We start from the raw sequence: 114952 nt of genomic DNA, 5'->3' as shown, positions 1-114952 counted from the left end.
CGGTACTCGAGGGCCTCGGCAAGATTACCGCCGTGGCGCTCGACAAGACCGGCACGCTCACTCTAGGCAAGCCGCAGGTGACGGATGTCATATCGTTCGGCCGTCCTGAGGCTGACGTGCTGCGCCTGGCTGCCGCCCTCGAGACAGGGTCGAGCCATCCGCTGGCCATCGCCATCCTCGCGAAGGCGGGCGCCGACAAGGTCAACGTCCCGGCTGCGTCGAAGGCACAGGCTCTCGGCGGCAAGGGTGTCAAGGCGACCGTGGAAGGCGATGAGGTGTTTCTGGCGTCGCCGCAGGCGGCCAATGAAGCGGCCAAGCTCTCGGCTGAGCAGTCGGCTAAGATTGCGGCGCTCAATGACCAGGGCAAGACCGTTTCCATCGTGCTGGTCGGCAACAAGGTGGCCGGCGCCATCGCCATGCGTGATGAACCGCGTCCGGACGCTTTGGCGGGCCTCAAGGCTCTGACGGATGCCGGCATCAAAACCGTCATGCTGACAGGTGACAACAAGCGGACGGCGGCAGCGATCGGCAAGCAGCTCGGCATCGAGGTCCGCGCCGAGTTACTGCCCGAAGACAAGCAGCGTATTGTCGGTGAACTGAAAGGGCAGGGGATGGTCGTGGCCAAGGTCGGCGATGGCATCAATGACGCGCCAGCGCTGGCGGCGGCCGACGTTGGCATTGCCATGGGCGGCGGCACCGATGTCGCCCTCGAGACCGCCGACGCCGCGGTGTTACATGGCCGTGTCGGCGATGTTGCCGCGATGATAGCCCTCTCGAAAGCGACGATGGCCAACATCAAGCAGAACATCACCATGGCGCTCGGACTCAAGGCGGTGTTCCTCGTCACCACCGTAATCGGCCTGACAGGGCTATGGCCGGCAATCATGGCTGATACCGGCGCAACCGTCCTGGTGACCGCCAACGCCATGCGACTGCTGAGATGGAAGGGAGCTCCTTAACAGGGGGCCGGATCTTACGCCCCCGAACATTTTCCCGACACAGCTTTGATGGTAAATGTCGGAACGGATTATTGGGACTGCAGAGAGGTGCGCTCATGAAATTGCCACGCGTGGGGGCGTCCCCGGACCTTCTGACGGGATCGCCATTGCCAGCCTCGAAAGCTCCTGTTCTCACGCTCTCGCTGGAGAAGCCCGGGACCGCACCACCCAAGCTGAGCCTTTCCCTGAACAAAGGCGCACGCTTCACGGTGCGGGTCGAGTGGCAATGTGACGCCGACCATGCCGATGACGTTGACGTGCATGCGCTCGAGGCGCGCCGGATCGGCACGGAAGTCAAGGTTACTGAGCTGACCAACGTGCTTTCGACCTACAATACGACGCGCATGAACCCAAAGGGTGGCGCATTGGCGTCCAATACAGATGGGTCGTTCGAGACGCCGGGCGGCGGACTGCGCCATAGCGGTGACAAACGTGTCCAGAACAACAGCGAGACCGTCATTATCGATGGCTCGCGACTGCCGGTTGGCGTCACCGAAATTCCGATTTTCGTCACGATTCACGAGGCCGACCACGGCAGCGGGCACGAAGGTGGCAGCGAGGATGAAGCGGAAGAAGAGGCCGCTTTTGGCGACATCGACGTGTGCACGATCACATTGTCCGACCACGATGGCCAAGAGTTGGGCGTCTACCGCCTGTCGGACGAGTTCAAGGAGTTCAACGTGGTCCAACTGGGCAGCGTGGCGCTCGGTCCGGAGGGCTGGGAATATGTTGCGGCCGGCCGCGGCTTCAATGGCACTTTCAACGACGTGCTGGCGCGGTTCTCCTAAGCCGCCTTTAAGCAAAGCAACAAACAATCCGGAACGGAGTCGCCATGTCGCTGCAACTCGACCTCCATAAATCTGCGGAGACACTACGCCTGTCTCTGGACAAGGCCGGTGTCAACCCGGGGATCAAAGCGGAACTGATTTTCGACATGGACGTATCGGGCTCTTTCGAGCACGAGCATGAGGAAGGCACCACCAGCAAGCTTATCGCACGCCTGGTGCCGTATGGGATGGTCCTTGATCCTGATGGCCGGATGGACGTGTTTACGTTCAGCCACGGCGAGCGCAGCGTCCATCATGTCGGCACGGTGACGCCGGATGACTGTGAAAACTACATCGTCCGCAACGTCATCGACAAAGTCCCCGGCTGGAAGGGCGGCACGACATACAGCTACGCGCTTGAGCGCAACTTGCAGCATTTCGGCTGGCTGCCGGCGCCGGCAACGGGCGGTTTTTTCAGCCGTTTCTTCGGCGTGGACCGGGAGGCGCCGGCCGCTGACAAGAAGCGCTCCATCGTCATTTTCGTCACCGATGGTGAAAACGAAGAGGCCGACGAAGCGCGGACGATTCGCATTCTCGAGGCCTCGGAACGGCGCGGCGACCAAGTCTATTTCCTGTTCATGGGCGCCTGCGAGCACAGTGTCGACTTCAAGTTCCTCAACCGGATCGCGAAGCGCTTCAACAACACCGGCGTCGTCATCGTGCGGGACCTCGACGGATTTGTAGAACTTTCCGACGACGAGCTTAACGCACGTCTGCTCGGCCCTGAACTGCTCGCGTGGCTCCGCACCTGAACCTGCGACCGTTTCAACTATCAGCCGTGGTGTTGGAACAGAATGCTCCCATGGGAATTGATCCAGACAAACCACGGAGATCCCAATGGACCACACAAATCACGTGCGCCTTACCGGCGCGGAACTCACGCCCGACCTCCTGGACGGCGCAGCAATCTACGGGCCTGATGATGAGAAGATCGGCTCCGTCAACCATGTACATGGCTCGGGAGCCGCAGCACGGGTCATTATCGACGTCGGCGGGTTCCTCGGTATCGGCGCAAAGCCCGTCGCGGTGGCGGCGAGCGAGCTCGATTTCATGCGGGACGAGGATGGTGACATCCATGCCTCGACCAGTTGGACCAAAGACCAGCTCAAGGCGATGCCCGAGCACAAGGATTAAGGTCGTACGGAGGGTGTCCGCCCTGCGGGCGCCCTCCTGTAAGTTTAAGCATGTCCTGGCCAAAACGGCAATTAGGGGGTAGCCCGGCGTTCTTCGCGCGCAGCTTCCCACACTTCCCGTGCTGCGTCGGCATTCAAGGCTGCAATCCCTAAGCCCACCACTAGGTCTGGCCATGCTGAGCGCCACACCAATGCCGTCACCAGCCCGGCAGCAATGATGGCGACATTGGCGAAAGCGTCATTCCGGGCCGACAGGAACGCCGCCTTGGTGAGGCTGCCGCTGTGGTGGCGGTAGGCTGCGAGCATGTAGGCACAAGTGAGATTAACTACGAGCGCACCGAGACCCGTCAGCGTCAGAGCAAGGGCTTGTGGCGGCACCGGCGAGTTGAACTTTTCCCATGCCGTCCAAAGGGTCGCCAAGCCGGGCACAAGCAAGATGAGCGCCAGCGCCATGCCGACCCGCGAGCGGGCGCGCATGGACCAGCCCAGCGAGAGCAGAATGAGGAGGTTCACCGAGGCATCCTCCAGAAAGTCGATGCTATCGGCGAAGAGCGACACTGAGCCGATGGCGAGCGCCACGGTGAATTCAATGCCGAAATAACCGAGATTGAGAATCGCTACGAGCAGGACGACGCGGCGGAGAGCGCTGTGAGATTCCATGTCTAACCGTCTCACGGTTTTGCCTATCCGGCCAGCCACCGGTTAGGCAGCCGGAAGCGGTTGGCATCATTCTTTGGCACGAGGCAGCGAAATTCCTGACATCGACACAAAGTCGAGGCCGCTGGTGGCGTCGCAATTTAACATAATGGGTATTATGCGGTCTAAGTCTTTGACTGCGTTGGGTTTTCAAGATCAGATCGACCACCCCAGGTTAACTGGTTTGATTTGACGAAGCTAGTGCCGCTTCCGAACCTTGGCCTGTCTTCAGCGAGCCTCTAACCGCGTTATGCATCTCCGACAGACTACACGGCTTGGGGATCCAGATTCCTTTGAAAAACACATCGTCATGATGTCCGGAATCGCTGATGCTTGCCGAATGTACGACAAATGGGATCTTGCGGTCAAAAAGTAGTTCAGCGACAGGCGTACAAGCCCCGTCACGAAGTTCAATATCCAGGACAACCACATCAGGAGAATTGCTTTCCAGCCACTCCAGCGCGTCAGTGCAGGCTGAAAATATGCCTGCAACATTGAAACCTGCCTGGTGCAATTGATCTTCAACATCGACCGCGATCAGGGCCTCATCTTCCAAAATCACAACCGTTGCGGCCCGTTGATCAACCATAGTGTCCTCCCACTTCGAAAATAGCAGAACCCTTCATATATGTTCCCGGAATGCGGTCAGTGTGCGTGAGTGTCTATAATGGAAGAGCCAATAACCCCTGTCGAGTCTCGCGGCTGAAATCGGCGCCCCTAGGTGTCAATTGGGGGTGTACCGAAGGCAGGATCTTCACGGTTTGATAAAACTGCATGGGCACGGGCAAACCCGACTTCGCGCAGACGGCCCACTGTTGGCAGGCGCAAAAAATAGTGAGATTGGATCGGCATATCCGTGCGAGTGGCACGGCGGGTTGGTCGCCACTAGGATTTATCCGAGCAATTCATTGCAGCGTCAAAGTCGAATGGCAAACTACCGCGATAGCTCGATGAGAATTCAGGGAGGAATTCTGAATGGCTTTTCAACATGTCACGGTGGAAAGAGCCGCCAAGGCTAATTGGCTGTCTCGCGGCAAGTCTCGCTTTGTGTCTGTCGCGCAAGCGATCCGGGCCATTCGAACGCTTATCCCGGCTTGCAGGGCAACGGATCGTGAATTGGAAGTCCTCCTCGCAGCTGCATGCGCGGTGCATGGAGTCCCGGTCGCGTTCGACGCTGCAACGGTCGACGCCAACCAACCGCGACTTCAATCATAGAGGCCAAGATGTGCAGAACGCCTGCTATATGAGAAGTTCGCCGATAATTTCATAGCATTAGTTCCATAACTAAACTTCTACTGTTTTTAAGGGGTGTTGACCAGGTTGTCTTTTCGACCTTTCCGCGTTGAACCTGCTCTGATTTTGCGAGCTGGTGGAAAAATTGGCGGTCTGGATTCGTGGTGTTGTGACTTTGATCGGAGCCCGTATCCGGGCGTTCGACGCGGAAGAGCACTACCGCCTTTAAGCATTTCGTCAGTTGAGGCCTTGCCCGAGTAGCCCCAAACATAGGCGCCGGAAGTAGCAACCACGAAAAGTGAAAGGGCAATCTGTTTCATCGGAGGCTGCACCCACATTGAATCCCGCGCCGGCGGATCGGCTTGACGGCAGTTTGTGGACAATGTCTCACGAGGCGGCTGACAATTGGCTGTCAGCACCCACGGCTTCAGCGCGCCTCCACACACACGGCCGAATAGTCCTCCAGCTTGAGCAGCGGTGACGAGGGATGGGCAAGGCTATGCGCTGAGCACGAACACGACGCCGTAGTGATAAGGCGGGAGATCGACCAAGCGACGGAACCCGAACCCGACGCGCTCGACAACGGCCTGTATGGCTTCGGGTGGCATGCGCATATCTGTTTTGGGCCCTCTAGGCTGACCGAGTACGGTCGTCTGTTCTCGCGGCAGCTGGTGCCAGTTGACGACAGCAAACAGCCCGTGCGGCTTGAGTGTCTTGGCAACCGCCCGGACAAGGCCAGCCTGGTCAGGCACTCCATGAAAGGTATTGGCAATCAACACAAAATCGACCTGCTCGGGAATCAGCTGCTCAATGTCGCGGGCATCGGCGGTGATCCATTTCAGCACCGACACGCCTTGGCGCGACGCTTCTAACCGGGCCAGTTCAATCATATGCGGGTCGAGATCGAGCGCATAAACACACCCGCCGACAATCTTCGCAAGCGGTGCGGTGAAATAGCCGTCTCCACAGCAAAGATCGAGCACCGTCATACCCGGGCTAACACCCAAGGACAGCAAAAGGCTTGCGGGGTCGGGCCATAAAGCCGCCCACCAGTCGCGATCGGGCATCGATGTCGCGGGAAAAATTGCGCTCATGAAAGCATGACTAAAACGTCGGCACACCGAAGGCCACGTCAGCGGTCGACCATCAAGCAATATTTATTGCTACCTCCGTGGTCGTGGCTGCGGTCGCCAGGTCGGCCAACACTTCGGTCACCCCGCATTCCAACTCGTTCCCGACGAATTCGAGGCAAGGCTAATCCTGACTGCAAAGGGCGGAGAACAGGTGCTGCCGTTCAAGATGGTCGAACCGGAAGGCCACCATCATTGACAATTGACGGCCCGCTCGCCCTATCACGGCGTGCCGCAGTGCATCGCAGGAAGACCGCCTTGGCGGGTCTGAAGGCGCTGAGGACTCTGGCATCAAGACCGTCATGCTGACAGGTGATAACAAGCGCACGGCGGCCGCGATCGGCAAGCAGCTGGGTATCGAGGTCCGCGCCGAACTGCTGCCAGAGGATAAACAGCGCATTATCGGCGAGCTGAAAGGGCAGGGGCTCACCGTCGCCAAGGTCGGCGACGGCATCAACGATGCGCCAGCGCTCGCCGCGGCCGACGTTGGCATTGCCATGGCGGCGGCACAGATGTCGCGCTGGAAACCGCCGATGCGGCGGTGTTGCACGGTCGGGTGGGTGACATCGCGGCGATGATCGCCCTTTCAAAAGCTACGATGGCCAATATCAAACAGAACGTCACAATGGCCCTCGGGCTAAGGGCGGTGTTCCTGGTGACAACCGTGCTCGGCATTACCGGCCTGTGGCCGGCCATCATGGCGGATACTGGGGTCACGGTGCTCGTAACGGCCAACGCCATGCGACTGTTGCGTTGGAAAGGTGCTTCCTAACAGGCGGCGGCAATGGCTCGCGTCACTGCACCATGCCTTCTCCTGCCAGATCATCGGTGATCTGGCTGTCCGCCCGCTCATCGCCGTGGCAATGCTCGACCAGGTGATGAAGCAGACAGCGCAATCCGACCAGTTCCGCGATCTTCCTGTCGATCTCCATCAGCTTGTCTGTCCAGGTTGGGGTTAGAGGCCGAGATCATCGTATGGCGGATGGCCTTGGCCGGCAGGCCTGATTGTTCCGACGCCAGGGATTCTTGCTTGACGCTCGTGCAGCCTACCGTCGTTGAACTGCTCCGGCTTCCAGCAGGCTGTCTGATTTAGATCAATGCAGGAGGTTGGGTTTAACGCGTATTGTCACTGACAGTCGTTTTCGCAATTCGCGTCTCCCTTGGAGTAGGTTGATGGACTGGACAGGCGACAGGGTCTGATCGGTGAAAGAAGGCTCAAGGCCACTGGAACCGATCGTATCGGCCTCCGTTCAGATATTGGGGTACGCGTGCGTCGACGCCAGATTAAAAACCAAAGCGCAGCCGTCGGCCTCGTTGGGTACAGATCGGAGACCCACATCATGACAATTAGCAACCTCGAAGTCGGTGATTTATTTTCAATCCTTGGCGCTCAAGGGATTGAGAAACAGCTGATGCACCTCGCCGGTGTTCGCCGTGCGTCGGTCAACCCTGTTTCGGGGACGACGACGGTCGATTTCGATCCGGCGAAAACTGATTTGATGGCCATCCAGGCGGCGATCAACGACTGCGGCTATCATTGTGCCGGGCAGGCTGTCCCCAATCACCTGTGCGAGGATCGTCCGGTCTCAGAAAACGCTATCGAGCACAAAGCAAAGCCCGTCGATGCGCACGCCGGAATGGCCATGCCGGTGACGAAATCGGTCAGTAAGGCGGACGCTAAAGCCGGGCACAAGCATCACAGCGGCGCGCAGACCGACGTCATGGCAAACGAAATGGGCCACGGCGCTGGGATGGACATGCAGGCAATGGTCCGCGACATGCGCATCCGGTTCTGGATTGCCCTGGTTTTCAGCCTGCCTATTTTCCTGTTCTCGCCGATGGGCATCGACTACATTAAGGTGCCGCCTCCCTTCGGCTTGCGCCTCGACCTGGTTCTATTCGCCTTCGCCAGCCTGGCGATCCTTTATCCGGTCTGGCCCTTCGTCGTTGCCGCGTATCGATCGATCAGGAGCGGTGTCGCCAACATGGCGGTGCTCATCGTCCTCAGTGTCGGCACTGGATATTTCTTCAGCGTTGGATCGACGTTTTTCTATGGCGGGGAACAGTTTTACGAGGCGTCGGCAATCCTCCTCGTTTTCATCCTGCTCGGCCACTGGCTCGAAATGCGCGCCAGGGCGGGTGCGTCAGAAGCCATACGTGCACTGATGGATTTGGCGCCGCCAATGGCCAAAGTGCTGCGTGACGGAAAGGAAATCGAGGTCTCAACCGCTGACGTTGCAGTGAACGATACCGTCGTCATCAGGCCTGGAAACAAGATTCCAGTCGACGGCACAATCCTTGAAGGCTCATCGCAGGTTGACGAATCGATGCTCACCGGAGAGTCCATGCCGGTCGCCAAGAAGGCCGGTGACCATGTCATCGGCGCGACGATCAACAAGAGCGGCTCGTTCAAATACACGGCAACAAAAGTTGGCGCGGACACGGCACTGGCCCAGATCGTGAAGCTGGTTCAGGAGGCCCAGAATTCAAAGGCGCCGTCTCAGCTGCTAGCGGATCGCGCGGCGCAATGGCTGGTTTATACCGCAGTCATCGTTGGCTTGCTGACGTTTGCGGTCTGGTATTGGTTCCTCGGACAAACCTTGCTGTTCGCGTTGACGCTGACGATCACTGTTTTTGTCATCGCATGCCCTGACGCACTCGGCCTTGCTACGCCAATGGCGATCATGGTTGGCACCGGACTGGGCGCGATGAATGGCATCCTGTTCAAGAACGCGGCGGCACTTGAGGAGGCAACCAAGCTCAACATCATCATTTTCGACAAGACCGGCACACTGACCATGGGCAAGCCGGAGGTTGTGGATCTGATCATGGCCGCTGGTACATCGGAGGAGCAATTGCTGTCGAATGCCGCTGCCGTGGAGGCAGGATCAGAACATCCCCTGGCGCAGGCCATCCTCCACCGTGCCGAGAAGATCACAGCACCCAAAGCAAGCGATTTCAAAAACATCGAGGGCAAAGGTGCGCAGGCGAAGATCAATGGCAAGCTCGCGCTGCTTGGCAATAAGCTCCTCATGAGTGACAACAAGATCGATCTTGGTGTGCTCGCCGCGAAGGCCGAAGAACTGCAGGGTGCAGGGCGAACGGTTGTTCATCTCGCTTTGGACGGTAAGCTTGCGGGTCTGATCGCCATAGCTGACGCGGTGCGGCCAACGGCGATCGACGCGATCAGGGCAATTCGCGCTCGCGGCGTCGAGGTTGCCATGCTCACCGGAGACAACAAGGGCACTGCAGAACGCATCGCCAAGGGACTGGGAATTAGCGTTGTCTTCGCCGACGTGCTGCCGGGCGACAAGGCAAGCAAGGTCAAGGAGCTTCAGAGTCAGGGCAAAAAGGTCGGCATGGTCGGGGACGGCGTGAATGACGCTCCGGCTCTCGTGCAGGCCGACGTAGGGTTTGCGATCGGAGCTGGTACCGATGTCGCAATGGAAAGTGCTGACATTGTCCTCATGAAAAGCGACCCATTCGATGTGGTGGGTGCGATCGAACTGTCTCGCGCGACCCTGGGCAAGATGCACCAGAACCTCTGGTGGGCGGTGGGCTACAATGTCATCGCCTTCCCGCTGGCCGCCGGTGTCCTATATCCGTTCCTGCTCGGCCCCAGCATAGCTGCGATTGCAATGTCGGGCAGCTCGGCTCTTGTCGCAATCAACGCTCTCATGTTGAAGCGCACCAAGCTGACCGGCATTCGCCGCCAAAGCGCTACAGCTGCGCCGGTTCCCGCTGCGCTCCCGATCCTTCCGGTTCCTGCAGTATGAACAACGCCGCGAATCCTTCCGGAGTCCCGCGCGCCACGATGGCGGTACTGATGCTGGCAGTCTTTACCGTCTCCATGGGATTCGGGATCGTGCTGCCGCTTTTGCCGTTCTTGATCGAACGCCTGCTCGGGGCAGGTGCCGACGCGGCGCAGGTATCGCGAGCAACCGGGCTTTTGACCGCAATTTACACGTTGGCCCTGTTTGTGTTTGCGCCCGTTTGGGGGCGCATGTCCGATCTGTTCGGCCGCCGCGTTATTCTGTTGTCGGGTCTTGTCGGGTTCGGCGCCACCATGTTGGTGTTTTCAGGCATAGAGAACCTCCTGGGTCTCTATGCCGAGCGGTTTTTGAGCGGTCTGTTTGCCGCAGCGGTGACGCCCGTTGCTCTTGCGGTGATTGCCGACCTGGCGGTGGACGAGGAAGCCCGCGCGCGACGCCTCACCTTTGTCAGCCTGGCAGGAATCAGCGGCTTTCTTTCCGGCCCCATGATCGGGGTGCTCTTGGCCGGCGAAACAACCAGTTCTCCGGCAACTTCTAGCAGTGCCGGATCGCTTGCCATTCCGCTCGCGGCAACAGCGGTTCTAGCTCTCCTTGCCGCGGCGGCCGCAGGCCTCATAGTTCCGGGTCCGAAGCGGGGAGCAGCCATTCAACAGCACGAGCATCACCTGGGAAAGACACACCAGTGGCTTGTGGTGAGGCTGCTTGCTTTGGCGTTTGTGGTTTCTGCCGGCGTCGGAGTGTTCGAAGTGGGACTGGCGCTGCGCGGCAAGCAGGAACTCGGCCTCACGCGCACCCAGATTGCCATGATGTTTACAGAATGCAGTCTGGTCATGATCATTGTCCAGGCGATAGTGTTCTCGCCCTGGATTAAACCTGAGACCACGCGCTGGCTCATCGCACCCGCCTTGGCAGTTCTTTCTGCTGCGCTGTTCCTCATACCCTTTGCCTATGATTTCCGGTTGATGCTGGCGGGCGTAGGTACGGTTGCTGCGAGCGCCGGCATTCTCTCGCCGATCCTGACCTTCTGGATTTCCAGCAAGGCCGGCACGGCACAGGGAGCGGCGTTCGGTACCCAGACAGCGGCTGCAAGTCTCGGCGGTGCCGTCGGGGCGGCGGCCGGCGGGCTCCTGTTCGACGTTGCCTTTCTGCCGAACGCATCGTTCAAGCTGATGGCTTTATTGGTCGCGTTTGGTTTCCTCCTGAGCCTTGGTCTGTCGAACCTGCTTGCGCGCCGCAAAAAACCAGATCGACCCGTCCCCGTCGCAATTCATGCGCCATCCGCTGGAAGCCAATCACAGGCAAGATCGTGAATCCTCTCGCTAGTCATGAAGATCTAGCGACGTTGCAGCGAGAGACATTCGATTATTTCGTTCATGAAGCGAACCAAGCTAACGGCCTCGTTCTTGATAAGACAGCAGAGAACTGGCCGGCAAGCATTGCCGCCACAGGCCTTGCGTTGGCCTGCTATCCCGTCGGTGTCGAGCGTGGGTTCATGAGCCGGAGCGCTGCCATGGAACGCACCTTGGCCACGCTGCGCTTCTTCTGGAACAGCCCACAGGGGCCGGAACCGGACGCAACAGGGTATCGCGGCTTCTACTATCACTTCCTGGATATCAAAACCGGCCGCCGCGCCTGGCGTTGCGAGCTGTCGACGGTCGATAGCGCCTTCCTGTTCGCAGGCGCCTTGGCAGCTGCGGCTTATTTCGTTGCCGACGTAGCCGGCGAGCGGGAAATCCGCGTGCTTGCCGACGCACTCTATCGTCGCGCTGACTGGCAGTGGGCGCAAAACCAGGGAGAGACGGTGACGCACGGCTGGAAACCGGAGAGCGGGTTTCTCGAGTATCGATGGGAGGGGTACGATGAGGCTCTGCTGCTCTATATCCTGGGTCTTGGCTCTCCCACGCACCCGCTTCCGGAAAGCAGCTACACCGCCTGGACGTCCAGCTATCGATGGGAGAGTTGCTACGGCTATGAGTTCCTCTACGCAGGCCCTTTGTTTACGCATCAGCTTTCCCATGTCTGGATTGACTTTCGGGGCCTGCAGGATTCCTTCATGCGCAGTAAGGGAAGCGACTATTTCGAGAACAGTCGGCGCGCCACCTACGTCCAGCAGCGATACGCTATTGAAAACCCGCGTGGGTTCGACGGGTATGGGGAACACTGCTGGGGGATTACCGCAAGTGAGGGACCTGGCCCTGCCACGTTCAAGCTGAAAGGCATTCAGCGAGAGTTCGAAGACTATGTGGGACGCGGCGTGCCCTACGGGCCTGATGACGGCACCCTCGCGCCTTGGGCAGTCGTCGCCTCCTTGCCGTTCGCTCCCGAAATCGTCCTCCAGGCGATCGACTTCTGCATCCATCAAGCCAAGTTGAAGGCCTTCAACAAATACGGTTTCAAGGCGGCCTTCAATCCAACCCATCCGGGCGAGCCCGGCAATCCCTACGGCTGGTGGGTGTCGCCTTGGCACTTTGGGCTCAACCAAGGACCCATCGTACTGATGATCGAGAACCATCGCAGCGGCTTGTTGTGGCAATTGATGCGCTCGTGTCCACACATCCGCAGCGGCCTGCAACGGGCAGGGTTCGAAGGCGGCTGGCTGATATAGATCGCAAGCCCGCCACTACTGGAAAGTGGCGCCCGGAAGAGACCTGCTCTCGAACCAGAAGACTACGAGGCTCAGCGCCCAGACCAGAGCGCATGCAAGCAGGGCCCATTTGAAGTCGGAGTTGATCATGAAGTTGACGATCGACATCAGCCCGATGGATGACGCTCCTCCGACCAAAACCCCGATCACTGCGACAGGGTGACGTGCGCGGAACGCCGTCGCTGCCAGCGTAATCAGGAGCACACCGGTCGCGAGCGCGTATCCGCCCAGCACCGTGAAAACGTGAGTGAGCCACGTCGCGAGACGCGGTCCAATGGTTTCGACTTCTGCTGCCGACAGGCCTATGTAGCGCACATCCTCAGGCAGCAATGACGGGCGCAAGAAGATGAAATAGACCCCGATACCGGCGATTATCGTTCCCGCCGCAGTGAGAAGTACCGATGAGGTTGGCCATAAGTTAACTAAAAACTTCACGGGTGAACCTCCGGGGAAAACCTGTCGGCTTCCTGCAACAACAGCGCTGATGACTGGGCTCCAAGCACCCCCCGCCATAAGCCCAACGATACCAGAGCCTATAGCGCCGCAGAGACCTCGCTAGGGTTCATCGTTACCAAATTGACCCGCACCGGTGTGGGTGGGTCAGCGCGAATGGCGTGCTTTTAAGTTATACAATTTACCTATTGCTGCTTTGACGCAAATCAACACCAGAACGAGTGGAGCACCTTAGGTTGGCAAACAATCTTCGGCGGACGATGAGATGTTTCGCTCAGTGCCTGTCTAGTGGTCGGAGCGACAAAAACTGGAATTGAATCGATGGTAACACTGCCGCTTTCGACCGAGGCAAGCGTCAGGATAGGGGCTCCAGTAGAAACGATCTTCGCCCACCTCGACGACCACAGGCATCTGGGCGCTCACATGAGCAAGTCCTCATTTATGATGCTCGGTTCGACGATAAGCTACGAGTTCGATGCGGCTGAGGCTCGTTCGGTGGGCGCTACGTTCGGCTTCCATGGAAAAATAATGGGGATCCCAATGTCGGTGGGACAAGTGATTGCGATCCGGACACCTCCCAGATTGAAGGTCTGGGAAACTGTCGGCGTGCCAAATCTCTGGGTGATCGGGCATTATCGAATGGGCTTTGAGATAATGCCGCAGGCTGGAGACTCACTGCTTCGAGTCTTTATCGACTATACGCTACCGGAAGCGCCGCCAGCCCGCTGGCTCGGCTCGATCTCGGCCAATGCCTACGCGCGTTGGTGCACCAGCCGGATGGCGAATGACGCAGCCGGCTATTTCCAGAAAACCGAGGCTGTCGCGGTGCCCGAACGCTCGAGCACTAGAAAGTCAGCCGAGCAATGACGGACCGAATGGCGCGCGAATGCGTTGGTGTCCATTCACTACGACTCGACAAGCAGAGGCGCGTCGCCATCCGGCGGCATTTGCAAACAACGCAACGGAGCTGACATGACTGAGCACGCGAGAGTAGCAGTCCCCGGTGGGCGGCTGTCCGAAAGCCAGTTGCGCGATATCGATGCCTATTGGCGCGCCGCCAACTATCTGACGATCGGCCAGATCTACCTGCTCGACAATCCGCTGCTGCGCGAGCCCTTGCGGCTGGAGCACGTCAAGCCGCGCCTGCTCGGCCACTGGGGAACTTCGCCGGGCCTGAGCTTTATCTACGCCCATCTCAATCGCGCGATCCGGCTTCGGGATGCCGATGTGATCTATGTCTGCGGCCCCGGCCACGGCGGCCCGGCAATGGTGGCGAACACTTACCTGGAGGGCACCTATACCGAGATCAATCCGGATATAACAATGGATGAGCAGGGAATGCGAAAGCTGTTCCGGCAGTTCTCGTTTCCAGGCGGAATCCCGAGCCATGCCGCGCCCGACGTGCCGGGTTCGATCAATGAGGGCGGCGAACTGGGCTACGCGCTTTCTCATGCCTACGGCGCGGCCTTCGACAACCCAGACCTTGTCGTCGCTTGCGTTGTCGGCGATGGCGAGGCCGAAACCGGACCACTGGCTGCGGCGTGGCACTCCAACAAATTCCTCAATCCGGCGCGCGACGGCGCGGTTCTACCGATCCTGCATTTGAACGGCTACAAGATCGCCAATCCGACGATTCTGGGCCGCATTCCCGAAGATGAATTGCGCGCGCTGTTTATCGGCTACGGGTATGAACCGCTGTTCGTCGAGGGGCACGAGCCGGCACTTATGCATCAACGAATGGCGGCCGTGCTCGACAATGCGCTCGACCGCATCCGGGACATTCAGCACGCCGCGCGCAATGGTTCAGCGGCGCCGACTTCGCGACCGAAATGGCCGATGATCGTGCTTCGAAGCCCCAAAGGCTGGACCGGACCGAAGGAGGTCGACGGGCTGAAGACCGAGGGCTTCTGGCGTTCGCATCAGGTTCCCTTGTCGGGTCTTGCTGAAAATCCGGCGCATCTGAAGCTGCTCGAGGAGTGGCTGAAAAGCTATCGGCCCGAGGAGCTGTTCGACGCCGCTGGTGCTCTGGTCCCTTCGATCCGCGACACCGCGCCCCAAGCCACACGGCGCATGAGCGCTAACCCGCATGCCAATGGCGGCCTGCTGCGCCGGTCTCTCGATCTGCCCGGATTGCATGACCATGCGGTAGCCATTACCCGGCCCGGCGCCGTCAAGGCCGAGTCTACCCGTGTGATGGGGACCTTCCTGCGAGACGTCATGCAGTTGAACCAGGCCACGAAGAACTTCCGCATCGTTGGACCCGACGAAACTGCCTCGAACCGGCTTCAAGACGTGTTCGAAGTGACGGAGCGGGCCTGGATGGAAAAGATCCTGCCCGAAGACATTCATCTCGGCCGTGACGGCAGGGTCATGGAAATCCTCTCCGAGCACACCTGCCAGGGCTGGCTCGAAGGCTACCTGCTGACCGGGCGGCATGGTCTGTTCTCCTGCTACGAGGCGTTCATCCACATCGTCGATTCCATGTTCAACCAGCATGCGAAATGGCTGGATGCCTGCCGCGACATTCCATGGCGTCGTCCGATTGCGTCGCTGAACTATCTCTTGTCGAGCCATGTCTGGCATCAGGAACACAATGGGTTCAGTCATCAGGATCCGGGTTTCATCGACGTCGCCCTCAACAAGAAGGCAGACATTGTGCGCGTCTATCTGCCGCCGGATGCCAACACCTTGCTTTGTGTCACCGACCATGTGCTGCAGACCTGGAACCGGATCAATGTCATCGTCGCCGGCAAGCCGCCGTCATGGCAGTGGCTGTCGATGGATAAGGCGATCGTCCACTGCAGGGCAGGCATCGGTATCTGGGACTGGGCGTCGACGGACGCTGGCGTCGAGCCGGACGTCGTCATGGCTTGCGCCGGCGATGTTCCGACGCTCGAAACGCTGGCCGCTGTCCAGATCCTCAGGCACCATGCTCCAGAGCTCAGGATCAGAGTGGTCAACATCGTGGACCTGATGACGCTTCAGCCGAAGGAGCATCACCCGCACGGCCTGTCGGATCGAGATTTCGACGCGTTGTTCACCATCGGCAAACCCGTCATCTTCGCCTATCATGGTTATCCCTGGACCGTTCACCGCCTGACCTATCGGCGCACCAATCACGACAACATCCATGTTCGTGGCTTTAACGAGGAAGGCACGACCACGACGCCCTTCGACATGACGGTTTTGAACGGCCTCGACCGGTTCCACCTCGTCCAAAGCGTGCTTGATCGGGTTCCGGAGCTCAAGAGCGTACGGGTTGGGCTGAAGCAGGAGATGGACAGCAAGCTGCTTGAGCATCGAGCCTATATTCGCGCCCATGGCCAGGACATGCCGGAAATACTCGACTGGAAGTGGGGGCAGGATCCGGATGCGGAGACCACCCGTTCGGGTTGAGCCGATGCCCATTATTCCGGAACTCGCCGCGACAGCAAATCGGACGCCCCATGACTGACGCCATCCTCGTTCTGAACGGCGGTTCCTCGAGCCTGAAATTCGCTGTCTTTGAGGGACGTGATGAACTTCCCCTGCTGCTGCGCGGCAATATCGCCTCGCTCGGGCAACATCCGCAGCTGCGTGTGGAGGCCGCGACGGGATGGCCTGAAATAGACAGGAGCTTGAGCGGCGGACCGATCGATATCGGGGAGGCATTCGCGACAGTCGCCTCTTTGCTTGCCGATCGCGATCTACTGCGCCGCATCGGCTGGGTCGGGCACAGGATCGTCCATGGCGGCCATGATTTTACGGAAGCCACGCGGCTTGACGCGCGCGCGATAGAGGCACTGCGCCTGCTGGAACCGCTGGCTCCTATCCATCAGCGGATCAACCTCGAAATTGTCACACTGGCAGCCGGCCTCCTGCCGCAGGCCCTTCAGGTCGGATGCTTCGACACGGCATTCCATTCGGCCCGACCAGGGATTGCCAAAATCTATGGCCTGCCGCGTGCGATGACCGAGGCGGGGATCGTGTCCTATGGCTTTCACGGGTTGTCGTACAGCCACATTGCATCGCGGCTGCGGGCCCGTTATGGCGCCGGCGCCGGCGGCCGCGCCATTGTTGCTCATCTCGGCAGCGGTGCCAGTCTGTGCGCCATGAATGCCGGAAAAAGTGTTGCCACGACGATGGGATTTTCGACATTGGACGGCCTTGTCATGAGCACGCGTAGCGGCGCGCTCGATCCGGGGATCATTCTCTATCTCCTGCAGGAGAAGAACCTCTCGGCCGACGAATTGGTCACGCTTTTGTATGACCAATCCGGTCTGCTCGGTGTATCGGGAATGTCCGGTGACATGCGAACGCTGATCGGCTCGGACGATCCCTCCGCCGCCGCCGCCATCGACCTTTTCGTCTATCGCATCGGGCGCGAGATCGGATCGCTGGCCGCCGCTCTCGGAGGTCTGGACACGCTGGTGTTCACGGCAGGAATCGGCGAAAACGCGCCACCGATCCGGGAGAAGATTGGCGCCGCGGCCGGCTGGCTTGGCGCTGGCATAGACCACGAGCTCAATCGCAAGGGCGAGGAGCTCGTCAGCCTCGCCGGTTCCGGCGTCGACGTGCTTGTCATTCCCACGGATGAGGAGAGAGCCGTCGGCAGCCAATTGCTCGCATCGTCCTCGTCGACAAGGGCGAGACCCCGCATGATGCTGCCATCGGCGAGGAGACGCTGACATGCTCACGATCCCCGCCGCAGCGGAAGCCAACACGTCCCTGTCGGAACGACTTAACCGCAAATGCTTCTGCATTACGCTCGATCGGACAGCACTTTGGGCGGCGCTGAATCATGAGGCCGGCGACCTAGGATTCAGCGAAGCCTTAATAGCGTCGCGAACGCATCTGTTTTCGAATGTTCCGGTCTTCCTCGCTGCGTCTGCCTTCGACGAAATGCAAGGCATTGTCGTTGCCATCGAGGCGACAGCCAGGCTGCAAGGTTACCGTGATGCCGTCCTTTCCTGGGCACCCGAAATCGCGCAACGGGATTTTGGACCCGTCGGCGCTCTGATGGGTTACGATTTCCATCTCGATGATGATGGTCCCAAGCTGATAGAGGTGAACACCAACGCGGGCGGTGCTTTCCTCAACGCCTTGCTGGCCAAGGCACAGAAGGCGTGCTGCTCCGAAGTCGAACGGGCGTTGATCGGCGCCAGGGACGATCGCTTCGAAACCAGCGTCGTTGCGATGTTCGAGAAAGAATGGCACCGCCAGCGCGGAGCCGGTTCGCCGCGAATGATCGCGATCGTCGACGATCGGCCCGAGGAGCAGTATCTCTATCCTGAATTCGTGCTGGCCAGCCAGTTGTTGCTGAAGCACGGCTTCGAGGCGGCGATCGGCGATGCGAGCGAGATGAAATATGATGGCGGCAAGCTTCGGCTCGACGGACAGGAGATTGACCTCGTCTACAATCGCCTGGTCGATTTCACACTTGATCGCCCGGAACATGCCGCGCTCAGAACGGCTTATCAGGACGGCGCTGTGGTGGTCACACCCAATCCGCACAACCATGCGCTCTTTGCAAGCAAGCGCAATCTTACACTGTTGTCCGATCCGGCGGCGCTCAAGGCATTCGGCCTTCCTGCGGAGATGTACTCGCGGCTTGCCGGTGTCCCGCGGACCACGCTTGTCACGCCTGACAACTCGGATGCCGTCTGGCAATCCCGTAGGGGCATGTTCTTCAAGCCGCTCTCAGGCCACGGCAGCAAGGCGGTCTACCGCGGCGACAAGGTGACGAAAGGGGTGTGGGCCGAGATCGCCCGCGGTGGCTATGTGGCCCAGGCGTTTGCCTCGCCCGGACAGCGCATGATCGAGATCGATGGCGCGCCTACGCCGCGCAAGATGGACGTGCGACTTTACACGTATGATGGCCGGATCCTGCTCGCAGCCGCGCGCTTATACCAAGGCCAGACAACCAATTTCCGGACACCCGGCGGCGGGTTTGCGCCGGTGCTAGTGATCTAAGGATGCAGAGATCCGGAACCCCACCATTGCGCATCATCGTTGTGGTGGCCGCGATCTTTCCTGATCGGTGCTCCAAATTCGGTCAAGCAGTGTAGGATGGGGGCTATGGCCAGTGCGGCAGGGCTTCACAACCTTGTGACGCGGTCAATCGGCGATCGTAACCCTTATCACGACTGCAGCAGCGGCCGTAATACATCCCAACTGTTTGCCTATAAGCAGGCCGACGCGATTGAAGGAGTGCCAACATGATACCCCAGGTCTCGAGTATGAGCAGATACGTTGCGGTTCTCTGCGGCCTCATCTTCACGCTTAGTGCAGGGGAGGCGCGATCTGACGTAAAACTCGACGTCACCTATTCGACCTATCAATTGCGAGGCCTTAGCCGGCAAGCGATCCATGACGACCTGCACCGTGTGGCCAAGAGGGACGGAGACGGTATTATTGAGGGCGAGGTCGCAGATCACTGGGATTGGAATTTCAGGTTTGCGGCGACCGGAAACTCCTGCCAGGTCACGTCGGATGAAATCATACTCAAGCTCAGAATTCTACTCCCGACCTGGGTAGACGATGCGCGCGCCGATCCAGCCACGCGCACGGCCTGGAACAATTACTTTCAGGACCTGAAGGCCCATGAGGATGGCCACAAAACGATTGCCCTGGAGGCAGCTAAACAGGTTAGCAAGTTGACCCACGGCGCCACGGCCCCGGGAGCATGTGCAGCTCTGGAGCGGTCATTAAATCGCGCTGCCAAACAGATTGTCGAGAATTCCGAAAAGGCGCAGGATCAGCATGAGGCCAGCCTCCCGTCGTATACGCTCGAATAAATCGACGTTCGATTTCCAAGGAAGGTCGTCCAGTAGAGAAAGATAACTGCGGACACCTTGGCGGCTATCGAGACCCCCCATCGCTGTGGTTCCTGGCTGCAGGATCTCTTGCTTGCAATTTTTCGCGTTTCTGCCTCTATCTCAATCTCGACACAACCGGTCTGGCTTACAAGGGATACGCATATGGCTACTGGCACCGTGAAGTGGTTCAACAGCACTAAGGGCTTTGGATTCATTCAGCCCGACAACGGCGGTCAAGATGTGTTCGTTCATATTTCCGCAGTCGAACGCGCGGGCCTCTCAACCCTGGTTGATGGCCAGAAGATCAACTATGAGGTCGAGCAGGATCGCCGTACCGGTAAATCATCTGCTGGCAGTCTCAGCAAGGCAGGCTGATGTCTGGGCAGAAGCCTGAGCCCCGCGAAGAGCGTCGGTAGCTGTGTTCGGTCGACATTGATTTGGGGTTCGTTTCCTCCGCGAGATCGGTTGACTGCCTGGGGCGGCGATACATCGAGCTGAGCTAAAGTGGCCTCGATGTGATGTAAGCTCACACACGGAAGGTCTGATGCAGGATGCAACGGAGCAACCGCTACTGATGCCACGGGTGGCCAGCGTTTTTCACCCGGCGCACCCGTGATAGTCGTCCTGCCCGAGTTGAACCAGATCGCGAGACCATGGGCATCCTTACGCCGACCGCATCCGTTCGAGATCAGTCGAAGCGAATCGTCGCCATCGACGTCCTGCGCGGCATCGCGTTCATCGCCATGGCGAGCTACCATTTCACCTGGGATCTGGAATTCTTCGGCTACACTGATCCGGGCCTGACCGCCTTCGGCTGGTGGAAGATCTACGCGCGCTGCATCGCCTCGACCTTCCTGTTCCTGGTCGGCGTCAGCCTGTACCTCGCCCATGGCCAGCAAATAGGCTGGAGCGGCTTCTGGAAGCGTTTCGCCATGGTTGCCGGAGCCGCGACCGCCATCTCGGTCGTCACCCGCATCGCCATGCCGGACGGCTTCATCTTCTTTGGCATACTGCATGAGATCGCGCTGGCAAGCCTGCTAGGTCTCGCCTTCCTACGCCTTCCGGCGCTGCTGACGCTTGCCGTTGCCGCGCTTGTCATCGCGGCGCCCGTCTATCTGCGCTTCGAGGCCTTCGACCGTCCCTGGCTATGGTGGGTCGGCCTTTCCGCCATCAATCCGCGTTCCAACGATTACGTTCCGCTGTTCCCGTGGTTCGGCGCGGTGCTGTCGGGGATCGCCACCGCGAAGTTTGCCTCCACCTCCGGCGTACGGGCGCGCCTGGCAAGCCTCGCACTCGGCCGCTGGGCCAACCCGCTGGTCTTCATCAGCCGCCACAGCCTCGCCTTCTACCTGATCCACCAGCCGCTGCTGATCGGCTGTGTCTGGCTGTTTTCGCAAGTGATGCCGGCCAAGGTTGAAACCCCACAGGTTAACTTCCTGAAAACCTGCCAGCTATCGTGCGAACAGTCGCGCGGAAGCAAATTCTGCTCCAGCTATTGTGGCTGCATGCTCGATACGCTGGAGGGCGAGGCCTCGATTGATCGCCTCTATAACAACAACGATCAGACTGCGGAATGGAGGGCGCATCTGGGTGACCTGGTCCGCATGTGCACCGCCAGCACAGACATCAAAATGGAGGAAGGTCCCAAATGACCGACAGGCCACTGACCCGGGCGCTACGTTGGCCCGCGCGTTGGCCCGCGCCTTGCCCTGCATGTTCTCGCGGATGAGATGCCGGTCCGAGGCCAAAGAGCCGGGTAAGGTGGGCTCACCGCTGCACGACGTCGTCATCCTCGTCGAAGGGCAGCATCTCTGTCGTGGCCCACAACTGCGTCATTGAAACATCATCGGTGTGACTCATATGTGCAGCGTGTCGGATATCTCCTCCCATTCGTCCGGCGCGTTCCCCTATGAAGGTTCCAACCTTCACAGTTGGCCGGACTCTCACAGTCCGGCCTTGTTATTGGCAAACTAGCCTATGACCACATCGGACTGATGCGACGCGTCGGTGCATTCTCATGTCAAGCATGAGCGGCTTCGGAGTTGGCTATTCGCGGCTATGTTAGGTTGCACTGCAACAAATTGACGACAATTGGTCTTGACAAACCAAGCGAACAATTGTCCCAAGGGCTCCAATGAAATGCCTTGGCCAAATCTCGATCGCACGAATTGTGTCGCTCCGCGCGATGCTGGCGGTCGTGTTTCTGGTCATGTCTTCTCTCCAGCCGGGCCTCTTCGCAAGCGCCAACGCCACAGGTTTTCACAGCGACTCCGGAGCGACGCTTCAGGTCGAGAAATCTCATCACGATAGCGGCAGCGATGTTGGCGATCACAACATCGCGGATGAAAGCGATGCGGATGAGAAACATCCTGATGGCGAAAAATCGGCGAATGACGACTGCGAGGTCCATTGCGCGCCGGCACATGCTGTACCCGTGGACTGCCCCGATATCAACCGCACTGCAAGCCGCTGCTTTGCAGTGATTGTGGCCACTGTGCTGCCGCTCGGTGCATATTCCACCCTGATCAGACCTCCCAAACACATCTGAACTGACGCGCCCTCTCCGGAGGGCGTTCGCGCGCAACGTCGGGAATTCGTTCCCGCGCGGCCAAACGCATATGTCAAGCTTCAGGTCTACAATGAAAATCGCAAGCTCCGCGATGCTCGCATCGCTATTGGTTGCCGGATGCGCGGTAACCACACCACCGACCGTGCTTCCATCGTTCAACCCGGCCGATCCTGTGCTGGGCATCCGTGATGTGCACTATCACCCGATCGTCGCCGACTATAGCCACAGGGAACCGGTGGATCCGCAGAATTGGCGGCGTCTCAATCAAGAACGCTCCCCTGCTAAAACGGGAGCCGGATCATGAAGCGCCGGTTCCTGAACATAACTGCGGCCATGGCCATCTCGCTAATTGCTGCCGGATGTACGACCACCGCTGGCCCTGACGGCGTTTCCGACCCCATCGCGGGCTTCACGACAGTCGCGGCACGCGCCGGAGCTGTGACCGGCAAGAGAACGGCTTGGGTGCAGTCTCGCGAGGCCGCGCAAGCTCTCTCCGCGCAAGTAAAGAGCCTGGTTCAGAAGAAGACCATTGGTCCGGACGTCGCGGTGCAGGTCGCCCTGCTCAACAACAAGGGCTTGCAGGCCGCCTACGCCGAGATCGGTCTGTCGGCGGCCGATGTCTGGCAGGAGGGGATGCTCGTCAATCCGACAATCTCGGTCGGTATGATCGGCATCGATCCCGTACGCACGATCGAAGGGGCTGTGACCAGTAACATCCTCGCGCTGATGACCCGTCAGCGACGCGTCGCGGTCGCGGATACGCGCTTCCGCCAGGCCCAGCTCCGCGCCGCCGAGGAAACGCTACGGCTCGCTGCTGACACGCGGCGGGCGTGGATCAATGCTGTGTCGGCCCGGGAAGGCGTTTCTTATTTGAACAAGGCGCAAGTCGCCGCCGACGCCGCCTCCGAACTCGCTCAAAAACTTGGGGAGACGGGCGCCTTCACAAAGACCGGCCAGGCCCGCGAACACGTCTTCTACGCCGAGATCACCGGTCAGGCGGCGGAGGCGCGGCTCGCCGCCCGGACCGCCAAGGAAGAGCTCACCCGGCTGATGGGTCTATGGGGGCCGGACGTCGATTACTCGGTCCCCAACACGCTTCCGGCCATGCCGAAGATCGCCAAGGCCAAACGCACCGTCGAGGCAGAGGCGCTAAAAAATCGTGTCGACCTTGAGATCGCGAAGCTTGAGCTGGAAGCGCTGGCGAAGTCCTATGGTCTTACCGAGGCGACCCGCTACGTCAGCGACCTGGAACTCCTGTCCGGCGTGGAGGTGGAACGGGAGGAGTCGGAGGAGGGCGGAACGGAGACGAGCGTCTCACCCACTCTGGAGCTCGAGTTTGTCATTCCGATTTTCGATACCGGCAAGGCACGCATGCGCAAGGCCGAGATTGCCTACATGCAAGCCGCAAACCGGATGGCGGAAAAGGCGGTCAACATTCGGTCCGAGGCCAGGTCCGCCTACGACGCCTACCGTTCGACCTATGACATTGCTCGGCACTATCGGAACAGTGTTGTGCCGCTGCGAACAAAGATCGAGGCGGAGTCGATCCTCACCTACAACGGCATGATTACCAACACGTTCGAGCTTCTTGCGGACACTCGCGCGAAGATCGGCTCGATCATGCTTTCCCTCAACGCCAAGCGCAATTTCTGGCTGGCCGACGTCAATCTCGGAACCGCCATCCACGGTGGCGGCGCAAGCTCGTCCGCGGGCGGCGACGCACCGGCCGCAGCCGAAACCGGCGCCCAAGGCCACTGAACTCAAGGAGAAGAAGAGATGCTTTCAAGACGTCAGCTAATCGGCGCGGGAGCTCTGCTCGCCGGCGCCACGGCATGGACCAAGACCTCTGCGATGGGCTTGCCGGACGCCGCAGTCATGGAATCGCCGGACATGCAGCCACCGATATTTCCGACGAGCGGCCCGGACTACCAGCCGGTCGTGACACTCAATGGCTGGACGCTGCCCCACCGCATGAACAATGGCGTGAAGGAATTCCACCTCGTCGCAGAGGCGGTTGAGCGGGAGCTGGCGCCGGGCATGACCGCCTATCTCTGGGGTTATAACGGCCAGTCTCCCGGTCCCACCATCGAGGCAGTCGAGGGCGATCGGGTCCGTATCTTCGTGACCAACAAGCTGCCGGAGCACACCACCGTGCACTGGCACGGCATGATCCTGCCCTCTGGCATGGACGGCGTGACCGGCCTAACCCAACCTGGCATCCCGCCCGGCAAGACGTTCGTCTACGAGTTCGATCTCGTGAAGAGCGGCACGTTCATGTACCACCCGCACGCCGATGAAATGGTCCAGATGGCGATGGGCATGATGGGCTTCTTCGTCATCCACCCCAAGGATCCGAAATTCATGCGGGTGGACCGCGACTTCGTGTTCCTGCTGAACGCCTACGACATCGAGCCCGGATCGTACGTTCCGAAAATCATGACCATGACCGATTTCAACCTGTGGTGCTGGAACAGTCGCCTGTTTCCCGGCATCAGCCACCTTGTCGTGTCCAAGAACGACAAAGTGCGGGTTCGGGTCGGCAACCTGACCATGACCAATCATCCGATCCACATGCATGGCTACGATTTCGAGGTGACCTGCACCGACGGCGGCTGGACCCGCCCTGAGGCTCGCTGGCCGGAAGTATCGATCGACATTCCCGTTGGCGCCATGCGGGCCTACGAGTTCGATGCCAAGTACTTGGGCGACTGGGCGATCCACTGCCACAAGTCGCACCACACCATGAACGCCATGGGCCATGACGTGCCTACGCTAATCGGCGTCGATAACTCGAAGGTCACCGAAAAAATCCGCCGCGTCCAGCCCGAATATATGGCGATGGGTGACCGAGGCATGGCTGACATGGGCGAGATGGAAATGCCGCTTCCCGACAACACAATTCCAATGATGACGGGCTGGGGTCAGTTCGGCGCTATCGAAATGGGAAGCATGTTCTCGGTCGTAAAGGTGCGCGAAGGCCTGTCCGCGAACGATTACGCCGATCCCGGATGGTACAAACATCCGGAAGGAACCGTGGCCTACGAATGGACCGGTGATGTTCCAACCCCGACAAAATCAGGCGACGCAAAAACGATGGCCCCGGCAGCGCACGGCGGTCACACCAAGCAGGGATGAGAAACCGAACCCCCTCAACCTCAACAAAGAGAGAATGTGCAGCATGAAACGTATAATCGCAGCGGCCGTTTTGATGGCGGTCAGTTCCGGAGCAGCTCTTGCCAGTGGAACTCACGCCGGAGGCCATGGTGACAAAGCCAGCACGATGCCAATCGGCAACCCTGGTGAAGCTGGCAAGGCAAAGCGGACTGTCAACATCTCCATGTCGGAGAAGGACGACGGGACGATGTTGTTCCAACCGGCCGTGCTCAAGGTGAAGAAGGGCGAGACCGTCCGCCTGAAGTTTGTCAACAAGGGCCAAGTCGACCACGAGTTCGTCATGGACGCCCATGAAGGGATCATGGAGCACAAGGCGCTGATGGAGAAGTTCCCCGAGATGGAGCACGCCGATCCCAACTCGATCCGACTGGCGCCCGGCGCCAGAGGCGAGATCATCTGGACCTTCGCCAATGCCGGCGAATTCGGTTTCGCCTGCCTGGTCCCGGGTCACTACGATTCCGGCATGAAGGGCGATATCACCGTCGCAAACTGAGTTCGAAAATCGCAAAGGAAGCAACCATGACACTATTGGTAAAGGTACTCTCGACACTTGCGCTCGTGCTCGCCATTGGCGGGAGCGCTCTCGCGCAGGAATACGTCAAAGGCGAAGTGATCAAGGTCGACGCCAAACAGAAAAAGCTGACGATCAAACATGAACCGCTGACAAATCTCGACATGCCCGCGATGACGATGGTGTTCGTCGTCGCGGAGCAGGGCTTGCTCGAGAAGGTCAAAACGGGTCAGGCGATCGAGTTCACAGCCGACCGCGTCAACGGACGCATCACGGTCACCGGTATCAAGTGACCCGGAACTAGCGCCGCGGGTTGGAATCAACCCGCGGCTGCTATTCGATCGGGCAATGCTGTGAGCAGGGAGTCACGATGAGGGAGCCGCGCAGAATGTCATCCAGAGATTTTCTTTCCAATCATCATGTCCGAAACCCCTCAGAGGCATCCCCATAGGGTATTTTCGCGTGCCCACGCCGACGTAGGCGGGATAATTACAGCGAACGCGCGCACTATGCCTGGCGGCATCTTCATACCTAACGGCGCCGCTCGCGTCCGTCTCGACCAGGCCAACAGCGACGTCAAAATCATAGTCCCGATCTTGCGAGACGCTGTTGTTTCGCACGCTGAACTGGACCGACGTAGCATCTGGAAAATTGGCAGTGTAGAACACCAGCTGCTCCGCCGCCGTCGAGGGCGCAGCCACCAAAACGCCGACAAGAAATGCAATGGCGCGCATCTCCTCCTCCTCCGAGGATCGAAGACGACACTATCATCAAGCGCATCGATATTCGAATCGAATCTCTGTACCGACAGTGGGCCGCGCCAACGGCGACGCTACGCTGACGGCTTGTGCGCGCCGTATGCTGCCAGGCCGCCCGCCGTCCTTCTACGTGCCCCACCATACCCGCAGCGTAGGCCCAGGCGATTGACCGCATCACCTGACGGAAACGTGAGCGCTCAGGGCCCTTTTCTTGCACTGCACCATATGCCATAGACCCGATGTGAAGATCCGGACCTTATTGCCCCGTCTGCTTACGATTCTGGCTGTTTTGAGCCTTCTGGCCGCGCCGATGGTGACACCGTCGGCAGCGGCCATGATGGTTGTCGATCCTATTGCGACGACAATGGCCGATATGGCATCGATGTCTGAGTCCATGCCGTGTCCTTCGGACCAGAGGCAGCAACTACCTGATTGCCAGAAATCCTGTCCTCTCGCGACCTTGTGTATCGCCAAGTGTTTTCCGAGCGCATCGACGGCCGCAGCAATTACGCTGACCCCGTTGTCTGTGGCTGACGTGATCGCATCTGGCAATAATGTCGGACGGGATCTCCTGCCTAGTCCGCCGCCTCCCAGACCTCCACGAACCTGAATTCATCGACGGCTCGTCGGGGCCGTTTGTCGCCGCGGGGCTGAAGGCCTTGCGGTGAAAGCCCGTGGCTTTGGCATAAGCCTGACCACGAACCTGCCGTGCACCTCCGCGCGGCCGAATGATGAATTTTGGGAAAATCTGACAATGAACTTTTTCAATACGAAGCACGTCGCAGCCGCGGCGCTGATCGGTCTCGCTCTCGGCGGGGCCAGTTCGAAGGCCTGGGCCGGGATCGACGACTACGAGTTTCAGCTCGTTCAAAGCGCGATCAAGAAAGGCGATGCCGCGATTGTCGCGGTCCGCCTCATCGACAAGCGCTCTGGCAAGGTGGTACCCGATGCGGTGATTTTTGCCCAGCGCGTCGACATGGCGCCGGACGGTATGGAGATGATGACGTCGCCGATCGAGCCGTTGCCCTCGACGGAGCCCGGCATTTATCGGTTCAAGGCCAATCTGATGATGCCAGGTGGCTACCGCCTGTCACTCGGCGCCAAAGTGCAGGGCGAAACCGGCTCTCTCGAAAACAAGCTTGAATTCAAGGCCACGCCATGAAACGCGCAGGCCGTACTGGCCTCACCCTCGCCGCCATTTTGGCGGCGGGGGCTGGAGGCTATTGGATGGGGCACCGCAATCTCACGCTGCCTTCCACTCCGTGGCTGCAAGCTGTTGCCTGGCTCGAACGCAGTGCAGCGGCCCCGGCGAGCGCCAACCCTGCGCCCACCGGACCCGTCATCTACTACCGGGATCCGGATGGCCTCCCAGCCTATGCGGCAGCTCCGAAGAAGACCTCCGATGGCCAGGACTTCCTGCCCGTCCTGGCAAGTGAGGACCTAGGCTTCGAGGACAAGCCGCCGGTCGCCCCCGCGACCGCTACGGTCGTTCCCTTAAGTGGCGAGCCGAAACGGATCCTGTACTACCGCAATCCGATGGGCCTTCCCGACACTTCGCCTGCGCCGAAGAAGGACTCTATGGGGATGGATTACATCCCCGTCTACGCGGGCGAGGATGACGACGGTTCGACCGTCAAGGTCGCGGCAGGCAAGCTGCAGCGGACCGGCGTCCGCTCGGAGGTCGCTACAGAGCAGGTGATCGTTCGTCCGGTGCGAGTGCCCGGCACCGTGCAGCTCGATGAACGGCGCATCACAGTGGTCGCGACGCGCTCCGATGCCTTCATCGACGATGTTGCGGACGTCACCACCGGCGATCGGGTCAAAAAAGGCGAGCCGCTGATGCGGCTGTATTCGGCCGAGATCGCGACGGCGAGCGCCCAATACCTTACCGATCTGAACGGAAGCGGCCGTGCCTCGGCCGGGGCTCGCCAGCGCCTCGAGAATCTTGCGGTCCCACCCGATGTGATCGCCACAATCGACCGCACCCGCCAGGTTCTGACTTCCATTACCTGGAGCGCGCCGCGCGATGGTGTGATCCTCGAGCGCAACGCAGTCGAGGGCATGAAGGCGTCGCCTGGTGACGTGCTCTTCCGCCTCGCCGACGTCTCGACCGTCTGGATCGTCGCCGACGTACCCGAATATGAGTTGGGAGCCGTGAAGGTCGGCGCCGTCGCCACGATCCGGGTTCGAAGTCTGCCTGGCCAGAGCTTCAGCGGCCGTGTCGCCTTGATCTATCCGCAGGTCACCAGGGAAACACGCACGACCAGGGTGCGGATCGAGATCCCCAATCCGGATGGTCTGTTGCTGCCGGACATGTATGCCGATGTTGAGATCGGCAGCGGGAACAATGCCGCGGTCGTCGCTGTCCCCGACAGCGCGGTGATCGACACCGGCACGCGGCAGGTCGTGATCCTCGACAAGGGCGAGGGCCGCTTCGAGCCGCGGGAGGTCAAGATCGGCCTTCAGGGCGGCGGCTTCACCGAAATCCGCAACGGCGTTGCCGCCGGCGACCGGGTCGTGGTCGCGGCGAATTTCCTGATCGACGCCGAGAGCAACCTGAAGGCTGCGTTGAGCGGCATGACGAATTCGGAGACTGTGCCATGATTGCCCGGCTCATCGCGTGGTCCGCACGCAATCTCGTCCTGATCTTCGTCGCCACAGCCTTCGCGGTGGCCGCCGGAGCCTATGCTTTGAAGACACTTCCGCTGGACGCCATTCCGGACCTTTCGGACGTTCAGGTCATCGTCTACACCGAATATCCCGGCCAGGCGCCGCAGGTGGTCGAGGACCAGGTCACCTATCCCCTGACGACTGCAATGCTGACCGTGCCGAAGTCCAAGGTGGTGCGTGGGTTCTCCTTCTTCGGTGTTTCCTTCGTCTATGTCATCTTCGAGGACGGCACGGATCCCTATTGGGCGCGCAGCCGCGTGCTCGAATATCTCAACGCCGCCGCGCAGCGCCTGCCGGCTGGCGTTACGCCGGGCCTCGGCCCCGATGCGACCGGCGTCGGTTGGGTCTACCAGTACGCCGTCGTCGCCAAGGACATGACGCTGGCCGAGCTGCGGTCGCTGCAGGACTGGGTGGTGCGATACGCCGCCTCCAAGGCGGAGGGGGTCGCAGAGGTCGCGAGCGTCGGCGGCTTCGTCAAGCAGTATAACATCGTCGTCGATCCGTTGCGGCTGCGCGCCCAGGGCATATCGCTGTCGATGGTCCGCGATGCCGTACGCGCCAGCAATCGGGATGTCGGCGGACGCACGCTGGAGCTTTCCGAATTCGAGTTCATGGTGCGCGGCCGCGGCTACATCAGATCGACGTCCGATATCGAAGACATCGTCCTGAAGACGGATCAGGGCGTGCCTTTGCGCCTCAAGGACGTCGCCAAAGTAGAGATCGGTCCCGACGAACGGCGCGGCATCACCGAGCTCAATGGCGAGGGCGAGGTCGCGGGCGGCATCGTCCTGCAGAGGTTCGGGGCCAATGCCCTGACCGTGATCGAGAACGTCAAGCAAAGCTTGAGCGACATTGCCGGGAGCCTTCCCAAGGGTGTTGAGATCGTGCCTGTCTACGACCGTTCGCATCTCATCGAAGCGGCGATCGAGACTTTGAAGCACACGCTGGCCGAGGAGAGCATCATCGTCGCTTTGGTCTGCGTCGTGTTCCTCCTTCACCTGCGCAGCGCGCTCGTCGCCATCCTGATGCTTCCCGTTGGTATCCTGATGGCGTTTGGCGCCATGAAGGCGATCGGGCTCGGCTCCAACATCATGAGCCTCGGTGGCATCGCCATTGCCGTCGGCGCCATGATCGACGCCGCTATCGTCATGATCGAGAATGCCCACAAGCATCTGGAGCGTGCGCCGCCCGGAAAGCCGCGAGTTCAGATCCTGATCGACGCGGCGAGCGAGGTCGGCCCTGCGCTGTTCTTCAGCCTCCTCGTCATAACGGTATCGTTCCTGCCGATCTTTACGCTCGAGTCGCAGGAAGGCCGCATGTTCGGTCCACTCGCATTCACCAAGACCTTCTCTATGGCGGCCGCAGCCATCCTGTCGGTCACGCTGGTGCCAGCCTTGATGGTGGTCTTCGTGCGCGGCCGGATCATCCCCGAACACAAAAACCCGATCAACCGCTTCCTGATCTGGGTCTACCGTCCAGTCATCCGCGGCGTGCTGAAGGCGAAGGCGCTTACCATCGCGCTTGCGCTTGTCGTGCTTGGAGTATCCGTCTGGCCTGTGAGCCAGATCGGCTCGGAATTCATGCCGACCCTGAACGAAGGCACGCTGATGTACATGCCGACGACCCTGCCTGGCATCTCCGTCACCAAGGCGGCGGAACTCTTGCAGATGCAGGACCGGATCATCAAGTCCTTTCCGGAAGTGGATTCGGTCTATGGCAAAGCGGGGAGGGCGATGACCGCGACCGACCCGGCCCCCACCGAGATGTTCGAGACCATCATCAATCTGAAACCAAAGGATCAATGGCGCTCTGGTGTCACCATCGACAGCCTGAAGACCGAGATGGACAAGGCTCTGCAGTTCCCCGGCGTCTCCAACGCCTGGACCATGCCGATCCGCGCCCGCATCGACATGCTTTCGACGGGAATCCGGACGCCTGTCGGCATCAAGGTGTTTGGCACCGATCTTGCGGAGATGGAGAAGATCGCACGCCAGATCGAAAAGGTCCTCAAAACGGTTCCGGGCACATCAAGTGCCTATGCCGAGCGGGTTATCGGCGGCTATTATCTCGACATCGTCCCGGATCGGGAGGCGCTCGGCCGTTACGGCCTTGCCGTCGGCGACGTCCAGGACGTCATCGCGACCGCGCTTGGTGGCGAAACCGTTACGACAACCGTGGAGGGCAGGGAGCGTTACGGGGTCAATATCCGCTACCCCCGCGATCTGCGCTCGAATCCCCAGTCGATCGCAACCGACGTCGAAGTGCCGTTGCCCGGTGGAGGCGCCGTTCCGCTCGGTGAGGTGGCAAAAGTTCAGCTCACGCGCGGCGCGACCTCGATCCGCACCGAGAATGGCCAGCTTGCGACCTACATCTTCGTCGACATCAACGGCCGGGATCTCGGCGGCTATGTAGCCGGCGCCCAGAAGGCCGTCGCGGAGACGGTGAAGCTGCCGCCCGGCTATTCGGTCGGCTGGAGCGGGCAATTCGAATATCTGGAACGGGCAGAGGCGCGGATGAAGATCGTCGTGCCCGTTACGCTGCTGATCATCTTCCTGCTGCTCTATCTCAACTTCCGGGCGCTTACCGAGACGTTGATCGTCATGCTGTCCTTGCCCTTTGCCCTTGTCGGCGGAATCTGGCTGATGTGGTGGCTTGGCTTCAACATGTCGGTGGCGGTGGCGGTCGGCTTCATCGCACTTGCGGGCGTCGCAGCAGAGACTGGTGTCGTCATGCTTATCTATCTGGAGCAGGCCATGGCCGAAGTGAAGGCAGAGCGGGATGCACACAGTCGGCCGTTCAACCGGGCAGATCTCTACGAGGCGATCATGCTTGGCGCAGTGGAACGCGTGCGGCCGAAGATGATGACTGTCGTCGCCATCATGGCCGGTCTGATCCCAATCCTCTGGAGCACTGGCGCCGGCTCGGAAGTGATGCAGCGCATCGCTGTACCGATGATCGGTGGCATGATCTCATCTACGATCCTGACCCTGGTCGTGATCCCGGCGATCTACGGGTTGGTCAAGGGATGGCGGCTGCCGAAGGGCATTGCATCGACGACGACCGAAAAGGCTGCGCTCCCGGAACCTGTAACGTTTGACCTCGCCGCCGAATGAGGTGCGGCAATCCGCGTGGTGATTGCCGCACCTGGCGCTGCCATGTACTATCGGCGTGCCGGTCGTCGATGCAAGGCATTCCGGGGCCGGCAGGGAGGAACTACAATGTTACGTTCAATTTCTCTTGCGCTTTTCTTGTCGGTCATCCCAGCGGCCGCCTTCGCGAATTCATGCCCGACCATCATGGCCGCGATCGACGCGGCGTTGCCGTCCGCAACCCTCGCGGACGCCGATATGACCAAGGTCAAAGAACTGCGTGCCCAAGGCGAGAAATTGCATGCCGCCGGCGATCATGCAGGATCAGAGGCTGCGCTCAACGAAGCCAAGAAGATGCTCGGCATTTAGTTGCGACGAACGCGGGCTTTCGCGGCCGCGCGCGGCCTTGTCCGTTCGTCTCGACGTCACGCGGCGCGGGGTTACCGTGGACGACATCGTGATCATGTAGCGATCGGGTCTGCATCTGTGCAAGTCTTCTGCCTCTTGGAGACAAACTCCAGATCTGGCGACCTAATGTGCACCGCTTTCGGCAAGGTGACCCAAGATTCCGTCAGTTGCCAAACGCCTAAACATCGCATCGACCTCAGCGGGCGACGGCTTCGCGCCTCGGTCGAGCCACCAGGTCAAAACGGCCATGTAGGCGCCAACGACATACTGGACGACGAGGTCGTGCGGGATGACCCCCACGGAATTCCTGTCGGGGGTCGCAGGCAGTTCTGCCCGCACCAGATCGGACAATATCTGGCGAATCATCCCAAGGCTGACGTCGCCGCCGCGACCGCCAGCCAATGCCCGGTAAAGCTCCAAATGGTCGCGCGCGTGTTCGAACATGGTCAGGCTGAAGCCCAGGCTTCGGGTGCGCCTATCTCCTGGCGTGGCAAGGGCCTCTCTCTGTCTGTCGGTGAGCAGTTCGCGCAGGTGCTCGTCCAGTCCGCGCCTCTTTAAATCGTCCTTGCTGGTGTAGTGGGCATAAAACGTCGATCGGCCGACATTTGCCGCCTCGCAGATGTCCTCGACCGTGATCGCCTCATAGCCCTTTTCCAGGATCAGCGACGTCAAGGCGTGCTGCAGCGTCCCTCTCGTACGGGCGATGCGGCGGTCCATCGCTCTTTTTGCCATCTCGATGGTCCGGACACTATTCAAGGCCATTTCAAAGCGGAGTGTTCAATTCCGGACATTCGAGCCATTCTGTTCGTTGACGAATTCGGGACACTATGTCTGATATCGAACGCCTTGTCAGGTTAGTGGCCGATGGCTTCGGAAGCAAGCCTGCGCCTCATCCCCAACCGAGCGCATCTTGGAGCACGAATGAATTCGGTTGGCACCGTCAGGTAGCGCGGAGGACTCATTGGATCACGAACGTTATCGTCGGATGCACGGCCGCTCGGGCGCATCCATGAAGAAGGCATCATTTGAGGCGTCGTTGAAGGGCAAGAAGCAGATAGCAGAAGATACCTGGGCCTTCGTCTTCTCGAAGCCGGACGGATTTCGTTTCAAGGCGGGCCAACATGTGCGGATGACGCTCATTGAGCCTCCCGAAACGGACCGCGAGGGCGATAGCCGGTTTTTCTCGCTCACCAGCACACCTCAGGAAGCCGATCTCGTTGTCGCCATGAGAATGCGTGAGACGGCATTCAAGCGGGTTCTCAGTCGCCTGCAAACCGGGGACAAGGTCCTGATACAAATGCTCCTGGAGGTTCCGCACGGGGCTTTTGCACTGCATGACGATGCGACACGGCCCGCGGTTTTTCTCGTTGGCGGGATCGGCATCGTTCCGGCCTTCTCGATGATCAAAGATGCGGTCGAGAGGAAGCTGTCGCACAGGCTGTTTTTGCTCTATTCGAACCGACGCCCAGAGGACGCTGCATTTCTCAGGGAATTGCAGGAGCTCTCGGCGCAAAACCCGTCTTTCACGCTGGTTGCGACGATGACCGAAGCAGCAAAGTCGGCGCATTCATGGAACGGCGAAACCGGGCGCATAACCCATTCCATGCTGACGAGGCATGTCGGCGCCCCGCTACTCCCCGTCTATTACATTTCCGGTCTACCGGAGATGGTCAGCGCTATGAAAACGATGCTGGCGGAGTCAGGGGTCGGCGAGGACAGCATACAGGCTGAGGAGTTCACCGGCTTCAACTTCAACGAGATTGGCGATGTCGCCGGCCGCACGTGGAGGCGATACATCCCCGCAGCGTCAACGGCGCTGGCTTTAACCATACTGGTGGCTCTGCACGCCGGTGTCGCGGCCTCGATATTTCGCAACGACCTCGGCGGAGGGGCGAACCCGATCTGGTATGTAGCGATTGGGATTGTTCTCGTTCTTGCGCTATTCAAGATCAGGTATTTCGTCGGTCGCCATCTCGCCGGTAGGGACGCTACTGGCAACGCATTCCGCCGGCACGCCGACCATGCAGAACATCGGCGGGATGGCCCCGACGCCACTTTGTAGCCTGTTGCGACATAGGAGCGGCGCCTCCATCGGAAGTCTTCTCACGCATGCCGCCAGACTACCGTCGTAGCGGAGTCACGCGAGCGAGGTCGTTTCGGATTGCGACGGCGGCGACACCGCCTTGACCCATGGCGTGGGAAATCTGATCAAGCCCGCGCACAACGTCGCCAGCCGCGTATAGCCCCACTACCGAGGTCCTCTGATGGTCATCGACTATCGGACAGCCGTCACTCGAAACTTCGGCTTCTATCGCAGTCGCAAGTTCCGATCGGATATCGGAGCCCAACGCTGCATAGACGGTTGCGAACAAGCGGCGGCTAGCCGGTGTCGCGATCACTATGCCGTCCTTCATCAGTTCGAAACCCAAACACGGGCCGTCAACCGCTTGAATGGCTCCTTTTTCGAGGCGCGATCTCTGCGCGGCGTCGAGTTCATGGGTGTTCGTCGGCGCAATCAAAGTGACATTGTCGGTGTAACTGCGGATGAACTCCGCTTCACACGTCCCGTGTTCGCCGGTTCCTATAACCGCGACCGCGCTATCGGTCACCTCATAGCCATCGCAGATCGGGCAATAGCGCAACAAGCCACGCGCAAGAGCTTCATCGTGGATATTGGCAGGCATTCCCGGCCTCCGGTTGAAGACCCCCGTCGTCAAAAGCACAGTGCGTGTTCGAAACGCACCTGCGCTTGTTTGGACGACAAACCTGCCAAAGCCTCCCTGCAAGGAGACCACGTTGCCAGCCCAATGGCGTACCCCGTAGCGCTTTCCTTGCTCCCGCATGCGCGTGAGCAGTTCGGATCCTGCAATTCCATCGGGAAAACCTGCGAGGTTACGGGTGAGCGGTATCAGGTCGGCTCGACTCTCACCACCATCGGCCACAAGGACCGAGAGATGGAAGCGAGCAAGGTAAATCGCCGCCGTCAAACCGGCCGGTCCTCCCCCTACAATCAGACAGTCGAGCAATTCGGACGTGTCCAGTGGAGCATCAGAGATTGGGAGCATCAATCATAACCTCGGCCGGCGCTAATTGACATCAATGATCATGGTGAGCCCGCCGCCGCCCCTCTCCTCCACATTGTTGTTCGTCGTGTGATGCGGGATGTGGCAATGCAACAGCCACTTGCCCTGTCGAAGGGCCCGCCACAGGACATCGTACCTCTGCCCGGGGCCGACATTGACAGTGTCGGCCGTATACCGTGCGGTTTGGGGCAGTGTTGCGCCGTCTACGGCGACGACCTCGAACGGCCCGCCGTGAATGTGCATCGGATGGATGGCGGAGGTGTTGGAGCCCACGAAACGGATCTTGAGCAACTGACCCACCTTCATGTTGATCGTCTCAGTCGCCGGGTAAGACTTGCCGTTGATGGTGAAAAAATTGGGGAAGCCGCCGTCCATCGGCATGGACGGAAAAGTCAGCCCTTCGCGTTTCAGCCATTCTTGGAGTTGAACGGTATATTCCAGGTCGGCGGTGATTGCGTCGGCCGGATTTTTCGGGTCGATGATCAGTGCGCCATAGAGGCCGAGTGCCTGCTGACGGTCGACGTGATCATGGGTGTGATAAAAATATGTGCCGAATTGTTCAACGGTGTATTCGTAGGAAAAAGTTTCACCTGGCTCGATTGGCTTCTGCGTGACGTAGGCCGGGCCGTCCATCGCGTTGGGCACGTCGAGGCCATGCCAATGCACGGTCGTGCTTTCGGGCAGCCGGTTGGTGACGTTGATGCGAACGCGGTCGCCTTGGGTAACGCGCAGCGTCGGACCTGGAACCTGCTTGTTGTAGGCAAAGGCCTCGACCGTCACCCCAGGCAGAATTGACCAGCGGATAACCGAAGCCTCGAGATCGAAAACCTTGACGCCGTTCTCGATTCGCGGTTCGAGGACAGTGCCTCCCCGTGCCGTGGGATCAGCCTTGAAACTCACCAGCCTAGGATCGACCGCCGCCATGTCGCGCATTGCCGCGGCGGGCGTGTCGCGGTCCATGATCATGCCGGGGGGCATGATGGCTCCGCCAACCTCGCGGGCCGACAGGCCCATGTTGATCCAGTTCGCAGGCGCGATCATGCCGACCGCAAGCGCCAGCAGGGATACTACTCCTAGGGCAGTGATCTGTGCCGTCGTCGCGTCCGTCTCCATTTGGTGACCGCCGCTCTTCTTGCCCTTATGGGAGCCCATGTCATGGCTCTGCGCCTTATGACCGCCGGAGCCGGCGTGGTCCATTTGCATCGGCGCGTCTTGCTTTGGGGCGGAATGCTTCGGACTCTCGTTCTTGGGGGGTTGCTCGCGCCGCGTCATCAGCCCATGCTTCAGCTTGCGTGCGACCAGCCAGACATTGGCGGGATAGGCCAGCGTAAAGCCGGCGATGACGCCGATCGACATCACGCCCCAAAACAGCAACTCAGTCGGCTCCATGGCGCGCATATCGCGGCCCATCATCAGGAAGCTCATGACGGGCGCCATGCCTGCCATCATGAAATTCATTGAGATGAACTCGGGCAGGAAGCTCTTCCTTACATTCTCCCAATAGGTGCCGCCCATCATCGATTTCATGAACAGCGACTGGAAGATGAACAGGCCGAAGGCGAAGCCGGCGAGATATTCCACGATGAGGTCGAGCCACATCGGCAGGCCGAGCGCGGCGGTGATGACGGCGGCAAGGATAATGCCTGTGGCATCGCCGGCGACGCAATGGATCGTCGAGCCGACGCCCTGCTTCCAAAGCGGGCTGGTAAAGGCCTCGTGCTCGCCCGGACGCGGCTCCTTGTCGGCCAGCACGTAAAGCAGCAGGCCGAGCGGTCCCATATAAAGGGTCACCAGGATGAAACCCCATTTCATCACCACCGGCTCAGGATTATTACGGTACTGGTCGAGGCCGACATAAAGCGTCGAGGCGGCCGCAATCGCGAACCAGGCGACGAGAAAATAATCGATCGGTTGAATGAGCATGTGTCCGCCCTCGATCATCCGCCTCATGTGATCGGGCGGCACAGCTTAACTGGTGTCATGAACGCGGCCGGCGCGTTTACGATCCGCGCCGGCCAAAGATAGGTTTACTCAAGCAGCCATCTTCTCGTTGTCATACCCGGCAGACTTGATGACGTCACGAATTGCGGTTTCGTCTGCCCTGGTATCGACGGCGACCGTCGAAGATCCGAGGTCGACCGTCACATGAGCCGCCGGATCGATGCTCTTGACGGCCTTGTCGATCGTGCTGGCGCAATGGCCGCAGCTCATGTCAGGAATTTTGAGTTTCAGCATCGCAGCTCTCCTTTTCGTTTCTGATCGTCACGATATGGGGCTTCCCATCGTGGCAAGGTCAAGGGCCGTTTTTCGATTGGCGGGCCCAAATGGCTTGCAGCAAAATTTAGCCCTTGACCTTCCCATCGCTGGAACCTTTATCTGTCGCTGCAACCAACCAAAAATGGAGTTGCGGAAACATGAACGCCATCATTCGCGACGAATTAGCCGGATCCGTTTCAAGTTCAAATCCCACGGTCCAGCTTGGCATTGAAGGCATGACCTGCGCTTCTTGCGTGCGGCGCGTCGAAAAGGCGATCACCGCCGCGCCAGGCGTTGTCTCGTCATCGGTCAATCTGGCGACCGAACGTGCCGAGGTGACCTTTTCCGGCAAGCCGAACCTTGCTCCCGTAGTCGCGGCGGTATCGGCTGCTGGCTACCAGATGCGTACGGACGCAATCGAATTGGCAATCGAAGGGATGACTTGTGCCTCCTGTGTCTCGCGTATCGAGAAGGCGCTGAAGGGCGTGCCCGGCGTGACCGATGCCAGCGTCAATCTGGCAACGGAACGCGCCAGCGTCCAGATCGTCGCGGGTGCAGTCGAAGCTGCGGCTCTTGAAGGGGCAGTGGCCGCAGCCGGCTACGAAGCGCGTCAGATTTTGCCGGATGCGGACGAGGACCGCGAGCGCGATGGACGGGCCGCCGAAATCCGCGCGCTCAGCCGTTCGCTCGCGATGGCGGCGCTGCTGACCCTGCCTGTCTTCGTTCTCGAAATGGGCTCGCATCTTGTACCTGCGCTCCATCATTGGGTGATGATGACGCTCGGCGAGTGGAACTGGCGCCTGCAATTCCTCCTCACCACGATCGTCCTGTTCGGCCCCGGCCTTCGCTTCTTCCGGAAGGGCGTGCCGGCGCTGCTCAAGGGCGCGCCGGATATGAACGCGCTTGTCGCGCTCGGATCGGGTGCCGCCTGGGCTTACTCGCTCGTCGCGACTTTCATTCCCGATGTCTTGCCGGCGGGCACCGCCAACGTCTACTACGAAGCGGCGGCCGTGATCGTGACGCTGATCCTGCTTGGCCGCACTCTCGAAGCGCGGGCCAAGGGTCGGACCAGTGAGGCAATCAAGAAGCTGGTCGGCTTGCAGCCAAAGACGGCGCGCGTGGTCAAGGACGGCATCACTGTAGATGTGCCTCTCGCCGAGGTCCGGGTCGGTGACATGGTTATGGTTCGGCCGGGCGAAAGGATCGCGGTTGACGGCGAGATCGTCGCGGGATCATCCTTCGTCGACGAGTCCATGATGACCGGCGAACCGCTGCCCGTGGCCAAGGATATCGGCTCAGAAGTGGTCGGCGGCACCATCAACAGGGCCGGTAGTTTTTACTTCCGAGCCACGAAGGTCGGCTCCGCGACACTGCTTGCTCAGATCATCCGCATGGTCGAGGCTGCCCAAGGCTCGAAGTTGCCGATCCAGGCGCTCGTCGACAAAGTGACGGCGTGGTTTGTCCCAGCCGTCATCGCGGCTGCCATGCTTACCTTTGCTGTCTGGCTTTTCTTCGGGCCGGATCCTGCGCTCTCGTTCGCGCTGGTCAACGCGGTTGCGGTGCTGATTATTGCCTGCCCCTGCGCCATGGGTCTCGCCACGCCTACCTCGATCATGGTCGGCACCGGCCGCGCCGCCGAGTTGGGTGTTCTCTTCCGCAAGGGCGATGCGCTTCAAACATTGCGTGACGCCACTGTCATTGCACTCGATAAGACCGGGACGCTCACCGAAGGTCGGCCCGAACTGACCGATTTCGTGGTGTCAGGTGGATTTGTCGAGGCGGACGTACTGCGGCTCGTCGGGTCGGTCGAGGCGCGCTCCGAACACCCGGTCGCCGAGGCGATCGTGCGAGCGGCAGAACGTCGCGGCCTCGTGCTCACCGATGTCACGGACTTCGAGGCCGTCGCTGGCTTCGGCGTCACCGCAATCGTCCAAGACCGTAAGCTTGAAATCGGCGCGGACCGGTTGATGACCAGACTTGGCCTGGACATCTCGGCTTTTGCCGTGGCATCGGCGCGTCTCGCAGACGAGGGTAAGACCCCGCTTTACGCCGCCATCGATGGCAAGCTTGCCGCAATCATCGCAGTTGCCGATCCGGTGAAGGCGTCGACGCCAAAGGCGATCGAGGCGCTGCATGCGCTTGGTCTTCGGGTCGCCATGGTGACCGGTGATAACCGCCGCACGGCCGAGGCGATCGGACGTCGCATCGGTATCGACGAAATTGTCGCCGAGGTGCTGCCCGACGGCAAGGTCGAGGCCGTCCGGCGGCTTGGCCGGGACGGCGCCCGCGTTGCCTTCGTCGGCGACGGTATCAATGACGCACCGGCACTAGCTGCTGCGGACGTTGGCATCGCGATTGGCACTGGTACGGACATCGCCATCGAAAGCGCCGACGTCGTCCTGATGTCTGGCGATCTTCGCGGCGTGGCCAATGCGATTGCGCTCTCCAAGGCAACGATCCGCAACATCGGTCAGAATCTGTTTTGGGCCTTTGCCTATAACATTGCGCTCATACCGGTTGCTGCCGGCGTGCTCTACCCATTCTACGGGACGCTCCTTTCTCCCATGCTCGCTGCCGGCGCCATGGCTCTTTCCAGCGTCTTTGTGCTGACGAACGCGTTGCGTCTCAGGCGCTTTCGCGCACCGATTGACGATCGATCACAAGCCAAGCAACTTTCCGAGATGGCCGAACCGGCATGACGGAACGGATGCAGACGTGTTTATCTAAGAGTCCAGTTCAAGAAGGCGTACGGCCTCTCAAACCGACAGGAGTTCGATCGTGAACATTGGGGAAGCCGCAACGGCGTCAGGCGTCTCGGCCAAGATGATCCGCTACTACGAATCGATTGACCTGATCTCGAACGTTGCCCGAACCGACGCCGGCTATCGGGTCTATTCCGAAAGCGACGTTCATGCCCTACGCTTCATTCGCCGTGCCCGGGATCTTGGCTTTTCAGTGAACCAGATGGCTAATCTGCTCGCGCTTTGGGGCGACCGCTCACGCGCCAGTGCCGATGTCAAGCGTATCGCCATGGAACACGTGGCGGAACTAGAGCGCAAGATGCGTGAACTCCGCGATATGTCGAAGACGCTTCGTCATTTAGCTGAGCACTGCCAGGGGGACGGTCGGCCGCATTGCCCGATTATCGAAGATCTTTCGAACGGTCACGATGCTGGACCAGCCAAGCCGCGGAAACGTCGGCAACTCGGCGTCGGCGATGGCGCCCGGCATCGCCACGCCTTCTGAACATTCCGCGCGCCCGAGGCGCGCCAATTGACCTGGGAGACAACAATGCATCGACGCGAATTTCTGGTGGCAGGACTGGCTACGCTGGCGAGTTCAAAGGCGCTGGCGCAAATGAAGATGGATGACATGTCCAACATGGACTCCATGCCGGGTATGGATATGGGCGCGGGGCACGACATGGGCGCCATGTCGCAAAGCGCTGTCGCCCTGCCCGAAGGCGAGGCGCTGCGCGAATTGCCGCTGCTTGCCAATGAGGCCAACGCGCCCGGCCAATTCAAGGCGAGGCTGACGGCGGAACCAGCCGTCGCGCGCTTCGCGGAGGATAAGGACACGCCGATACTCGCCTACAACGGGACGAGCCCCGGCCCGCTGATCGAGGCTTTCGAGGGCGACCGCGTCGAGATCACCTTTGTCAATCGCATTGCCGACGAGGCAAGCACCATCCACTGGCACGGCATGCCGGTGCCGGCCGACCAGGACGGCAATCCGATGGACCCGGTGGCGGCCGGCGCGAGCCGTGTCTACGCCTTCGATCTGCCGGAAGGCTCCGCCGGCTCCTACTGGTATCATCCACATCCGCACGGCAAGACGGCCGAGCAGGTTTATCGCGGGCTGGCCGGCGCCTTCGTCGTCAAGGCGAAGGCCGATCCGATCCCGGCCGCGTATGGCGACACCGTGTTGGTCTTCACCGACCTGCGGCTTGCCGCCGACGGCTCGATGCCCGAAAACACCATGACCGACCTGATGAACGGCCGCGTTGGCGACCATGTGCTGGTCAACGGCCAGAAGAACCCAAAGCTCTCGGTCAGGGTGGGAGCGAAACGGCGCCTACGGCTCTACAACGCCACGAATGCACGTTTCCTGAAGCTCGCCTTCGATGGCGCGCCGATGACGATCATCGGCAGCGACGGCGGCTTGCTGGAGGTTCCAGTGGCGGCGGAGGAGATCCTGCTCAGCCCGGCGGAGCGTCTTGAACTTATCGTATCTTTCGAGAAACCCGGCCCAATCACACTATACACGCTAGACTATGATCGCGGCTGGATGGGCGCCGGCCGCCCGGCCGATGCCGGGCTGACGCTCCTGACGGTCGATGTCTCGGAAATTCCCGCCGAGCCTCTGCCGCCGCTACCGGACCGGCTGCGGCCTATCGAGCCGCTATCTGCCCCTGCGGTCAGCCGGCGGCTCGTGTTCACCGAAACGATGACCATGACCGCCACCGATATGCAAATGGGTTTCCTGATCAACGGCAAGGCCTTCGACATGGCGCGCGTCGACATCGTCGCCAAAGCCGGCCAGACCGAGCTCTGGGAAATCGCCAACAAGGCCGACATGGACCATCCCTTTCATGTCCATGGGACGCAGTTCCAGGTGATCGAGCACGAACGCGACGGCAAGGTCTCGAAACCGACCTATCTCGCTTGGAAGGACACCGTCAATGTCGCACGTGGCGAGACGGTGCGGCTCTTGCTGCGCCAGGAGCGGCCAGGGCCGCGCATGTATCACTGCCACATCCTTGAGCATGAGCAACTCGGCATGATGGGTATCGTCGACGTGCAGGCATAGACGTTGTTCAGCGTGGCTGAACTTGCCATCTACGGCTCACTGTTTGCCAGCGCGTTCCTCGCGGCGACCTTGCTGCCGGTCTCGTCCGAAGTGGTGCTTCTTGGCCTGTTGGCCGCGGGCCGTGGCGATCCGGCGCTGCTCTTTGCGGTCGCTACGACCGGCAACACGCTCGGCTCGATGGTGAACTGGATCCTGGGGCGTGGCATCGACACGCTCCAGTCCAGGCGCTGGTTTCCGGTCACTTCCGGGCAGTATGAGCAGGCGGGCCGCACGTTTCGCCGCTATGGTGCGTGGACGCTCCTGTTCGCTTGGCTGCCTGTCGTTGGGGACGCTTTCACTGTCGTCGCGGGCGCGGCGCGAGTCCCACTCGGCTTGTTTGTGCTGCTCGTCGGGCTGGGAAAGGCGGCGAGGTATGCGGCAGTCGTCCTAGGAACTCTATGGGCGATGGGTTAAGCGGCGGTCTATTCCTGGGAAGCGCCACGCGCGTCCGCTCGCCCAAAGGACATGCCGCGCATGACGCCGTCGCGAAAGAACACGAAATGCACAAATGCGGCGGCGACGTGAATGCCGATGAATCCAAGCAGTATCCAGACAAGCTTTGCGTGGATGAAAGCGAAAGCCCGTGCGGATAGCGGACCTAAAGACGGCGCCAACGGCACAGGCAAACCTCCGAAAAGCCGCGCCGGTGGCATGAAAGGCATCGGTCGATATCCGAGCCATCCCGTTATCAAGACGGCAAGAATCAAAGCGTAAATAGACATGTGAAAGACGGTCCTCGCGCGTTGCGAGGATCGCGAAATGGGCTGAACAGGGGCTTTGGTGAAGGCGCGCCAGCCAAGCCTGAGGACAATGATGGCGAGGATCGTCACACCGGCCGACATGTGGACAGGCAGCCAATTCATCGAGGCCATTCCCGGACCCTTCATCGGACCGAAGGCGACCACAAGCTGAAACGCGAGGGCGAGCACGGTCAGCCAATGCAGCAGACGAATACCCAAGGCCCAGCGCGGGTGACGAACATTCTCGCTCATATCTGACAGGTTCCGGTTGCTGGCGAGCACGAGGTCTTTATGTTTTTCTTCATCTCAAAAGTCATAGAAGTCTTTCTAATACCTTCAAACCTGATCGCTCTCCTCGGGTTGGTCGGGCTGCTGGCCATCATGGTTGCCAGACCGCGCCTGGGACGGGTATGCATTGTGGCGTCTATCCTGTTGCTTGCCATATGTGGTTGGAGTCCGCTTGGACCAGCTGCCCTGATGGCACTCGAGAACCGCTTTGCACAGCCAGTAATCGACAGGCCAGTCACGGGCATTGTCCTTCTTGGTGGCGCGGTCGACACGCATATCAGCAGCGACCGCGGCACTTTGGCAATAAATGAGGCGGGGGAACGGCTGACGGCCACAGTCGATCTCAGCAGACGCTATCCAGATGCAAGGATTTTCCTCTCCGGCGGAGCAAGCCATATCCTGGGCGAAAATGCCAAAATGACAGAGTCGCAGGTCGCGCACGACATTCTCGTGTCGCTTGGCGTATCGCCTCAGCGCATTGAAATGGAAGAGCGATCTCGAAACACGTGCGAAAACGGGACCGAAAGTGCCGCATCGCTTCGCCCGAAGCCCGGCGAACTGTGGCTTCTGGTGACATCCGCGAGCCATATGCCCAGGGCGGTCGGATGCTTTCGCGCGGCCGGCTTCGACGTGACACCCTATCCTGTCGACTACCGGACGCGAGGCGCGGAAGACCTCAAGCGACGAGTCTATACGATTGCCGTCGGTCTCGCAGAGACGGATCTCGCAGCACACGAATGGTTTGGACTGCTGACATACCGGATCGCAGGCTTGACGGCAGAGGTGTTTCCTTCCGCACGTTAATGTCAGGCGTGGTCAGACTGATCGTTATCCGCCGGCCGCCACGACATCGAACAGCGACCAGGTGCGGATGCTGCGCTTGATGGAGAACAGCGCGTAAACGGCCCGCCATTGGAGAATTCGATCGCCCATGGCACATCGGTGGGCCGGCTCCAGAGTTCGGAATTGATGAAGTTGGCGACGCGCACCAGGCCAAGGCCGACCGGCACGCCACTCGAGCCAGCTCTACGAGGCCCTGCTTGAGGGCGTGGTGCTGTTCTTCATACTGCGCATCCTCACCCATTCGCGCCTCAAGTTGAAAACGCCGCGCCTCGTCGGCGGCGCCTTCATCTGCGGCTATGGCCTGTCGCGCATCTTCGTCGAGTTTTTCCGCGAGCCCGACCAGCATCTCGGCTATCTCCTCGGCACCAACTGACTGACCATGGGCATGATCCTGTCCACACCGATGGTGCTGGCCGGCATCTCGGCGATGCTGACCGCCAAGCCGGTGGCACAGCCGCAGCCGGCATGACACGGCTGAAAACCCGCATCGTCCACCTGATCGAGGCACTGGGGCCGATTCCCGTCAACGAATACATGGCGCTCTGCCTGTTCGACCCCGCGGAGGGCTACTACACCACCCGCGAACCGTTCGGGACTCCAAGACTAAATCAGCAAAGTCAGCGTGACGAGATGGCCAAGCGCGGACAAAGTATGGACACTTTGAGCGCCCTGAGATTAGTCTTTGATCAATGAGCCCCCTATGATTCGATAGAGGCGCTTGAGCCTTAACCAAAAATAAACGCTGTGGTGCAAACTGGAATTATGTGGACCACCGGTTCAAAATGGCAGGCTCGGCGCCTCATTTCGATAGCTATCGCGTTCGCGATGCTGCTGTCAGCGTTTGCCGCGCATCCGCCAAGGGCTGAGTCCGCCGACATTCTCGTTGCAGCGATCGCTCATGTTCACGACCAAGGCTCCAAAGACGTCGGGACAGTGTCGCACAGCGCCTTGCATCACGATCATCATGCCGAAATGATCCATCAGTTTGCTGTTAACTTTGTCGGAACCATCAGTCGTCCGGCCTTTTCCCCCAGTCAGGACGGCGCTCGCACTGTCCAGATATCCCTAGATCGCCCTCCAAGAGTCGCTTCGTGCTGATGCACTGAGCGTATCTTTGCCGACGCAGAACTGCGTCTGTCTCCATCCGCTCGGTGTTCGCCCGTCGATCGCAATGCGATCGACCGATCAAGCTAGAGCGGAATTTTCAGGATGTTTATCGCAGCTGCGCGCGCGCGCAAATCTATTCTAAGAAACTTTGAAACTATCGGGTACGAGCCGGACGACGCCGCATGGCGGTCGATAAGGATGGGCGTAAAACGGGATCTTCAGGCCCGCTGCCTGCGTCCCAACGTGCCGATTCCCTCACGGCGAAATCCGATCAAATATCTCAACGCCGTATATCGAGAGACGGGGTCGATCCGCGACACCGTTGTTTCATTTCTCCATGACGGAGCGTGGACGTCCAGCGGCGGGTCCTTCCGGCTCGCCGAGCAGGTCGGCGTCGACCTTCTCCACGAAGCGGTTCGCCGACTGCGGACAGACGGAGCCTTGCAATATCTGGAAGTTGGCGGCGGCTGGGCGGGATTGAAAAGTCCTCGACCGTCAAAGCCTCGCGACATCGCGAGCCTCGCCAGGCATTTTGAAAATGGTCTCGGTCAAAACGTATTTTTCCACTTCACCAACTTGACGCAATGGCATGGCGAGCTGCCCGCGGGCATCGTCGAGCATCCCTATGTCACAGCTGCCGGCCTATCCATTCTGGACACCCACGGCCTTCAGGCCGGGACGGTCGACATTCTTTACTCACAGGCAGCAGCCTATTTCGAAACAGACGTAAAATCGTTCCTCGCCGCAGCTTCGGCCCTGCTGCGAAATGGCGGGCTGCTCGTATTCAACCTCCGACCGGAATTTGCCGGATTGGTTTCGGAGTGCGCGCGTGCCAACGGCCTGGCAATGCGCAAATGGTGCAACGCCGGTGGCATGAACGGCATCATTGTCGCGTTCGAAAAGCAGCCGATTGCACGGAGGACGAAACCGCCAACTGGCAACGTCGAAATACACTTGCCCCGTGCGAAATTGCTGCGGCCTGGGGAGAGCTCTGCCATGCTTTCTGAACTGGATCCTCATCCTGCAAATCGGCTGGACGCAGGAGAATTGGGCTTTCCGCAAATGCTGGAGGTCTTTCGATGAACAGACGCATGTTTTTGATCGGCGGTGTCGCAACGGCTCTCGCGCCAGGCCGCGCAATGGCGCAAGTTCAGACACCGCAAACACTTGACGCTCGCATCGCGAACGTTCAGCGCGAACTGCAAGCGCAGCGCGCCGACGGCAAAACGCCATCTTGCAAGTGGATTGCTGAACAGCTGCAAGTCGGCCTGACCTATCGAGATCGGCGGATCGCCGCATTCAAAATAGTGCAGGAGGTCCCGTACAAGCTGACCGCGTGGACTGGTAATCCGGACAGTCTGTTCGCAATCGATCGCGGTGATTGCCGCCACAAATCGGCAGCCTTGCTTCAGCTAATTCGATCCTGGAAGGCCGACGCTCGGCCAATACAGGTTCCATTCGACTGGGCCGACTTGCCAATACCGCAATCGGTACTGCAAACGTTGGCCGAAACGCGCGGCTTCCACGATACCGTGGAGATCAATGTCGACGGCAAATGGATCCTGGTCGATGCGACTTGGGATCTGGCCCTGGGAAAAGCAGGCTTTCCGGTTCTTGCAAATTGGAACGGCGTCGAACCGACACCGGCCATTACCCCTCGTGCAAAGGTCGTCGTGCGCCAAGGAGATATAAAGGCGGGAACCGATCTCTACGCACATTTCGGGTTCAAATGGCCCGAACGCAAACGCACATTGGCCTTCAACCGCGCTTTCAACGCCTGGACCGATGACCTGCGTGCGGCTGAGAATGCGGTCAAAGGCTAGCTTCATGGAAAATGCATCCAACGCTAGCCATCAACCCGCCAAGCACGGAGCTCGTATCTATACCGTTATGGCGATGTTTGCCTTTTTCTTTGCTGCCATAGCCGGGCGCCTGGTGATGCTCGGAAACATGGATCGGCCCGATAGAGGCTACGCTGCAGTACCGCCTTCTGTTGCGCGGCCGGATATAGTCGATCGGAACAACGTGACACTCGCGATGGATATCGCAAGCTTTTCCGTCTACGCCGAGCCGCGCCGAATTATCGATGTCGACGAGGCGGCTGAGGGCCTGAAGAGCGTTTTTCCAGACCTCGATTTCACTGACCTTCACAAACGTCTGGGGAATGGCAGTGGCTTTGCGTGGATCAAACGAAGCGTAACGCTTGCTGAAAAGGACCGGCTCTGGGCGCTAGGAATCCCCGGGGTTGGAATTCGGGACGAAACGCGTCGCCTTTATCCCAATGGGCCTGCAGCTGCGCACGTCCTGGGATCGGTCAATATAGACAATGCAGGGATTGCTGGCATCGAACGCTGGATCGATAAACAAGGACTGCAGGATCTCAGATCAGCCGGCTTAAACTTTAATCGACGGGATCTTGAGCCGGTTGTTCTCAGCCTGGACCTGAGGGTCCAGTATGCGTTGAGCGACGAGTTGAGGAAAGCTGTCGTCCGCTTCAGCGCCATCGCTGGGGCGGGGCTGGTGTTGGATGTCATCAATGGCGAAGTGATTGCACTGGTGTCGCTGCCCGATTTTGACCCCAACATTCCCGCTGATGCACTGAAGCCGGACCGTATCAATCGCATCAGTGTAGGCACTTACGAAATGGGGTCTACCTTCAAAGCCATGACCACCGCCATGGCGCTGGATTCGGGCGTGTTCAACATCCACTCCGTCCTTGACGCCAGTCGACCTTTGCGATTTGGCCGGTTTGCGATCAACGACTACCGCGGTCAGGCAAGGCCGCTGACTGTTCCCGAGGCGTTCGTCTACTCGTCGAACATTGCGATGGCCCGAATGGCCATGGGTGTTGGCGTCGAAAAACATAAGGCATTCCTGAAGCGGCTGGGTCAGTTCGATCGCCTGACCACCGAACTGCCCGAGAACGCTGAGCCGCTTATTCCTCCAAACTGGAGCGAACTGAGCACCGCCACGATCGCCTTTGGCCACGGCATGGCCGTTACACCGCTACAGGCGACGATGGCGGTCGCGGCGCTTGTCAACGGCGGGAAGCTTATCCGGCCGACTTTTGTCAAGGGAGCCTCCTTGGAATCGCGAATTTTAGCCACGGATGTGGTGACATCGGAAACGGGGCAGGCCCTGCGGTTTCTAATGCGGCTGAACGCCGAAGTCGGTTCCGCAAAAAAAGCCGACATTCCAGTGTATTTCATTGGAGGTAAGACAGGCACTTCTAACAAGGTGGTCAACGGCCGCTACTCCGGTGACCGGGTGCTGACAGCCTTCATGGGCATCGCGCCCGCAGACCAGCCCCGCTATCTATTCCTGACAATTCTCGATGAGCCCCAGGCACTGCCGGAAACCAGCGGATTCAAAACGTCGGGCTGGAACGCGGTTCCGGTGACAGGGGACATCATGAAGCGGGTTTTGCCGCTTCTCCCGATCGCACCTTACAAGGAGCGGCCGACCAATCCCTTTCCGTCCATGGTGCGGATCGCAGCCTGGGGTTCCGAACGATTTGCGCCGGTTCTTCCCGTCGCCAACAAACCCACAATGGAAGCTGTGGCAGCCCCAGTAAAACCGTAACGGAGTGACAAAATGGAAGACACCATTCGAATTGGAAGAAACCCGCAAGCGAAGATGGCATTCACCTCATACGTCAAGGGAGCGTTAGTTGCGATTGGTTCTTTCGCCATGCTCGGAACTGTTGCGGCGTTGTGGACAAACCCTTTCTTCATACGCATGACGCCTACAAACGGCTTCGAAGTCGGGTTGCTTGCGTTGCAGGCGGTTTTGCTCGGAATTTATGTCACGATTCCAGTTCCCGCCTGTGCTCTGAAACTCGCGAGTCTCGGCGGTATCGCCAATTACATCGGAATCGCTTGCCCAATCTGCAACAAGCTCTTGCTCTTTATGTTTGGTGCCAGCGCGCTGTTGACTTATTTGGAGCCCGTACGGATTTATCTGGCCGCAGGCGGAGCGCTCGTGACCGCGGTCGCTGTTTACGTCCGGTGGCGCAACTTTCGCATCGTTTCGTATCCTACGCCTTCCTTCGCCGATCAGCCTCCCGCTACCGTCTAGGGAGGTCCTGGTCGGCACGACCATGACAAGCGGGGCGCCGTGATCGCGCCCCGCAGTACTTTGTGCCCTATGCGGCCATCCTGGCGCAGCTTTCGGCACACTGGCGGCAGGCGTCAACGCATTCTTGCATCTCGCCTAGCCGTTCGCATTCATTCGCGCATTGGCCACAGATCTCGGCGCATTCACGGCAGACATGCTTGTGATGCTCGGAGCCGAGCAACATGAAATGCGCCGATGTTCGACAGATTTCGGCGCAGGCCATCATCAAGGTAAGATGCTTCCTCTCGGCATGTTTTCCGCTCATTTCCAGACAATGGCCCATCGCAGTCGAAAGGCATGTTGAATAGCAATGCAAGCACTCCTCTATGGAGGCCCTCATTACTGGGTTCAGTTGGTGCATGGAAATTCTCCTATGAACGTTCGTGTCGTATGCAGTCGAGCTTGACTATTTTGCATTGGTCTCAAGCCACTTCGCGTAGTCCTTGATTTCCTTCTTTTGAGCATCAATGACCACCTGCGCCTTTTTCTTAGCGTCGGCATTGTCGCCGTATTTGAGCTCGACTTCCGCCATATCGATCGCGCCCTGGTGATGGGCAATCATCCCGCAGATGAAGGCGACGTCAGCATCCTTGGCCTTGATACCCTCCATCATGGCTGGTTCCATTTTCATCATTGACGCCATGTATGCCTGGTGGGCTTCGTCCATGCCGGATGCATCCATCTTTGGCATATCCATGCCAGCCATTTGTTCAGCTCCGGATTGACGGCATTGCTGGGGGAGGGGGTTCTCTTGGCTGAAGGCGGCCGAACTTGTGCCTGCGAGTAAAATAGTGACCGCAAGGGTGGCGATTACGTTACGCATGTCTTTCTCCTGTATGTCTGACTTCGACGGATAGGCAGTCACGCTGCGACTATCCGATGGGGGAATGTGGGTTAAGCTGGAAAGGACTGCTTGGGCGGTCGCTCTAGCCGGCCAGTGGACCGAGACGGAAGCGCCCCCGGCGCCTCTGCAACAGCCTCTGAGCTCAACTGACGAAATGCCGGCGATGCAGCGCTGGTGGCAATGCCGACCGCGCAATGCAAAGCCATACAACAATTGCCATTGTCGAAGACTTTATCGCAATCACTGACTCCGCCGGGTCCAGTTAGCGTAACCTCTTCCGATGAAGCTCTATGCGGAGACGGTTGCGAATGAACGGCGTGCGCCGCGGTGGCGAGCGCAAACATCACTGCCACTGCGATGCAGACCGCCATTAGCGTGAGGACGTTTGGGCGCTGATCGGTCACGAAGCTGATAGCCTTCAATTTCGGGGCTAACGAGCACCTGCCGATATTTGTTCCTACGGAAACAAAGAAGACCGGAAATCGACTCGCTCGTCACGCCTTGAAAAGGCCCACCGCTGCGTCCGGCCAGATGGCAGCGCTACCAGATCAACAGCCCAAAATTGAAGAGCCTCTATGACACCACATGCGGAACATTTCACAACGAAGAAACTGCCAAACGGCTGCTGTTTGAAAGATCGTCAGTAATCTCAGATCAGAGATTCCCGAAGCATAGATACTTCATCTCCAGGTAGTCGTCCGCGCCATGGCGTGAGCCCTCCCGCCCCATTCCGGACTGTTTCATCCCTCCGAACGGAGCTGCTTCTGAGGACATTCTCCCGGTATTGATGCCGACCATCCCATATTCCAGAGCTTCGGCCACATGCCATACCTTCTTTAGCTCATTTGCATAGAAGTAGGCAGCAAGCCCATAAATAGTGTCATTGGCCTGCTCGATGACATCCTCCACGGTGCTGAAACGGATGAGTGGTGCCACGGGACCAAACGTCTCATCGCAAGCGACAAGCATTTCTCGACAAACATTGGAAATGACGGTTGGCTCGAAGAAAATGCCTGATTTTCCATACCGCTTCCCACCGCAGAGCAAACGTGCGCCTTTGTTGATGGCGTCATCAACGTGCGATTTCAGTTTTTCGATTGATCTGGCATCGATCATCGGGCCAATGGCGACGCCCGGCGTGAACCCATCACCGACCGATAGGTTTCTAACCTTGTCGGTTAGCTTTTCGGCGAAACGGTCATAGATTCCATCCTGGATATAAATCCGGTTTGCGGAAACGCAGGTCTGTCCCGCATTGCGAAATTTCGCCTGCATTGCGCCTTCGATAGCGGCGTCCAGATCGGCGTCATCGAAGACAATGAAGGGCGCGCTTCCGCCGAGCTCGAGGCTAATTTTCTTGATATGTTCAGCGCATTGCCGCATCAATAGCCGACCGACTTCGGTCGAACCGGTAAAACTGATCTTTCGAACCTTGGTGTTGGTGCAAAGCTCTTTTCCAACCGCATTTCCTTCAGCGGCTAATATCAGATTGAATACACCATCTGGGAACCCGGCCCTTTGAGCCAGGGTGTGCAGGGCAAGGGCCACAAGTGGCGTTTGCTCCGCAGGCTTAAGCACAACGCTACAGCCTACGGCAAGCGCCGGAGAGACCTTGCGGGTGACCATCGACGCCGGAAAATTCCAAGGTGTGATCGCCCCAACGACGCCGATCGGCTGCTTGATGACAAGCATGCGTTTATCCCCCGATGGTGCCGGGAACGTTTCGCCGTAAATTCGCTTCGCCTCCTCAGCGTACCATTCCACATATGCTGCGGCGTGAAGCAACTCGGATCTTGATTCTGGCAGTGGCTTGCCCATCTCGGCAGTGAGAACGGCGGATAGATCGTCGACGTGAGCGATGATGAGGTTGCACCATCGCCGCATGATATCACTGCGTTCTGTGGCCGGTCGTCCTGCCCAATCCTTTTGGGCGACGGCGGCTTTGTCGATGGTCGCCCTTAGAATCCCCAAGTCCATGTCGGGCAAGGAAGCCAGCAAGAGACCGGTCGAGGGGTTGCTGACATCGAAGGTTGCAAGGCTTGGGGAATTGACGAAACCGAGGGCGTCCGGCGTGCTAAGGCAATTGGTGAGGCTCGTTGTGAAGATCATTTGTACCCTTCGCCACCGGATGCGGTGTGATATTGCCTATTCAACTCCAGGGAAATGTACTTGGGACCGTCATACATCGCGCCGGCCTTGGATACTGGAGTTGGCAAAATATCAGCCAGCGCCCGTTCAGGAACAAGCTCCAGCACAAGGGTGGCGTTAGCCCTGAAACCGGTCGCTGCAAGGGGAGGAAAGGGACGCGACCAGGTCTCCCTGTCAGGCCTAGCGAACGCTGCCGACCACGTCGGCGCTGCCCTCATTGATCGTCACCCAAACGCCTGAATTCTCAGTCGACTGGCGCTTCAGGTAGGTGTAGTTGGTGTCCGCGAAGGACAGCACCTTCGATTCCAGATTGTCGAGGATGAACTCGCCGAGGCTGGTGCGGACGGTCAACACGGCGTGCCCGTCGCCGTTCGGCAGCCGCACCACTGTCATCAACAGGTCGCCAGCTGGAACGCCCTCACTCATCAATTCGCGGCGCTTCTCCAGGGCGTAATCCTCGCAGTCCCCGAACCCATTGTCGACGACAGTCCAGTAGTCCTCGACCCCATTGTTTTCCAGGTCCGTCTTCGGCTTGATCCTCGCATTGATGCTGTTGTTGACCATGATGATTTCGGCCCAAAGCTTGCGGGTGAGTACAACAGGCGGACCTTTCGGAGTCATCTGGCGACACTCGCCCGGTAGTCGCTGGCAGAATTCGTAGTGGCCGACCGGCTGCGTGGTGCGGCCGCCCGTGTTCATGAAGGCAGGTCCTGCCGCGTTTGCCGTTCCCCAGCCGGATAGCTGGATCGCCATTGCCAAAAGCAACAGCCTGCCCCTTGCCGTCTTCATTGTTTTTGTCTCCCTGTTTAAGGAGACAGTGACACAGCTGAACTTATTTGGCGCGAAATCTGGAAGTAGATATTAAGTGAAATACAGATTTAACAAGCATAAAAATTGAAGTATTTCGGCAAAAAATTGTTTAGAATTGCGCCATCCTGGGGTTGGTGCGGTCGTTTCGGAAGCCCTGCAGTTGGTAAGCGCCTCCCAGGCAAGGACCGGAAACGCCCATCCAATCGATAATTGTTAGTCCTTTGCGCCACAGGACAATTCAAGCTTCGTCGCAAATATCTTGCTCATATCAGTCCCAGCGGGATCATTGAAAAACGCGTCGGTCAGGGTTTTCTGATTCTGAGAAATGGCGTCGTCGGCATTCGGTCTGATGACAGAGCGAGTACAGGTCGCCGGCAGCTGATCGACCACCAGCTTGTCATCAGTCAAGAAGTCGATGGCGGTGTAGAAGGTTGGATCGTACACGCCGAAATCAATCTTCCCAGCAAGCATCAGCGGCTGTTTCGGCTTCGATTCGAACGAGACGATCAGTTGATCATTCTCAAACTTTGTCGTGAGTGCGGGCGGAGGATCCATCAAAATGTCTTTTCCATCGACGGTTACGAGCTGAAAATAGTTATAATCAGCAAGGGACGCATAGACCGTTTCGGAGACAAGATTCATTTCTGCCTTGTCGAGCTTGAGATCGAGATTCTTGTCGAACTCCATCATCACCGTGCTGGAAAAGATTTCGTCGAATCGCCATAAGTGCCGCAGCGAGTTGACGGAGGACCGGTCAGGGGAAAGCGTGATACTGAGGCTTGCTTCGGCAAAAACGTGTGGGTGTGCGCTTGCCTGGCCCGCCAAGAAAAAGGTGACCATCGGCGCGATTGACGCGGTTCTAAATGCCGATTTGCGATTCATCGATACGCCTCCAAGGTAGGAAAGCAAAGCCTGGAGCTGTTTCGACAAAAGCTTGTTTCTCCCAGGCTCCCCAAATGGATAGCTCGATTTCAAACGGATACCTGGTGTCGACGGGCGTGCTGTACCTTTCGCAGAGCCTCAGCAAATGGTCGCGCAGTCGTCGCCCTTGACGCTTGCTACCCTCAAGTGATCGCTGTCCTCCTGTTTGAGCAGGTCGTCAATGCGCTGGCGCTCGCGCTTGAAGGCTACAAGGTCATCGCCCTTCAGCACCTTGCCGACCGGAAGGCGAACGCGCATCGCATCGACCTTGGTGCCGTTGACGATCAGCTCGTAATGGAGATGGGGACCGGTGGAAAGACCGGTCGAGCCAAGATAGCCAATGACCTGTCCCTGCCTCACTTGGGCCCCTGGCACGATGCCCTTGGCGAAGCCGTTCTGGTGGTTGTAGGAGGTCTCATACCCATTGGCGTGACGTAATATAGTCTGCTTGCCGTAGCCGCTGGCCCATCCGGCCTTCTCGACGATGCCGTTGCCGGCCGCAATGATTGGCGTTCCGATCGGGGCTGCCCAATCTGTTCCGGTATGCATTTTGACGTAACCAAGGATCGGGTGACGCCGAAGTCCAAAACCGGAGGTAAACCTGCCATTGGGAACCGGATTGCGTAGCAGGAACTGCTCGGCGCTGCTGCCGTTCTCGTCGAAATAGTCGGTGCTGCCGTCCTGCATGTGGAAGCGGTAGAAATTGTGCACGGTGCCGCCGAAGGTCGATGAGACATAAAGCAGTTCGGACTCGTCAGAAGGCTGGTCGTCGCCGTCCGGCTGCGAGAAAAGAACATCCATGCGGTCCGAGGGGTTGAGTCGGGACTGGAAGTCGACGCCGGATGCCAGAAGCTTGACCAGTTGCTGGGTCATCTTCTTCGACATGCCGTAGGAATAAGCGGCGCGGTAAATCCCGTCATAGATGTTCGGCAAATTGCCGCGCACCACCACCGGCGACGAATCGTCGAACGCGGTCAGCAATTCGGGATTGGGTTCAGGCTCCTGTGCCGGCACATACTGGCCGTGATCGTCGAGCGCGATGGTCACGATGTGCTGGGTTTTGTCATAAACGCTGGTGCGGACGACCTTTGCCTGCTCGCCGCGAACTTCCAGCCCGACGCGCAGAACGGTTCCTGCCTTGAGCGCTGTGGCGTTCAACAGCTTGGCGATCGCCTCGGACATGCCGGTGGCGTCTTCACCGGTGTACCCGGAATCAGCAAAAGCCTCAGTGACGTCGAGATCCTTGGTGAAGGGAATGATTTCCTCGGCGAAGGCCGGCGCTTGGTCGTTGGCGATTGCACGCGGCGACACCGAGACGTTTTCTGGCACGACCTTGACATCATAGGAGCCGGCGATGCTCTGCGTCAGTTGGTCTCCAAAGCGCTGAGGGTCAACATAGTGCAGCGACGCCACCTGCACCGCGCCATCGCTCAGCCCCGTGCCGGCGCCGCGCACCACCTTTTCCACCTCCTCGGCGGAGAGATCGCTCTTTTCGTCGAAGGAAGCTGTCTCGATCGGGAAATCGACGGTCTTCAGGCTCATCTCGCTTTCGACCTTGGCGCCATAGATCTGACTGACGCCAGTGTCAGTTGGCGCTGATTGCTCGGCACCGTCGTCTGCAAACACCTGCATGGGGTCGAAAGGCGGGTAGGGACGGCTGGTCGTGTGCCCGGCGGCAAGCGCCATCTTGATCTGGACGAAAGGTACGGTGTTGATGACGTCGCGGTCACCCACCTTCGTCACCATCGACACTTCCATGCGCCGGCGGTCCTTGGCCTTGGCGATCTGGCGTAGCGCCACCAGCCTGGTCGTCTTGGCGACTTCGCCGGAATCGCCGCCGTTTTCAACGTGGCCCAACTCGGCTATCTCGGGTGGCGTCGCCAATTGCTGGCGGCCGTCAACAGCGGCGAACAGCGCCACGCCCATCAGCACACTCGAGGTGACACCGGTCAGGAAGGTGCCCGACAGCCAGCGCGCCGAGATCTCGCGCCGGTCAGGCGGGCGGCTGCGGCCATCCGCGACCAGCGGCGGCTCATTGCCGAGCGCAGCGATGACATCGGCTGTATCGTGCATCCAGAAAGGCGCTTCTTCCCCGAGGCGGAACGGCTTTTCGCCGAATTGAGCCGAAACAGTTGCCCGTCACAGCCGGCAAAGTCAACGACGCGGCTGGCCAAAGCGGTGCTCTGTTGGTTCGGCTCATCGTCCAGACCGGTTTCCAATGGCAATGAGGCGGCAGTTTGGTCCGAATGTGACAGTCCCGGCTTTGCAATGGAGTTGGACCTTCGCCTGCGGCGCGTAGTCGTTGAAACCTCTCACTCCACGGTTTTGAGCCTCGCGCTTGACGGAACCTGCCCTTTCGGCGCGGGCAGGGCGTCCGATCCTACAAGACGCGCCCAGTTTGGCCGTTCAAACAAGAAGGCACCAATGCCAGCGCGCTTGAGCAGCATGTAGAGCAGCACGGGGCTGGCCAAAGAGACAACAAGAACCGCGAGGCTGAGTGCCCCCGTTTCGGTGATGAGCCCAGTCCTTAAGGCAGCCGCGCGAAAGACTGACATCGGAAGCGTGAAGGCGACGTAAATCACCAGGGAATGCTCGCCGAGCCAGCGCAGCCAATCCATGAAAGAAAGCCTGACAAGCAGCGCGCCCAGTACGCAAAGCGCCAGGGCGCCCAGCACGGCGAGGCCAAGATGCAGCGGTGGAAAGGTAGCCAGTCCCATATGTGTGACCGTTGGTTGGACCGAGAATCCCGGTGAAAAGACCAGCAAGCCGTTCGCGAGCGCCCAGACGAGCAAACCTGCGACGGACAGGACAGTATGGCGCTGCGTCCATGCGACCAGGCGGAATACGAACGGCGCCGCCGCATAGCCGATATAGAAGAAAACGAAATAGGCAACGAATTGCGTCAGGATGTAGCTGGTCGCTTCGATGCCCGACATCTGCAGCACGGCCGCCAGTGCGATCACGATGGGATCGGGGATTTTCAACTGCCACAACAGCCTTGCCACGAGGCCGAATACAGCCAGCATGTAGATGAACCACAAGACGCCATACGGTTCGATGGCCGACAAGGCGATGTCACGCAGCATCGAGCTGGGGTCCCGGCCATAGATGCCTATCTTCAGGCCGATCATGATGATCGCCCAGACGGCATAGAAATAAGCATAGTGTAAGATTCGCCGGTCGGCATAGCGGCACCACGGTCGATCGATCACCTGCGAAAGGAAAAGCCCTGAAATCAGAAAGAACTCGGGCATCCGAAAGGGAGTCGCGAAACCGATGACGTAATGCAGGAACCCGACTTGCCCGGTATATTCCCCGGTGTTGTAAGCCGCGTACATCATCACAACCAGGATGATCGAAAGGCCTTTTGCCGTATCTACCCAAGGCATTCGCGCGGCGGCGCTCGCAGGCAAAGCTCCGAGTGGGTTGCGCATTTGCGGCGAGTGATCGTTCATGTTCGCACAGTCAATTTCCCCCTTCTTGATCCTCTTTGGTTAATGTAACTATCCAACGATGCGTGATTGGCTTGGAAAATCTTGTCCTGGTAAACGAACTCGCACTGCCGAAGGGCATCTAGTCGCCACGATCCAGCGACCGTTTCGGGACGTTCGCAATGTATTTCGGCGCACACGAATGAGTTATTGGCTGGCCATCAGGCGGAACAATAATTTGCAGCCGAGGTAACAACGGCAGGTTTTTGACGAACTCGGGAGAAAGGGCTTTTGAGCGCCTTGGACGAAGACGAACTCGCCCGGCTGTTGAGAGCCGCAATTGCTGGCGACGAAAACGCTTATGAGCGATTTCTTCGCCAAGCGGCATGCTTCGTTCGAGGTTTCGCCCGGAAGAGGATTGCAAAGGGCAGTGTTGATCCGGAGGACGTAGTGCAGGAAACGCTGCTGGCTATCCATCTGAAACGTCATACTTGGCGGGAAGACGGATCCGTCATGCCGTGGATTTATGCAATTGCGCGCCACAAACTAATAGACGCCTTTCGCCGGCAGGGTCGCCGGATCCACGTGGAGATAGGAGACGTCACCGATAGTTACGCCGAACCGGAAGCCGATGCGGTCAGTGAACTTGAGATTGGTCGGGCACTCAAGACGCTTACTCCAGGTCAGCGAGCGGTAGTATCAGCCGTATCAGTCGAGGGGCATTCGATCGGCGAGACGGCCATGGCCCTAGGCATGAGTGACACGGCGGTGCGAGTTGCGCTTCACCGTGGCCTGAAAGCCATCTTCCGGCGATTTGGAACGAATTGAAATGAAGACGGATGATCTCATCAAGACGTTGACCATCGACGCAAGGCGCCCTGTGCTGTTGTTCCCGTCCATATGGTGGGGGGCGGTAGGTCTGGCAATTCTGGTTGCCGCATTTGTCTTTTTCGCTACGCTCGGCCTTCGACCTGACTTTGCCGCGGCTGCACAGACGCCGCGGTTTCTGTTCAAATTTGTCGTCACCATATCGCTGGCGGCGAGCGCGTTCGTTCCGGCCCGCGCACTCTCAACTCCAGGCAATGCGTGGCGAAAGACAATTCCGTATTTGGCGGTCGCTCCCATACTCATCGCCGTTGCGGTGATCGTCGAACTCTTCCTTCTTCCACCGGATATCTGGGCGGCGAGAATGATAGGCAGGAACAGCCTGGTATGCCTAACCTACATACCGCTAATTGGCATCGGTCCCTTGAGCATTTTCCTGGCGGTCTTACGCCATGGCGCCTCGACGCGGCCGACCCTTGCAGGCGCGGTCTGTGGGATATTTGCAGGAGCGATTGCGGCGACGCTCTACGCGGCCCAGTGCACGGACGATTCTCCGCTATTCGTTGTGACCTGGTACTCGATCGCAATCGCGGGGCTGGCGGTGATCGGGGCCGCCGGTGCGAACATAGTCGCTCGTTGGTAGGGTCTTCACTCCAATGCCGGGCATCGCGCTCGTGGTCTTGAGCTGTTGCATAACGGCCGCTGTTCCAGCCATCCGGATAACCATGCTGCCAATTCGGCTGTCGACGTAATTGACACGGAATGTATATCGCCTTTAACATTCCGTTAACTAACAGGGGCGGGCGGGATAATGATTTCCTTTTCGACGGCGCGGGTCGTGCGCGCGTGTGCCGGAATTGCTGCAGGACTGGCTGTTTCGGCCTGGTCGGCAGCGCCAGTACTTGCTGCCCATCCGATGGCAACCGGCGGCCTGACCTCGCAACCGATCGGCCACTATGATTTCTGCAAGACCAATCCCGCCGAATGCTCGATTCGTCCGAGGAACCTCGCTCCGGCGAGGATGACTGATGCGCTTCTTCGGAAGCTGACCAGCGTCACGGTAAGGGTCAATGCCGCCGTCAAGCCGGTGAGCGACTACGACATTTACGGTAAGGACGAAGTCTGGGCTTATCCTAACAAGGGCGTTGGCGACTGCGAGGACTATGTTCTGGAAAAGCGACGAGAGCTTTTCCGCATGGGATTGTCGTTTGCCGATCTTCTGATCACTGTCGTGCGCAAGCCCGACGGTGAGGGCCATGCTGTCCTGACCGTGCGTACCGACAAGGGCGATTTTCTCCTCGACAATCTGACCGACAAGGTCCGCCTGTGGGACGAGACGGACTATAGTTTCCTGAAGCGTCAGGCGATCGACAACACAGGCCGCTGGGTTTCGATCCGCGCTGGCCAACCGGTACTGGTCGGCGCGGTACAGTAGAAACGTACGGCCGAATTAGCCAGTTTCTCAGGGTCCTGATCGTGAGTGATTGATTGCCGACAGGTCGTAGGAACCCTTGTCAATATAATGTTTTAGGGGAAGTCGCTACCGCTGATTGAGGCACATAGTGCTCAAGCCCCGGTCGCGATCTGGAGCTGTATGTAGTTAACGGCCGATTTGAGCGCGCTCCGCCCCGACCAGGATACACAGTGCCTGGGAATTAGTTGGTCTGGAAGCGGGCGACCGACAGGAACCTGACGGCGCTGCCGGTAAACCGGTTGGCGTCGGCCATCTGACTATTGAGCTGGAAGCCGGCTGTATAAACCTCGCTCGGCGGGGTGTGCACGACGTTGTAGGCATAGCGAGGCGCTGTCGTTGCGCTCGACACCGTGGCGATATTTTCTCCGCTGTGCAGCGCCCAGCGTGCAGCTTGCGGCGCAGCGGCGACGGCCACAGATCTAGGACTATGCTTCGGGTCCCCTGCGGTCGCCCTTGCTTCCTTGGGCGTCGTCTTCACGCCGTCGCCAATCGCGGTAGCCGGATCGGAACCAGCCGGCAGCGCAGAGATCGCGCGGCGCGGCGACGCGTGATTCACGCCAGCCGGATCGGAATCGGCGGGCAGGGCAGCGATCGCGCTGCGCGGCGACACGGAATCCACGCCAGATAGGTCGCTGACCTCCGGCAAGGAGGCGACCTGATATTCATCGAGGACGGCCTTGACCTCGGCCTTGTCAGGCCGGGCAGTTGACTTCACCCAAGATACATCACTGGCAGTCTGGTTATGTGCGTCCGCACCGGCCAACGCCAACAGCACATGCTTGTCCTGCGGAGCGAGGTCAGCTGGCAGCGAACTGTCGGGACGCCAGGTCGGCACCGGAATGTTGTTGACCCCGACCTCAGTTGGATAGTCAACATTGGACGGATCAGCCATGCCTAACGGAATGCTTGACAGCGCCTGCGCCGATGCCACCGCCTGCTCGGTAGTGGCATCAGCTGGGCCGACCGGCATATTTTGAGGCGTCTGCAGGCCAACATCGGCTTTCGGACGCGGGGCGAAATCAGGCAGCGGAATGCTGCGCGCCGGCAGCGCCGCGATGATCGTCTCCGGCGTGTCCTGCTGCGCCTGCGAATTGGCAGAGTTGTCATCGGCAACCTGCGGAATGTCGGCACGCTGCGCAACCTGCGGCGACACGACTGTGATGCCCTTGGCCGCCACGGCCGGCTTCGGGTTTCTGGCCCTTGGCGCTGGCGCGGCCGTAGCCGTCTCCACATCGGCACCGTCGTCGGACTCGTCAGAACCGCCGCCAAACAAAGCAGCCAGAAGACCACCGGATTTTTTGGAACCGCCGCCGGCACTGGCCATCTCGATAGCTGGGGCGCCGGAGCCCTTGCGTACCTTGTAGGCGGCGAGCGCCAACTCATAGCCAGGCAGCGGCCTGCCGTCGCTCGGAACATGCAGCGTCTTGCCGTTGGGGAACAGACTCACCAGTTCCTGGCGGCTGATGCCCGGCCAGTGGCGCACATTGCCGACATCCATGTGGACGAATGGCGAACCGGAGGACGGGTAATAGCCGACGCCGCCGCCCTGCAGCTTGAGGCCAATATTGCGCAGCTTTTTTAGCGGCACGCCGGGAATATAGAAATCCAAAGCCCTACCGAGCATGTGCTGGCTTTCTTTGGCTACACCCCTGCTGCGGCTGCGAAGCATCGAGTTCGTCGCCGGCGAGCGATAGCCGCATACGACCTGGATGTAATCGGTGGCGCCGCTGGCGCGATACGCTTCCCAGACCAAATCCAGCAGGCGCGGATCCATCTTGGTCGGCTCGTTGCGGCGCCAGTCGCGCAAAATGATGTTGATCTTCCGCAGCCCTTCCGAATCGTAACGGCCATTGCGTTTAAAGACGATTTCGGCCTTTTCCTGCGTGTGCAGATGATAGAGTTTCAGCGAACGTGTTTCGGCGTTTGCACCGCCAGCCATCGCGGCAAGAACCCCAAAGGCAACAATCAGACCTACTAGCCATCTCGGCCAGACGCTCATGTGATAGTGCCGACCGTTTGGGTGTCGTTCGATTCTGTTCAAATCAAAAGGCCTTGCAGGCTGCCGTTTGTCCCCGGATTTGCCCAAACGGATGCGTCGTTTTCACATCCAAATATCGATCCTATTGGTTAACCCTCGCTTATTAACCATAGCTTATTGAAAGCCGAAATGCGGTAATACCGTGGCCAAATCTGATAATGGCAACATGGCGAAACACCGCAGCCGCGCCTCCGCAGGATCGAACGGCATGTCATTCGCTCAGCGTGTGCGGATCCGCCAGCGCTGCATCCGGTCGACTGATCGGTACGTCATCCAATGACGTTTTCTGGGCAAGGACTGCCGCGCCACGGTTTTTGAGCAGTCTCCGGAAGCTTGGATGCATGCCGCCATCTGAATAAGCATGAGCCGATATATTTGTGCCGGAGGCAAGAATCGCTTCCATTTTGCGATCATCTGAATTGCGCCGAGCGGCCACGGCACGATCTTCCGCACTTAAGAGCGGTGGACATGCAGCAAGAGGGTCGCGAGGATCGCCACCCTCAAAGGTCGCATCGAAGACGTAGCGTCTGCCACAATAAGATACTTTGGGTTGACGGCCCGTGACCTGTAAAATGTCATAGCCCTGTTTGAGGTTTGTCCAAAAATCGAAATTGGGGTCATTTCGATTCCGTGCCATGTTTTCAGGCGTCATCCGGAATGGGAAAGCCTGCACCTGGAATGAGGACTGTCCGCCCCTGATAGCCTCACGGGCGATAGCGTAGATTTCCGCGACGCCTGCATCCGTGAGCGCGAAGCATCCTGACGACGAACAGGCGCCATGAACCATCAAAGCTTCGCCGCTATATCCAAGGGCGCTTTCGAGTTTGTTCGGGTAGCCAAGATTGAAAGAGAGATAATATTGCGAGTTCGGATTCAGCATGCCTGCGGAGACGTTGTAAAATCCTTCTGGCGCCTGCCGGTCCCCATTTCTCGTTTTTGGGCCGAGTTTCCCGGACCAGCGGCACATCGGAAAGGTCTTGAACAGGGCGTAACGCCCGGTGCGATCACGTTTCCAGAGCTCAAGCTCGCTTTCATCCTTGAAGATGCGGATCAGAATGGGATCGGCCGGCGTCATTTTGCGCTTGCTCATATCGCTGATGAGGCTCGCCGCAATTGGTTGGTTTGCCTTGTTGTCGACGTCAAGAACCGTCGACACGCAAGCTGACATCACCAGGGCGAGGGCGGGTAGGGTCAAAAAACCGAGCAGTCGCTGAAACAAATTCATCTCTGTCCCTTGTGGATCAGCCCCTGCTGTCTGCTCTGCAGTTGACAGCTCGATGTCGCGTTTCGCGTTAGTAGCAATAACAGCATCGTTCGTCAGCAAGGTTAACAACTTTCGAATTTGGGCACGCCGGCTTCGACTTTTTTTGGTTCCGTCCCATTCAGCCAAACTCGAAGTCGCCCGCGGTATTGAGCATTGTTATGACGAAGGTGGGGGCCGCGTGGTATGAATTCTATCGCGACGACGGGTCTAGGCGAGGGAGACGAGTGAACGGATAGGGGCGCGATAGCGAGTCCTTTCGCGAAAATCGATTGCTTACCATCACATCTCGGCGAGTGGGACTGTTTCAATGTCGCAGTCTCTTGTTTTGACTTGCCAAATGCACATTTCGAGGTCAGCCTGAGGGCTATGATGGCATGCTCGTCGCCAAAACACGTCATTGTCATGCTGCTCGCGGTCTTTCTGACTGCCGGGTTAAGCTTTTCTGCCGCTCAGGCCAGCGTCATGTCGGCCAAGATGACGATGATGACCGGCAGCGGCATGACCATGCCCGCCGACGTCGGCACGGCCACCGGTTCCGCCATGAATGGCGATTGCAAGGCTTGCCTCAAGGGCGCGAGCGACAACGGCAACCCGATTCACTGTGCGCCGGTATGCGTCGCACCTGTCCTGGCTGTGTTGCCGCAAGTTCTCGCCATTAGGGTGGTTCCGCGGGCGCAGCAGCCATCGGCGCTACCAGCCCCGTTCCTGCGCGGGCGAAGTTCCGTGCCCGACCCATTCCCTCCAAGACCCACCGATCTCGTCTGACGCTGGTTCAGCCGTCCTGCGGTTGATTTCTGGCGTTCGGTCACCCGTTGCGCGCGTTTGCTCGGCGGGTGCGGACAGCAATCAATCGATGGCCGCCATCGATTGAGATCGCCGAGGGCACAAGGGTGAATTCCGATTTCAGTCATTTCATGTCGCGCCGCGGATTTCTCGTTGCGGCGGCAGGCGTTGCCTCGACAGCCCTATTGAGCGCGAGGTCACTCCGGGCATCCGAGCTCGATGAGCGCGAGTTGAAGGCAGCACACGGCCGTGCCAACCTTGCTGGTCCAGATAGCCCCTGGACCGCTGTCTGGGCTTATGACGGGACGGTTCCCGGCCCGACATTACGTGTGCAGCAGGGTAGGCCGGTTCGCATCACGGTCCAGAATGGGCTCTCCGAGGACACTACGGTTCACTGGCATGGCATCCGGCTGCAAAATGCCATGGACGGTGTGCCCGGCCTGACCCAAGCACCGATCAAGCCGGGAACAAGCTTTGTCTATGAGTTCACGCCGCCCGACGCTGGCACCTTCTGGTACCATCCGCATGCCGATAGCCTTGTGCAGCTTGGCCGCGGCCTTGCCGGCACGTTAATCGTCGAAGAGGCCGGGCCGATTGTTGTGGATCGCGACCTCGTGTGGATGCTCCAGGACTGGCGGCTTGCCGGCGACAGGCAGATCGCTGCCGGCTTCGGCAGCGCGATGGATGCAGCCATGTCCGGTCGCGTGGGTAACTTCGTCACCATCAACGGCACGGTGCCGGCAGACCAAGGTGTGAAAGCGGGCGAGCGCGTCAGGCTGCGGCTTGTCAACGCCTCGCTTGCCCGCATCATGGCGCTGCGCTTCGAAGGCCACCGCCCGGTCGTCGTAGCGATCGACGGTCAACCATGCGATCCGTATGAGCCGGAGAACGGCCGCCTTGTGCTTGCGCCGGCGATGCGCATCGACATTGTGCTCGACATGCAGGGTGATCCAGGCAGCCGCCACGCCGTGACCGACGATTTCTATGACGGCCTTGCCTACACCCTGATCAGTCTCACCTATGATGCCGGGCCACCGTTGCGGGCGCATCCTCTCAATGCACCCCTGCGCTTGCCGGCCAATCCGCTTCCGAGCCTCGACCTCGCCAGGGCAGAACGGCGGGAGATCGTGCTGCAAGGCGGCATGATGGGTGGCGGCAAGCTCGCCGGCGTTGGCGGAATGATGGGCATGGCAATGCCTGGCATGAATGGAGGTGCGGCCTGGACAGTCAACGGTATGTCGATGACCGGCGACGGCCACGCCGGCATGGCGCCGCAGTTCACGCTGAAACGCGGTGTGACCTGTCATCTCACCATTCGCAATGAAACCGCGTGGTGGCACCCCATGCATGTCCACGGCTTCAGCATGCTGGTGCTTTCGCGCAACGGTTCGCCGGTGCCGCACCGGCAATGGCAGGACACGGTGCTGCTCGCCCCCAAGGACACAATCGAATGCGCCTTCGTCGCCGACAATCCGGGCGACTGGATGCTGCACTGCCATGTCGCCGACCACCAGATGGCCGGGTTGATGACCGTCTTCCGAGTGGCCTGATTTTCTCGTGAACCGGTGAACCTTTCGCCAACCTGACCGACTAATAACCAAGGAGAACTACACATGAAACTGACCTTCACCCTCGCCGCCTTCGCAGTCGCCATCGCAATGCCGCTGCCCGCTGTTGCGGCAACCATCAACGCCGTGATGTACAAGAACCCGCAATGCAGCTGCTGTGAATCCTATGCCAGATATCTGGACCACAACGGCTTCAAGGTCGACATCAAACCTGTCAACAATCTGTCCCAGATCAGCAGCGATGCTGGTGTTCCCGCCGATCTCGAAGGCTGCCACACGCTGATGGTCGACGGCTATGTCGTCGACGGGCTGGTGCCGGCCGACATCGTCAAGAAACTATTGACCGAACGGCCTGCCATCACCGGCATCACGCTGGCCGGCATGCCGACCGGTGCTCCCGGCATGGGTGGCGAGAAGGCTGGGACCTGGACGATCTACGCTTTCACGAAGGACGGCAAAGCACCTACCGTTTACGCAACAGAGTGAGGCATTGCGATGATGGCCAATATGTCCGATTGCCCGGCCAAAACCTGGCTGGCCATGACGTTTCTGTCCGTTGCGGGCTTTCTTCTCCTGGTAGTTCTGTTGCTCACAGTGGCAGCGCTCGCAAGATATGTGCGAACGGGGCAGGGAATCACATTTGGCCGGTGGCATTATGACCCGCGGTGACATCCTTGGATCAGATCGGCCGGCCCGCCGGCCCGTTTGGCGGCGGCTCCTGGTGGTCCTGCCTGTGGTGGTTTTTGCAGTGCTCGCCATTGTGCTTGCCTGGGGACTTACCCGCAATGCGTCGGACATTCCCTCAGCGCTGATCGGCAAGCCGGTGCCCGCATTCAGTCTGCCGCCCGTCCAGGGCCGAACGCTCGGCCTGTCGAGCAGTGACCTGCGGGGCGAGGTCTCGCTGGTCAACGTCTTCGCGTCCTGGTGCCTGGCCTGCCGCGAGGAGCATCCCGTGTTCATGCGGTTGGCAGCAGACAGCAAGGTGCCGCTGCATGGACTAAACTACAAGGACAGGCCCGACGACGCCGCGAGATGGCTCGACACGATGGGCGATCCTTATACGCGTACCGGCGCGGACCTCAACGGCCGCGTCGCCATCGACTGGGGCGTCTACGGCGTGCCGGAGACCTTCGTGGTGAGCGCCGACGGCCGCATCGCTTACAAGCACATCGGCGCGGTGACGGAAGAGGCCCTTCAGAAGACGATCCTGCCGCTGGTCGAGCGGCTGCGCGCCGAAGCGAAGAAGGAGCAACCATGAAGATGCTCGGCCTCGCCCTCATTTGCGCTCTACTCGTCACGGCATTGCCCGCATTGTCGGCGGAGGCGCCGCAGAATTTTGCCGTTCTCGACACGCCCGCCTCGGTGCCGGAGATCAGCTTCTCGGATGGCACTGGCCAGCCGAAAACGCTCGCCGATTATTCCGGCAAAGTGGTGCTGCTCAACATCTGGGCGACATGGTGCGCGCCCTGCCGCAAGGAAATGCCGACACTCGACCGGCTGCAAGCAAAGCTTGGCGGACCCGAATTCGAGGTTGTCGCACTGTCGATGGACCGGAAGGGTTCCGACGTCGTGAAGAAATTCTACGCCGAGATCGGCGTCACGCACCTTGCTCTCAATATCGACACTTCGGCCGAGGCCATGTTCGCACTCGGCACGGTTGGCCTGCCGACGACCTTGTTGATCAATCGTGATGGCAAGGAAATCGGCCGGCTGATCGGGCCGGCCGAATGGGATGCTCCCGACATGATCGACTTCATCGGCGGCCGCATCGCCGCAAAATGAGAAAGGATAATGACATGACGACAACAGAACTGAGCCAGGCCTGGCAGGCAGCGCCAGGTCGTGTTGTCCAATCTTTCCGCCGCACTCTCGGTGGACGGCGCGGCCTGATAGCCGCTAGCGCGGCCGTTACCGTCGCCGGCCTCGCCTTCAACTGGTCGTGGCTGGTCGCTGTCGGCATTGCGCCGGTGCTGCTCAGCGTCCTGCCTTGCGTGGCCATGTGTGCGCTTGGCCTGTGCATGAACCGGACGACGGGCCGCTCATGCTCAACCGAAGGCGTTACGTTGAATGAAGGCACCGATAGCCCGAAAGCGCCGTCGGCCGACATGAAAGGCAATGGCTGATGTTTGTTCAGGTTCAGGGCGAGCCTCGTCGTCGCATTCAGTCGAGTGAATGGATGCATGCGCTGCTCGGACTGGTCGCGCTGACGGTATTGGCCGTCGGCTTTGCGCACGCTGCGCAGGCGCATTCGCTCGATGAAGTCGACGCCATGCTCCAGGGTGACGAGAAATATTTCCAGACGATCGACAAGACTACGCCTGACTTCAAGCTGCGCACCGCCGACGGGCGCGTCGTGCGGCCTGCCGATTTGCTCGGCAAAGTCGTCGTCCTCCACTTCATCTACACGGCGTGCCCGGACGTCTGCCCGCTGCATGCCGAGAAGATCGCCGAAATCCAGAAGATGGTGAACGCTACACCGATGAAGGATCAGGTTACTTTCGTCAGCATCACGACCGACCCCACGAAAGACACGCCCGACGTGCTCAAAGGCTACGGGCCAGCGCACGGGCTCGACCCCGCCAACTGGCTGTTCCTGACTACGACACCGGACCAGCCCGAGGATACGACCCGGACGCTGGCGGAAGCCTTCGGCCACAAATTCAGCCTGACCGATGACGGCTACCAGATGCACGGCATCGTCACCCATGTGATCGACAAGGAAGGCCGCTGGCGGGCGAATTTCCACGGCATGAACTTCGCGCCCGTCAATCTCGTCACCTTCGTCAACGCGCTCACCAACAATGTCGAGCGTCCGCACCATGAGCAGCAAACGGGATGGTGGGCGACAATCAAGAGCATCTTCTAGGGCATCATCATTCGGGCGTGCCGGCTGTCCGGCGAAACAAAAGGAAGGAGAACTCTGTGATCCACAGTTCAAGGCAATCGAGCGGAGCCATTGCCAAGGTGGTCCGTGCCCTCTTACTGACCGTCGCAACGGCTTGGCTCGCGCTCGGTCCTCACGGTCACGCGATCGCCGCAGGCGAGATGTCTCAGGACCAGTTCGACCAGCGTGTGCATGACTATATCCTTGCTCATCCTGAAGTCGTTATGGAGGCGCTGCAGAGCCTGGATGCCCGTGAGCGGGAGGCCGCGGCGAAGGAGGCGAAAGCCGCCCTGGCGGCCAAAGCCGATGAGATTTTTCGCGACCCGGCCAGCCCGGTCGGCGGCAACGTCAGCGGCGATGTCACTATGGCGGAATTTTTCGACTACAATTGCCCCTATTGCCGCCAGGTGGCGCCGATCATGGCGCAGGCCGTGACCGACGATCCGCAGCTCAGGATCGTGTACAAGGAATTCCCCATCCTCGGCCCGGATTCCGTGTTTGCGGCCAAGGCGGCGCTCGCTGCGCAGCAGCAGGGCAAGTATGCAGTATTCCACAAGGCCCTGTATGACGCCAAGACTCGCGTGACCGAAGCGGTCGTGCTCAAGGTGGCGGCCCAGGTCGGCCTCGATATCCCCCGCCTTAAGACCGACATGCAGCATCCCGATATCCAGGCGGCGATAGACAAGAATGCGCAACTGGCCCAGGCACTAGGAATCACCGGAACGCCGGGCTTCGTCGTCGGCGACCAGATTTTTCCGGGCGCGACCAACCTCGATACGATGAAGAAATTGATCGAGCAGGCACGAGCCCCTCAGAAATGATGCGCCCGTCGGCAGCCAGGGACAGCTGATGATGCCCGAGATATCAAACATCGGCGTGCTGAGCGCCTTCGGGGCGGGCGTGCTGTCCTTCCTGTCGCCTTGCGTACTGCCGCTGGTGCCAGGCTATGTCTCGTATGTCGCCGGCGGGACACTAACGCAAGCACCGGCCGATCGTTCGACTGCCGACCGATTGTCGGCTGTCGGAATGAGCCTGTGTTTCGTGCTCGGCTTCTCGACGGTGTTCATCGTGCTGGGCGCCAGTGCTTCCGCGCTCGGCCGGACGCTGATCGGCTATCGCTACGAACTCAATCTTGTCGGCGGTGCGATCGTCATCCTGTTCGGACTGCTTCTCACCGGTCTCGTTCGGCCGTCCTGGATGATGCGCGATGCGAGGTTTCATGCCGAAATCCCCGGCGGCAAGGCGGCCTCCGCCTATGTTCTCGGCCTTGCCTTCGCTTTCGGCTGGACGCCGTGTATAGGCCCTATCCTCGGCGCCATCCTGACTGTTGGTGCCGTATCGGCCACAGTGAGTGACGGCGTCGCGCTGCTCTCCATCTATTCGCTCGGCCTTGGCCTTCCGTTCCTGCTTGCAGCTCTTTTCACCAACAGCCTGACGAGGCGGCTGAAGGCGATGCGCCGGACCGGCTCCATGCTGCAGGTCGCCGCCGGCGCAATCATGATCGGCATGGGCTTCGCCATGGTCACCGGACAAATGTCGATTTTTGCCTTCTGGCTTCTCGAACAGTTTCCCGTCTTTACGCGTATCGGCTGACGGCCGAGGAAAGGGCTTCGAATATGACCCGGACAATGCTCCCAAATCGACGGACGGTTATTTTCGGCGGCGTTTTCGGAGCCGCCACGTTAACCGGCTTTCTCACGCAACCGGATTTGGCAATCGCCGCCGACGATCCGGAATTGGCCAAGCGCTTCAAGGAACTCAGCCAGAATGGCAACAGCACCTGCTCGGCGAAGTTCACGGAGTCGATTGCGACGATGCCGGCGATATCGCGGATCAAAGGTTCATGTTGCAGTCCGATGGAAATGAAGCGCTATGCCGAGCAGGTGAGCGGCCTGGCCAAGTATCGCGCCATCCCGATTATCCCGAGCGATCCATACGACATACCTGCGGCGACCGCGCAACAGGCGACTGCCTATTATGACCTGCAACTCGCAGGCGACGAACAGAAGGCGTACGACTACGCAATGGCCAATTCGAGGGAGAAAGGCCCATGTTGCTGCCAATGCTGGCGCTGGAAGGTGTATGGCGGAATCGCCAAATACCTGGTCCATGAGCACGGCTTCACTGGTGAGCAGATCGTCAATGTGTGGGATCTTTCCGACGGATGTGGCGGGGGTATGTAAATAATTGCCCGCACGATCTTCCATGTAGCTGCCAGAGAGGAAGCGCATCCAAGGCGGGAGCCCAAATCGTAACGATCGGCGAATATCGGATCCGTAGTTGCCTATCCGCGATAGTTCTTTCGGCATCGGGCCCTGTCGTCTGAAGAATCTTGGTTGTCAGGTCTAGCGATCGAAAGCCATCGAGTTGGTTCACCCTCAGCCGACTACGACCTGTGTTGGCGCCGTGAAGTTTTCTATGCGGCGCTGACAGTTGGGTTAAATAGCTTCTGCCGGCGCGAAGAAGCAGTTTTCGTGATCTTCGGTTGGGTGCAAGCAGATGTGAAAATTTTCATCACCGGACGGGATGACTCTGTCATAAGGAACAAAATAGCGGTTTTGGTGAGTGACTTTCGGATGATCTCCGGGCCGCAGCATAGTCACGTAGCCATCAGGGCGTGGCGTAACGGTGATGCTGGGAATCCGACCGCACTCGCCCGTCAACGGGTCACCGTGACAGCAGGCCGGCGGATAAGTCCAGCCGTTACCGGCACTGTGCGCAGACGCAGCAACATTATGAAATGCCGCAGCCGTAGTGATCACGCCTGCCAAGCTTGTCACGCATCGTTGGCTGGTTTTCAGCCGCCGGGATCTTCAGGTGCAGCCGCGATAGTGTGGCTGACGGTTGCCACAGGCGTTGCCGTTGAGCGCTCTGATCGAAGCATCGCGGTCCGGTCAGCTGTGATCATGAAGCGAAAGGCGATGGTCAGTCAGATTGCTTCCCGGACTTTGGTAGCGCTGGACAAATGCGCTGCGGCGGAGATAGGTTTCACCTTGATGCAACCGTATTTTCGGAGCGGCTCCCGCAACCCTCTCATTTGACATATCCGAGGAGGCTCTCGATGTGGAACATAATTGGCAAGCTTCGGATATCGAGTCGTACTTGGGAAATAATTCTTCAGGGAATGAGAAGTCCGAGAGGGTCGGTATATTACCGCAGTATCTGGCGGTGATATGGCCAAGGTGGCGCCCGATCAGTTGCGCCGCAGCCGATATTTCAAATGGTATTATGGACGGACCGGCACTGATCGATCAGATTTCCGTTGTTCTCCCATCGGCAAGAATGTGCCGTTACGATATCGATAGGCCAGGATAGTTGTTCCGGCCAGGTCTTGTCGCGGAAGGCCGAGGGAGCGCGTACGATCGCATGAACCGGTTATCGTGTCCCTGTTAGGTTTGCCCGTTGGCTTCTGACACACCGCTCCATCGTCGCGGGGTCAATGTCGATCGCGGACAGTCTCGTCGCCGCGATGCACACCGATCGCGGCGTTTCGCCGAGCAACGCTCTGACGAACCGGGATATGCGGCGAGAACCCGTTGAGCTTGCCGAGCAGTCGCTCGACCACCCCGCCTAGAAGGACCCGGCCACGATCGCGATGGCGGATAGGAATGCCACAATCATCACAGCCACGCTGAAACACGTTCCCCTTGATTGATCTTTTCGGCTTGACACATGTCAAAAATGGATGAGATGATGCTAATCATACGGAAAATGCATGTAGGTGAAGATGGAAACCCGAGATCTTCAGACCTTTCTTGCGGTTGCTGCCAGCGGCAGCATTACCAAGGCGGCTGATATACTCGGGCGTTCCCAACCCGCCGTGACACGCACCATTCAGGATCTCGAGGCCGAGCTTGGCTTCGAATTGCTGCACCGGATCGGTCGACGGGTGCAGTTGTCTGAAGAGGGAATTGCCTTCGAGGAAGAAGCGCGGCGTCTGCTGATGTCGTTCACGGAACTTGCTGCTCGGGCAAAGATGATTGCGGCAGGCAAGGGCCGGATCCTCCAGATCGCTACAACCGCCGCGATCGGCAACGGTTTGATTCCGACGGCTTTGGCGGAGCTGAAAAATATCGAGCTTCCGTACGAGACGCATATTGGACATTTTCTGTCCTCGACAGTCGCTCAGGAAGTACGCAGCGGACGTGCCGAGATGGGCTTTTCAAGTTTGCCGCTCGATACACCTGGATTGGATGTCCTGCGGCTTTATTCGGCGCCCGTCGTTGTCGCTATGCATGAGGGCGATCCGCTGGCTGAGTTCGATGTCGTTCCGCTGTCTGCTTTCTCCGGTCGTCCACTCGCCACGATCCTCAACCCCCTGCGGTTTCAATCGCACATCTCTCGGACACTGGCGGCTCGCGGTATCGAAACGGGTCCGGTGATCCGGACGAATACTGCCTACAGCGCCCTGCTGATCGCAAACAAAATAGGTGCCGCCGCGATTATCGATCCTCTCACGGCCTACGGCCTTAGCCCCCCTGGCATTGTCATTCGCGCGATCGACATCACCGTTCCATTCTATTGGGGCGTACTGGTTGCCCAAAAGCGACCGCTGCGTGCAGTCCCGCAGGCTTTGGTCGAGGCTGTCGAAGCTGTCGCAGAACGGTTGATCGCCGGTTTCACTAGACTCGACCCGGGCATGGCCGGCCAACTAGTGACCGGTCCCGGATCAAGCATAAATTACGGAACCGGAATATGAGGCATACTCCCACCTCGGCAGTGACGACGGGCCTTGCCGCGCTAGAAGCAAAGCTTGAGCAGGATCTCGATTTTCTCGAGCTGCCCGCCAAGCCCTGGGTCCCCGCGCTTCCGCGCGATGGCGTGCCGGTCCGTGACGTCGTCGTCATAGGTGCCGGCATGTGCGGACTGGCTGCTACGGCAAAGCTGGTGCTGACAGGGATCACCAATGTCGTCGCCTATGATGCGGCTCCTGCCGGGCTCGAAGGGCCGTGGGTAACGTTTGCCCGCATGCAAACACTCCGGTCACCGAAGACCCTCAACGGTCCGTCGCTCGGCCTGCCACAGCTGACCTTTCGCGCCTGGTACACGGCGCAGTGGGGTGTCGAGGCCTGGCAGTCGCTGGACAAAATCCCCAAAGGGCAGTGGATGGATTACCTGATCTGGTACCGCAAGGTGCTCGGTCTGCCGGTGCGCAACGGCGTGCGGATGACGGGCATATCGCCAGTAGGTGATCTCATCGCAATCGAAATCGATGGTGCCGAAACGGGCCGGGTTCTCACCCGTCATCTCGTCTTGGCAACAGGCCGGTCCGGTCTCGGTGGTTTTGCCGTACCCGGTTTCCTCAAGGGCATCGATCGCGCCTATTGGGCCCATTCTGCCGACGACATCGATTTCGACGCGCTGAAAGATAAGCGCGTGGCGGTCATCGGCGCCGGCGCCTCTTCCATGGACAACGCCGCAACTGCGCTCGAGGCGGGCTCCGCCTCCGTGGACATGTTGATCCGGCGCAAGGAAATGCCACGCATCAACAAGCTGACCGGCATAGGCAGCCAGGGTGTCGTTCTCGGCATGTACCATTTGCCCGATGCCTGGAAGTGGAAATTTTTCGACTACACCGCCTCGACCCAGACGCCGCCGCCGCGTTCATCGACGCTTCGGGTGTCTCGGCATGCGAATGCCCGGTTTTTTCTCGACTGCGGCATAGTCGCGGTAAAGCAAGATGCGGAGGGCCTTCTGGTCGAGACCACGCAAGGGTCGATGCGCTATGACTTCCTGATCGCCGCGACCGGCTTTTCGAACGACTTCAGCGACCGTCCCGAATTTGCAGCATTCGCCCCTCACATCCGCACCTGGTCGGATGGTCGGTATACGCCAGACATGGGGCCCCCCCGTGCAGGAATGTCGGAGGCGCCGGATCTCGGTCCCGCCTTCGAGTTTCGCGAACGTGTCCCCGGTTCGTGCCCGATGCTGGCACATATCCACTGCTTCAACGATGCCGCAATGCTAACCCACGGCAAGGTCTCTGGCGACATCCCGGCCGTCAGTGCCGGCGCCGATCGTCTGGTCCGCGGCATTACCGCGTCGCTCTTTGCCGAAGACGTCGAAACCCACTTCGCCAATCTCATCGCTTACGACACCCCGGAACTTCTGGGTGATGAGTGGGTGGATTCAACACCCTTGCTGCACAAGGAGGCCGCGTTGTGATCGACGCGATGGACAAGGCCGCCGGTCTTTCACCGGATGATGCACTTTTCGCCGCACGGCGGTTTCGGCCCGAATTCGTGCAGGGGGCGGAAGAATGTCGCGTCTCCGTGCTGCAGCCGGCAAACGATCAGGGGCTGGCGCCGAATTTAAGGGTTGCCCTGGCCCGTCGCATGGCCGCCCTGAATGGCGATCCGGTCCTGATGGCCGAATATGATGTGCAACTGGCTCAGCTTGGTCCGACTGAGCAGCTTCTGGCCTTGGCCCAGGGAGAGACGGATTTGAAGGAACCCCTGGCGACCATCGTCCGTCATGTTGACCTGATCACCCTGACGCCGAAAAAGGCGGAAGCGAGCCATATCGCCCTGCTCGAACAGGCCGGATTGAACAATCCTCAGATCGTCGCGCTCTCCGAGCTGATTGCCTTTGTCAACTTCCAGACACGCGTGGCGATCGGCTTGCGATTGATGAGGTCGGCATGATTTCCTCGGTTCGTCTGAAGCCATTGAATTGGCATCCATACATCGCGCCGGTCGAGCTCTCCCAGGCCACGCCGGAACAGCTCGAAGCGATGAAGGTCACGCCATCGGCCAAGAAAGTTTCGGAATATGTGCGCACCCTTGCGCATGACCCAGAGAGCTATCTTGCCCGCACCATCCTGTTCAACGCGATCATGTATGTCGAAGGCGGGCTTGCGCGTCCCGACCGCGAACTTGGCGCATTGGGTGCTTCGATTGCCAATGGCTGCAAATTTTGTGCCGTCGTTCATGCCCGCAGGCATGCAGAGCTGACCAAGAGCAACGAAGTGGTCACCGCGCTTTATCTCGACAAACCTGAAGCGCTCGGCCCACGCGATGCGGCAATCTACGCCTTTGCCCGCCGCCTGTCGGCGGCACCGTCGGAAGCGACGGCAGACGATATCGCCGCGCTTCGATCCGTCGGCATGGATGATCGCGAGATCATCGACCTGATCCACGCCATATCGATCTTCGGCTGGGCAAACCGGCTGATGCACGTTCTCGGCCATGCGGAGAGCGGGTGATGATGTCGGATGCGATCAAACGCACTCCGTCCCACACTCTGAAGGGCACCAACCAGAAATGCTTGAACTCAAAGATATAAAGCTGTCCTACGGAAGCACGCAGGTCCTGAACGGCGTCAATCTCTCGGTGAAGCGCGGAGATGTGGTGTCAATCATCGGCCCCAGCGGTACGGGTAAGACCACGCTGCTGAAGTGCATCAACTACCTCGCTAAGCCGACATCTGGGACCATCGCATTCGATCAAATCCAGATGGATTACCAGCATGTTGATAAGACGGCGGTCCAGGCGATCCGGTTGCGGACGGCAATGGTCTTCCAGCAGTTCAACGTCTTCAAGAACATGACGGTCATTCAGAACGTGATGGATCCGCTTGTTGTCGTGCAGCGCAAATCCAAGGAGGAGGCACGGGAAATCGCCGCGCGGGAGCTTGAGCGCGTCGGCCTCTCCTCGAAGCGAGACAGCTATCCGTCTCAACTCTCGGGCGGCCAACTTCAGCGTACGGGTATCGCGCGTGCGCTAGCGGTTCGCCCGGATGTGATGCTCTTCGACGAACCCACGTCATCGTTGGATCCCGAACTCGTTGGTGAGGTTCTGAAGGTGATCAAGGACGTCACATCGTCAGGGCTCACTTCGCTGCTTGTGACCCACGAGATGCAATTCGCAAGGAACATCTCAAACCGGATCGTCTTCATGGATGGAGGCGTCGTTGCCGCCGACGGCAGTCCGACCGAGATCTTCGATAGACCCTCTAGCCCACGCCTTGCCCAATTCCTGCAGTCAGAACTCGCATTTCAATAATCCAACAAAGAAGGGAACCCAAGAAATGTCTGCTATCAAATCCAATTTTTCTCGTCGCTATGCCCTGGCCGTCGCGGGGAGCATCGCAATAGCCCTTGCAACCGCAGGGATCAGCTATGGTCAGACCGTTCGGACAATCAAGATCGCGACGTCTGCTGAATCCAAGCCGCTGGCATGGGGCGCGATCGGCGTCGAACCACAAGGATATGAACCCGAACTCCTAAAGGCGATCAACGCAAAGTTGCCGCAGTACAAATTCGAAATGGAAGGTGTCTCGGACATCGCGCAGGAAACCGGCCTTGCCACAGGCAAGTACGATATCGCGGTCGGCGGCTTCTACAAGTCGCCCGAGCGCGCCAAGCAGTTCCTCATCCCGGAAAACCCGATGGGCGCCAGCCTGATGAAGATCTACAGCAAGAAAGACAGCGGCATCAAGGAAATGAAGGATCTCGTCGGCAAGAGGATCGTTCCGCTCAATGCCGGCGGCGGAACCTACAAATTCGTCATGAACTGGCAGAAGGAAAATCCGCAATACAAGCTTGACGTGACGGCTTCGAGCGCCGGCATCCCGTACCCGAACCGGCTGGATGAGGTTCAGAACGGTAAGTTCGACGCGCTGGTCCTGCCATCGAACCTGGGTGAGCAGACCGTGATCGAGGAGAAGAAGCTCGACATCGTGGCGTCCGAACCGGTCTTCAGCAACAACACCTACATGCTGATTCATCAGTCGGACGAAAACAAGGTTCTGGCCGACGATGTGAGCAAGGTCCTCAAGGAATTGAAAGACGATGGCACGATCGAGAAGCTCTCACAGAAGTGGTTCGGCGAGGGCATCGTCCAGTACATGAAGTAAGACCAAGTCTGCAACAAACCTGGTTGGTCAGCGGCAAGGCTGAATTGCAAGAAGGAGTGCTTCAAAGTGGATGTTTCTGCTATGATCCCCGAGTTGCTCTCGGCGTTGCCGCTGACGCTCACCATTACGTTTACGGCCATTGTCGTCGGGTTCTGCCTGGCGCTCGTGGCATCGACTCTGCGAATCCGCAGGGTGCCGGTGATCAGCAACCTGGTCGACCTTTACGTGTCGTACGCGCGCAGTGTTCCCGTGGTGCTGCAACTGTTCGTGGCGTTCTACGGGCTTCCCCTTCTGGTGGCCCTGTTCGGCGCCGCCGATTTCTTCTCGCCAAACGTCGCCGCCATGGTGGGGCTCAGCCTCTATCACGGTGGCTATCTGTCCGAGGTCATGCGGCCTGCATATCTGGCGGTCGACCGCGGCCAGCACGATGCGGCCGACAGCCTGGGCTATACTTTCAGGCAAAAGATATTCCGCGTCGTCGGCCCGCAAGCCATACATATCGGCCTGCCGGGATACGGGAACTCCATCATCTACCTGATCCATAACGTCGCGCTGGTCATGTATATCGGGGCGGCGGACGTGATGGCGACCGCGCACCTGATCATGGAGCGGGACTACAACCAGTACCAGTTCGAGACCTATCTCGTGCTGGCGGTCATCTATTCCGTGTTGTGCCTGATCGCGTGGCTGATCATTCGCTTCTTCGAGCTTCGCTCGCCCATGCAGGCGCCAGAGGCGACGGCCACAGCTCGGATCAAGCACGCGCTCATCTCGAACGCCTGACCCAACGAAAGTATTCAGCCATGTTCGATACGGATATTTTGCTCCAGGACACGTGGGAAATCCTAGGAGCCGTACCCATAACGCTTGGAATGGCGCTCTTGATCTTCCCCCTTTCCGTTATAGTCGGCGGCCTGTTTGCCCTTGTCGAATACAGACGTGTCCCTGTGCTTCGAGAGCTTGTCGTGGTCTACAAGATCATCCTGAAGGGTGTCCCGATGGTCATCGTGATTTTCCTGTCCTATTTCGGCCTGCCCACGGCCCTGCAATTCCTGTACTCGGCGCTCGGGATCGACGCCAATGCCCACGAGATGCCGAACTGGATTATCCTTGTCATCGCTATTGCCGGTTGTGTCGCTGCCTTTCAGGCGGAGATCATCAAAGGGGCCCTCAACGCCTTTGATACAGGCCAGTCGGACGCGGCCAATTCGCTGGGTTACACGGGCGGCCAGCTCTTCCGACGGGTCTTGTTTCCGCAGGTGGCCCTCACCGCGATTCCCGACCTGACGACCTCGATGATGGTCATCATGAAGGCACTTTCCCTTGGGTTCGCCATCGAGGTCATCGATATCTTCGCGCAATCCCAGCTGACTGCCGCGCTGAACTACTATTACCTCGAAGCCTTCGTGATCGCCGTCGTGATCTACATGGTGATTGCCTATATCGTCACGCAGATCGCTGACAGGCTGGAGCAGGCGTTGAGGGTGCGGACTTAAGGGTAGCCACCTTGCAGCTGTCTTGAGCGGAATTCGTTCACCTGATTCGCCGTCTTGCAGGGAACCTGGAATAACCTCATGCCAAGCGGTCGCCCATGAGGTGCCGGCGGCATTAGCCGACGCCGATCAGCCGGCGTCATCTCGAAGAGCAATTGGACGGTACGTCAGGCGGTCAAAGACGCGCCTGCAATTTTGGCACGGGTTGAGAGCCGCGACGGTCTTGGGGCCTCAATGACTGCAACAGGAGTATTACTATGCGGGTCAGTATTCTGGGCGCCGGAGCGATTGCCTACGGCCTTGCCGCCTATTTGGCGGAAGCGGGACACGACCCCATGCTTTGGTCGCCGTCGGGAGAGCGCACCAAGAGGTTAGCTGCCGGTGAATTGCTGAAGGCCACCGGGGCTATCGAGGCAAGGGTACCGGTGCGAATCGCCAAAGATTGCCAAGATGCCGTTGCCAATGCAGACGTCGTGGTAATCGCGCTGCCGGCTAACGGCCACAAGATGGTGATGGATGCTGCCACTCCTCATCTGAGCGAGGGTGTACCGGTCATCATCAGTTCGCACAGTTCCTTCGGGGCGCTGTATCTTTCCAAGCAGTTGGCCGGGCGCCAGGTCAGCCTACCGATCATCATCTGGGGTACAACGCTCGTGACCGGCCGCCAGCGCGGACCAACCGAGATCCATGTTGCCACCGTTCGCCAGAAGCTTGATGTTGCGACGCTGCCTTTCAATGCGCTGGACCAAGGGTTCGAGCTTTGCACGGCCTTGTTCGGCGATCGTTTCGTCAAGCGCGACGGCCTGCTTGCGATCGCGCTCAGCAACCTCAATCCGCAGAATCATCTGGGAATTGCCCTTCTCAATCTCACACGCATGGAGAAGGCCGAACAATGGAGCCAGGGTGGAAATGTCACCCCTGCCGTTGGTCGCTTCATCGAGGCTCTCGACGCCGAACGATTGGCGATCGCCGCCCATTTTGGCATAGCCGTGCGCACCGTCGAAGAGCACTTTTCATTGTCGTTCCATGTCCCCATCAGCACTGTTTCGAAAATGAACCAGGAGATGGACCGCCAAGGCCGTGGCGGCTTTGGGCCGACAACTATCGAGAGCCGCTATATTCTCGAGGATGTCCCGTTCGGACTGCTACCGACCGTTTTCTTGGGGAAGATCAGCGGAAATCCGGCAATTCTTCACGAATCTGGAATTTCCATATTGTCATCGGCTTATGGTCGCGACCTTAAGGGAGATAACGATATTCTTCCTGCGCTCGGCATCGAGGCAATGGTAAAGGCGGATCTCGAAAACCTTTGCCGCAAGGGGTTTTGACAACTCGTCGCAATGGATTGCGGCATAGGTCAATAACCTCATAGCCGTCGGCGGTGCCCGTGCCTGCGATCGCATGCAAATGTCTCGCTGGAACTCGGCTCAAAAAGACTGCCCCACGCGTCCAAAGCTGGATCGCCAAAAGTCTGAGCCGGCCAGATCGACCTCGACCCGGCTTCATCGACGGGAACCAGTCGGGATGGTCAATTCGGCGAAAATGGGCACGTGATTTGAGCCGAATTTCGGCCCGGTGGCATAGCTGGTGAGCCCAACCCCGGCCGAAATTGCGATATGGTCGATCGGCATGCCGAACGCAACCACCGAACCATAGCGGGTGCTGAATCGGGTCGGAGCAAGCCACCACCCGGATTCTGTCGACAACAGGCCAGTCGCTGCAAGGAAGTCGCGATAGAATGGTGACCAGCTTGGCGTGTTCCAGTCGCCAACCACTACGATGTTTGCGTTTGGTGGCTCGGCTTGGATGGCGGTTGTCAGTAGGGCCAGATAGGCATTGCGCTGTCTCCATTGCCATGGGCGCCGGGGGGTGTCCGGATGGATCGAATAGACGATGACCGATCCGGCTGGAGTGGCGATCTCAAATCTGACGGGATGGCGGACAAGGTCAGGGAAGCGACCATCGTCATTGACGACTTTTTCCGACAGAATCGGAAAGCGACTGAAGAGCTTCATGTCGTCGCGGAGATAAAGATCACGGCTGCTATCGAAAGACAGCCCAGCCGATTTCAGGAGCGTGCTCTGCCAAACTGGCAGGGTCTCCTGGGTCACGACCAAGTCTGGTTGCTGCTGGGCGATGTAGGTCTCGAGGCGAGACGTATCGGGTTTTTCTATGTCGATCAGAAGATTGGCGGAAACGATGCGGAGAGGAAAGCCCGGTGCAGGGCGCGCAGGCTGGGGCAAAACCACCATGGGCAAGACAGCGCTAAACGCCGCCGCGCCGGCAGCTATCAGGCCCAATCGGCTGCGGTTAACCAGGCAGATCGCGGCTAGGAGCACACCGAGCACAAGCAAATGAGGTCGAAAAAAATTCAGAAGGTCGGCCGACCAGAAATGTCGGCTCCCGACGAAACTCCCACCGGCGGCAATCGTGAACAGTGAGGCAGCGAGGAGGCTTACCGGTTTGAGGTCCATTGCAGTCCCCGCATGCCCAGGATGGCAGATGCATACAGGGGCGTCCTTAACGCAATGTATTGACTATCTAGTCCGCGCCGCCGGCCCGCGAGGGCTATCATTCGGGCGCAGATTCGCGCCCCGGTCCGCCAACGCACAAGCTCCTGTCTCAATTTCACCCTATCACTCCGATAGAGGCATTCTGCTGAGGTGCCCTGTCAACGGCGTGGTCGCGGTGTCGGTCATGGCGGTGATGATGCCGATGACAGAAGCGCTGTCATGCGGTTGTGGCGGCGCTGACGATTTCCAGCTGTTATGGTAGCAGAAACACAAAGGAGCACGATTTGAATAGCGTATTCTCAAACCGTAGGCTGATCGGATCCTCACTCATGTTAAGCGGTATCGCCATCCTTGTATGTGCTGCGCCGGCATCGGCCGATGTCAAGGTCGAGGTTGCTCAATCAACCTACGAACTGCGCGGCCTGAGCCGCGAAGCGATCCACGACGACCTGCACCGCGTTGGCAAAAAAGATGGCGATGGCGTTATCGAAGGCGAGGTGAATGACGACCTCGCCTGGAAACTGAAATTCGTGGCCGAGGAAGGTTCCTGCCGAGTCGCCTCGGACGAGATCACCCTCAAGCTGAGTGTCACGATGCCAGTCTGGCTCGATGAAGCAAGTGCAGACCAAGTTGTGCGCACCGTCTGGAATAGCTACTATCAGGATCTCAAGGCCCATGAGGATGGCCACAAAACCATCGCTGTCGATGCGGCCCAACAGATCAACAAGCTAACACATGGCGCGAAAGCGGTCGGCCCATGCAAAGCACTTGAGGAATCGCTCAACACCGCGGCCAGGCAGATCGTTGACACGGCTGAGAAAGCCCAGGACAAGCATGATGCCGAGGCTAAGCCGTTCGCGCTCGAATGAGCGTGTGGTTGTCGGGGCCATTTGGGGTCGCGTCGAGACGATGCAAGCCTGGCCATGTTTTCGCCACTTGACCGAAGTTACTGGCTTTGTCTGATCAACTGCCAACACTCCTTGGAAAAGGAAATTTCATGGCTTCCACCGTTGCATTGGTCTGGTACTTGGTGGTCGCAGGGCCACAAGGTGGCATGAGCGTGCTGCCCAGTACCTTTGACAAGCGCGAACAATGCACCGCCGCCATAGCGGAATATCAGAAGCAACCGACGCCGGCAGGTTGGTCGCTGCAATGCGTTCCGAGCGCCTCACCCTATACCGATAACGGTTCGGCTGAGTAACGCCGCAAAAAAACCCCGCCAGCTTCAATTCAGTGTTTTCCAGCCGTTCGCTGCCCTGTCGGTTCCGACACGGCAGCGACCTCGAGGCATTTCGCTGACATTGCCATTTGCCAGGCGGAAGGCACGCCAGAGAAAGCAATGTCAGCAGTGTCGAGTGGCCAGCAGATTGAACGCTTGTCCCCGAAACTCTCTATATGGTTCGGCGAAAATGAATCGCTAACCTTGATGCTCGGTTAAAGCCGCCAGCCATGATGCGGCGCGCCTATTGCGTCAGCAAGGATCACGGAAAATCCATCCGACGTCATCGAAAATTATCGGCTTGAATCTCTAGCTGCTTGAGATTGCAGAATGCGGTCGCAGGAGAGGTGTGATGATCGTATCCCGTTTTGTAGGCCGAAGATGCAAACTGTTTACACGACAAGACCGACCGCGCGGCATGGCGGTTCAATGGAAGCGATATCTCGATTTCGTTGACACGAGGGCGACCCGGCGCCTGAACGCATGAGCCAAGATGTTTTCAATCGAACCAGTGCCGACCGGGGCAAACCGCGGCTTGTCATTGTCATGGCTATGTTCGGCATATTCTTCGGACTTATCACCGCCAAGCTTGCCTTTTTGGGCTTCCAGCCTGGCGCGAAGAATTCCGATGACGCGCGTTACGCCGTAACTACGTCCCGTCCTGATTTGATTGATCGGAATGGCCAGGTGCTGGCGACGGACGTCAAGACCGTGTCACTCTTTGCCGAACCTCGCCGCATTGTCGATGTTGACGAAGCAAGCGAACTTCTCCGCACGGTGCTGCCCGAACTGGATTCTCAAACCCTTCACGCTCAGCTCTCAAGCAATGCCGGGTTCGTCTGGCTTGAGCGCAAACTGTCTCCCCATCAGCAGCAGCGAATAATCGAACTTGGCATCCCCGGCATCGGTTTCAGACCGGAGAAGCGGCGGCTTTATCCAGGAGGCGCCACCACGTCTCATGTCGTTGGTTTCGTTGACATCGACAATCGCGGCATTGCCGGAATGGAGAAGTACGTCGACGATCAGGGTTACTTGGATTTACAAATGCTGGGCATGGCGGAAGGCCGAAATCTCAACCCAGTCAAACTATCGCTGGACGTCAGAATCCAGAACATTGTGCGAGACGAACTCGTCGCCGCCATAAGCCGATATAAGGCTATCGCGGCAGGTGGCGTTGTTCTGGATGTCGATACCGGCGAGGTTCTAGCGATGGTCTCGCTTCCGGACTACGACCCGAACGATCCAAAAGACGCGCTTCTGAAGGATCGATTGAATCGAATGTCAGCCGGCACTTTCGAAATGGGGTCTACCTTCAAGAGCTTTACAACGGCGATGGCACTTGATTCCGGCCTCGTGAAGATCACGGACAGCTTTGACGCTTCATTGCCGATCCGCATCGACGGCTTCACGATCAAAGATTTCCACGGCAAAAACCGCAGGCTGACAGTGCCGGAAATTTTTGAATACTCATCCAACATCGGCACTGCCAAGGAGGCCGAAGTTGTCGGCGTCGAGGCGCACCGGGCGTTCCTTACGAAGATGGGGTTGCTGACCAGGCTGAAAACAGAACTGCCGGAGACGGCATTGCCCACACAGCCGAAGGTCTGGAAAAAACTCAACTCGGTTACGATTGCCTTCGGCCATGGCGTTTCGACGACGCCGCTGCAAACCGCCGCCGCCGCTGCGGCACTGATGAATGGTGGCGGTCTGGTTCCCCCCACATTCCTGCCGCGCTCACGCGAGGAGGCAGACAAGCTGAAAGTTGCCGTGGTCAGCAAGAAGACGAGTGACGCGATGCGCTATCTCTACCAATTGAACGGTCAAAAAGGGTCAGGTCGAAGCGCCCAGGTACCCGGATACCGCGTCGGTGGGAAAACCGGCACAGCAGAGAAGGTGGTCAATGGCCGCTATTCGCCAAACAAGCGGTTTAACTCCTATGTGGCGGCATTTCCGATCGATGCGCCGCGCTATGTCGTGCTTGTTATTCTTGACGAGCCGCAGGTGGAGGGCGGAAAGGCCGGAGCAACCGCTGGTGCAAACGCCGCCCCAACCGTCGGTGCCGTCATCCGAAGATCGGCGGCACTGCTGGGGGTAAGGCCGGACTTCGAACAGGAAGGCAAGATTTTGCCGGCCCTTGAGTGCGAATCGGTCGTACCGAATTCGGGGCCGACATTGGAGTGCTGATCCCAAATAGGCCTGGAGATGGCCGAAAAAAGCGCTTGCTCCTCTAGTTGCTAGAGGAATTAACGTTGCCTTGAGTAGGCACGCAAGAGCACGCGGAAGGCGTAATGTTATGAATGAAACTGTCCTCAAGAGCCGCTACCGGGTCGAAGGAATGGACTGCGCCGGCTGCGCGAAGAAAATCGACACTGCGGCGAGGCGGGTTGATGGTGTCACAGACGTTTCGGTTTCAGTCACAGCCGGAACAATGACCGTCGACCACTCGCCGAAAGCGGATATGGCAAAACTTGCAAAGCGCGTGGAGAGCCTCGGCTACAAAGTGGCCCCGCTTGGCTTGGCGCTGGTGACGCCAACCGCGAGCCAGGGGCTTGAGAGCAAGGGTACAAGCTGTTCCAATCCAGATCATCATCACGATCATGCCGGCGACGATCATTCGGATCACGACCACGATGGTCACGACCATTCTGGCCACGATCACACTGATCATGATCACGCAGGCCACGATCATTCGTTGCACGGCAAAGCGCCGGATAGGCAGCCAATGGCGGCCGACATGGTTGCAGCGAACGCAATCACGACGTTGCAAAGCCGATATCGGGTAGCGGGCATGGATTGCGCCGCCTGCGCGAAAAAAATTGACACCGCGGCGAGGCGAGTTGAGGGGGTCGAGGATGTTTCTGTCTCAGTGACCGCCGGAACCATGACCGTCGATCATTCGTCAAAAGCGGATATGGACAAACTTGCCAAGCGCGTTGAAAGCTTGGGCTACAAGGTTGCCCCAATTGCGCTTGCGCAGGCAAAAACCGGTGGCGGCACGGCGCTCGGGGACGATTTCGCGACTCCCATTGCTCTAAATCACGATCATGCCGGCCATGACCATTCGGATCACGGTCACGCTGGCCACGACCATTCGGGTCACGAGCATGACAAGAAGGCCGATGCCCAGCACGGTGCCGTGGCTGGCCTGCATGGCCACGATCACGGAAGTGAAGAGGGTCCTTGGTGGAAGACGTCGAAGGCGCGGCTGACGATTCTGTGCGGTGTTGCTCTGGCTGGGGCATTCGTGCTCGCCAAGCTTGTTCCGGAAACCGCGCCATGGGCGTTTATCGCTGCCATGGCGGTGGGACTTATCCCGATCGCACGGCGCGCTGTCATGGCGGCTCTCAACGGGTCGCCGTTCACCATCGAAACGCTGATGACGATCGCAGCCGTCGGCGCTGTCATCATCAACGCCAGCGAAGAGGCCGCCGCGGTCGTCTTCCTGTTCCTGGTTGGAGAAATGCTCGAAGGCGTGGCCGCTGGTCGCGCCCGTGCCAGCATCAAGGCGCTCGCGACGTTGGTGCCGAAAACCGCGCTGCTGGAGGTCGATGGAAAAACATCGGAGGTTCCAGCGGAAAGCCTTGCCGTCGGCTCGACCATCCTGGTGCGTCCCGGCGACCGTGTTCCGGCCGATGGCACGATCATCTCCGGCGAAAGCTCGATCGACGAATCCCCGATGACCGGCGAGTCCGTGCCGAAACGGAAGGTTCCCGACGATCAGGTTTTTGCCGGCACCATCAACCAGGATGCGCCGATCCGCGTCAGGGTAACGGCAGCTGCCGCGGACAACACAATCGCGCGCATTATCCAGTTGGTCGAGAAGGCGCAGGAATCGAAAGCGCCTACCGAGCGTTTCATCGACCGGTTTTCGACCTATTATACGCCCGCCGTCATGGTCGTTGCCGCGCTGGTGGCAATCGTCCCACCGCTCTTTTTTGGCGGCGTCTGGAACGAGTGGATCTACAAGGGTCTCGCCATCCTTCTGATCGGTTGTCCCTGTGCGCTGGTCATCTCTACCCCTGCCGCCATCGCGGCGAGCCTCTCTGCTGGCGCGCGCAGGGGATTGCTGATGAAAGGCGGGGCGGTTCTGGAGACCCTTGGCAAGATCACCAAGGTTGCGTTCGACAAGACCGGCACGCTCACCGAAGGCAAGCCGAAGGTCACCGATATCATTGCGGTCGGCCGGACTGAAGCCGAGACGCTGACACTGGCGGCCGATTTGGAGATCGGATCCAGCCACCCGCTCGCCATGGCCATTTTGGATGAGGCCAGAAAGAGGGGCATCAATCCCACGTCCGCCAGCGAGGCAAGGGCAATCGGCGGTGAAGGCATTGTCGGAAAGGTGGGCGGCGTCGAACTCTTCCTTGGTTCGCCAAAGGCGGCAGAAAAGCGCTGCGTCCTCACCCAGGATCTTCAAGATCGCATCGCCAAGCTCAATGATGAAGGAAAGAGTGTCTCGGTGCTGCTTGCCGGCAGGAAGGTCGCGGGCGTCATCGCCATGCGCGACGAGCCGCGCGACGACGCCAAGGAAGGTATTGATGCGCTGAAACGCTTGGACGTTACCGCAGTGATGCTGACCGGTGACAACAGGCGTACCGCTGCCGCCATCGCCAAGAGCCTCGGTCTCGAACCCAGGGCCGAATTGCTGCCGGAAGACAAGCAGCGCATCGTCGGCGAGTTGCAGAAGACCGGACATATAGTGGCCAAGGTGGGTGACGGCATCAATGATGCGCCGGCGCTCGCCGCTGCCGATGTCGGCATCGCCATGGGCGGCGGAACCGACGTCGCGTTGGAAACCGCCGACGCAGCGGTGCTGCACGGCCGGGTGAAGGATGTCGCCAACATGATAGCGCTGTCGCGGGCGACCATGAGTAACATAACGCAGAACATCACCATTTCGCTCGGGCTGAAGGCGGTGTTCCTGGTCACAACAGTCATGGGGATAACCGGCCTTTGGCCAGCGATTCTGGCGGATACCGGCGCGACGGTTATCGTCACGGCGAACGCCATGAGGCTTTTGGGCTGGCGCGGACTGAAGTGATCGCATCAGCAGGGGACAATTTGCTGGGCTCTTCGAGCGCAGGCTTCAGCCGTCAGATTCCCCCGGAGGCCTGAGAAAAGCAGTGGCGATCGAGGTGTCTACGATCGGATTGATAACGGCTGCCCTCGCGGGTGCGATTTCGTTCGTCTCGCCGTGCGTCTTGCCGCTTGTGCCGGGCTATCTGTCTTTCGTGTCAAACGGTGTCGATCCGACCTCGACCCGTATGGGAGATCGCCTGCGGATCACATGGCCCGCCCTATGGTTCGTGGCAGGGTTCACGACGGTCTTCGTTCTTCTCGGGCTAGGCGCGCAGGTGCTGGGCGGCTTGTTCCTTCGCTATAGCGCAGAAGCAAATCTGGTCGGCGGGGCGTTGGTCGTCATCTTTGGATTGTTGATGACCGGCCTGGTCAAGGTTCCGTTCCTCATGCAGGAATTTCGATCGCTAGGGCCAGGTTCCGTCTCTGGACCCGGCAGCGCATATCTGCTCGGTCTCGCCTTTGCGTTTGGGTGGACACCGTGCATCGGACCGGTCCTGGGTTCGATACTGACCGTCTCGGCGCTCTCGGCGGGCAGTGGCGCCATCCTCCTTGCAGCCTATGGCCTAGGACTGGGCGTGCCATTTCTGCTGGCTGCGGTGTTGTTCGGCAACATGGCGGCGGTTCTAAAGCGCCTTCGATATGCCGGTCATATCCTCAACGTCGCGGCTGGCGGCGTGATGATCGCCATGGGCCTTCTGATGATGACTGGACGTCTACAATTGATCGCCTTCTGGTTGCTGGAGCGATTTCCCAGTCTTGGTTCTATCGGTTGATGAGCGTATCAGTTCATCGATACCAACTGACGGGGCTACAAAACCGCGAGCCTGATCTGTACTCAGAAAACCTCAAGACGAGCCCGCCATGCAATCGCTCGGTTTGACCCCATTGATCTTTACGATCATTCCCGTCGCCGCGGCGATAATAGGTGCCGCGCTGGCTGCGTATCGCCGTCCCGGACCGGTTCTCGTCAGCGCAATCCAGCATTTCGCGGCAGGTGTGGTCTTTGCCGCGGCGGCGGGCGAAATCTTGCCCGATCTCAAGCATAGCGGGTCGGCTGTGTGCCGGTCGCTATCGGAGGCGCGATCGGCATTGTCGTGATGCTTCTGCTCAAGAACCTCGAGGGACACATGAAAGGCCCACTCGGGCTCATGACGATTGTCGGCGTCGACATTCTAATCGACGGCCTTGTGCTTGGGCTCGGATTTGCAGCCGGCGAAAAAGTCGGCCTCCTGCTGACGATCGCGCTCACGATCGAAGTGCTCTTTCTCGGCCTGACCGTGGCGGCGGAACTCGGCGGGTCGATGATGTCGCCCGGTCGGGTGGTTGGTCTTACCGCCGCGCTCGTGCTGCTGCTGCCGGTCGGGGTGTTTATCGCAACCCCGATTGCATCTCTGCCCGGCCCCTACCTTACGGCGTTTTTTGCCTTTGGACTGATCGCGCTTCTTTATCTCGTGACCGAGGAACTCCTGGTCGAGGCGCATGAAACTCCGGATAGGCCTTGGGTTGCGGCGATGTTCTTCGTCGGCTTTCTCCTTTTGCTGTTGCTTGAGAGCGCCATCGGATAGGTCATCCGATAAACGCGTGTGGCTCCGGCCCTAGACCCTAAGGGAGCAGCGCCAGGACTGGCACTATTCCCAGATCCTGCAGTCTCTCGAGCACTTCGAAGATCGGAATGGCGAGGGCGAACCACATGGCATCGAAAAACGTTGTGACGACAAGTGCCGGCGACACCGTGACTATGGTGGCGTCGCGCCAGAGCGACGGACGTGGGATCCAGCGGGGCACCTGCGAAAGGAAAAGCTGGTAATCCGTCCCTAGTTTTTTCAGGAGGAAGCTCTCCTCACGCTGGACCACAACGGCAAAGACAAGGAAGACGAGCAGTCCAATCCCGAAGCCAAGGACGAGGCTGCCGCTTGCCAAACCAATACCAACCGAGCCCAGGATCGAAAACGTATAAAGCGGATTGCGCACGACGGAGTAGGGGCCGTGGCGAACCAGCACCTCGCTCTTGCGTCCGCCGATATAGAGCGAGCACCAGGAGCGCCCGACGATGCAGACTACAATAGCAACCCAACCGACGAGCTCGACGCCGATGTGCGGCAAGCTCCCCGTTCCCGCTCGCGAATGGGAAAAAAGCAACACGATGGCTAGTGGCATAGCGGCGATCGCAAGAACAGCCTTTCGCATTTTTTGCACGGATGACAGAGCAAGCATGTTTTCAACTGGGCTCGATTGTTGATCAGAGGATCTTGATCGTGGGGATGGTGGTAAGCGCAGCGGGGACCGCTTGATCTGTCACCGAACAGCGTGCGGAGCGCTGGCGTTCAGGCTTGTCGATGTTGGCGCGCACCGACGCAATGCCATTTCACAGCACGACAACTGTGGCGCCAACTGGCACCCGCTCGTAGAGATCGGCCACATGCTCGTTTAGCATTCGAATACAGCCGTTTGAGATGGCGCGTCCAATCGTCCACGGCTCAGTGGTTCCATGAATGCGGTAGTAGGTGTCCATGCCGTCCCGGTAGAGGTACAGCGCGCGCGACCCCAGTGGGTTGCCCTTGCCGCCGGGCATGCCGTCAACATATTTGGCGTACTTTCCAGGATCGCGCCTTATCATGTTTGCGGTCGGCTTCCACCTCGGCCATTTCGCCTTGCGGGCGACCATCGCCGTTCCCGACCAGGCAAGGCCCGCTCGGCCGACGCCAACCCCGTATCGGCGCGCAACACCCGAGCTTTCTACCAGATAAAGAAACCTGTTCCCTGGATCGACGACAACAGTACCTGGAGGGTAGCTGGGGGCGAAGTCGACAAGCTGTGGCTGGTACTTCGGATCGAGGACGAAGGGTTTCCCTGCCTTGCTGGCCAATGCGGCGCCAGGCGCAGCAAATGCGCCGACGATTCCAAGGATCAATGAACGACGTGTGATCATGTTACACCTGAGAGGAGGATGTGAATCGGGTGCTTAATCGGGACATGCGGACATGTCTGATCGCCTGCCAGCACTCGCAGCGGGCGGGTCTGCCACGACTTCGCACAGCACAGCAGCCGACGCCGGTCCCCCGATTGCGGCGGCATGCGACGCCAAGACAGGGCGGGCACCACATTATTCGGCCTGGTGGTTATGGCCGTCATCGACCTTCGGCGGCGTGACGTCCGGTATGAACTTTTCGATCTTTGCCTTGCCGCGCAAATCAGCCAGCATCTGTTGCGAGGCCGTGGCTTCGAGCGAAGCACGTATCTGCCCTGAGATGGTTTCGAAGGCTGGAGCAGGGCGGTTGCGTCTCTCCTCAAGCTTTATGACATGGAATCCAAACGCGCTCTTGATAGGGCTCATTGTGAATTCTCCAGGCTTGAGCAATGCCGCGGCGGCATCGATCTCTTCAATAATCTGGCCTGACGTCATGAACCCAAGATCGCCGCCCTTGTCCCTGGAGGCCGTGTCTTTCGAACGTTCCTTCGCCAATTCTGCGAAATCCTTGCCACTCTTCAATGCTTCGATGGCATCGTTGCCGTCCTGTAAGTTGGCAAGCAATATATGGCTCGCCCTGTATTCCTCGACCGGCGGGATCTTGGCTGCCTGGTCGTCGTAAGCCTTTCGGACAGCCTCGTCCGTAACCCGCTCCGCGACTTTGCCCTCCATGAATATCGTGCGCAGCGTTTGCGCCTCGAAGAATGCCAGCTGACGTTTAAAGGCATCGGTTTCAGCCACGTTTGCTGCTTTCGCGGCGTCGGCGACGAGCCTTAGCTCGATCAAAGCATCGACGAGCACGGAACGCCTCGCGTCTTCCGGCATGTTGCCGAGCTGGTCGGAGTACATTTCAGCAGCTACGGCCAGATCGGCGTCGGTTATATCGACGCCGTTTACTCGCGCCAAAGCCCCGCTCTCTTGTGGTGCCGCGACGGTCGAAGCAAGGCATGCAATGGCGATGGTTGCTGCAAAGGTCGCTAGCCGAAATGGAGGACGGGCCTTTAGATGGGTTTTCCTTGAGGTCATTCTTATGGTCTCCTGTCCGCGCTTCATCATTGTTTCTTTGCCGAGGCGACAAGCGGGTCGACGATCTCGCTGAATTGCTGCAAGGTCATCGCTCCCTTCTGCATCTTGCCGTTGATGAAGAAGCTTGGGGTGGAATCGACGCCGAATCTTTTTCCTGCTTCGGCAACCGCCGTTATCTTGTCGAGGAGAGGTTGGTCCTTGAGGCACGCCTCGACCGCTTCGCCATTCATGCCGGCGATACCCATCAGAGACTTCAACGCAGCAGTGGGATCGCTCACGCGTGCCCAGCGGTCCTGCGAATGATAGAGGAGGTCGACAGTGGCATACCATCTGTCGTCACCCGCGCAGCGCGCCAGCATAAAGCCGGCCGAAGCGCGGGGATCGAACGGGAACTCGCGCATGATGAAGCGCACCTTTCCGGTGTCGACATATTTTTCCTTGATCGCTGGCCATGTGTCTATGTGAAAGGCCCTGCAGTGAGGACAGGTCAGCGACGCATATTCAATGACGGTAACAGGCGCGTCGAGATTACCGAAAGACTTCTCTGGAAGCGGGCCCGGTGCGAGCAGATCCGGAATTGTGGTCTGCGCGGACACGGGCTGCAGGGTTTGAAACAGGGCCAGTGCCGAGGCACCGGTAAGGAATTCGCGGCGTTTCATAAAATACTCCATTGCATGGATTGTCTGTCCGAATACGTCGGTACGGCCTGTCGGTCGTGACCGAGTAGGGAAGGGCGTGTGATTGGGGGATTGCGTTGGTTATGACCCTGCGATGCGCCGGATAGGCAGGCTCCGCTGGAGCATATTTTTCTGACCTTGACGGCTGCCGCGTCTTTCCAGCCTGGGACGCCGTTGCTGCGGCTGCCAGCGCTCGTCTTGCGATAAGCAGTCGAGTTGACTGTCTGGGGAATCGCCTATCGAGGCGGCGGCACCGATACGGATGCGGTGGTCGAGGCTACGACCGCAGTCGCTGGCAAAGTCTGTACGTTACCAGGTCGGCGAAACTGCCGAGCAGTTGTGTCGGCCACCCAGCTGCAATGGTCATGACATGGTGAAAAGTGTTGTGAAAAGCCGCCACCCAAGACGTCCCTATCGTCTTGGCCGCCCGAAGGAGCGCTGATTTGACTGCCGTCAGCTTGTGCCTCAACGGAAACAACAATCGAGTTGGCGGGGGCTTGCGAGGCGGCCACGGAAAAGCTTGCTGCATGAACAAGCAGCATAACTCCCAGCAAGATCATAACAATTTGTCGCGCCATTGTCGGCCAATAGAACACATAGGCAGGCTGAAGCATAGGGCGGCGGCTTGTCGCAAGCGGTGAAGTTGCTGCAGAACTGAATGGCGCGCGGTGTACAAAATCGATCTCGCGGCAGTCAGCTATTCGTCCTCAATGTGAGGATCGGCCAACGCGGCATCCGGCCTGCTGACCGGGACAGAGGTCATCGACGTCATTTCCGCCAGTTTTTTCGGGCCGCGGCGATCAAGCAATTTCCGGAACGACGGATGCATGCCGCCGTCGGAGTAGGCGTGGACCGATAGTCCAGTACCCGTCGACACGAGTTTGTTCATGGCGAGCAGATCGGCTTCGTCGCGGGATGCAACGGCCGGAGGTATTGAACTCGTCGAGGGAGGGCAGGCCGCAAGCGGGTCGGTAGGTTCCCTGCCGTCAAATTGGGAATTGAAGACATAGCGCCTGTCGCAATAGAACACCGTCGGCGGCTGGCGCGTGACTTCGAAGACGTCGTATCCTTGCTTGAGGTTGAGCCAGAAGCTGAAATTTGGATCATTTCGGTTTTTTGCCATGTTTTGAGGCGTCATCCGGAACGGGAAAGCTTCCACCTGGAACGACGCCTGGCCGCCTCTCAGCGCTTCCCTTGCGACGGCATAGATTTCGGCGACACCCTCGTCGGTCATGGCGAAACATCCGGACGAAGAGCATGCGCCGTGCACCATCAGCGCTTCACCGCTGTAGCCAAGCGCGCTCTCCAGCCGGTTCGGATAGCCGAGATTGAACGAGAGATAATATTGCGAGGCCGGGTTCAGCATTCCCGCCGTAACATGATAGAAACCCTCAGGCGCCTGACGGTCACCGTTTTTCGTTTTCGGCCCCAGCTTCCCGGACCAGCGACACATGGGGTAGGTTTTCAACAGCGCGAAGCGCCCCGATCGGTCGCGCTTCCAGATTTCCAACTCGCTCTCTTCCTTGAATATGCGGATAAGGATAGGCGCTGTGGGCGACATTGCCTTCTTGCTCATCTCGGCGACAAGCTTTGCCGGAATGGGTTGGACGGCCTTGTTATCCACGTCGAGAACACTGGAAACCGACGTAACGCATCCCGAGATGGCGATTGAGAGCATAAGCAGGGCGGCCAATCCGCGTAGTCCGTAAAGCAAGTGGCACCGCCTGTTCCGCCCGATCATCAGACGGAGCCACATCAACCCCCGGTCCATGATTCGTCGCCGCTATTAGCAAGCCTGCCATTCTTCGTCAGTATGTTTAATGGAAAATTGACGGCGATCTCTTGCATCTCACCCTGCTAGAGACCCCATAGGGTTGGATCACAGCATCGGACACGAATGGTGATCGCGTATGGCATTGTCCAAAATTCAACCGGCGAACGTGATGTTTGCCCTGCTTTTCATGCTGGCTGCCGTGTCAGTTGATCTCTTCACCAAGACGATCATGGTCGAGTTGGTGATGCAACCGCCACGGATCATCCCGGTCACGAGCTTTTTCAATTTGGTGCTCACCTACAACGAAGGTGTGAGTTTCGGCCTGTTTGCGAACCTCTTCGGCAACCGACCCGGAGTTCTAACACTCGGCACATCCCTTGTCGCCTTGATCATTGTCGTTTGTGCCGTAGCAGCAAAGAACCGCACTGACGCTTCTGCCCTGGGCGTCATTTCCGGCGGAGCGATTGGAAATATCGTAGACCGTGCAAGGAATGGCGCGGTGACCGATTTCCTTGATTTTTATGTCGCCGACTGGCATTGGCCGGCATTCAACCTGGCCGATGTTGCCATAGTTGGTGGAGCGATCTTTATGTTCGTCGCATCACTTCTGCCGGCAGCGCCATCCGGCGCCCGTGCCGATTGAGCCTTGGCTGAACGCTGTCGCGTTGGAGGAAAACTATTGGAAATCAGCCTGCAAAAACTTTCCGAAGCGGAAACTTTGGAACTGGTCCGCAAGCGAAAAAGGGGGAATACGATCCTGATGATCGCGCTCCTGATTTTTGTTACTGCCGTGTTCGCGTCAAGTTTCGTCCACCTGCGCAAGGAAAGTCGCGGGCCGGTTCCTTCAACTGTCCAACTCCCTGGGGTCACAAACCAGTGAGTAGCGAACCGATAGAAATCGCCCCATACTTCTGGCGAGGGAATGGACTGCCGGGGTCAACATGTCGCTTCTGAGAAGATTGGGTATTTTTACCGTTGTGGGTTCAACCGCATACGTCGCCCTGTCAGCGGTGTTCGGACTTTATTGCATTATCGGCGGGCACGATTTCCTCGAAATGTTTTTTGGTGGCACGGCCACCATCGTTCTTGCCTTGGCTGCCGGCGTGGAATTTGCCTGGCTAGCGCCGTCTCCGGGCCGAACTCGGAATTGATGGGACTCATCCGTTCACAAGGCTAACCCAGGTATTCGGATCCGTTTGCGCCTGCCGTTTCAGGAAGTAGATTTCCGCGTCGCGCCAGAGCAGGATCTTCTGCTCGACATTGTCCAACACGAAATCGCCCTTGTCGGTGACGATCGTCAGAACCGCGTGTCCTCCACCCTTTGCATCCCGACCGACCGTCATCAAAAGAGAGCCAAGTGGAAACCCACTCTCGTTGAGAAGCCTACGCTTCATCAAAGCGTAGTCTTCGCAATCACCCACGGCCTTGGGGTATTCCCAACGTTCTTCGACGCCGAAGATTTCGCGATCGGTCATCGGCTTTACCGAGGCGTTCACCTGATTGTTGATCTCTATCATCTGCTTCCAGCGCTTCCGGGTAAGCTCGACCGAGGCGCTAACCGACGGCCGCGTACACTCGGTCGCGTCACGCCGGCAAAGCTCGTAGTAGCCGACGGGTATCGTTGTCTCCCCGAACGTTTGCATATTCGGCGCGCGGTCCGGCTGAGCGGGATTGAGATGGAGCGCATTCGCACCAGCCGATGCACAGGACAAGACAAGCGCAAGAGCGCCCAGAACGAGGCTTTTCATGTTGACACTCTCCCCAGAGATGAGACGAGCCTACCAAACAGGTGTCAAAGCTGACCAAAAACAGCCAGTTGGATTTTAGAAAAAGTTGCCTCTAAATCACGTGTTCCACTTTACAATTCGGTAGTGAACTCGGGATGGCGGTATGCGAGCCACAGCATGGCGAGCTAGGCATGACCCTTTAGCGCCGCTGATCGTAAGGCTTCCCTTGGAAAGACGGACTGTCAGTTTTCCGCGAGCAGGCGTCGGATTTTCTTCAAGGCGATATCGCGGGGCTCTTCACGATCGATGGTTCCGGAAAACTTGCCTTGGCGATCGAAGAGAAGGATTCCGGCCGTATGATCCATCGTATAGTCGCCATCCTGCGTGGGAACCTTGGCGTAGTAGATCCTGTAGGCTTTTGCAAAACGCTTGAGTTCCTCCGGCTCGGGCCTCAAGGCGACGATCCTGCGGTCAAATGATGACATGTATTGCTTCAGCGTGTCGCCGCTGTCGCGCTCCGGATCCACGGATATAAGGAAGCCGCGGAGGTCGTCGGCTTCCGCGCCAAGATCGTCGAACCAGGATGACATTTCCGCCAGAGTCGTCGGACAGATCTCCGGGCAATTCGTAAAGCCCGCGAACATGAGCCACCCCTTGCCCGCATAAGTCTTTTCTGTAACCGTTTCGCCCGTGTGAGAAACCATCGCAAAAGGGCCTCCAAGCGCCGCAGCGCCTGTTTGTGTGCTCTCACGAACTGACGCATCGTTCCTGGCGCCAATACCGGCAACAACGAAATAGCCCAGCAGTGCCAGGCTCACCGCGATTAACCCCCATGTGATTTTGCGAAAGGTGGTTACGGTCATTGGACCAACGGTCAATCCACTGAACCGTGGTGATGGTCTGTCGGCTTCGTGCCTATTGGCCGGGTAGCGGCCGTCGCCGACAACGACGTTCCATCCTCAAATGCAAGCAGCAAATCAACCTTGTCGCCTGGCTTAAAATTTGGTGCCGGCCCCATCAGCATCATATGGATGCCACCGGGCTTCATCAGAAGTTCGGCGTGTCCAGGGATGAGCACGCCATCCGTTATCCGTCGCATCTTTGCCACCCCGTCAGCGATCTCTGTCCGATGCAGAGAGACCGAAGTGAAATCGTCGCTCTGAACGGAGACAAGGTTCGCCTGTTCCTTCGAACCGTTCCATACGGTGAGGTATCCAGCCAGCATGTCGGCACCGGATGGCGCAAGAACGACCTCGGCGTGTTCGACAACAAGCTTGCTTCCGGCATCGGCGTGACGGGGCTGCTCCTGGGCCGTGGCGCCTTGCAAGCAACCGACCAGGGCGGCCGCGATCAGCGCGGCAATCCTGAGGGAATTTATGATCATCCGCGAATCCTCGCTGGTGGTCTGCCGGTCGAGCCGTTCGGCTCCGGCTCATGTGGGTCCAAACTTGGATGCAGTCAACGTGACAAACGGTGCCATCTGGCATGCGAAATTCGGCGGCGGCTTCGACTGGCCGGACACATCGCATCTTGTTACCGCAATTGCCCTCGGCTCGGCTGCGACAAATCCTCGCGACGTTTGGCAGGCCGTTGACGAACCGCAAATGAGTCACCAATCTCTAGTGACTATAGAAACCGGAGCTGTTGCCCATGCTGACGATTGGCGATCTTTCTCGCAAGACCGGGGTGAAGATCCCCACCATTCGATACTACGAGCAAATGGGCCTTTTGGATGCTGCGGAACGATCCGAAGGCAACCAGAGGCGCTACGCTGCGCCGGAAAGAGAGCGCCTGTCCTTTATCAAGCATGCCCGGGAACTCGGTCTTACAATTGAGGCAATTCGCGAATTGATCGACCTCAGCGCACACCCGGAGCGTCCTTGCGAGGAGGCCGACCGGATTGCTGCCGAGCAGTTGACGGCCGTTCGGGAGAAGATCGAGAAGCTTCGGCGTTTGGAAAAGGAGCTCAAGCGAATCGCCACCCGTTGCGCCGGCGACCAGATCAAGGACTGCTACGTCATCCGCGCGTTGGCAAATCACGAGATGTGCGAAAGCGATCACTGACAGCTGGGCGAACCCCGGGGCTGGAGGTATCGGCAATCCACGCGCCGCCATACTTTTTCAGCTCAAGATGGTTCCTTGATTGTAGGGCTGTCGGGTTGGCCGCCGTCGGCAACTTACGGCCACCGTTTCGGTCAATGCTGCGGCCTTGCGCCCTCTATCGGTCACCCGCTGGGACCAACAACGGAGATGCCAAATGAAGTCGGCTACTACGTCGTTTGCGCTGATGTGCGTTCTAGCCCTCTTTGCCCTGCCAGGGATGGCGCATGAGTATCCTGCGGGCGCCATATCGATCAGCCATCCCTGGTCGCGCGTAACATCGCCGGCCGCACCGATCGCCGAGGGCTATGTCACCATCACCAACATTGGCACCAAACCTGATCGGTTGCTGAGCGTTGAATCGAGTTGGGCAACCAAGGTGGAAATCCACCAAGACAGCATTGGCAAACAGCAGCCCACTGTCGGTGGCCTTGATGTAGCGTCCGGGCAAAGCGTCATCCTGCAGCCTGGTGGCTTGCATGTGCTATTCATCCAACCCGATAGAAGATTTGTTCTGGGGGATCGTGTTCCAGCTCGATTGAGATTCGAAAAGGCTGGCATCGTCGAAATTGGGTTCCTTGTCCTGGGCACGGACCAGCAAGCGCCGGTTGACAAGCCACGCGCCGCGCAGCCGTCGTCAAGCCCGTGAGCTTGTTGAAAACCGCTCGTATTGTTCTATGGGCGCTGGTCGCTTGCCTGTGCATCGTCACGGGGTGGTTCGCGATTATGCAGGTCCTTGTGGTCATCAATCCGTCACCCCCGGTCGTGGAACTTGGCAAAGCCGCGATTGCCGGGCCGTTCGAGCTTTCAACGCTTGAGGGCAAGCCCTTCTCCAACGCCGATTTGGCCGGCAAACCACACTTGGTCTTTTTCGGCTTTACCCATTGCCCCGACATTTGCCCGACGACGCTCTACGAACTGACGGGTCTGCTTGCCGAACTTGGGGCTGGTGCCGACAGGTTGACGCCAATTTTCATCACGGTCGATCCCGAACGGGATACGGCAGACCAACTCGCGTTCTACATGTCGGAGTTCGACCCTCGCATTGTGGCCTTGCGGGGCACGCCCGCGCAGACGGCAGGTGCCGCCAAGGCCTTTGCCGCCTATTTCAAGAGGATTCCAGGTGATGGAGCCGACTACACTATGGAGCACACCGCTGGAATTATCCTGATGGATGCCCGCGGCGAGTTTGCCGGCAAGTTGGATATGCGCGAGCCACGTGACATGCAGCTTAAGAAACTTCAGTTGCTTATCGCCCCCACCACATGACTGGACCAATCAAGTCGATCAGGGCGCCTTCGCGGCATTCATGCTGGTGAGCGGGCAGCCACGTCCAGCCGGTTGTCCAAAGGGGTTCCGGATGTGATTGGCCTGGTCGTGCCCTCATGCCTGAAGGCCCGGCTGGCATCCACGAAGCCCGGATGCTAACGCCTACGACATGCTGCCGATGCCTGGGACGGCGAAGCATCCGTTGCAAGCCAGCGACCCAAAAATCGCCGGCGGGTCTCACGTGGATAATCAAGGTAACAAGGGTAAGACGCTCGCATGGTTCAGCCCCACTCCCATTCGCATCTCTGGCCCGGCGTGCCGCTCGCGCTGGCCTCAGCCGCGCTGTTCGGGGCGGTATCTCCGCTATCCAAGCTGCTGCTCGGTGTGGTGAGCCCCTTGATGCTCGCGGGGTTGCTCTACCTGGGTGCCGGTCTTGGCCTGGCTCTGTTCTGGTTTTACCGCAACTCGATTGGCGAGGGCACAAACGAAGCCCCATTGCAGCGCACCGATCTTCCCTGGCTGGCGGCCGCCATTGTCATGGGCGGTGTCGTCGCGCCGGTCCTTCTGATGTCCGGGCTCGCCTTGGTAACCGCTTCTAGCACTGCGCTGTTGCTGAATGTCGAAGGCTTGGCCACAATGGCGATTGCCTGGGTAGTGTTTCACGAAAACGTCGATCGCCGGCTCCTGATCGGTGCTGGCGCAATCCTTGCCGGGGCCGTCGTCCTGTCGTGGGAAGGGCAGGGCGTAGCATTCAATGGCGGCGCCCTGCTGGTTGTCGGCGCTTGTGTCGCTTGGGGTATCGACAACAATTTGACCCGTAAGATCTCCGCGGCTGATCCGGTTACAATCGCAATGCTCAAGGGCCTGGTCGCTGGAACGGCCAACATCGTCCTGGCACTGGTTTCGGGTGCCGCACTTCCTCATCCGACGTCCTTCTGGGCAGCGGCATTCGTCGGTTTTCTCGGCGTTGGCGTCAGCCTGGTGATGTTCATCCTGGCGCTTCGACACCTCGGCACGGCCCGCACCGGGGCTTACTATTCCTTGGCGCCGTTCATCGGAGCGCTTCTGGCAATAGCGCTTCTGGGTGAGCCGCTGACCACTCGGCTGGTCCTGGCGGGCATCCTGATGGGCATCGGTCTATGGCTTCACCTGGCCGAACGCCACGCCCACATGCACGAACACGAAGCCCTGGAACATGAACACAGCCACGTTCACGATGTGCATCACCAACATACGCATGACGGGCCGGTAACGGAACCACATTCGCATTGGCACCGTCATGCGCCGATGCGGCACTCACACGTCCATTATCCGGACCTGCACCACCAACATCGGCACTGATCGAAGGCCGTATCAGAAACAGCATTCACCGACCTGGCCGATGCCACCCTCTCCTTGAAAATCACGCAATCGTGGCCGAGACCGTGGGCGCTTGCGCCGCGTGGCGCCAGTAGGTGGTCACACCTTTACCAAAGCGGCTGTCGCGTACATGAAGGCAACGCCGGCCGCCAGACCGCCCATCACCGGCGGCGTGAAGAAGGCATCGAGGCCCTTCTGGTTGCTGCGCATCAGATAGGCGCCGACCTCGACGATGACCTGCAAGATTGCGCCGGCGCCGATGGCAAGGGCAAGGGCCGACCATTGCGGCGCGTAGGCCAGGCTGCCGAGCCACATGCCGAAGACAGCTGGCCCGCCGGCGAGCAGGACCAGGCCGACGAACGTCCATAACGGCGGACGTTCCTTCAGGATAGGGGCGGCTATGCCGATGCCTTCGGTGACATTGTGCAAGGTGAAGCCGAGAACCAGGAAGGTACCGAGGCTTGCCGAGCCGGCCGCGAAGGCTGCGCCGATGGCAAGACCTTCGCCGAGATTGTGAAGGCCGATGCCGAGCGCGATATAGGTGGCCAATGCCAGCCCTGTCGGCGTTCCACGCCGCCGGCCGATCGCCATCAGCACAAGAAAGCTTGCTAGGGCCGCCATCACCACCATCACCGGCCCCTGGAAGACGGCGGCCGCGGTTCCGACAAGGTCGAAGGATTCTTCGATGGTGTCGACCAACAGGAAGGCGAGCAGTCCAATGGTGAGCGCCAGCAGGAAGTTCATGCCGCTTCGCCCGACACCGCGCAGCGCCGGGTAGAACAGCAAGCCAATGGCGACGGGCAGCACGCCGACAATGATGCCGACCAACCCTTGCAGCTTGAGCTGCCCAGCGGTGACGGTCGGTGTGGGAACGGCAACCGCGATCTCATGTTCGAAGGTGATGCCGGTATTGGTGACGACGTTGACCCTGTGCGTTTCGCCCAGGATCCACGGGAAAGGCAGGTTGATCCATGCCGTCGAGGCGCGCGCAATGTCGCCCGGAGGGTCCTGGGTGAATTGCCAGTAGGCGCCGTCGACCTGGACCTGGGCGATCTTCATCGGCTCCGAGCCGCCGGCCCGTACAAGCAGGTGAAGGCCTGACGTATCGAGCACGGTACGCTCGAATGTCAGCTTCTCGACAGCGGGCGCGCCATTTGAGAATCCTTGCATCGGATTGACGGAGACGATCCAGGCCACGGCAATGGCGAACGCGGCGAGAGGCAGGCCAATCCACAAAAGATGGATGCGCGACCGTGCCGGCGCACCGGCTGCAACGACCTTGCTCATGCCAGCGCCTCGACGACGTCGAACATTCCCACCCAGCCGAGTTCGGTGAACTCGCTTTGATGCGCATGGAACATATAGAGGCCTGGTTCGTGCTCGGCGAAGGTGAATTCCAGGATGCCGCGCTGGGCCTGACACTGCATGATGAGGTCGACCGTTTTCAAGGTCGGCGTCAGCGTGGTGCCCTGATCGAAATAGTCGAAGAAATTTCCGTGCAGGTGAAACGAGTTGATGAGATCAAACTCCAGTACATTGACGAGATAGATGCGCACTGGTTTGCCGCGCACGATGCGGATCGGCGTCTTCGCATAGGCATGGGCGATGGTGTTGGCCGCGTAGAATTCGTTCGCCTCATCGAAGTTGGTGTCGAACCCGTTCATGACCATCACCAGTTCCTGCCAGCCGGCATTCTCGGGCGTGCCGAGAAGCCGTGACCGGGCGACATCCGCATGTTCGGGATGACGATCCGGGTCCGGGTCGATGACAAAAGCACCGTACATGCCTTTGTGGATGTGCCTTTTGAGCGGAAGAGCATGGCAGTGATAGAGATGGCAGCCAAATGGTTTGGCGTCGAATTCGTAAACGAACTCGCCACCGGGATCGATCAACCCGGCGCCGGGAACTCCATCCATGCGAGCCGCATGGATGCCGTGGAAATGCATCGAGTGCGGATGCGAGCCGTTGTTCTGGAAGACGACGTGAATGCGCTCGCCTTCCTTGGCGCGGAGCGAAGGGCCGGGCACGCGGCCGTTGTAGGTCCAAGCCGGGAAGGTCACGCCCGGCGCAATTTCAATCGTCTTGTCCTCGGCCGTGACCTCGAATGTCCGCAACGTCCGCCCATCGGGCAGAACCGAGACAGTCCCTCGCTCCCAGTCCGTCAATATCTGGGTCGGATCGAAACCGTTGGCGGCATTGTCCACCTCGCCTACGGTAACCATGGCGCCATGCGCATTCATGTGCCGAGGCGCAGCGTCGGTGGGGGCCATCGCGGCCATGTCATGACCCGTAGATGGCGTGGACTGGCCAAGCGCGCTGCGGCCAGCGATCGCGGTGCCGCCAACCGCCATCAGGCTTCCCGTCAGGATGGATCGACGGCTAATCCGGTCGCGCACCCACGTCTTCACGTCGACCATTTCAGATTTTCCCGCAAAAACACCGCTCTTGAACATCAGAATAGCGTTGGCTGTTAAATATAGCAACGGCTTAATTTGTGTGAGCTTTAGGCGTTGTGGCCCGGTCAGTTGCAGGAATGGTACCGGCTCAAGCTGCGCACCCCTCAGGACACAGACATCCGTATTTAAGCGTGCACGCAGATGTGACCGACAGGGCGTCACCGTCGATGTTATTCATTGCTGTCGCATGCGTTTCCTCCACTGATCGGTTCACGTGCGATCTGGAGCGGTCGCCGGCACGCGGCCGCTCCAACCGTTTCCACTTTTATGTGCTGGAACACGCCGGCTGGCGCAGGTTGCGGAGGGCAACTGCCGGCGGCGCGCGTGCGGTCCCCGACATCCGGAGAGGTCGGAAACCAGGAAAGGTCTCCGACTACCTTCTTCCAGGCTCAAGCACCGCAGTATGAGCAGCGTGCAGATTTTGGCTTGCCTCTATAGCCACTAGAGGATGTAGCGCTATCATTCGCCAAACCAGGCCAAGCCGAGCACACGATCGCATGAACCAAGGCAGAGCAGGAAAATCAGCTGTTACAGGCACTCAGCCGCTAGCAAACCGCGACCTGGCCGAGCGGCCGACGCTGATAATCATTGTGCTTCTTTTCGGGTCGGTATTGACCTTTGTGGCGCTCGCCAGTCTCGTCATGGGCAGCGGCACGACGAATTTCGACAGGGCAATCCTTTTGATGATGCGCAGCCCGACTGATCTCGCCGACCCGATCGGCCCGATCTGGTTTGAAGAGTTAATGCGCGATTTCACCGGCCTCGGTGGCGTAGGGTTGCTCACATTCTTCACGCTGGCCGTTGCCGGATTTCTGGCCCTAAGCGGCTCGCTTCGCAGTGCAATTGCGGTCATCCTGGCTGTCGGCAGTGGTGTGATCCTGAGCTCTCTCCTGAAATACGGCTTTGATCGCCCCCGCCCGGATTTGGTTGCCTATGCCACCCGCGTATACACCTCCAGCTTCCCAAGTGGGCACGCCTTCCTGGCGGCCACGGTCTATCTCACCGCAGGCATCATGCTCGCGCGCAAGTTCGCCACCCGACGCCTGCGCATTTTCATCTTGGCGATTTCGATGCTCGTCACATTCGTGGTGGGGGCAAGCCGAATCTATCTTGGTGTCCACTGGCCGACCGACGTGATCGCTGGTTGGTCGATTGGTGCCGGTTGGGCCCTGTTCTGTTCGACCTTGATGGTACGACTGAAGGCGGATTGAGAAGAAGAGCCGTAATCGGTCGGGCGAGGGAAACGTCGTCCGCTCAAAGGCGCAGACGCTCCAGTTCGCGAGCGTTCCTCAGCGTGTAATCGCGGGCGGCGCATAGACATTTATCACTCGTCTAAGGATCTTGAAATGCGCCGGCGTCCAGGTGGTCAGTTCGCCATCGGTGTTCACGGGCCTGGGTCGGCTCGTCTTCACCACAAGTTCGGTGGTGCCAAAGGCGCGCACATCATTCCATTTGCCGTGTGTCCCCTTGCGCAGGCTGGGCAACAGGGTCAGCAGCCTCCACCAATGGTCGACCTCTAGGCTGTAGAAATCGAGTTGGCCATCGTCGGCGCTAGCCGTCTCCTCTACGCTCATGCCCCCGCCGTAATATTTGCCATTGCCCACGGAGACCTGCAGCGTCCTGATTTTTTCGGTCGAACCGTCATGCTCGAGATAGGCGGTGAAAAGCCGCGAACGCGCCAGGAGACGAGCCGCGACCAAGGCATAGCCGAATTTACCGAAACGCTTCTTGGCTTTCTCGGTAAGCTCAGCGGCGAGTTCCGCGCTGAAGCCAATGCTGGCGACATTGAAGAAAAGCTGCCCATTCACCTCGCCCAGATCCATCGGCCTGGGTTTCTCCGAGACGATCAGCGCCGCCGCCCTGACGGGATCTGGCGGGATTCCCACCGTCCTGGCGAAGTCGTTGGCGGTGCCCAAGGGCACTATGCCGAGCGGCAGGCCAGTCTCCACAAGCCCCTTCGCCGATGAATTCAATGTTCCATCTCCACCGCCGAGGACGATCAAATCGCAATCGTTGCGGCGGCGAATAATGACGTCGGAAACGGTTTCTCCCTTCCCAATCTGATCTTCCAACAGGGCGAGACCTCCGCCTTCCAACGTCTTTCGGACCGCATCTGCCACCTTCCGACCGTTACGGGCGTTAGGATTGACAATGAAGAGCGCCCGCCTGTGCGGTTTCATGCTCGTCATACGGCTCCGACACTCCATTTGCCCAGTATGGCACTACACAAAACGTCTGACTGGCTAAGGGGTTCGGCTGCCGCTACCTCGCCGGCGCGGACAAATGAGCGCAGCGTCGTCCGACGAGCCACGACCACCGTCACGGCCATTCGTACGCATAGGATGAGCTGGACCGCCCGACGCACGGGCTCGGCGAGCTCGGAAGGGCGTTCGCGATAGGCATAGGCCTCAATGTTACGTTCGTTGCAGTCGAGGCGTCGGCGAGACGCATCACTTGTACATCTGGTCGATGAGGACGGTGACAATGCGCAGAACCGTGGTGCCATTCGCGATCAATGCCGCCGCGCCGCGAACAGCCGACCGATCCTCGAAAGGATCAATGGCGCCGCGAGGAGGGCAAGGGCGCCGATCCCCCAGAAAACGATGATCAACGGCTTCGCCGCTGCTTGCAGCAAAGGGATACCCCAACTCACAATGCCACCGACGTTGAGGGCGTCGACGAGTCCGACAACTTCCTTGCCGACGCCCACTGCCGTTGCAACGTTCTTGCCGCTATCGACGGCGATGCCGGCATTGGCCACAGCCCAGCCCAGAAGACTGTCGACCGAAGCGTAGCCGATCCACGCGACTGTTGACCAAACAACCAGGCCGATGAGCACAGCAACCCAGGCAATCGGCCTCAACATTCGCGATGCCGGCCGGCCGTCGGCCGAAACGGCCACGAACCCTTGCTCGGGAATTTGATCTCTGCCTTGGCCCTGCCGGAGGTGTGGGGGGCTCTGCTTGTGTCCGCTCATGCTATCTCCTCTGCCTTTGCTGGGCATGCCATCAAGGATGGAATTTCCGTTCGGGTTGTGCTGACGTGACCTCTAAAGCTTCATCTCGCCTTCGGCGTCGCGCAGGCTCTGATCCTCGATCTGTATGGTCGCATGGGTAAGTCCGAAGTCCGCCTTCATCGTCTCCTGGGCGCTGACAAGCGCCCTCCGCGCCTGGGCCATGTCGGCTACGACGAGATGGCAGCTCATGGCGTCAAGCCCGGAGGTAATGGTCCAGACGTGCAGATCGTGGACGGCGGTCACGCCGGGGATTTCCAGCAGCTTGCGCTCCAACAGTGTGATGTCGACTTCAGGCGGCGTGCCTTCCATCAGGATGTGGGTAGCTTGTCTCAGCAGGATCCAAGTGCGCGGAACAATGAAAAGCCCGATGCCGGCGCCGATGATCGGATCGGCCAGCGTCCAGCCCGTAAACATCACGACGGCCGCGGCGACGATGACGCCGAGCGAGCCGAGCATGTCGCTCAGCACCTCGAAATATGCGCCCTTCACATTGAGGCTCTCCGATGATCCGGCGGAGAGGAGCTTCATGCTGATCAGATTGACCATCAGACCGACCACGGCCACCGCCAGCATCGGCCCGCCGAGGATTTCGGGCGGATTCAGGAAGCGTTTGTAGGCCTCGTAGAAGATGTAGATCGTCAGCAGCAGGAGCACGACAGCGTTGGTCAGTGCCGACAGCACTTCCATGCGGACATAGCCGTAGGTTTTTTGCGGCGTCGCGGGTCGTTCCGCGAAACGGATCGCGATCAGCGCCAGCGCCAGACCGCCGGCGTCGGTCAGCATATGCGCTGCATCAGCAAGAAGCGCGAGGCTCCCCGTCCACAGACCGCCGATCACCTCCACAGCCATGAAGGTGGTGGTCAGGGCAAGCGCCCCCGCGAGCCGGCTCTTGTGTTTTCCCGCAGCGGTTCCGGGAGGTGTGGCTGCATGTGAATGCCCTGCGCCCATGATCAATCCCTCACATTGGACGAGCACGGGATTGCATGAGCCGTGCCTCTATCGCTTGGAGCCGACCTTGTCAGTCGAACAGCCGCCCGAGGAACGATCCATGCCTGCGACTTTGACCGTGGCCGCTGCCATGTCCACCGCCGTGCCCCGACCCATGGCCGCCATCATAGTGGCCCTTGGACGGATAGGGCTGCCCCTGTTGCGGCGCGGGCTGCGGCGCTTGGGATTGTGTCTCGCCCATACTGCGCTCGATGATCTTGTCGAGTTCGCCCCGATCCAGCCAGACGCCCCGGCATTTGGGACAATAATCGATCTCAATGCCTTGGCGATCGCTCATGACCAGGTCGACCCTGCAGGTGGGACAAAGAAGACCGTGGCCTCCGTCGGCAGCAATATTTGTGGCGCCTACCATTTTGTGCTCCTTGGTTTTAATGGGCAGCAGCATCGCGCGCTGTCCACTGACGGGAGATAGGGTCTCTAGCTAGTGGAGGTTCAAGATGGATCGCGTTTTTATTTCATGGTCTGATTTCGAGGGCTTCTCGGCCATGCGTGCACCCTGGCCTGACAGGTTCCATTACCCGTCGTTCGCGCACCGCAGTGGATGCGACGCATGATTTGTCGGCAATTCAGCAAATGACTGTTTTGCAGTCTTCCAACTTGGTGCTGGCGGTCCTGAGTTGGCCGCCGTCTTCCTGCTTGAGCAGTTCATCGATTCGCCCGCGCTCGCGCCTGAAGGCAACGAGGTCGTCCCCCTTGAGCACCTTGCCCACCGGCAAGCGGACGCGCATCGGATCGACCTTGGTGCCGTTGACGATCACCTCGTAGTGCAGATGCGGACCCGTGGAGAGGCCGGTGGAACCAATGTAGCCTATCACCTGTCCTTGCTTGACCCTCGCCTCCGGCTCGATGCCTTCGGCAAAGGCGCTCTGATGATTGTAGGTTGTCTTATAGCCATTGGCATGGCGTATGATCGTCTGGTTGCCGAAGCCGCCTGCTCGTTCGGCCGTTTCAATGACGCCGTTGCCGGCGGCAATAATCGGGGTGCCAGTCGGAGCAGCCCAGTCGGTCCCGGTATGCATTTTGACATAGCCTAGGATCGGATGACGTCTGGCCCCGAACCCGGAAGTGAATCTGCCGTTGGGCGCCGGATTGCGAAGCAGGAACTGCGCGGCGCCCGAGCCGTCCTCGTCAAAATAGTCGATGCTGCCGTCCTGCATCTGGAAGCGATAGAAGTTGCGCGTCGTGCCACCGAACGTCGACGAGACATAGAGAAGTTCGGAGTCCTCGGACGCTTGGTCATCGCCGTCGGGCTGCGAGAACAGCACATTGATGCTGTCCGACGGATTGAGACGCGACTGGAAGTCAACGCCTGATGCCAACAGCTTGATCAGCCGCTGCGTCATCGCCTTGGACATGCCATAGGAATAAGCGGTGCGGTAGATGCCGTCATAGATGTTGGGCAGATTGCCGCGCACCGCCGCTGGTGGCGAGTCATCGAACGCGGTCAGCAGTTCGGGATTGGGATCGGGTTCCCGCGCCGGCACATATTGGTCGCGGTCGTCGAGCGCTATGCTGACGATATGGGTGGTCTTGTCGTAGACGCTGGTGCGCACGATCTTGGCGGTGTCGCCACGGACTTCGAGCCCGACGCGTAACACGGTTCCAGCCTTGAGCGCCGTTGCATTCAACAGCTTGGCGATCGCCTCGGCCATACCAGTGGCATCTTCACCCGTATAGCCCGAATCGGCCAGGGCCTGGATGATGTCGAGATCCTTGATGAAGGGAATGATTTCCTCGGCGAAAGCCGGCGCCTGGTCGGCGGGCGCACGCGGCGCCACCGAGACGTTCTCCGGTACGATCTTGACGTCATAAGAGCCGGCCATGCTGGCGGCAAAGGCTTCGCCGAATCGCTGCGGGTCGACATAGTGGAGCGAAGCGACCTGCACGGCGCCGTCGCTGAGGCCTGTGCTGGCTTCGCGCACCACCTTTTCCACCTCGTCGGCGGACAGGTCGCTCTTCTCATCGAAGGAAGCCGTATTGACCGGGAAATTGACAGTCTTCAGGCTCATCTCGCTTCCAACCTTTGCGCCATAGATCTGGCTGACGCCGGTTGCGACGGGAGCTGATTGCTGGGTGCCGACGTCGCCGAACACCTGCATCGGATCGAACGGCGGATAGGGGCGGTTGGTCGTGCGCCCGGCGGCAAGCGCCATCTTGATCTGCACGAAAGGCATGGTGCGAATGACATCACGATCACCGACCTTGGTCACCATCGACACTTCCATGCGTCGGCGGTTCTTGGCCTTGGTGATCAGACGCGGCGCCACCAGCCTGATCGTCTTGGCGACCTCTGCGGAATCGTCGCCGCTGGCAAGATGGCTCAACTTGGCAATCTCTGGCGGTGTCGCCAACTGCTGGCGTCCATCAACCGCTGCGAACAATGCTACGCCCATCAGAACACTTGAGGTCACGCCGGTGAGAAAGGTTCCTGACAGCCAACGCGCGGAAACCTCGCGCCGGTCGGGCGGGCTGCTGCGGCCGTCCGCGATAAGCGGCGGTTCGTTGCCGAGTTCGGCTATGACATCTTCCGTGTCTGGCATCCACAAAGGCTGCTTCTTCCCCAAGCGGAACGGCTTGTTGCGTTTGGTGTTGTCGCCACGACATTGCCTATCACGGCGGGTGAAGTCATCGGAGCGACTCGACCAGAACACAATTCGCTTGGTTCAGTCGCATGGCCTGAATCGGCCTCCGTTCGGATTGGGGCGCCAGTTAGGTCCAATTGTGACGATCCCATCTTCATTACTGCAGGCGGACTGCTTTTCCATCTGAAAACGGGTTTCAACGATAGGTCACCAAGCCTCACGCAAGGCAGGGGGACTATCCGGTGATCCTGACGTTAAATGCGAAATGCGAAAGGACCTCTCGTGGGTATTCTTATCGGACTTGTGGTGACGCTCGGCTGCGTTCTCGGCGGCTTTATGGCCATGGGCGGCCATCTCAAAGTGCTGATGCAACCATGGGAAGCCGTGGTCATCTGCGGCGCCGCGCTCGGCACCTTCCTCGTCGCCAACTCTATGAAGACCGTCAAGGATACCGGTAAGGCCATCCTCGAGGCGTTCAAGCAGGCGGTGCCGAAGGAACAGAACTACCTCGAAACGCTTGGCGTGCTGCACAGCCTGATGCGCGAACTGCGCTCGAAGTCTCGCAGCGAGGTCGAGGCGCATATCGACAATCCCGAGGAATCGGCGATCTTCCAGGCCTTCCCGACCGTGCTCAAGAACCACGACCTGACGCATTTCATCTGCGACTACTGCCGCATCATCATCATCGGCAATGCCCGCTCGCATGAGATCGAGGCGCTGATGGACGAGGAAATCCAGACCATCAAGTCCGACAAGATGAAGGCCTATCATGCGTTGGTGGCGGTGGGCGACGGCTTGCCGGCGCTTGGCATCGTCGCCGCCGTGCTCGGCGTGGTCAAGGCGATGGGCGCACTCGATCAGTCGCCGGAAATCCTCGGCGGCCTGATCGGCGCCGCACTGGTAGGCACCTTCCTCGGCATCTTCCTGTCCTATGCGGTGGTCGGGCCGGTCGCCACCAAGATCAAGACGGTGCGCGAGAAGAACAACCGCCTCTACGTCATCGTCAAGCAGACGCTGCTGGCCTACATGAACGGGGCGCTGCCGCAGGTGGCGATCGAGTTCGGCCGCAAGACCATCTCATCGTATGAACGGCCGACGATCGACGCCGTCGAGCAGAGCACGATGAACACCGGGAACGTCGAGAAGAAGGCCGCCTGAGGCCCTCGGTCAGTGAATACGGCGGTTCAAAATAGCGATCTGTTGCACAATCGCCGCAGCTAGCGAGTGCAGATGACCGTGCAGTCATTCTGATCGCGACTATAATTGACACGGAGTGTAAATCGCCCTTAACATTTCGTTAACAAGCAGGGCGAGCGGGACAATGATTTCCTCAACGGTGGCGCGGACTCTGCGCTTGTGTGCAGTAGCAGGGCTGGCGATTTTCGGATGCTGGGCCGTGCCAGCCTCGGCGGCCGGGGCAATGGCGACCGGCGGACTGACCTCGCAGCCGATCGGACATTATGATTTCTGCCGAACCAATCCTGACGAGTGCTCGATCCGCCAGAGCAATCTCGCGCCCGCCACGATGACCGATGCGTTCATGCGCAAGCTGACCAGTGTCAGTGCCAAGGTCAACGCCGCCGTTGAACCGATGAGCGACATCGATATCTACGGCAAGGACGAGGTCTGGGCCTACCCCGACAAGGGCGTCGGTGATTGCGAGGACTATGTCCTACAAAAGCGCCGCGAGTTGAATCGCACGGGAGTGTCGCTTGCCAATCTTTTGATTACAGTCCTGCGCAAGCCGGATGGCGAAGGCCATGCGGTGCTGACGGTGCGCACCGACAAGGGCGACTACATCCTCGACAATCTGACCGATAAGGTCCGCCGCTGGGATGAAACTGACTATATTTTTTTGAAGCGGCAGGCGATCGACAACACTGGTCGCTGGGTTTCGATCCGCGGTGGCCAACAGGTTTTGGTTGGCGCAGTGCAATAGGAACAAAGCACCGCTTCGGCAGCGCAACATGGGCCAGTCGCGGTCGATGACCGATGACGTTGGTGAGCCCCGACTGCGTTTGACCACTATTCGAAATGCATGGACTGGCCGCGCATCATTGCCAGCGTCAGCGCGATTGCAGGGATTTGCCGGTGGCTTCTCCATGTGCAGCGAGCCGTCGAAATCACACCATGCCGCCATGAGCAATTCGTCATCGTCATCGCTGGCCGACGGGTTGAAAACGTGAGCATCACAGGGGTCCCGGTCAATCTCGATTGTCCAGTCCTTGAGCGCCTTGCGAGCCATCTCTTCGACCTGGGCAAGGTCGCTTGTGAAGAAGGGGATGCGGTCTCCATCTTCCGAAAGCGGCTCAACCCGATCCAGCGTCGGCCGCTCGGGAACCTAACCGAGCACGAAGGCGATATCGAAATCGATCTGGCGGTCCGGGCCGGTCCGTGATCTCCAGCCGCTTGACGACCTCCGGATAGAGTTGCTTCCGTTCTGGCCAGGAGTCTGGAATCGCCTCGGCTTGCAGCTTCGTGCGGGGAACGTTGATCAGTTCCATGACCTCATGGTGCGGAACTTTGTCCTCCGGCCAGCCCGCACAACATGCCGCCGCCGCAGCCTCGTCGGCCTCCAGCCAAACTGTGGCAGCCTGATCCTCGTCCTCGGTAGGCTTGTCGTCTTCTGGAAAGCCTTTGATATCGCGCCCTTCCAACGCAAACAGTCCTTCCGCGCCTTGCAAAGCTGTAATGCCGGCGCGTGCAAACACTGCTTCGGCTGCCGCGATGCCACGTGCGAGCTCTTCGGGTGTTGCGTCCTCAAAGTTCAAGCGAAGTTCCATGGTTCGCCTCCTACGGCCGATATCTACCGATGTGAACAAAATAAGAACAAAGTTCAAGCGCGCACTTGACGAGAGAGGAATATGTTCCTTATTTCAGCGTGATCTGAGCAGCAAAGGACCATGGCTCGGCGTCAATCGCGCTGGCCGTCGAAGCTATGGCAAAAACAGCGGAAGACAATTTTCGGATCGAGGTTTGGGATCGCGACGAGCAGGCTTTGTCAGAAACCATTTCGCGTTCACCCGATTCAACGGTGAGTCAGGCAGCATGGCAGGCCGCCATCCGGCGGCGCCCAGGCATGTTGCTAATCCACTACAACAGTCGACATGTGATGGAGAAAATTCTGACACCGGGCGAGGTCAAGATCCCGTCTCAGGCTATCATCGAAGGCAGCGTTCATGCCGGCCTCGATGTTGCGCTCGGCGATCTTCGCGAATGGCATGTCTTGCGGGCCTGGTGCAGATCCTGTTCGCACCATGCAACGGTAAAGCCTGCCGGGCTCGTCGAACGCTATGGAAAAGGCGCTCTGTTCAGTTCGGTGGAACGGGCGCTTTTTTGCACGAGTTGTGACAGGGGCGGGCCTGTCAGGCTGGAAATTCACAAGCTGCCACGCAATTGAGGGGAGCCGAAAGGGTGCAAGACCTGATCGATTTCTTCCAGGCGACCTCGGCGCCGGCACTGGCCAATCCTATCACATCGTCGTCGATCAGCGGCCGGACTGTCGAGAAGCGGATCTGCGCGCGATTTCAGCCGGTCAGCGTCCATCCTGACGCAAAAACATGCGGACCGCCGCGGGCGGGGACAGTCGGTCCCGCGTCCCGTCCTGCGGCCGGCGCTATGCTGACGCTCCTACGGCTGTCCCGTTCACCGTCCGCGGCGGGGGCGAATTTCCTCCGTCCTACGCACGACAACCGTCACTGTTGCGGACGCGCGCAGGACTGCGGTTTATACGCCGTTCTTCCTTAGAGCGCTGCCGATCGCCGGCGCGGTGCTGTGTCCCCTTTCTGCAGGAGCCCCGGAGTGAGAGTGGGGCGGGTTGTTTGTCGTGACGGGTTGAGGGCTGGAGGAGAGGCCTCCGGCGCCCGTCGCGGAGAACCGCGATGTCCAGAAATCACCGCAACGCTCGCGCCGGCGCGGACCGGACGAACCTTTATGACGATATCACCAGCAAGATCATCGCCGAGTTGGAGGCCGGCCGCTTCCCATGGGTTCAGCCTTGGGGCACCGCGGCAGCGAAGGCGCCGCTCGCCATGCCGAAAAACGCCGCCACCGGCCGAGCCTACACCGGCATCAATGTCCTCCTTCTCTGGGGCGCCGTGGTCGAGCACGGCTTTCCAAGCCAGGGCTGGCTCACCTTCCGACAGGCTCTGTCGCTCGGCGGCAACGTCTTGAAGGGCGAGCACGGCACGACCATCGTCTATGCCGATCGTTTTGTCCCCGACGACGAAAAGAAGCGCGCCGCGGAGACCGGCGAGGAAGCGGCGGCCATCCCGTTCCTCAAGCGCTACACCGTCTTCAATGCCGCCCAGTGCGAGGGTTTGCCGAGGGACGTAGCGATCGCCGCGCCACCGCCGCCGCCCGGCCAGATCGAGCCCCGGGTGGAGGCCCTCATCAAGGCGACCGGCATCGCCTTTGGCATCGGTGGCGACCGGGCGTTTTATGATCCGGCACAGGACTACGTGCGGGTGCCGCCGCCGGCCGCTTATTTCGAGCCTATCAATTGGCACCGCACGGCCCTGCACGAGATGGGGCACGCCACCGGTCATGCCTCGCGGCTCGGCCGGGATCTCGGCGGTTCGTTCGGCACCAAGAAATATGCGTTCGAGGAACTGGTCGCATTATCCTGACTCTGTAATCCTGTCTCAGAATCAGGCATTGAGGCGCCCCACCGACTGTTCCGGTGAAGCTCTTCAGA

At 59.4% G+C, this 114952-nt stretch carries 109 protein-coding genes and 5 pseudogenes (1 of these 114 cut by a window edge); 77 read left to right on the top strand and 37 right to left on the bottom strand.

Translation table 11 applies throughout. The features are described from left to right. The 4 genes from AC07SZ_RS22450 to AC07SZ_RS22435 all read left to right on the top strand — a co-directional run. Positions 1-959, top strand: partial view of a heavy metal translocating P-type ATPase gene (locus AC07SZ_RS22450; RefSeq protein ID WP_494915912.1) — the 3' portion only. Its footprint begins 1327 nt before the window's first position; 959 of the gene's 2286 nt are visible here — the last part of the coding sequence; its start codon lies beyond the left edge, outside the window; the stop codon is at positions 957-959. 95 nt (positions 960-1054) lie between these two features. Then, positions 1055-1786 (top strand): TerD family protein, encoded by a 732-nt coding sequence (locus AC07SZ_RS22445; protein WP_494915911.1) that lies wholly within the window; start codon positions 1055-1057, stop codon positions 1784-1786. Positions 1787-1830: 44 nt separating this feature from the next. Beyond that, positions 1831-2577, top strand: coding sequence for a VWA domain-containing protein (locus AC07SZ_RS22440; protein WP_494915909.1), 747 nt, complete (start codon positions 1831-1833; stop codon positions 2575-2577). Positions 2578-2662: 85 nt separating this feature from the next. Further along, complete coding sequence (locus AC07SZ_RS22435; RefSeq protein WP_494915907.1) at positions 2663-2959, top strand: PRC-barrel domain containing protein; 297 nt, start codon at positions 2663-2665, stop codon at positions 2957-2959. A gap of 71 nt (positions 2960-3030) precedes the next feature. Here the strand turns inward: AC07SZ_RS22435 and AC07SZ_RS22430 are convergent, their stop codons facing one another. From AC07SZ_RS22430 to AC07SZ_RS22420, 3 genes are all read right to left on the bottom strand, one after another. Further along, positions 3031-3618 carry a cation efflux transmembrane domain-containing protein gene (locus tag AC07SZ_RS22430; RefSeq protein ID WP_494915905.1) on the bottom strand — a complete coding sequence of 196 codons (588 nt, stop codon included), beginning with the start codon at positions 3616-3618 and terminating at the stop codon, positions 3031-3033. A 211-nt stretch (positions 3619-3829) separates the two neighbouring features. Further along, the gene (locus AC07SZ_RS22425) at positions 3830-4243 is read right to left on the bottom strand and encodes a response regulator (protein ID WP_494915903.1); all 414 of its coding nucleotides are present in this window, start codon (positions 4241-4243) and stop codon (positions 3830-3832) included. A gap of 1141 nt (positions 4244-5384) precedes the next feature. Further along, the gene (locus AC07SZ_RS22420; RefSeq protein WP_494915901.1) at positions 5385-5981 is read right to left on the bottom strand and encodes a class I SAM-dependent methyltransferase; all 597 of its coding nucleotides are present in this window, start codon (positions 5979-5981) and stop codon (positions 5385-5387) included. A 288-nt stretch (positions 5982-6269) separates the two neighbouring features. Between AC07SZ_RS22420 and AC07SZ_RS22415 the strand changes: the two are divergent. Further along, positions 6270-6789, top strand: a pseudogene (locus AC07SZ_RS22415) (HAD-IC family P-type ATPase); the annotation flags it as partial. A gap of 22 nt (positions 6790-6811) precedes the next feature. Here AC07SZ_RS22415 and AC07SZ_RS22410 read toward each other — a convergent pair. Continuing rightward, complete coding sequence (locus AC07SZ_RS22410) at positions 6812-6949, bottom strand: hypothetical protein (protein WP_494915899.1); 138 nt, start codon at positions 6947-6949, stop codon at positions 6812-6814. Positions 6950-7357: 408 nt separating this feature from the next. Between AC07SZ_RS22410 and AC07SZ_RS22405 the strand changes: the two genes are divergently transcribed. The 3 genes from AC07SZ_RS22405 to AC07SZ_RS22395 are packed head-to-tail and all read left to right on the top strand — an operon-like array spanning position 7358 to position 12395. Further along, positions 7358-9793 (top strand): heavy metal translocating P-type ATPase, encoded by a 2436-nt coding sequence (locus AC07SZ_RS22405; RefSeq protein ID WP_494915897.1) that lies wholly within the window; start codon positions 7358-7360, stop codon positions 9791-9793. Next, positions 9790-11100 carry an MFS transporter gene (locus AC07SZ_RS22400; protein WP_494915896.1) on the top strand — a complete coding sequence of 437 codons (1311 nt, stop codon included), beginning with the start codon at positions 9790-9792 and terminating at the stop codon, positions 11098-11100. The genes AC07SZ_RS22405 and AC07SZ_RS22400 overlap by 4 nt, the downstream gene beginning before the upstream one ends. Then, positions 11097-12395, top strand: coding sequence for a glucoamylase family protein (locus tag AC07SZ_RS22395; protein WP_494915895.1), 1299 nt, complete (start codon positions 11097-11099; stop codon positions 12393-12395). The genes AC07SZ_RS22400 and AC07SZ_RS22395 overlap by 4 nt, the downstream gene beginning before the upstream one ends. A gap of 15 nt (positions 12396-12410) precedes the next feature. On the opposite strand, the gene AC07SZ_RS22390 is transcribed toward AC07SZ_RS22395, so the two are convergent. Next, entirely contained in the window at positions 12411-12869 is a 459-nt protein-coding gene (locus tag AC07SZ_RS22390; RefSeq protein WP_494915894.1) for a hypothetical protein, read from the bottom strand. Between the two features lie 339 nt (positions 12870-13208). Between AC07SZ_RS22390 and AC07SZ_RS22385 the strand changes: the two genes are divergently transcribed. The 13 genes from AC07SZ_RS22385 to AC07SZ_RS22325 all read left to right on the top strand — a co-directional run bounded on the left by AC07SZ_RS22385 (position 13209) and on the right by AC07SZ_RS22325 (position 26231). Beyond that, a complete protein-coding gene (locus tag AC07SZ_RS22385) occupies positions 13209-13754 on the top strand; it encodes an SRPBCC family protein (protein WP_494915892.1) in 546 nt (181 codons plus the stop codon). Positions 13755-13859: 105 nt separating this feature from the next. Then, entirely contained in the window at positions 13860-16283 is a 2424-nt protein-coding gene (locus tag AC07SZ_RS22380; protein ID WP_494915891.1) for a phosphoketolase family protein, read from the top strand. 50 nt (positions 16284-16333) lie between these two features. Continuing rightward, positions 16334-17554 carry an acetate/propionate family kinase gene (locus tag AC07SZ_RS22375; RefSeq protein WP_494915890.1) on the top strand — a complete coding sequence of 407 codons (1221 nt, stop codon included), beginning with the start codon at positions 16334-16336 and terminating at the stop codon, positions 17552-17554. Position 17555: 1 nt separating this feature from the next. Then, positions 17556-18839: an ATP-grasp domain-containing protein gene (locus AC07SZ_RS22370; RefSeq protein ID WP_494915889.1), complete on the top strand. Its 1284-nt coding sequence runs from the start codon at positions 17556-17558 to the stop codon at positions 18837-18839. A gap of 266 nt (positions 18840-19105) precedes the next feature. After that, a complete protein-coding gene (locus tag AC07SZ_RS22365) occupies positions 19106-19663 on the top strand; it encodes a DUF922 domain-containing protein (RefSeq protein ID WP_494915888.1) in 558 nt (185 codons plus the stop codon). Between the two features lie 183 nt (positions 19664-19846). Next, positions 19847-20059, top strand: a complete 213-nt coding sequence (locus tag AC07SZ_RS22360; RefSeq protein ID WP_136618605.1) for a cold-shock protein — start codon at positions 19847-19849, stop codon at positions 20057-20059. Between the two features lie 278 nt (positions 20060-20337). Beyond that, entirely contained in the window at positions 20338-21336 is a 999-nt protein-coding gene (locus AC07SZ_RS22355; RefSeq protein ID WP_494915885.1) for a heparan-alpha-glucosaminide N-acetyltransferase, read from the top strand. Between the two features lie 482 nt (positions 21337-21818). Beyond that, entirely contained in the window at positions 21819-22232 is a 414-nt protein-coding gene (locus AC07SZ_RS22350; protein ID WP_494915883.1) for a hypothetical protein, read from the top strand. Between the two features lie 91 nt (positions 22233-22323). Continuing rightward, complete coding sequence (locus AC07SZ_RS22345; protein WP_494915881.1) at positions 22324-22557, top strand: hypothetical protein; 234 nt, start codon at positions 22324-22326, stop codon at positions 22555-22557. After that, positions 22554-24011 carry a TolC family protein gene (locus AC07SZ_RS22340; RefSeq protein WP_494915879.1) on the top strand — a complete coding sequence of 486 codons (1458 nt, stop codon included), beginning with the start codon at positions 22554-22556 and terminating at the stop codon, positions 24009-24011. The genes AC07SZ_RS22345 and AC07SZ_RS22340 overlap by 4 nt, the downstream gene beginning before the upstream one ends. Positions 24012-24029: 18 nt before the next feature. Further along, positions 24030-25388 carry a multicopper oxidase family protein gene (locus AC07SZ_RS22335; RefSeq protein WP_494915878.1) on the top strand — a complete coding sequence of 453 codons (1359 nt, stop codon included), beginning with the start codon at positions 24030-24032 and terminating at the stop codon, positions 25386-25388. Between the two features lie 43 nt (positions 25389-25431). After that, positions 25432-25920 carry a cupredoxin domain-containing protein gene (locus AC07SZ_RS22330; protein ID WP_494915876.1) on the top strand — a complete coding sequence of 163 codons (489 nt, stop codon included), beginning with the start codon at positions 25432-25434 and terminating at the stop codon, positions 25918-25920. A gap of 26 nt (positions 25921-25946) precedes the next feature. Further along, on the top strand, positions 25947-26231 hold the full coding sequence (locus tag AC07SZ_RS22325) for a copper-binding protein (RefSeq protein WP_494915874.1): 285 nt from the start codon (positions 25947-25949) through the stop codon (positions 26229-26231). A gap of 72 nt (positions 26232-26303) precedes the next feature. Here AC07SZ_RS22325 and AC07SZ_RS22320 read toward each other — a convergent pair whose 3' ends face one another. Beyond that, a complete protein-coding gene (locus AC07SZ_RS22320; RefSeq protein ID WP_494915873.1) occupies positions 26304-26672 on the bottom strand; it encodes a hypothetical protein in 369 nt (122 codons plus the stop codon). 778 nt (positions 26673-27450) lie between these two features. Between AC07SZ_RS22320 and AC07SZ_RS22315 the strand changes: the two genes are divergently transcribed. The 4 genes from AC07SZ_RS22315 to AC07SZ_RS22300 all read left to right on the top strand — a co-directional run bounded on the left by AC07SZ_RS22315 (position 27451) and on the right by AC07SZ_RS22300 (position 32824). Continuing rightward, a complete protein-coding gene (locus tag AC07SZ_RS22315) occupies positions 27451-27858 on the top strand; it encodes a FixH family protein (protein ID WP_494916088.1) in 408 nt (135 codons plus the stop codon). Next, entirely contained in the window at positions 27855-29300 is a 1446-nt protein-coding gene (locus tag AC07SZ_RS22310; RefSeq protein ID WP_494915871.1) for an efflux RND transporter periplasmic adaptor subunit, read from the top strand. Before AC07SZ_RS22315 ends, AC07SZ_RS22310 begins: the two co-directional genes overlap by 4 nt. Next, positions 29297-32479, top strand: coding sequence for an efflux RND transporter permease subunit (locus AC07SZ_RS22305; RefSeq protein ID WP_494915869.1), 3183 nt, complete (start codon positions 29297-29299; stop codon positions 32477-32479). Before AC07SZ_RS22310 ends, AC07SZ_RS22305 begins: the two co-directional genes overlap by 4 nt. A 105-nt stretch (positions 32480-32584) precedes the next feature. Continuing rightward, the gene (locus AC07SZ_RS22300; protein WP_494916086.1) at positions 32585-32824 is read left to right on the top strand and encodes a PA2433 domain-containing protein; all 240 of its coding nucleotides are present in this window, start codon (positions 32585-32587) and stop codon (positions 32822-32824) included. A gap of 162 nt (positions 32825-32986) precedes the next feature. Here AC07SZ_RS22300 and AC07SZ_RS22295 read toward each other — a convergent pair whose 3' ends face one another. After that, positions 32987-33595 carry a TetR/AcrR family transcriptional regulator gene (locus AC07SZ_RS22295; protein WP_494915868.1) on the bottom strand — a complete coding sequence of 203 codons (609 nt, stop codon included), beginning with the start codon at positions 33593-33595 and terminating at the stop codon, positions 32987-32989. A gap of 229 nt (positions 33596-33824) precedes the next feature. Here AC07SZ_RS22295 and AC07SZ_RS22290 point away from each other — a divergent pair, with 229 nt between their 5' ends. Further along, positions 33825-34925 carry an FAD-dependent oxidoreductase gene (locus AC07SZ_RS22290; protein ID WP_494915867.1) on the top strand — a complete coding sequence of 367 codons (1101 nt, stop codon included), beginning with the start codon at positions 33825-33827 and terminating at the stop codon, positions 34923-34925. A gap of 58 nt (positions 34926-34983) precedes the next feature. Here AC07SZ_RS22290 and AC07SZ_RS22285 read toward each other — a convergent pair whose 3' ends face one another. From AC07SZ_RS22285 to AC07SZ_RS22275, 3 genes are all read right to left on the bottom strand, one after another. Beyond that, positions 34984-35889, bottom strand: coding sequence for an NAD(P)/FAD-dependent oxidoreductase (locus AC07SZ_RS22285; protein WP_494915866.1), 906 nt, complete (start codon positions 35887-35889; stop codon positions 34984-34986). Between the two features lie 60 nt (positions 35890-35949). Next, on the bottom strand, positions 35950-37869 hold the full coding sequence (locus AC07SZ_RS22280; RefSeq protein WP_494915865.1) for a multicopper oxidase domain-containing protein: 1920 nt from the start codon (positions 37867-37869) through the stop codon (positions 35950-35952). Positions 37870-37977: 108 nt separating this feature from the next. Beyond that, positions 37978-38181: a heavy-metal-associated domain-containing protein gene (locus tag AC07SZ_RS22275; protein ID WP_494915864.1), complete on the bottom strand. Its 204-nt coding sequence runs from the start codon at positions 38179-38181 to the stop codon at positions 37978-37980. A gap of 257 nt (positions 38182-38438) precedes the next feature. Here AC07SZ_RS22275 and AC07SZ_RS22270 point away from each other — a divergent pair, with 257 nt between their 5' ends. The 4 genes from AC07SZ_RS22270 (at position 38439) to AC07SZ_RS22255 (ending at position 43464) form a co-directional block, all read left to right on the top strand. Beyond that, positions 38439-40901 carry a heavy metal translocating P-type ATPase gene (locus AC07SZ_RS22270; protein ID WP_494916085.1) on the top strand — a complete coding sequence of 821 codons (2463 nt, stop codon included), beginning with the start codon at positions 38439-38441 and terminating at the stop codon, positions 40899-40901. Positions 40902-40980: 79 nt separating this feature from the next. After that, complete coding sequence (cueR, locus tag AC07SZ_RS22265) at positions 40981-41448, top strand: Cu(I)-responsive transcriptional regulator (RefSeq protein WP_494915863.1); 468 nt, start codon at positions 40981-40983, stop codon at positions 41446-41448. Positions 41449-41493: 45 nt separating this feature from the next. Continuing rightward, positions 41494-43011 carry a multicopper oxidase family protein gene (locus AC07SZ_RS22260; protein WP_494915862.1) on the top strand — a complete coding sequence of 506 codons (1518 nt, stop codon included), beginning with the start codon at positions 41494-41496 and terminating at the stop codon, positions 43009-43011. A 12-nt stretch (positions 43012-43023) separates the two neighbouring features. Beyond that, on the top strand, positions 43024-43464 hold the full coding sequence (locus AC07SZ_RS22255; protein WP_494915861.1) for a YqaA family protein: 441 nt from the start codon (positions 43024-43026) through the stop codon (positions 43462-43464). Positions 43465-43472: 8 nt separating this feature from the next. Here AC07SZ_RS22255 and AC07SZ_RS22250 read toward each other — a convergent pair whose 3' ends face one another. Next, positions 43473-44042 carry a cytochrome b gene (locus tag AC07SZ_RS22250; protein WP_494915860.1) on the bottom strand — a complete coding sequence of 190 codons (570 nt, stop codon included), beginning with the start codon at positions 44040-44042 and terminating at the stop codon, positions 43473-43475. 39 nt (positions 44043-44081) lie between these two features. On the opposite strand from AC07SZ_RS22250, the gene AC07SZ_RS22245 reads away from it, so the two are divergent. The 7 genes and pseudogenes from AC07SZ_RS22245 to AC07SZ_RS22215 all read left to right on the top strand — a co-directional run bounded on the left by AC07SZ_RS22245 (position 44082) and on the right by AC07SZ_RS22215 (position 50105). Continuing rightward, positions 44082-44882 (top strand): YdcF family protein, encoded by an 801-nt coding sequence (locus tag AC07SZ_RS22245; RefSeq protein ID WP_494915859.1) that lies wholly within the window; start codon positions 44082-44084, stop codon positions 44880-44882. A 199-nt stretch (positions 44883-45081) separates the two neighbouring features. After that, positions 45082-45390 (top strand): annotated as a pseudogene (locus AC07SZ_RS22240) (prolipoprotein diacylglyceryl transferase family protein); the annotation flags it as partial. Beyond that, positions 45387-45515, top strand: a pseudogene (locus AC07SZ_RS22235) (class I SAM-dependent methyltransferase); the annotation flags it as partial. The pseudogenes AC07SZ_RS22240 and AC07SZ_RS22235, both read left to right, overlap by 4 nt. Before the next feature lie 615 nt (positions 45516-46130). Further along, on the top strand, positions 46131-47111 hold the full coding sequence (locus tag AC07SZ_RS22230) for a hypothetical protein (RefSeq protein ID WP_494915858.1): 981 nt from the start codon (positions 46131-46133) through the stop codon (positions 47109-47111). After that, positions 47108-47851, top strand: coding sequence for a transglutaminase-like domain-containing protein (locus tag AC07SZ_RS22225; protein WP_494915857.1), 744 nt, complete (start codon positions 47108-47110; stop codon positions 47849-47851). Before AC07SZ_RS22230 ends, AC07SZ_RS22225 begins: the two co-directional genes overlap by 4 nt. A gap of 4 nt (positions 47852-47855) precedes the next feature. After that, on the top strand, positions 47856-49610 hold the full coding sequence (locus tag AC07SZ_RS22220) for a peptidoglycan D,D-transpeptidase FtsI family protein (RefSeq protein ID WP_494915856.1): 1755 nt from the start codon (positions 47856-47858) through the stop codon (positions 49608-49610). A gap of 12 nt (positions 49611-49622) precedes the next feature. Next, on the top strand, positions 49623-50105 hold the full coding sequence (locus AC07SZ_RS22215; protein ID WP_494915854.1) for a hypothetical protein: 483 nt from the start codon (positions 49623-49625) through the stop codon (positions 50103-50105). 67 nt (positions 50106-50172) lie between these two features. Here the strand turns inward: AC07SZ_RS22215 and AC07SZ_RS22210 are convergent, their stop codons facing one another. The 7 genes from AC07SZ_RS22210 to AC07SZ_RS22180 form a co-directional block, all read right to left on the bottom strand. Further along, on the bottom strand, positions 50173-50505 hold the full coding sequence (locus AC07SZ_RS22210) for a four-helix bundle copper-binding protein (protein WP_494915852.1): 333 nt from the start codon (positions 50503-50505) through the stop codon (positions 50173-50175). A 45-nt stretch (positions 50506-50550) separates the two neighbouring features. Further along, positions 50551-50967, bottom strand: coding sequence for a CopM family metallochaperone (gene copM / locus AC07SZ_RS22205; RefSeq protein ID WP_494915851.1), 417 nt, complete (start codon positions 50965-50967; stop codon positions 50551-50553). Between the two features lie 675 nt (positions 50968-51642). Further along, positions 51643-53097: an NAD-dependent succinate-semialdehyde dehydrogenase gene (locus AC07SZ_RS22200; protein ID WP_494915850.1), complete on the bottom strand. Its 1455-nt coding sequence runs from the start codon at positions 53095-53097 to the stop codon at positions 51643-51645. Between the two features lie 219 nt (positions 53098-53316). Further along, a complete protein-coding gene (locus AC07SZ_RS22195) occupies positions 53317-53925 on the bottom strand; it encodes a transglutaminase-like cysteine peptidase (protein ID WP_494915848.1) in 609 nt (202 codons plus the stop codon). 234 nt (positions 53926-54159) lie between these two features. Then, the gene (locus AC07SZ_RS22190) at positions 54160-54828 is read right to left on the bottom strand and encodes a DUF1007 family protein (protein ID WP_494915846.1); all 669 of its coding nucleotides are present in this window, start codon (positions 54826-54828) and stop codon (positions 54160-54162) included. A gap of 138 nt (positions 54829-54966) precedes the next feature. Continuing rightward, positions 54967-56940, bottom strand: a complete 1974-nt coding sequence (locus AC07SZ_RS22185; RefSeq protein WP_494915845.1) for a peptidoglycan DD-metalloendopeptidase family protein — start codon at positions 56938-56940, stop codon at positions 54967-54969. Between the two features lie 239 nt (positions 56941-57179). Then, entirely contained in the window at positions 57180-58322 is a 1143-nt protein-coding gene (locus AC07SZ_RS22180) for an acyltransferase family protein (protein ID WP_494915844.1), read from the bottom strand. Between the two features lie 267 nt (positions 58323-58589). On the opposite strand from AC07SZ_RS22180, the gene AC07SZ_RS22175 reads away from it, so the two are divergent. The 3 genes from AC07SZ_RS22175 (at position 58590) to AC07SZ_RS22165 (ending at position 60558) form a co-directional block, all read left to right on the top strand. Beyond that, the gene (locus AC07SZ_RS22175; protein ID WP_494915843.1) at positions 58590-59126 is read left to right on the top strand and encodes a sigma-70 family RNA polymerase sigma factor; all 537 of its coding nucleotides are present in this window, start codon (positions 58590-58592) and stop codon (positions 59124-59126) included. A 1-nt stretch (position 59127) separates the two neighbouring features. Continuing rightward, positions 59128-59766 carry an NrsF family protein gene (locus tag AC07SZ_RS22170; RefSeq protein WP_494915842.1) on the top strand — a complete coding sequence of 213 codons (639 nt, stop codon included), beginning with the start codon at positions 59128-59130 and terminating at the stop codon, positions 59764-59766. 168 nt (positions 59767-59934) lie between these two features. After that, complete coding sequence (locus tag AC07SZ_RS22165) at positions 59935-60558, top strand: transglutaminase-like cysteine peptidase (RefSeq protein ID WP_494915840.1); 624 nt, start codon at positions 59935-59937, stop codon at positions 60556-60558. 220 nt (positions 60559-60778) lie between these two features. On the opposite strand, the gene AC07SZ_RS22160 is transcribed toward AC07SZ_RS22165, so the two are convergent. After that, entirely contained in the window at positions 60779-62596 is a 1818-nt protein-coding gene (locus AC07SZ_RS22160) for a peptidoglycan L,D-endopeptidase MepK (protein WP_494915838.1), read from the bottom strand. A gap of 250 nt (positions 62597-62846) precedes the next feature. Then, positions 62847-63860, bottom strand: a complete 1014-nt coding sequence (locus AC07SZ_RS22155) for a L,D-transpeptidase family protein (RefSeq protein WP_494916083.1) — start codon at positions 63858-63860, stop codon at positions 62847-62849. A gap of 953 nt (positions 63861-64813) precedes the next feature. On the opposite strand from AC07SZ_RS22155, the gene AC07SZ_RS22150 reads away from it, so the two are divergent. From AC07SZ_RS22150 to AC07SZ_RS22060, 19 genes are all read left to right on the top strand, one after another. After that, the gene (locus AC07SZ_RS22150; protein ID WP_494916081.1) at positions 64814-66232 is read left to right on the top strand and encodes a multicopper oxidase family protein; all 1419 of its coding nucleotides are present in this window, start codon (positions 64814-64816) and stop codon (positions 66230-66232) included. Positions 66233-66295: 63 nt separating this feature from the next. Beyond that, positions 66296-66736 carry a DUF411 domain-containing protein gene (locus tag AC07SZ_RS22145; RefSeq protein ID WP_494915836.1) on the top strand — a complete coding sequence of 147 codons (441 nt, stop codon included), beginning with the start codon at positions 66296-66298 and terminating at the stop codon, positions 66734-66736. Between the two features lie 169 nt (positions 66737-66905). Then, positions 66906-67508, top strand: a complete 603-nt coding sequence (locus AC07SZ_RS22140; RefSeq protein WP_494915834.1) for a DsbE family thiol:disulfide interchange protein — start codon at positions 66906-66908, stop codon at positions 67506-67508. Further along, positions 67505-68032, top strand: a complete 528-nt coding sequence (locus AC07SZ_RS22135; protein ID WP_494915833.1) for a TlpA disulfide reductase family protein — start codon at positions 67505-67507, stop codon at positions 68030-68032. The genes AC07SZ_RS22140 and AC07SZ_RS22135 overlap by 4 nt, the downstream gene beginning before the upstream one ends. A 14-nt stretch (positions 68033-68046) precedes the next feature. Continuing rightward, positions 68047-68373: a hypothetical protein gene (locus AC07SZ_RS22130; RefSeq protein WP_494915832.1), complete on the top strand. Its 327-nt coding sequence runs from the start codon at positions 68047-68049 to the stop codon at positions 68371-68373. Then, complete coding sequence (locus AC07SZ_RS22125) at positions 68373-69116, top strand: SCO family protein (RefSeq protein ID WP_494915831.1); 744 nt, start codon at positions 68373-68375, stop codon at positions 69114-69116. Before AC07SZ_RS22130 ends, AC07SZ_RS22125 begins: the two co-directional genes overlap by 1 nt. Positions 69117-69172: 56 nt before the next feature. Further along, complete coding sequence (locus AC07SZ_RS22120) at positions 69173-69955, top strand: DsbA family protein (RefSeq protein ID WP_494915830.1); 783 nt, start codon at positions 69173-69175, stop codon at positions 69953-69955. A gap of 28 nt (positions 69956-69983) precedes the next feature. Further along, a complete protein-coding gene (locus tag AC07SZ_RS22115) occupies positions 69984-70727 on the top strand; it encodes a cytochrome c biogenesis CcdA family protein (protein ID WP_494915829.1) in 744 nt (247 codons plus the stop codon). A gap of 23 nt (positions 70728-70750) precedes the next feature. Then, positions 70751-71317: a hypothetical protein gene (locus tag AC07SZ_RS22110; protein WP_494915827.1), complete on the top strand. Its 567-nt coding sequence runs from the start codon at positions 70751-70753 to the stop codon at positions 71315-71317. A gap of 153 nt (positions 71318-71470) precedes the next feature. Further along, positions 71471-72175 carry a hypothetical protein gene (locus AC07SZ_RS22105; protein WP_494915825.1) on the top strand — a complete coding sequence of 235 codons (705 nt, stop codon included), beginning with the start codon at positions 71471-71473 and terminating at the stop codon, positions 72173-72175. A gap of 686 nt (positions 72176-72861) precedes the next feature. Further along, a complete protein-coding gene (locus AC07SZ_RS22100; RefSeq protein WP_494916079.1) occupies positions 72862-73833 on the top strand; it encodes a LysR family transcriptional regulator in 972 nt (323 codons plus the stop codon). Next, entirely contained in the window at positions 73830-75299 is a 1470-nt protein-coding gene (locus tag AC07SZ_RS22095; RefSeq protein WP_494915823.1) for an NAD(P)-binding domain-containing protein, read from the top strand. The genes AC07SZ_RS22100 and AC07SZ_RS22095 overlap by 4 nt, the downstream gene beginning before the upstream one ends. Continuing rightward, positions 75296-75778: a CMD domain-containing protein gene (locus tag AC07SZ_RS22090; protein ID WP_494915822.1), complete on the top strand. Its 483-nt coding sequence runs from the start codon at positions 75296-75298 to the stop codon at positions 75776-75778. The genes AC07SZ_RS22095 and AC07SZ_RS22090 overlap by 4 nt, the downstream gene beginning before the upstream one ends. Next, on the top strand, positions 75775-76338 hold the full coding sequence (locus AC07SZ_RS22085; RefSeq protein WP_494915821.1) for a peroxidase-related enzyme: 564 nt from the start codon (positions 75775-75777) through the stop codon (positions 76336-76338). The genes AC07SZ_RS22090 and AC07SZ_RS22085 overlap by 4 nt, the downstream gene beginning before the upstream one ends. Before the next feature lie 58 nt (positions 76339-76396). Next, the gene (locus AC07SZ_RS22080; RefSeq protein WP_494915820.1) at positions 76397-77137 is read left to right on the top strand and encodes an amino acid ABC transporter ATP-binding protein; all 741 of its coding nucleotides are present in this window, start codon (positions 76397-76399) and stop codon (positions 77135-77137) included. Between the two features lie 25 nt (positions 77138-77162). Further along, positions 77163-77990, top strand: coding sequence for a transporter substrate-binding domain-containing protein (locus tag AC07SZ_RS22075; protein ID WP_494916077.1), 828 nt, complete (start codon positions 77163-77165; stop codon positions 77988-77990). A 66-nt stretch (positions 77991-78056) separates the two neighbouring features. Then, positions 78057-78773, top strand: a complete 717-nt coding sequence (locus AC07SZ_RS22070; protein WP_494915819.1) for an amino acid ABC transporter permease — start codon at positions 78057-78059, stop codon at positions 78771-78773. Positions 78774-78793: 20 nt separating this feature from the next. Further along, a complete protein-coding gene (locus AC07SZ_RS22065) occupies positions 78794-79486 on the top strand; it encodes an amino acid ABC transporter permease (protein WP_494915818.1) in 693 nt (230 codons plus the stop codon). 254 nt (positions 79487-79740) lie between these two features. Further along, entirely contained in the window at positions 79741-80811 is a 1071-nt protein-coding gene (locus AC07SZ_RS22060) for an NAD/NADP octopine/nopaline dehydrogenase family protein (protein WP_494915817.1), read from the top strand. Positions 80812-80985: 174 nt separating this feature from the next. Here the strand turns inward: AC07SZ_RS22060 and AC07SZ_RS22055 are convergent, their stop codons facing one another. Further along, positions 80986-81957 (bottom strand): endonuclease/exonuclease/phosphatase family protein, encoded by a 972-nt coding sequence (locus AC07SZ_RS22055; RefSeq protein ID WP_494915816.1) that lies wholly within the window; start codon positions 81955-81957, stop codon positions 80986-80988. 368 nt (positions 81958-82325) lie between these two features. Here AC07SZ_RS22055 and AC07SZ_RS22050 point away from each other — a divergent pair, with 368 nt between their 5' ends. From AC07SZ_RS22050 to AC07SZ_RS22025, 6 genes and pseudogenes are all read left to right on the top strand, one after another. Further along, positions 82326-82865, top strand: coding sequence for a DUF922 domain-containing protein (locus tag AC07SZ_RS22050; RefSeq protein ID WP_494915815.1), 540 nt, complete (start codon positions 82326-82328; stop codon positions 82863-82865). A gap of 128 nt (positions 82866-82993) precedes the next feature. Next, positions 82994-83197 (top strand): hypothetical protein, encoded by a 204-nt coding sequence (locus AC07SZ_RS22045; protein WP_494915814.1) that lies wholly within the window; start codon positions 82994-82996, stop codon positions 83195-83197. Positions 83198-83698: 501 nt separating this feature from the next. After that, entirely contained in the window at positions 83699-85399 is a 1701-nt protein-coding gene (locus AC07SZ_RS22040; protein ID WP_494915813.1) for a peptidoglycan D,D-transpeptidase FtsI family protein, read from the top strand. A gap of 109 nt (positions 85400-85508) precedes the next feature. Beyond that, positions 85509-88256 (top strand): heavy metal translocating P-type ATPase, encoded by a 2748-nt coding sequence (locus AC07SZ_RS22035; RefSeq protein WP_494916075.1) that lies wholly within the window; start codon positions 85509-85511, stop codon positions 88254-88256. A gap of 82 nt (positions 88257-88338) precedes the next feature. Then, positions 88339-89067, top strand: a complete 729-nt coding sequence (locus AC07SZ_RS22030) for a cytochrome c biogenesis CcdA family protein (protein ID WP_494915812.1) — start codon at positions 88339-88341, stop codon at positions 89065-89067. Positions 89068-89155: 88 nt separating this feature from the next. Continuing rightward, a pseudogene (locus AC07SZ_RS22025) lies at positions 89156-89859 on the top strand (ZIP family metal transporter). Positions 89860-89896: 37 nt separating this feature from the next. On the opposite strand, the gene AC07SZ_RS22020 reads toward AC07SZ_RS22025, so the two are convergent. The 5 genes from AC07SZ_RS22020 to AC07SZ_RS22000 all read right to left on the bottom strand — a co-directional run bounded on the left by AC07SZ_RS22020 (position 89897) and on the right by AC07SZ_RS22000 (position 94658). After that, complete coding sequence (locus AC07SZ_RS22020; RefSeq protein ID WP_494915811.1) at positions 89897-90397, bottom strand: methyltransferase family protein; 501 nt, start codon at positions 90395-90397, stop codon at positions 89897-89899. A gap of 262 nt (positions 90398-90659) precedes the next feature. Beyond that, positions 90660-91223, bottom strand: coding sequence for a L,D-transpeptidase (locus tag AC07SZ_RS22015; protein ID WP_494915809.1), 564 nt, complete (start codon positions 91221-91223; stop codon positions 90660-90662). Between the two features lie 174 nt (positions 91224-91397). Then, complete coding sequence (locus AC07SZ_RS22010) at positions 91398-92288, bottom strand: peptidylprolyl isomerase (RefSeq protein ID WP_494915808.1); 891 nt, start codon at positions 92286-92288, stop codon at positions 91398-91400. Positions 92289-92314: 26 nt separating this feature from the next. Then, positions 92315-92947 carry a DsbA family protein gene (locus AC07SZ_RS22005; RefSeq protein WP_494915807.1) on the bottom strand — a complete coding sequence of 211 codons (633 nt, stop codon included), beginning with the start codon at positions 92945-92947 and terminating at the stop codon, positions 92315-92317. A gap of 715 nt (positions 92948-93662) precedes the next feature. Then, positions 93663-94658, bottom strand: a complete 996-nt coding sequence (locus tag AC07SZ_RS22000; protein WP_494915805.1) for a L,D-transpeptidase family protein — start codon at positions 94656-94658, stop codon at positions 93663-93665. Positions 94659-94875: 217 nt separating this feature from the next. On the opposite strand from AC07SZ_RS22000, the gene lspA reads away from it, so the two are divergent. The 3 genes from lspA (at position 94876) to AC07SZ_RS21985 (ending at position 95890) form a co-directional block, all read left to right on the top strand. Further along, complete coding sequence (lspA, locus tag AC07SZ_RS21995) at positions 94876-95382, top strand: signal peptidase II (RefSeq protein WP_494915804.1); 507 nt, start codon at positions 94876-94878, stop codon at positions 95380-95382. 36 nt (positions 95383-95418) lie between these two features. Then, positions 95419-95619, top strand: a complete 201-nt coding sequence (locus AC07SZ_RS21990) for a hypothetical protein (RefSeq protein WP_494915803.1) — start codon at positions 95419-95421, stop codon at positions 95617-95619. 61 nt (positions 95620-95680) lie between these two features. Then, a complete protein-coding gene (locus AC07SZ_RS21985) occupies positions 95681-95890 on the top strand; it encodes a hypothetical protein (protein WP_494915802.1) in 210 nt (69 codons plus the stop codon). A gap of 6 nt (positions 95891-95896) precedes the next feature. On the opposite strand, the gene AC07SZ_RS21980 is transcribed toward AC07SZ_RS21985, so the two are convergent. The 3 genes from AC07SZ_RS21980 to AC07SZ_RS21970 form a co-directional block, all read right to left on the bottom strand. Next, positions 95897-96487, bottom strand: coding sequence for a transglutaminase-like cysteine peptidase (locus AC07SZ_RS21980; RefSeq protein ID WP_494915801.1), 591 nt, complete (start codon positions 96485-96487; stop codon positions 95897-95899). A 221-nt stretch (positions 96488-96708) separates the two neighbouring features. Then, positions 96709-97329, bottom strand: coding sequence for an SCO family protein (locus tag AC07SZ_RS21975; protein ID WP_494915800.1), 621 nt, complete (start codon positions 97327-97329; stop codon positions 96709-96711). An 11-nt stretch (positions 97330-97340) separates the two neighbouring features. Continuing rightward, positions 97341-97850 (bottom strand): copper chaperone PCu(A)C, encoded by a 510-nt coding sequence (locus AC07SZ_RS21970; RefSeq protein ID WP_494915799.1) that lies wholly within the window; start codon positions 97848-97850, stop codon positions 97341-97343. Positions 97851-98116: 266 nt separating this feature from the next. On the opposite strand from AC07SZ_RS21970, the gene AC07SZ_RS21965 reads away from it, so the two are divergent. The 4 genes from AC07SZ_RS21965 (at position 98117) to AC07SZ_RS21950 (ending at position 101176) form a co-directional block, all read left to right on the top strand. Continuing rightward, positions 98117-98530 (top strand): MerR family transcriptional regulator, encoded by a 414-nt coding sequence (locus AC07SZ_RS21965; RefSeq protein ID WP_494915798.1) that lies wholly within the window; start codon positions 98117-98119, stop codon positions 98528-98530. 193 nt (positions 98531-98723) lie between these two features. Beyond that, positions 98724-99215, top strand: coding sequence for a copper chaperone PCu(A)C (locus tag AC07SZ_RS21960; RefSeq protein ID WP_494915796.1), 492 nt, complete (start codon positions 98724-98726; stop codon positions 99213-99215). Beyond that, positions 99212-99835 carry an SCO family protein gene (locus AC07SZ_RS21955; RefSeq protein ID WP_494915795.1) on the top strand — a complete coding sequence of 208 codons (624 nt, stop codon included), beginning with the start codon at positions 99212-99214 and terminating at the stop codon, positions 99833-99835. The genes AC07SZ_RS21960 and AC07SZ_RS21955 overlap by 4 nt, the downstream gene beginning before the upstream one ends. 276 nt (positions 99836-100111) lie before the next feature. Then, on the top strand, positions 100112-101176 hold the full coding sequence (locus AC07SZ_RS21950; RefSeq protein ID WP_494915794.1) for a DMT family transporter: 1065 nt from the start codon (positions 100112-100114) through the stop codon (positions 101174-101176). 117 nt (positions 101177-101293) lie between these two features. Here AC07SZ_RS21950 and AC07SZ_RS21945 read toward each other — a convergent pair whose 3' ends face one another. After that, positions 101294-102481 (bottom strand): ZIP family metal transporter, encoded by a 1188-nt coding sequence (locus tag AC07SZ_RS21945; protein WP_494915793.1) that lies wholly within the window; start codon positions 102479-102481, stop codon positions 101294-101296. Next, entirely contained in the window at positions 102478-103611 is a 1134-nt protein-coding gene (locus tag AC07SZ_RS21940; RefSeq protein WP_494916074.1) for a multicopper oxidase domain-containing protein, read from the bottom strand. The genes AC07SZ_RS21945 and AC07SZ_RS21940 overlap by 4 nt, the downstream gene beginning before the upstream one ends. Before the next feature lie 536 nt (positions 103612-104147). Here AC07SZ_RS21940 and AC07SZ_RS21935 point away from each other — a divergent pair. Further along, on the top strand, positions 104148-104861 hold the full coding sequence (locus AC07SZ_RS21935) for a phosphatase PAP2 family protein (protein WP_494915792.1): 714 nt from the start codon (positions 104148-104150) through the stop codon (positions 104859-104861). Between the two features lie 78 nt (positions 104862-104939). On the opposite strand, the gene AC07SZ_RS21930 is transcribed toward AC07SZ_RS21935, so the two are convergent. From AC07SZ_RS21930 to AC07SZ_RS21910, 5 genes are all read right to left on the bottom strand, one after another. Beyond that, on the bottom strand, positions 104940-105839 hold the full coding sequence (locus AC07SZ_RS21930) for a lipid kinase (RefSeq protein ID WP_494915791.1): 900 nt from the start codon (positions 105837-105839) through the stop codon (positions 104940-104942). Positions 105840-106162: 323 nt separating this feature from the next. Continuing rightward, entirely contained in the window at positions 106163-106627 is a 465-nt protein-coding gene (locus AC07SZ_RS21925) for a hypothetical protein (protein WP_494915790.1), read from the bottom strand. Positions 106628-106699: 72 nt separating this feature from the next. Then, positions 106700-107614 carry a cation diffusion facilitator family transporter gene (locus AC07SZ_RS21920; protein ID WP_494915789.1) on the bottom strand — a complete coding sequence of 305 codons (915 nt, stop codon included), beginning with the start codon at positions 107612-107614 and terminating at the stop codon, positions 106700-106702. A 70-nt stretch (positions 107615-107684) separates the two neighbouring features. Next, positions 107685-108026, bottom strand: a complete 342-nt coding sequence (locus tag AC07SZ_RS21915; protein ID WP_494916073.1) for a TFIIB-type zinc ribbon-containing protein — start codon at positions 108024-108026, stop codon at positions 107685-107687. A 214-nt stretch (positions 108027-108240) separates the two neighbouring features. Beyond that, positions 108241-110214 carry a peptidoglycan DD-metalloendopeptidase family protein gene (locus tag AC07SZ_RS21910; RefSeq protein WP_494915788.1) on the bottom strand — a complete coding sequence of 658 codons (1974 nt, stop codon included), beginning with the start codon at positions 110212-110214 and terminating at the stop codon, positions 108241-108243. A 324-nt stretch (positions 110215-110538) separates the two neighbouring features. Here AC07SZ_RS21910 and motA point away from each other — a divergent pair, with 324 nt between their 5' ends. Then, entirely contained in the window at positions 110539-111414 is an 876-nt protein-coding gene (motA, locus tag AC07SZ_RS21905) for a flagellar motor stator protein MotA (RefSeq protein WP_494915787.1), read from the top strand. Positions 111415-111577: 163 nt separating this feature from the next. Next, positions 111578-112195: a transglutaminase-like cysteine peptidase gene (locus AC07SZ_RS21900; RefSeq protein WP_494915786.1), complete on the top strand. Its 618-nt coding sequence runs from the start codon at positions 111578-111580 to the stop codon at positions 112193-112195. Between the two features lie 370 nt (positions 112196-112565). On the opposite strand, the gene AC07SZ_RS21895 is transcribed toward AC07SZ_RS21900, so the two are convergent. Further along, positions 112566-113039: a hypothetical protein gene (locus AC07SZ_RS21895; protein ID WP_494915785.1), complete on the bottom strand. Its 474-nt coding sequence runs from the start codon at positions 113037-113039 to the stop codon at positions 112566-112568. Positions 113040-113194: 155 nt separating this feature from the next. On the opposite strand from AC07SZ_RS21895, the gene AC07SZ_RS21890 reads away from it, so the two are divergent. Both AC07SZ_RS21890 and AC07SZ_RS21885 read left to right on the top strand, forming a co-directional pair. Then, the gene (locus tag AC07SZ_RS21890) at positions 113195-113656 is read left to right on the top strand and encodes a hypothetical protein (RefSeq protein ID WP_494915784.1); all 462 of its coding nucleotides are present in this window, start codon (positions 113195-113197) and stop codon (positions 113654-113656) included. 481 nt (positions 113657-114137) lie between these two features. Then, positions 114138-114875: pseudogene (locus AC07SZ_RS21885) on the top strand (ArdC family protein); the annotation flags it as partial. Positions 114876-114952 lie beyond the last annotated feature (77 nt).

The sequence above is a fragment of the Mesorhizobium sp. GW821-FHT07A06 genome, assembly GCF_059419085.1.
This window is presented reverse-complemented; position numbering and strand designations above follow the sequence as displayed.

Coding starts and splice junctions, on each gene's coding strand:
- AC07SZ_RS22140 (WP_494915834.1), top strand. CDS start 66,906: ATGACCCGCGGTGACATCCTTGGATCAGATCGGCCGGCCCGCCGGCCC.
- AC07SZ_RS21925 (WP_494915790.1), bottom strand. CDS start 106,627: ATGAGCGGACACAAGCAGAGCCCCCCACACCTCCGGCAGGGCCAAGGC.
- AC07SZ_RS22065 (WP_494915818.1), top strand. CDS start 78,794: ATGTTCGATACGGATATTTTGCTCCAGGACACGTGGGAAATCCTAGGA.
- copM (WP_494915851.1), bottom strand. CDS start 50,967: ATGCGTAACGTAATCGCCACCCTTGCGGTCACTATTTTACTCGCAGGC.
- AC07SZ_RS22320 (WP_494915873.1), bottom strand. CDS start 26,672: ATGCGCGCCATTGCATTTCTTGTCGGCGTTTTGGTGGCTGCGCCCTCG.
- AC07SZ_RS22295 (WP_494915868.1), bottom strand. CDS start 33,595: ATGGCAAAAAGAGCGATGGACCGCCGCATCGCCCGTACGAGAGGGACG.
- AC07SZ_RS22005 (WP_494915807.1), bottom strand. CDS start 92,947: ATGAAACGCCGCGAATTCCTTACCGGTGCCTCGGCACTGGCCCTGTTT.
- AC07SZ_RS22245 (WP_494915859.1), top strand. CDS start 44,082: ATGTTTTTCTTCATCTCAAAAGTCATAGAAGTCTTTCTAATACCTTCA.
- AC07SZ_RS22375 (WP_494915890.1), top strand. CDS start 16,334: ATGACTGACGCCATCCTCGTTCTGAACGGCGGTTCCTCGAGCCTGAAA.
- AC07SZ_RS22200 (WP_494915850.1), bottom strand. CDS start 53,097: ATGATCTTCACAACGAGCCTCACCAATTGCCTTAGCACGCCGGACGCC.
- AC07SZ_RS22035 (WP_494916075.1), top strand. CDS start 85,509: ATGAATGAAACTGTCCTCAAGAGCCGCTACCGGGTCGAAGGAATGGAC.
- AC07SZ_RS22370 (WP_494915889.1), top strand. CDS start 17,556: ATGCTCACGATCCCCGCCGCAGCGGAAGCCAACACGTCCCTGTCGGAA.
- AC07SZ_RS22315 (WP_494916088.1), top strand. CDS start 27,451: ATGAACTTTTTCAATACGAAGCACGTCGCAGCCGCGGCGCTGATCGGT.
- AC07SZ_RS22310 (WP_494915871.1), top strand. CDS start 27,855: ATGAAACGCGCAGGCCGTACTGGCCTCACCCTCGCCGCCATTTTGGCG.
- AC07SZ_RS22325 (WP_494915874.1), top strand. CDS start 25,947: ATGACACTATTGGTAAAGGTACTCTCGACACTTGCGCTCGTGCTCGCC.
- AC07SZ_RS22015 (WP_494915809.1), bottom strand. CDS start 91,223: ATGATCACACGTCGTTCATTGATCCTTGGAATCGTCGGCGCATTTGCT.
- AC07SZ_RS22260 (WP_494915862.1), top strand. CDS start 41,494: ATGCATCGACGCGAATTTCTGGTGGCAGGACTGGCTACGCTGGCGAGT.
- AC07SZ_RS22280 (WP_494915865.1), bottom strand. CDS start 37,869: ATGCTCATTCAACCGATCGATTATTTTCTCGTCGCCTGGTTCGCGATT.
- AC07SZ_RS22425 (WP_494915903.1), bottom strand. CDS start 4,243: ATGGTTGATCAACGGGCCGCAACGGTTGTGATTTTGGAAGATGAGGCC.
- AC07SZ_RS21915 (WP_494916073.1), bottom strand. CDS start 108,026: ATGGTAGGCGCCACAAATATTGCTGCCGACGGAGGCCACGGTCTTCTT.
- AC07SZ_RS22085 (WP_494915821.1), top strand. CDS start 75,775: ATGATTTCCTCGGTTCGTCTGAAGCCATTGAATTGGCATCCATACATC.
- AC07SZ_RS21895 (WP_494915785.1), bottom strand. CDS start 113,039: ATGGAACTTCGCTTGAACTTTGAGGACGCAACACCCGAAGAGCTCGCA.
- AC07SZ_RS22445 (WP_494915911.1), top strand. CDS start 1,055: ATGAAATTGCCACGCGTGGGGGCGTCCCCGGACCTTCTGACGGGATCG.
- AC07SZ_RS22215 (WP_494915854.1), top strand. CDS start 49,623: ATGGAAGACACCATTCGAATTGGAAGAAACCCGCAAGCGAAGATGGCA.
- AC07SZ_RS22080 (WP_494915820.1), top strand. CDS start 76,397: ATGCTTGAACTCAAAGATATAAAGCTGTCCTACGGAAGCACGCAGGTC.
- AC07SZ_RS22435 (WP_494915907.1), top strand. CDS start 2,663: ATGGACCACACAAATCACGTGCGCCTTACCGGCGCGGAACTCACGCCC.
- AC07SZ_RS22145 (WP_494915836.1), top strand. CDS start 66,296: ATGAAACTGACCTTCACCCTCGCCGCCTTCGCAGTCGCCATCGCAATG.
- AC07SZ_RS22420 (WP_494915901.1), bottom strand. CDS start 5,981: ATGAGCGCAATTTTTCCCGCGACATCGATGCCCGATCGCGACTGGTGG.
- AC07SZ_RS21985 (WP_494915802.1), top strand. CDS start 95,681: ATGTCGCTTCTGAGAAGATTGGGTATTTTTACCGTTGTGGGTTCAACC.
- AC07SZ_RS22100 (WP_494916079.1), top strand. CDS start 72,862: ATGGAAACCCGAGATCTTCAGACCTTTCTTGCGGTTGCTGCCAGCGGC.
- AC07SZ_RS22155 (WP_494916083.1), bottom strand. CDS start 63,860: ATGAATTTGTTTCAGCGACTGCTCGGTTTTTTGACCCTACCCGCCCTC.
- AC07SZ_RS22275 (WP_494915864.1), bottom strand. CDS start 38,181: ATGCTGAAACTCAAAATTCCTGACATGAGCTGCGGCCATTGCGCCAGC.
- AC07SZ_RS21945 (WP_494915793.1), bottom strand. CDS start 102,481: ATGAGCAAGGTCGTTGCAGCCGGTGCGCCGGCACGGTCGCGCATCCAT.
- AC07SZ_RS22050 (WP_494915815.1), top strand. CDS start 82,326: ATGTTAAGCGGTATCGCCATCCTTGTATGTGCTGCGCCGGCATCGGCC.
- AC07SZ_RS22380 (WP_494915891.1), top strand. CDS start 13,860: ATGACTGAGCACGCGAGAGTAGCAGTCCCCGGTGGGCGGCTGTCCGAA.
- AC07SZ_RS22165 (WP_494915840.1), top strand. CDS start 59,935: ATGATTTCCTTTTCGACGGCGCGGGTCGTGCGCGCGTGTGCCGGAATT.
- AC07SZ_RS21975 (WP_494915800.1), bottom strand. CDS start 97,329: ATGACCGTAACCACCTTTCGCAAAATCACATGGGGGTTAATCGCGGTG.
- AC07SZ_RS22110 (WP_494915827.1), top strand. CDS start 70,751: ATGACCCGGACAATGCTCCCAAATCGACGGACGGTTATTTTCGGCGGC.
- AC07SZ_RS22195 (WP_494915848.1), bottom strand. CDS start 53,925: ATGAAGACGGCAAGGGGCAGGCTGTTGCTTTTGGCAATGGCGATCCAG.
- AC07SZ_RS22360 (WP_136618605.1), top strand. CDS start 19,847: ATGGCTACTGGCACCGTGAAGTGGTTCAACAGCACTAAGGGCTTTGGA.
- AC07SZ_RS22225 (WP_494915857.1), top strand. CDS start 47,108: ATGAACAGACGCATGTTTTTGATCGGCGGTGTCGCAACGGCTCTCGCG.
- AC07SZ_RS22250 (WP_494915860.1), bottom strand. CDS start 44,042: ATGAGCGAGAATGTTCGTCACCCGCGCTGGGCCTTGGGTATTCGTCTG.
- AC07SZ_RS21930 (WP_494915791.1), bottom strand. CDS start 105,839: ATGACGAGCATGAAACCGCACAGGCGGGCGCTCTTCATTGTCAATCCT.
- AC07SZ_RS22430 (WP_494915905.1), bottom strand. CDS start 3,618: ATGGAATCTCACAGCGCTCTCCGCCGCGTCGTCCTGCTCGTAGCGATT.
- AC07SZ_RS22045 (WP_494915814.1), top strand. CDS start 82,994: ATGGCTTCCACCGTTGCATTGGTCTGGTACTTGGTGGTCGCAGGGCCA.
- AC07SZ_RS22180 (WP_494915844.1), bottom strand. CDS start 58,322: ATGAACGATCACTCGCCGCAAATGCGCAACCCACTCGGAGCTTTGCCT.
- AC07SZ_RS22365 (WP_494915888.1), top strand. CDS start 19,106: ATGAGCAGATACGTTGCGGTTCTCTGCGGCCTCATCTTCACGCTTAGT.
- AC07SZ_RS22130 (WP_494915832.1), top strand. CDS start 68,047: ATGACGACAACAGAACTGAGCCAGGCCTGGCAGGCAGCGCCAGGTCGT.
- AC07SZ_RS22335 (WP_494915878.1), top strand. CDS start 24,030: ATGCTTTCAAGACGTCAGCTAATCGGCGCGGGAGCTCTGCTCGCCGGC.
- AC07SZ_RS21890 (WP_494915784.1), top strand. CDS start 113,195: ATGGCAAAAACAGCGGAAGACAATTTTCGGATCGAGGTTTGGGATCGC.
- AC07SZ_RS21960 (WP_494915796.1), top strand. CDS start 98,724: ATGAAGTCGGCTACTACGTCGTTTGCGCTGATGTGCGTTCTAGCCCTC.
- AC07SZ_RS22410 (WP_494915899.1), bottom strand. CDS start 6,949: ATGGAGATCGACAGGAAGATCGCGGAACTGGTCGGATTGCGCTGTCTG.
- AC07SZ_RS22170 (WP_494915842.1), top strand. CDS start 59,128: ATGAAGACGGATGATCTCATCAAGACGTTGACCATCGACGCAAGGCGC.
- AC07SZ_RS21900 (WP_494915786.1), top strand. CDS start 111,578: ATGATTTCCTCAACGGTGGCGCGGACTCTGCGCTTGTGTGCAGTAGCA.
- AC07SZ_RS22040 (WP_494915813.1), top strand. CDS start 83,699: ATGAGCCAAGATGTTTTCAATCGAACCAGTGCCGACCGGGGCAAACCG.
- AC07SZ_RS22405 (WP_494915897.1), top strand. CDS start 7,358: ATGACAATTAGCAACCTCGAAGTCGGTGATTTATTTTCAATCCTTGGC.
- AC07SZ_RS21920 (WP_494915789.1), bottom strand. CDS start 107,614: ATGGGCGCAGGGCATTCACATGCAGCCACACCTCCCGGAACCGCTGCG.
- AC07SZ_RS21910 (WP_494915788.1), bottom strand. CDS start 110,214: ATGCCAGACACGGAAGATGTCATAGCCGAACTCGGCAACGAACCGCCG.
- AC07SZ_RS22055 (WP_494915816.1), bottom strand. CDS start 81,957: ATGGACCTCAAACCGGTAAGCCTCCTCGCTGCCTCACTGTTCACGATT.
- AC07SZ_RS22330 (WP_494915876.1), top strand. CDS start 25,432: ATGAAACGTATAATCGCAGCGGCCGTTTTGATGGCGGTCAGTTCCGGA.
- AC07SZ_RS22115 (WP_494915829.1), top strand. CDS start 69,984: ATGATGCCCGAGATATCAAACATCGGCGTGCTGAGCGCCTTCGGGGCG.
- AC07SZ_RS22125 (WP_494915831.1), top strand. CDS start 68,373: ATGTTTGTTCAGGTTCAGGGCGAGCCTCGTCGTCGCATTCAGTCGAGT.
- AC07SZ_RS22345 (WP_494915881.1), top strand. CDS start 22,324: ATGAAAATCGCAAGCTCCGCGATGCTCGCATCGCTATTGGTTGCCGGA.
- AC07SZ_RS22300 (WP_494916086.1), top strand. CDS start 32,585: ATGTTACGTTCAATTTCTCTTGCGCTTTTCTTGTCGGTCATCCCAGCG.
- AC07SZ_RS22230 (WP_494915858.1), top strand. CDS start 46,131: ATGTTTATCGCAGCTGCGCGCGCGCGCAAATCTATTCTAAGAAACTTT.
- AC07SZ_RS22355 (WP_494915885.1), top strand. CDS start 20,338: ATGGGCATCCTTACGCCGACCGCATCCGTTCGAGATCAGTCGAAGCGA.
- AC07SZ_RS21980 (WP_494915801.1), bottom strand. CDS start 96,487: ATGAAAAGCCTCGTTCTGGGCGCTCTTGCGCTTGTCTTGTCCTGTGCA.
- AC07SZ_RS22095 (WP_494915823.1), top strand. CDS start 73,830: ATGAGGCATACTCCCACCTCGGCAGTGACGACGGGCCTTGCCGCGCTA.
- AC07SZ_RS22350 (WP_494915883.1), top strand. CDS start 21,819: ATGAAATGCCTTGGCCAAATCTCGATCGCACGAATTGTGTCGCTCCGC.
- AC07SZ_RS22185 (WP_494915845.1), bottom strand. CDS start 56,940: ATGCACGATACAGCCGATGTCATCGCTGCGCTCGGCAATGAGCCGCCG.
- AC07SZ_RS21940 (WP_494916074.1), bottom strand. CDS start 103,611: ATGGTCGACGTGAAGACGTGGGTGCGCGACCGGATTAGCCGTCGATCC.
- AC07SZ_RS22340 (WP_494915879.1), top strand. CDS start 22,554: ATGAAGCGCCGGTTCCTGAACATAACTGCGGCCATGGCCATCTCGCTA.
- AC07SZ_RS22160 (WP_494915838.1), bottom strand. CDS start 62,596: ATGAGCGTCTGGCCGAGATGGCTAGTAGGTCTGATTGTTGCCTTTGGG.
- AC07SZ_RS22440 (WP_494915909.1), top strand. CDS start 1,831: ATGTCGCTGCAACTCGACCTCCATAAATCTGCGGAGACACTACGCCTG.
- AC07SZ_RS22075 (WP_494916077.1), top strand. CDS start 77,163: ATGTCTGCTATCAAATCCAATTTTTCTCGTCGCTATGCCCTGGCCGTC.
- AC07SZ_RS22220 (WP_494915856.1), top strand. CDS start 47,856: ATGGAAAATGCATCCAACGCTAGCCATCAACCCGCCAAGCACGGAGCT.
- AC07SZ_RS21950 (WP_494915794.1), top strand. CDS start 100,112: ATGGTTCAGCCCCACTCCCATTCGCATCTCTGGCCCGGCGTGCCGCTC.
- AC07SZ_RS22400 (WP_494915896.1), top strand. CDS start 9,790: ATGAACAACGCCGCGAATCCTTCCGGAGTCCCGCGCGCCACGATGGCG.
- AC07SZ_RS22010 (WP_494915808.1), bottom strand. CDS start 92,288: ATGACCTCAAGGAAAACCCATCTAAAGGCCCGTCCTCCATTTCGGCTA.
- AC07SZ_RS22305 (WP_494915869.1), top strand. CDS start 29,297: ATGATTGCCCGGCTCATCGCGTGGTCCGCACGCAATCTCGTCCTGATC.
- AC07SZ_RS22210 (WP_494915852.1), bottom strand. CDS start 50,505: ATGCACCAACTGAACCCAGTAATGAGGGCCTCCATAGAGGAGTGCTTG.
- AC07SZ_RS22150 (WP_494916081.1), top strand. CDS start 64,814: ATGTCGCGCCGCGGATTTCTCGTTGCGGCGGCAGGCGTTGCCTCGACA.
- AC07SZ_RS22135 (WP_494915833.1), top strand. CDS start 67,505: ATGAAGATGCTCGGCCTCGCCCTCATTTGCGCTCTACTCGTCACGGCA.
- AC07SZ_RS21935 (WP_494915792.1), top strand. CDS start 104,148: ATGAACCAAGGCAGAGCAGGAAAATCAGCTGTTACAGGCACTCAGCCG.
- AC07SZ_RS22385 (WP_494915892.1), top strand. CDS start 13,209: ATGGTAACACTGCCGCTTTCGACCGAGGCAAGCGTCAGGATAGGGGCT.
- AC07SZ_RS21970 (WP_494915799.1), bottom strand. CDS start 97,850: ATGATCATAAATTCCCTCAGGATTGCCGCGCTGATCGCGGCCGCCCTG.
- lspA (WP_494915804.1), top strand. CDS start 94,876: ATGGCATTGTCCAAAATTCAACCGGCGAACGTGATGTTTGCCCTGCTT.
- AC07SZ_RS22190 (WP_494915846.1), bottom strand. CDS start 54,828: ATGAATCGCAAATCGGCATTTAGAACCGCGTCAATCGCGCCGATGGTC.
- AC07SZ_RS21965 (WP_494915798.1), top strand. CDS start 98,117: ATGCTGACGATTGGCGATCTTTCTCGCAAGACCGGGGTGAAGATCCCC.
- AC07SZ_RS22060 (WP_494915817.1), top strand. CDS start 79,741: ATGCGGGTCAGTATTCTGGGCGCCGGAGCGATTGCCTACGGCCTTGCC.
- AC07SZ_RS22270 (WP_494916085.1), top strand. CDS start 38,439: ATGACCTGCGCTTCTTGCGTGCGGCGCGTCGAAAAGGCGATCACCGCC.